General features: G+C 66.9%; 95 protein-coding genes, 4 tRNA genes, 1 other RNA gene and 1 pseudogene (2 of these 101 running past the window's edge). 33 read left to right on the forward strand and 68 right to left on the reverse strand.

What is annotated here, in order from left to right:
- Both AC1AYX_RS01420 and AC1AYX_RS01425 read right to left on the reverse strand, forming a co-directional pair.
- Window positions 1-589, reverse strand: the 5' portion of a protein-coding gene (locus AC1AYX_RS01420; protein ID WP_476501824.1) for a YifB family Mg chelatase-like AAA ATPase. Its footprint begins 962 nt before the window's first position; the window shows 589 of its 1,551 coding nt (coding positions 1-589); its start codon is at window positions 587-589; the stop codon falls past the left edge of the window.
- Window positions 589-1,032 carry a YraN family protein gene (locus AC1AYX_RS01425; RefSeq protein WP_476502023.1) on the reverse strand — a complete coding sequence of 148 codons (444 nt, stop codon included), beginning with the start codon at window positions 1,030-1,032 and terminating at the stop codon, window positions 589-591. The genes AC1AYX_RS01420 and AC1AYX_RS01425 overlap by 1 nt, the downstream gene beginning before the upstream one ends.
- A 200-nt stretch (window positions 1,033-1,232) precedes the next feature.
- On the opposite strand from AC1AYX_RS01425, the gene AC1AYX_RS01430 reads away from it, so the two are divergent.
- From AC1AYX_RS01430 to AC1AYX_RS01445, 4 genes are all read left to right on the forward strand, one after another.
- On the forward strand, window positions 1,233-3,164 hold the full coding sequence (locus AC1AYX_RS01430; protein WP_476501825.1) for an FAD-binding protein: 1,932 nt from the start codon (window positions 1,233-1,235) through the stop codon (window positions 3,162-3,164).
- 72 nt (window positions 3,165-3,236) lie between these two features.
- A complete protein-coding gene (locus tag AC1AYX_RS01435; RefSeq protein ID WP_476501826.1) occupies window positions 3,237-4,181 on the forward strand; it encodes a succinate dehydrogenase/fumarate reductase iron-sulfur subunit in 945 nt (314 codons plus the stop codon).
- A 114-nt stretch (window positions 4,182-4,295) separates the two neighbouring features.
- The gene (locus AC1AYX_RS01440; RefSeq protein ID WP_476501827.1) at window positions 4,296-4,967 is read left to right on the forward strand and encodes an O-methyltransferase; all 672 of its coding nucleotides are present in this window, start codon (window positions 4,296-4,298) and stop codon (window positions 4,965-4,967) included.
- A 13-nt stretch (window positions 4,968-4,980) separates the two neighbouring features.
- On the forward strand, window positions 4,981-5,724 hold the full coding sequence (locus AC1AYX_RS01445) for a hypothetical protein (protein ID WP_476501828.1): 744 nt from the start codon (window positions 4,981-4,983) through the stop codon (window positions 5,722-5,724).
- Window positions 5,725-5,737: 13 nt separating this feature from the next.
- Here the strand turns inward: AC1AYX_RS01445 and AC1AYX_RS01450 are convergent, their stop codons facing one another.
- From AC1AYX_RS01450 to AC1AYX_RS01535, 18 genes and pseudogenes are all read right to left on the reverse strand, one after another.
- Window positions 5,738-6,493 (reverse strand): LOG family protein, encoded by a 756-nt coding sequence (locus AC1AYX_RS01450; RefSeq protein WP_476501829.1) that lies wholly within the window; start codon window positions 6,491-6,493, stop codon window positions 5,738-5,740.
- A 49-nt stretch (window positions 6,494-6,542) separates the two neighbouring features.
- A pseudogene (locus AC1AYX_RS01455) lies at window positions 6,543-7,835 on the reverse strand (Na+/H+ antiporter NhaA); the annotation flags it as partial.
- An 86-nt stretch (window positions 7,836-7,921) separates the two neighbouring features.
- Window positions 7,922-7,995 (reverse strand) — tRNA-Arg (locus AC1AYX_RS01460).
- Between the two features lie 32 nt (window positions 7,996-8,027).
- Window positions 8,028-8,104: transfer RNA gene (locus AC1AYX_RS01465), tRNA-Arg, on the reverse strand.
- 46 nt (window positions 8,105-8,150) lie between these two features.
- Window positions 8,151-8,224, reverse strand: a tRNA-Arg gene (locus AC1AYX_RS01470).
- A 32-nt stretch (window positions 8,225-8,256) separates the two neighbouring features.
- Window positions 8,257-8,333 (reverse strand) — tRNA-Arg (locus tag AC1AYX_RS01475).
- Between the two features lie 71 nt (window positions 8,334-8,404).
- Entirely contained in the window at window positions 8,405-9,772 is a 1,368-nt protein-coding gene (clpX, locus tag AC1AYX_RS01480; protein WP_476501830.1) for an ATP-dependent Clp protease ATP-binding subunit ClpX, read from the reverse strand.
- 78 nt (window positions 9,773-9,850) lie between these two features.
- A complete protein-coding gene (locus AC1AYX_RS01485) occupies window positions 9,851-10,552 on the reverse strand; it encodes an ATP-dependent Clp protease proteolytic subunit (RefSeq protein WP_476501831.1) in 702 nt (233 codons plus the stop codon).
- Between the two features lie 5 nt (window positions 10,553-10,557).
- Window positions 10,558-11,172, reverse strand: a complete 615-nt coding sequence (locus AC1AYX_RS01490) for an ATP-dependent Clp protease proteolytic subunit (protein ID WP_101623121.1) — start codon at window positions 11,170-11,172, stop codon at window positions 10,558-10,560.
- A 165-nt stretch (window positions 11,173-11,337) separates the two neighbouring features.
- The gene (locus AC1AYX_RS01495) at window positions 11,338-12,639 is read right to left on the reverse strand and encodes a chloride channel protein (RefSeq protein WP_476502024.1); all 1,302 of its coding nucleotides are present in this window, start codon (window positions 12,637-12,639) and stop codon (window positions 11,338-11,340) included.
- A gap of 151 nt (window positions 12,640-12,790) precedes the next feature.
- Window positions 12,791-14,158, reverse strand: coding sequence for a trigger factor (gene tig, locus AC1AYX_RS01500; protein ID WP_476501832.1), 1,368 nt, complete (start codon window positions 14,156-14,158; stop codon window positions 12,791-12,793).
- A 51-nt stretch (window positions 14,159-14,209) separates the two neighbouring features.
- Complete coding sequence (locus AC1AYX_RS01505) at window positions 14,210-15,478, reverse strand: HRDC domain-containing protein (protein WP_476501833.1); 1,269 nt, start codon at window positions 15,476-15,478, stop codon at window positions 14,210-14,212.
- A 43-nt stretch (window positions 15,479-15,521) separates the two neighbouring features.
- Window positions 15,522-16,172 (reverse strand): DUF3000 family protein, encoded by a 651-nt coding sequence (locus AC1AYX_RS01510; protein ID WP_476501834.1) that lies wholly within the window; start codon window positions 16,170-16,172, stop codon window positions 15,522-15,524.
- A gap of 63 nt (window positions 16,173-16,235) precedes the next feature.
- Entirely contained in the window at window positions 16,236-17,114 is an 879-nt protein-coding gene (pflA, locus tag AC1AYX_RS01515; protein WP_476501835.1) for a pyruvate formate-lyase-activating protein, read from the reverse strand.
- A 141-nt stretch (window positions 17,115-17,255) separates the two neighbouring features.
- Window positions 17,256-19,631, reverse strand: a complete 2,376-nt coding sequence (gene pflB / locus AC1AYX_RS01520) for a formate C-acetyltransferase (RefSeq protein WP_476501836.1) — start codon at window positions 19,629-19,631, stop codon at window positions 17,256-17,258.
- 208 nt (window positions 19,632-19,839) lie between these two features.
- Window positions 19,840-20,046 (reverse strand): hypothetical protein, encoded by a 207-nt coding sequence (locus tag AC1AYX_RS01525; protein ID WP_476501837.1) that lies wholly within the window; start codon window positions 20,044-20,046, stop codon window positions 19,840-19,842.
- Window positions 20,047-20,087: 41 nt separating this feature from the next.
- A complete protein-coding gene (locus tag AC1AYX_RS01530; protein ID WP_476501838.1) occupies window positions 20,088-21,785 on the reverse strand; it encodes an NAD+ synthase in 1,698 nt (565 codons plus the stop codon).
- A gap of 75 nt (window positions 21,786-21,860) precedes the next feature.
- Window positions 21,861-23,105: a M20 metallopeptidase family protein gene (locus tag AC1AYX_RS01535; protein ID WP_476501839.1), complete on the reverse strand. Its 1,245-nt coding sequence runs from the start codon at window positions 23,103-23,105 to the stop codon at window positions 21,861-21,863.
- 146 nt (window positions 23,106-23,251) lie between these two features.
- On the opposite strand from AC1AYX_RS01535, the gene AC1AYX_RS01540 reads away from it, so the two are divergent.
- Window positions 23,252-24,055: a Cof-type HAD-IIB family hydrolase gene (locus tag AC1AYX_RS01540; RefSeq protein WP_476501840.1), complete on the forward strand. Its 804-nt coding sequence runs from the start codon at window positions 23,252-23,254 to the stop codon at window positions 24,053-24,055.
- Window positions 24,056-24,188: 133 nt separating this feature from the next.
- Here AC1AYX_RS01540 and AC1AYX_RS01545 read toward each other — a convergent pair whose 3' ends face one another.
- The 7 genes from AC1AYX_RS01545 to AC1AYX_RS01575 form a co-directional block, all read right to left on the reverse strand.
- Window positions 24,189-24,728: a peptidylprolyl isomerase gene (locus AC1AYX_RS01545; protein WP_101622857.1), complete on the reverse strand. Its 540-nt coding sequence runs from the start codon at window positions 24,726-24,728 to the stop codon at window positions 24,189-24,191.
- A gap of 123 nt (window positions 24,729-24,851) precedes the next feature.
- Entirely contained in the window at window positions 24,852-25,532 is a 681-nt protein-coding gene (locus tag AC1AYX_RS01550; RefSeq protein ID WP_476501841.1) for a methionine ABC transporter permease, read from the reverse strand.
- 2 nt (window positions 25,533-25,534) lie between these two features.
- Window positions 25,535-26,353 (reverse strand): methionine ABC transporter ATP-binding protein, encoded by an 819-nt coding sequence (locus AC1AYX_RS01555; protein ID WP_476501842.1) that lies wholly within the window; start codon window positions 26,351-26,353, stop codon window positions 25,535-25,537.
- A gap of 119 nt (window positions 26,354-26,472) precedes the next feature.
- On the reverse strand, window positions 26,473-27,312 hold the full coding sequence (locus AC1AYX_RS01560; protein WP_476501843.1) for a MetQ/NlpA family ABC transporter substrate-binding protein: 840 nt from the start codon (window positions 27,310-27,312) through the stop codon (window positions 26,473-26,475).
- Window positions 27,313-27,513: 201 nt separating this feature from the next.
- Window positions 27,514-29,844 carry a RelA/SpoT family protein gene (locus AC1AYX_RS01565; RefSeq protein ID WP_476501844.1) on the reverse strand — a complete coding sequence of 777 codons (2,331 nt, stop codon included), beginning with the start codon at window positions 29,842-29,844 and terminating at the stop codon, window positions 27,514-27,516.
- Between the two features lie 77 nt (window positions 29,845-29,921).
- The gene (gene dut / locus AC1AYX_RS01570; protein WP_476501845.1) at window positions 29,922-30,404 is read right to left on the reverse strand and encodes a dUTP diphosphatase; all 483 of its coding nucleotides are present in this window, start codon (window positions 30,402-30,404) and stop codon (window positions 29,922-29,924) included.
- On the reverse strand, window positions 30,404-30,697 hold the full coding sequence (locus AC1AYX_RS01575; protein ID WP_034530006.1) for a DUF4193 domain-containing protein: 294 nt from the start codon (window positions 30,695-30,697) through the stop codon (window positions 30,404-30,406). Before AC1AYX_RS01575 ends, dut begins: the two co-directional genes overlap by 1 nt.
- A 153-nt stretch (window positions 30,698-30,850) precedes the next feature.
- Here AC1AYX_RS01575 and sepH point away from each other — a divergent pair, with 153 nt between their 5' ends.
- Window positions 30,851-31,930 (forward strand): septation protein SepH, encoded by a 1,080-nt coding sequence (gene sepH / locus AC1AYX_RS01580; protein WP_476501846.1) that lies wholly within the window; start codon window positions 30,851-30,853, stop codon window positions 31,928-31,930.
- A gap of 61 nt (window positions 31,931-31,991) precedes the next feature.
- On the opposite strand, the gene AC1AYX_RS01585 is transcribed toward sepH, so the two are convergent.
- Window positions 31,992-33,329, reverse strand: a complete 1,338-nt coding sequence (locus AC1AYX_RS01585) for an alkaline phosphatase family protein (RefSeq protein WP_476501847.1) — start codon at window positions 33,327-33,329, stop codon at window positions 31,992-31,994.
- 118 nt (window positions 33,330-33,447) lie between these two features.
- Between AC1AYX_RS01585 and AC1AYX_RS01590 the strand changes: the two genes are divergently transcribed.
- From AC1AYX_RS01590 to AC1AYX_RS01615, 6 genes are all read left to right on the forward strand, one after another.
- Entirely contained in the window at window positions 33,448-36,126 is a 2,679-nt protein-coding gene (locus tag AC1AYX_RS01590) for a DNA gyrase/topoisomerase IV subunit A (RefSeq protein ID WP_476501848.1), read from the forward strand.
- A 320-nt stretch (window positions 36,127-36,446) separates the two neighbouring features.
- Window positions 36,447-37,118: a hypothetical protein gene (locus tag AC1AYX_RS01595; protein ID WP_476501849.1), complete on the forward strand. Its 672-nt coding sequence runs from the start codon at window positions 36,447-36,449 to the stop codon at window positions 37,116-37,118.
- A complete protein-coding gene (locus tag AC1AYX_RS01600) occupies window positions 37,105-37,434 on the forward strand; it encodes a transcriptional regulator (protein WP_476501850.1) in 330 nt (109 codons plus the stop codon). Before AC1AYX_RS01595 ends, AC1AYX_RS01600 begins: the two co-directional genes overlap by 14 nt.
- Window positions 37,435-37,595: 161 nt before the next feature.
- Window positions 37,596-38,948 carry an ATP-binding cassette domain-containing protein gene (locus tag AC1AYX_RS01605; RefSeq protein ID WP_476501851.1) on the forward strand — a complete coding sequence of 451 codons (1,353 nt, stop codon included), beginning with the start codon at window positions 37,596-37,598 and terminating at the stop codon, window positions 38,946-38,948.
- Window positions 38,945-39,658, forward strand: a complete 714-nt coding sequence (locus AC1AYX_RS01610; RefSeq protein ID WP_476501852.1) for a hypothetical protein — start codon at window positions 38,945-38,947, stop codon at window positions 39,656-39,658. The genes AC1AYX_RS01605 and AC1AYX_RS01610 overlap by 4 nt, the downstream gene beginning before the upstream one ends.
- Before the next feature lie 191 nt (window positions 39,659-39,849).
- Window positions 39,850-40,500: a response regulator transcription factor gene (locus tag AC1AYX_RS01615; RefSeq protein WP_476501853.1), complete on the forward strand. Its 651-nt coding sequence runs from the start codon at window positions 39,850-39,852 to the stop codon at window positions 40,498-40,500.
- Between the two features lie 97 nt (window positions 40,501-40,597).
- Here the strand turns inward: AC1AYX_RS01615 and AC1AYX_RS01620 are convergent, their stop codons facing one another.
- Both AC1AYX_RS01620 and AC1AYX_RS01625 read right to left on the reverse strand, forming a co-directional pair.
- Window positions 40,598-41,446, reverse strand: coding sequence for an inositol monophosphatase family protein (locus AC1AYX_RS01620; RefSeq protein ID WP_476501854.1), 849 nt, complete (start codon window positions 41,444-41,446; stop codon window positions 40,598-40,600).
- A gap of 565 nt (window positions 41,447-42,011) precedes the next feature.
- Window positions 42,012-43,667 carry a restriction endonuclease gene (locus AC1AYX_RS01625; RefSeq protein ID WP_476501855.1) on the reverse strand — a complete coding sequence of 552 codons (1,656 nt, stop codon included), beginning with the start codon at window positions 43,665-43,667 and terminating at the stop codon, window positions 42,012-42,014.
- 141 nt (window positions 43,668-43,808) lie between these two features.
- Between AC1AYX_RS01625 and AC1AYX_RS01630 the strand changes: the two genes are divergently transcribed.
- From AC1AYX_RS01630 to AC1AYX_RS01640, 3 genes are read left to right on the forward strand one after another with little or no spacing between them, the layout of a single operon-like run.
- Window positions 43,809-45,236: a hypothetical protein gene (locus tag AC1AYX_RS01630; protein WP_476501856.1), complete on the forward strand. Its 1,428-nt coding sequence runs from the start codon at window positions 43,809-43,811 to the stop codon at window positions 45,234-45,236.
- Between the two features lie 2 nt (window positions 45,237-45,238).
- A complete protein-coding gene (locus AC1AYX_RS01635; protein WP_476501857.1) occupies window positions 45,239-47,470 on the forward strand; it encodes a hypothetical protein in 2,232 nt (743 codons plus the stop codon).
- Complete coding sequence (locus tag AC1AYX_RS01640; protein WP_476501858.1) at window positions 47,460-48,236, forward strand: hypothetical protein; 777 nt, start codon at window positions 47,460-47,462, stop codon at window positions 48,234-48,236. The genes AC1AYX_RS01635 and AC1AYX_RS01640 overlap by 11 nt, the downstream gene beginning before the upstream one ends.
- On the opposite strand, the gene AC1AYX_RS01645 is transcribed toward AC1AYX_RS01640, so the two are convergent.
- A complete protein-coding gene (locus AC1AYX_RS01645; RefSeq protein ID WP_476501859.1) occupies window positions 48,214-49,017 on the reverse strand; it encodes an ADP-ribosylglycohydrolase family protein in 804 nt (267 codons plus the stop codon). The two genes, AC1AYX_RS01640 and AC1AYX_RS01645, sit on opposite strands and share 23 nt — an antisense overlap.
- 128 nt (window positions 49,018-49,145) lie before the next feature.
- On the opposite strand from AC1AYX_RS01645, the gene AC1AYX_RS01650 reads away from it, so the two are divergent.
- The 4 genes from AC1AYX_RS01650 (at window position 49,146) to AC1AYX_RS01665 (ending at window position 51,890) form a co-directional block, all read left to right on the forward strand.
- Window positions 49,146-49,343, forward strand: a complete 198-nt coding sequence (locus tag AC1AYX_RS01650) for a hypothetical protein (RefSeq protein WP_476501860.1) — start codon at window positions 49,146-49,148, stop codon at window positions 49,341-49,343.
- Window positions 49,344-49,989: 646 nt separating this feature from the next.
- The gene (locus AC1AYX_RS01655; RefSeq protein WP_476501861.1) at window positions 49,990-50,118 is read left to right on the forward strand and encodes a hypothetical protein; all 129 of its coding nucleotides are present in this window, start codon (window positions 49,990-49,992) and stop codon (window positions 50,116-50,118) included.
- Window positions 50,119-50,313: 195 nt separating this feature from the next.
- Window positions 50,314-51,459: a 4-hydroxybutyrate dehydrogenase gene (locus AC1AYX_RS01660; RefSeq protein WP_476501862.1), complete on the forward strand. Its 1,146-nt coding sequence runs from the start codon at window positions 50,314-50,316 to the stop codon at window positions 51,457-51,459.
- Window positions 51,460-51,461: 2 nt separating this feature from the next.
- Entirely contained in the window at window positions 51,462-51,890 is a 429-nt protein-coding gene (locus AC1AYX_RS01665) for a hypothetical protein (RefSeq protein ID WP_476501863.1), read from the forward strand.
- A gap of 15 nt (window positions 51,891-51,905) precedes the next feature.
- Here the strand turns inward: AC1AYX_RS01665 and AC1AYX_RS01670 are convergent, their stop codons facing one another.
- From AC1AYX_RS01670 to AC1AYX_RS01680, 3 genes are all read right to left on the reverse strand, one after another.
- Entirely contained in the window at window positions 51,906-56,759 is a 4,854-nt protein-coding gene (locus AC1AYX_RS01670) for a DEAD/DEAH box helicase (RefSeq protein WP_476501864.1), read from the reverse strand.
- Window positions 56,760-56,833: 74 nt separating this feature from the next.
- The gene (locus AC1AYX_RS01675) at window positions 56,834-57,040 is read right to left on the reverse strand and encodes a helix-turn-helix domain-containing protein (protein ID WP_476501865.1); all 207 of its coding nucleotides are present in this window, start codon (window positions 57,038-57,040) and stop codon (window positions 56,834-56,836) included.
- A complete protein-coding gene (locus AC1AYX_RS01680) occupies window positions 57,041-57,619 on the reverse strand; it encodes a DUF2975 domain-containing protein (RefSeq protein ID WP_476501866.1) in 579 nt (192 codons plus the stop codon).
- Window positions 57,620-57,841: 222 nt separating this feature from the next.
- On the opposite strand from AC1AYX_RS01680, the gene AC1AYX_RS01685 reads away from it, so the two are divergent.
- On the forward strand, window positions 57,842-59,239 hold the full coding sequence (locus tag AC1AYX_RS01685) for a DUF4153 domain-containing protein (protein ID WP_476501867.1): 1,398 nt from the start codon (window positions 57,842-57,844) through the stop codon (window positions 59,237-59,239).
- A gap of 3 nt (window positions 59,240-59,242) precedes the next feature.
- Here the strand turns inward: AC1AYX_RS01685 and AC1AYX_RS01690 are convergent, their stop codons facing one another.
- From AC1AYX_RS01690 to AC1AYX_RS01710, 5 genes are all read right to left on the reverse strand, one after another.
- Window positions 59,243-60,472, reverse strand: coding sequence for an MFS transporter (locus AC1AYX_RS01690; protein WP_476501868.1), 1,230 nt, complete (start codon window positions 60,470-60,472; stop codon window positions 59,243-59,245).
- Between the two features lie 139 nt (window positions 60,473-60,611).
- Window positions 60,612-61,586 carry a ribokinase gene (locus AC1AYX_RS01695; RefSeq protein WP_476502025.1) on the reverse strand — a complete coding sequence of 325 codons (975 nt, stop codon included), beginning with the start codon at window positions 61,584-61,586 and terminating at the stop codon, window positions 60,612-60,614.
- A 637-nt stretch (window positions 61,587-62,223) separates the two neighbouring features.
- Window positions 62,224-64,512: a DNA gyrase/topoisomerase IV subunit B gene (locus AC1AYX_RS01700; protein WP_476501869.1), complete on the reverse strand. Its 2,289-nt coding sequence runs from the start codon at window positions 64,510-64,512 to the stop codon at window positions 62,224-62,226.
- A gap of 41 nt (window positions 64,513-64,553) precedes the next feature.
- The gene (locus AC1AYX_RS01705) at window positions 64,554-65,972 is read right to left on the reverse strand and encodes an RNA polymerase sigma factor (RefSeq protein WP_476501870.1); all 1,419 of its coding nucleotides are present in this window, start codon (window positions 65,970-65,972) and stop codon (window positions 64,554-64,556) included.
- Window positions 65,973-66,126: 154 nt separating this feature from the next.
- Window positions 66,127-66,831 (reverse strand): DUF4192 domain-containing protein, encoded by a 705-nt coding sequence (locus AC1AYX_RS01710; RefSeq protein WP_476501871.1) that lies wholly within the window; start codon window positions 66,829-66,831, stop codon window positions 66,127-66,129.
- A 185-nt stretch (window positions 66,832-67,016) separates the two neighbouring features.
- Between AC1AYX_RS01710 and AC1AYX_RS01715 the strand changes: the two genes are divergently transcribed.
- Together AC1AYX_RS01715 and AC1AYX_RS01720 are read left to right on the forward strand one after the other, a co-directional pair.
- Window positions 67,017-68,114, forward strand: coding sequence for a polyprenyl synthetase family protein (locus tag AC1AYX_RS01715; protein ID WP_476501872.1), 1,098 nt, complete (start codon window positions 67,017-67,019; stop codon window positions 68,112-68,114).
- A gap of 95 nt (window positions 68,115-68,209) precedes the next feature.
- A complete protein-coding gene (locus AC1AYX_RS01720) occupies window positions 68,210-70,711 on the forward strand; it encodes a Stk1 family PASTA domain-containing Ser/Thr kinase (protein ID WP_476501873.1) in 2,502 nt (833 codons plus the stop codon).
- Window positions 70,712-70,896: 185 nt separating this feature from the next.
- On the opposite strand, the gene AC1AYX_RS01725 is transcribed toward AC1AYX_RS01720, so the two are convergent.
- The gene (locus AC1AYX_RS01725; RefSeq protein WP_476501874.1) at window positions 70,897-71,601 is read right to left on the reverse strand and encodes a lysophospholipid acyltransferase family protein; all 705 of its coding nucleotides are present in this window, start codon (window positions 71,599-71,601) and stop codon (window positions 70,897-70,899) included.
- A 51-nt stretch (window positions 71,602-71,652) separates the two neighbouring features.
- On the opposite strand from AC1AYX_RS01725, the gene AC1AYX_RS01730 reads away from it, so the two are divergent.
- Window positions 71,653-72,267, forward strand: a complete 615-nt coding sequence (locus AC1AYX_RS01730; protein WP_476501875.1) for a hypothetical protein — start codon at window positions 71,653-71,655, stop codon at window positions 72,265-72,267.
- 183 nt (window positions 72,268-72,450) lie between these two features.
- Here AC1AYX_RS01730 and trpD read toward each other — a convergent pair whose 3' ends face one another.
- From trpD to hpf, 3 genes are all read right to left on the reverse strand, one after another.
- Window positions 72,451-73,497, reverse strand: coding sequence for an anthranilate phosphoribosyltransferase (trpD, locus tag AC1AYX_RS01735; protein WP_476501876.1), 1,047 nt, complete (start codon window positions 73,495-73,497; stop codon window positions 72,451-72,453).
- A gap of 200 nt (window positions 73,498-73,697) precedes the next feature.
- Complete coding sequence (gene secA, locus AC1AYX_RS01740; protein ID WP_476501877.1) at window positions 73,698-76,619, reverse strand: preprotein translocase subunit SecA; 2,922 nt, start codon at window positions 76,617-76,619, stop codon at window positions 73,698-73,700.
- Window positions 76,620-76,916: 297 nt separating this feature from the next.
- Window positions 76,917-77,585: a ribosome hibernation-promoting factor, HPF/YfiA family gene (gene hpf / locus AC1AYX_RS01745; protein ID WP_476501878.1), complete on the reverse strand. Its 669-nt coding sequence runs from the start codon at window positions 77,583-77,585 to the stop codon at window positions 76,917-76,919.
- A 268-nt stretch (window positions 77,586-77,853) separates the two neighbouring features.
- On the opposite strand from hpf, the gene rnpB reads away from it, so the two are divergent.
- Window positions 77,854-78,230, forward strand: an RNA gene (rnpB, locus tag AC1AYX_RS01750) — RNase P RNA component class A.
- A gap of 77 nt (window positions 78,231-78,307) precedes the next feature.
- On the opposite strand, the gene AC1AYX_RS01755 is transcribed toward rnpB, so the two are convergent.
- From AC1AYX_RS01755 to AC1AYX_RS01785, 7 genes are all read right to left on the reverse strand, one after another.
- The gene (locus AC1AYX_RS01755; RefSeq protein WP_476501879.1) at window positions 78,308-78,883 is read right to left on the reverse strand and encodes a regulatory protein RecX; all 576 of its coding nucleotides are present in this window, start codon (window positions 78,881-78,883) and stop codon (window positions 78,308-78,310) included.
- Between the two features lies 1 nt (window position 78,884).
- The gene (gene recA / locus AC1AYX_RS01760) at window positions 78,885-80,096 is read right to left on the reverse strand and encodes a recombinase RecA (protein WP_476501880.1); all 1,212 of its coding nucleotides are present in this window, start codon (window positions 80,094-80,096) and stop codon (window positions 78,885-78,887) included.
- 295 nt (window positions 80,097-80,391) lie between these two features.
- The gene (locus tag AC1AYX_RS01765; RefSeq protein WP_476501881.1) at window positions 80,392-80,625 is read right to left on the reverse strand and encodes a DUF3046 domain-containing protein; all 234 of its coding nucleotides are present in this window, start codon (window positions 80,623-80,625) and stop codon (window positions 80,392-80,394) included.
- A gap of 4 nt (window positions 80,626-80,629) precedes the next feature.
- Complete coding sequence (locus AC1AYX_RS01770; RefSeq protein WP_476501882.1) at window positions 80,630-81,145, reverse strand: helix-turn-helix domain-containing protein; 516 nt, start codon at window positions 81,143-81,145, stop codon at window positions 80,630-80,632.
- 93 nt (window positions 81,146-81,238) lie between these two features.
- Entirely contained in the window at window positions 81,239-81,835 is a 597-nt protein-coding gene (locus tag AC1AYX_RS01775) for a CinA family protein (RefSeq protein ID WP_476501883.1), read from the reverse strand.
- A gap of 1 nt (window position 81,836) precedes the next feature.
- Window positions 81,837-82,481 (reverse strand): CDP-diacylglycerol--glycerol-3-phosphate 3-phosphatidyltransferase, encoded by a 645-nt coding sequence (gene pgsA / locus AC1AYX_RS01780; protein ID WP_476501884.1) that lies wholly within the window; start codon window positions 82,479-82,481, stop codon window positions 81,837-81,839.
- A 141-nt stretch (window positions 82,482-82,622) separates the two neighbouring features.
- Window positions 82,623-85,451: an FtsK/SpoIIIE family DNA translocase gene (locus AC1AYX_RS01785; protein ID WP_476501885.1), complete on the reverse strand. Its 2,829-nt coding sequence runs from the start codon at window positions 85,449-85,451 to the stop codon at window positions 82,623-82,625.
- 125 nt (window positions 85,452-85,576) lie between these two features.
- Here AC1AYX_RS01785 and AC1AYX_RS01790 point away from each other — a divergent pair, with 125 nt between their 5' ends.
- Window positions 85,577-86,368, forward strand: a complete 792-nt coding sequence (locus tag AC1AYX_RS01790) for a Fic/DOC family protein (RefSeq protein WP_476501886.1) — start codon at window positions 85,577-85,579, stop codon at window positions 86,366-86,368.
- A gap of 82 nt (window positions 86,369-86,450) precedes the next feature.
- Here the strand turns inward: AC1AYX_RS01790 and miaA are convergent, their stop codons facing one another.
- Both miaA and miaB read right to left on the reverse strand, forming a co-directional pair.
- Window positions 86,451-87,491 (reverse strand): tRNA (adenosine(37)-N6)-dimethylallyltransferase MiaA, encoded by a 1,041-nt coding sequence (gene miaA / locus AC1AYX_RS01795; RefSeq protein ID WP_476501887.1) that lies wholly within the window; start codon window positions 87,489-87,491, stop codon window positions 86,451-86,453.
- Window positions 87,478-88,926, reverse strand: a complete 1,449-nt coding sequence (gene miaB, locus AC1AYX_RS01800; protein WP_476502026.1) for a tRNA (N6-isopentenyl adenosine(37)-C2)-methylthiotransferase MiaB — start codon at window positions 88,924-88,926, stop codon at window positions 87,478-87,480. Before miaB ends, miaA begins: the two co-directional genes overlap by 14 nt.
- Before the next feature lie 168 nt (window positions 88,927-89,094).
- Here miaB and AC1AYX_RS01805 point away from each other — a divergent pair, with 168 nt between their 5' ends.
- A complete protein-coding gene (locus AC1AYX_RS01805; RefSeq protein WP_476502027.1) occupies window positions 89,095-89,835 on the forward strand; it encodes a GTP pyrophosphokinase in 741 nt (246 codons plus the stop codon).
- A 26-nt stretch (window positions 89,836-89,861) separates the two neighbouring features.
- On the opposite strand, the gene AC1AYX_RS01810 is transcribed toward AC1AYX_RS01805, so the two are convergent.
- The 3 genes from AC1AYX_RS01810 to AC1AYX_RS01820 all read right to left on the reverse strand — a co-directional run bounded on the left by AC1AYX_RS01810 (window position 89,862) and on the right by AC1AYX_RS01820 (window position 92,135).
- Window positions 89,862-90,806, reverse strand: coding sequence for a DMT family transporter (locus AC1AYX_RS01810; protein ID WP_476502028.1), 945 nt, complete (start codon window positions 90,804-90,806; stop codon window positions 89,862-89,864).
- Window positions 90,807-90,986: 180 nt separating this feature from the next.
- On the reverse strand, window positions 90,987-91,901 hold the full coding sequence (locus AC1AYX_RS01815; protein ID WP_476501888.1) for a Bax inhibitor-1/YccA family protein: 915 nt from the start codon (window positions 91,899-91,901) through the stop codon (window positions 90,987-90,989).
- Between the two features lie 96 nt (window positions 91,902-91,997).
- Window positions 91,998-92,135, reverse strand: coding sequence for a hypothetical protein (locus AC1AYX_RS01820; protein WP_476501889.1), 138 nt, complete (start codon window positions 92,133-92,135; stop codon window positions 91,998-92,000).
- A 211-nt stretch (window positions 92,136-92,346) separates the two neighbouring features.
- On the opposite strand from AC1AYX_RS01820, the gene AC1AYX_RS01825 reads away from it, so the two are divergent.
- Together AC1AYX_RS01825 and AC1AYX_RS01830 are read left to right on the forward strand one after the other, a co-directional pair.
- Window positions 92,347-93,030, forward strand: a complete 684-nt coding sequence (locus AC1AYX_RS01825) for a response regulator transcription factor (protein ID WP_476502029.1) — start codon at window positions 92,347-92,349, stop codon at window positions 93,028-93,030.
- Window positions 93,031-93,248: 218 nt separating this feature from the next.
- Window positions 93,249-95,357 (forward strand): GmrSD restriction endonuclease domain-containing protein, encoded by a 2,109-nt coding sequence (locus tag AC1AYX_RS01830; protein ID WP_476501890.1) that lies wholly within the window; start codon window positions 93,249-93,251, stop codon window positions 95,355-95,357.
- A 117-nt stretch (window positions 95,358-95,474) separates the two neighbouring features.
- Here the strand turns inward: AC1AYX_RS01830 and acnA are convergent, their stop codons facing one another.
- A complete protein-coding gene (acnA, locus tag AC1AYX_RS01835) occupies window positions 95,475-98,177 on the reverse strand; it encodes an aconitate hydratase AcnA (RefSeq protein WP_476501891.1) in 2,703 nt (900 codons plus the stop codon).
- 139 nt (window positions 98,178-98,316) lie between these two features.
- Complete coding sequence (locus AC1AYX_RS01840) at window positions 98,317-100,929, reverse strand: HAD-IC family P-type ATPase (RefSeq protein WP_476501892.1); 2,613 nt, start codon at window positions 100,927-100,929, stop codon at window positions 98,317-98,319.
- Window positions 100,930-101,054: 125 nt separating this feature from the next.
- Here AC1AYX_RS01840 and AC1AYX_RS01845 point away from each other — a divergent pair, with 125 nt between their 5' ends.
- From AC1AYX_RS01845 to AC1AYX_RS01865, 5 genes are all read left to right on the forward strand, one after another.
- Window positions 101,055-101,882 carry an aldo/keto reductase gene (locus tag AC1AYX_RS01845; protein ID WP_476501893.1) on the forward strand — a complete coding sequence of 276 codons (828 nt, stop codon included), beginning with the start codon at window positions 101,055-101,057 and terminating at the stop codon, window positions 101,880-101,882.
- A 203-nt stretch (window positions 101,883-102,085) separates the two neighbouring features.
- Window positions 102,086-102,694 (forward strand): hypothetical protein, encoded by a 609-nt coding sequence (locus AC1AYX_RS01850; protein WP_476501894.1) that lies wholly within the window; start codon window positions 102,086-102,088, stop codon window positions 102,692-102,694.
- Complete coding sequence (locus tag AC1AYX_RS01855) at window positions 102,672-103,154, forward strand: DUF7724 family protein (protein ID WP_476501895.1); 483 nt, start codon at window positions 102,672-102,674, stop codon at window positions 103,152-103,154. The genes AC1AYX_RS01850 and AC1AYX_RS01855 overlap by 23 nt, the downstream gene beginning before the upstream one ends.
- Window positions 103,147-103,380 carry a DUF7723 family protein gene (locus AC1AYX_RS01860; protein ID WP_034530146.1) on the forward strand — a complete coding sequence of 78 codons (234 nt, stop codon included), beginning with the start codon at window positions 103,147-103,149 and terminating at the stop codon, window positions 103,378-103,380. Before AC1AYX_RS01855 ends, AC1AYX_RS01860 begins: the two co-directional genes overlap by 8 nt.
- 13 nt (window positions 103,381-103,393) lie before the next feature.
- Window positions 103,394-103,654 (forward strand): DUF4160 domain-containing protein, encoded by a 261-nt coding sequence (locus AC1AYX_RS01865; RefSeq protein ID WP_476502030.1) that lies wholly within the window; start codon window positions 103,394-103,396, stop codon window positions 103,652-103,654.
- Window positions 103,655-103,714: 60 nt separating this feature from the next.
- Here the strand turns inward: AC1AYX_RS01865 and AC1AYX_RS01870 are convergent, their stop codons facing one another.
- The 11 genes from AC1AYX_RS01870 to AC1AYX_RS01920 form a co-directional block, all read right to left on the reverse strand.
- Window positions 103,715-103,975: a hypothetical protein gene (locus AC1AYX_RS01870; RefSeq protein ID WP_476501896.1), complete on the reverse strand. Its 261-nt coding sequence runs from the start codon at window positions 103,973-103,975 to the stop codon at window positions 103,715-103,717.
- Between the two features lie 464 nt (window positions 103,976-104,439).
- Entirely contained in the window at window positions 104,440-105,093 is a 654-nt protein-coding gene (locus AC1AYX_RS01875) for a type 1 periplasmic-binding domain-containing protein (protein WP_476501897.1), read from the reverse strand.
- Window positions 105,090-106,361 carry a class I SAM-dependent RNA methyltransferase gene (locus AC1AYX_RS01880; RefSeq protein ID WP_476501898.1) on the reverse strand — a complete coding sequence of 424 codons (1,272 nt, stop codon included), beginning with the start codon at window positions 106,359-106,361 and terminating at the stop codon, window positions 105,090-105,092. Before AC1AYX_RS01880 ends, AC1AYX_RS01875 begins: the two co-directional genes overlap by 4 nt.
- Window positions 106,362-106,421: 60 nt before the next feature.
- Complete coding sequence (locus tag AC1AYX_RS01885) at window positions 106,422-107,150, reverse strand: DUF3159 domain-containing protein (RefSeq protein WP_476501899.1); 729 nt, start codon at window positions 107,148-107,150, stop codon at window positions 106,422-106,424.
- A 13-nt stretch (window positions 107,151-107,163) separates the two neighbouring features.
- A complete protein-coding gene (locus AC1AYX_RS01890; protein ID WP_476501900.1) occupies window positions 107,164-108,033 on the reverse strand; it encodes a DUF3710 domain-containing protein in 870 nt (289 codons plus the stop codon).
- A gap of 73 nt (window positions 108,034-108,106) precedes the next feature.
- Entirely contained in the window at window positions 108,107-108,964 is an 858-nt protein-coding gene (locus AC1AYX_RS01895; protein WP_476501901.1) for an exodeoxyribonuclease III, read from the reverse strand.
- A gap of 146 nt (window positions 108,965-109,110) precedes the next feature.
- On the reverse strand, window positions 109,111-111,126 hold the full coding sequence (locus AC1AYX_RS01900) for a dipeptide ABC transporter ATP-binding protein (RefSeq protein WP_476501902.1): 2,016 nt from the start codon (window positions 111,124-111,126) through the stop codon (window positions 109,111-109,113).
- A 19-nt stretch (window positions 111,127-111,145) separates the two neighbouring features.
- Window positions 111,146-112,114: an ABC transporter permease gene (locus AC1AYX_RS01905; protein WP_476501903.1), complete on the reverse strand. Its 969-nt coding sequence runs from the start codon at window positions 112,112-112,114 to the stop codon at window positions 111,146-111,148.
- A gap of 19 nt (window positions 112,115-112,133) precedes the next feature.
- Entirely contained in the window at window positions 112,134-113,060 is a 927-nt protein-coding gene (locus AC1AYX_RS01910; RefSeq protein WP_476501904.1) for an ABC transporter permease, read from the reverse strand.
- 241 nt (window positions 113,061-113,301) lie between these two features.
- Complete coding sequence (locus AC1AYX_RS01915) at window positions 113,302-114,936, reverse strand: peptide ABC transporter substrate-binding protein (RefSeq protein WP_476501905.1); 1,635 nt, start codon at window positions 114,934-114,936, stop codon at window positions 113,302-113,304.
- 264 nt (window positions 114,937-115,200) lie between these two features.
- On the reverse strand, window positions 115,201-115,343 hold the 3' portion of the coding sequence (locus AC1AYX_RS01920; protein WP_476501906.1) for a tyrosine recombinase XerC. Its footprint extends 973 nt past the window's final position; 143 of the gene's 1,116 nt are visible here — the last part of the coding sequence; the start codon falls outside the window, past its right edge — the gene reads right to left on this strand; its stop codon occupies window positions 115,201-115,203.

Below are 115,343 nucleotides of genomic sequence, written 5' to 3' on the forward strand. Positions count from 1 at the left end.
GCTCGCCGTCCTGCGACGAGCCCGTCTCCCCGGTCCCGCCGCCGACCGCGGTCTCGTCCGGCAGCCGGTAGCGCGCGGTGCCGCCCATGAGTTCGATGAGCTCGCCCACGTGACGCACGCCGAGCACGTCCACCCCGTCGATCAGATGAGCCTCCTCGAGGTTGCCGACAGGCAGGATCACCTGCCTGACGCCGCGCTCGCGCGCGTGCAGGAGGATCGGCAGCACGCCGTTGATCGGCAGCACCGTGCCGTCGAGGTTCACCTCGCCCATGACGACCGAGTCGATGAGGCATTCGTGCGGGATCGCGCCGGCGGCGCCGAGCACGGCGGCCGCGATGGCCAGATCGTGCGACGAGCCGCGTTTCGGCATGCTCGCCGGGCTCAGGTTCACGGTCACGCGCGTCTCCGGCCAATGGAATCCGGTCGCCTGGCAGGCGGATTTGACGCGTTCCCGCGCTTCGGACAGCGATGCGTCCGGTAGTCCGATGATCGAGAAGTACGGCAGGCCCGGGCTGATGAACGCCTGCATGGTGATGATGAACGCCTTCAATCCGATCAGCCCGACCGACAGCGCGTTGCCGATCGCCATCAGAACGCCCCCGGAATATGGTGGACGAGCGGACGGCCGCCGCGCACGACCACGGTGACCACGTCGAAGCGCACGCCCGTGTGACCGATCCGATGCTCCGGCTCGAGCAGCCACTGCACGCCCGCCCGGCGCAGGTTCGCCTGCTTCGTATAGGTGACCGCCTCCTGCGGCAACCCATGCTTCATGTTGCGCCGCGTCTTCACCTCGACGAACACGATCCGCCGTTCCGGCGACAGGGCGACGATGTCGAGCTCGCCGTAACGGCATCGCCAGTTGCGGTCGACGACCGTCCATCCGCGTTCCGCGAGCCATGCCGCGGCGTAGTCCTCGCCGAGCGCGCCCAACGCGCGCGTGGCGAGTGTGCCGTCCTTGAGCCGTTCGGCGATCCGGTCAAGCGGTTCGAGGACGGGAATACCGGACGTCAGGGCCTCCGGCGGCGCCATCTGCAATGCTGTGGTATCCATGCGTCCACTGTGCCCGTCCATGCGGTTCCGCGGCCGTCCCGCCGGGAATTGTGGAAAGAGCCCCCACCACCGGGCGTGTTGTGGACGGCGTGTGGATGGCGGACGGGTTATCCACCATTCGGCAGGAGCCTTGACAAAAAAGGCCGTCTAAGTCCGCCCTTATGGAACAATGGTGTGATATGAGTCCGAAGCAGTTGGAAGAAATGTACGATGCGGTGATCGTCGGCGCGGGCGCGGCCGGCCTGTCCGCCGCGTTGGGAGCGCTCCGCTCCCCCGAGATCGCGCGGATGAGGGAGGACGGCGTCGACCCGAAGATCCTGGTGGTCTCGAAGCTTCAGCCGTTGCGCTCGCACACCGGATCCGCCGAAGGCGGCATCGCCGCCTCGCTCGGCAACATCGAGGCCGACGACTGGCATTGGCACTACTACGACACCATCAAGGGCGGCGACTGGCTGGTCGACCAGGACGCGGCGCGCCTGCTCGCCGAATACGCGCCCGAGACGGTCATCAACCTGGAACGCGGCGGCGTCGCCTTCTCCCGCACCGAAGACGGCCACATCGCGCAGCGCCGCTTCGGCGGGCACACGCGCGAATTCGGCGGCGCCCCGGTCAAGCGCGCCGCCTACGCGGCCGACCGCATCGGCCACCAGATCCTGCACGCCTTGTGGCAGCAGTGCGTGGCCGCCGGCGTCACGTTCGCCGAGGAATGGTACGTGACCGACCTCGTGCTGGCCGATGACGGCGCGAAGGCGGCCGGCGTCGTCGCCCTCGACACGCATACGGGCAAAATCCACGCGGTCAAGGCGCACAACGTGCTGTTCGCGACCGGCGGCGCGGGACGCCTGTTCCACACCACGTCGAACTCATGGGACCTGACCGGCGACGGCATGGCGCTGGCGCTCGCCGCCGGCCTGCAGCTGGAGGACGTCGAGTTCGTGCAGTTCCATCCGACCGGCCTCGCGCATACGGGCATCCTCCTGTCCGAGGCGGCGCGCGCCGAAGGCGGCGTGCTGCGCAACGCGGACGGCGAGGCGTTCATGGAACGCTATGCGCCCGGCCACGCCGATCTGGCCGCGCGCGACGTGGTCTCCCGTTCCATCATGGCGGAGATCGACGCGGGCCGCGGCGTCGCCGACCCGAAGGATCCGGACGGTCCGAAGGACTGCGTCTGGCTGGACATGACGGGCATCGACCCGGAGCATATGCGCGCCGTGCTGCCGCAGGTGGTCGAGACCATCGAGAAGTACGCGGACATCGACCCGTCGAAGTCGTTCGTGCCGATCAAGCCGACCGCCCACTACACGATGGGCGGCATCCCGATCACCGTGGACGGCGAAGTGTATCGCTGGAACGCGGGCGACGCCGACGGCTCTGACGGCACGGACGGCGCGCGCGCCGTGGTCGACGGCCTGTTCGCGGCCGGCGAATGCTCGTGCGTGTCCGTGCACGGCGCGAACCGTCTCGGCGGCAACTCGCTGCTCGACGCCTGCCTGTTCGGCACGCGCGCCGGCCGCACGCTGGCCGCGCGCATCGCCGAACATCCGGTCGACGATCCGATGGCCGCGGACGACCCGGACGTGCAGGAGACGGACGACACGATCGCCGCCGCCGTGGACGCCGCCTCGGCCGCGCGCGAAGGCGAGCTGAAGGACCTGCTCACGCCGCGCACGGACGAAGCCGGCACCGGAGACGGCACGGACGCCTCGGGCGACGCCGACGACAACCCGTACCGTCTCATGGCCGACCTCGGCCAGGTGATGGAACGCGCCGCCGCCGTGCGCTGCGACGCCGCGGGTCTCGAAGCCGCGCTGCGCGCGATCGACGGCGAGCTCGCCCCGCGCGCCGGGGCGCTCGCCGCGCACGACAAGACGGCCGCGTTCAACCAGGAGGTCACCGCCATCTGGGAGGTGCGTCATCTCATCGGACTGGCGCGCGTCGTGCTCGCCGCATCCGACGCCCGCCACGAGTCGCGTGGCTCGCTCAAGCGCAATGATTTCCCCGAACGCGACGACGAACGCTTCCTCGCCCATTCGATGACCGACGTCTCGGGCCGTGTCTCATGGCAGCCGGTGCACATCGTCGACGTGCCGCCGAAGAAACGTGAATACTGAGTCACGGCCTGTCCGGCCACGGCTTATGTCACAATGGAGAGTTGTTTTGAGACCGATTGAGGAGGCGCGCGCATGACGAATTCGAACGTGACGACGGTGACGTTGAAGGTGAACCGTTTCACGCCGCGCCCCGAACGCGAACGCGACCGTGCGCGCGGCGGCAGCCCGTTCGCGCGCACGCGCAAGAGCTCGCCGTTCGGCGGCGGGTCGGCGGCCCCGGCACGGCGTCGCCCCCGTGGCCGCCAGTGGGTGCAGGAGTACACGATCCCCGCCCGCCCCGAGGACACGGTGCTCGACTGCCTGCTGGCCATCAAACGCACCGTCGACCCGACGCTCGCCTTCCGCTACTCGTGCGGCCACGGCATGTGCGGTTCGGACGCGGTGGCGATCAACGGCACGCCGAACCTGCTGTGCACGGCCACGCTCAAGGATTGGGTGAGGCCGGCGAACGGCGTGGCCGTGACGGACGACGATGGATTTCGCCGCACCGGCGACGACGCGGCGGGCACCGGGACGGCGGAAGCTCTTCCCGAATCCGGCAGCCTCGGCGTCATCGAGCTCGGCCCGCTGCCCGGTTTCCCTGTTGAGCGCGACCTCATCGCCGACATCGATCCGATGCTCGACCAAATCAGGAAGCTCAAGCCGTATCTCGAGGCGGACGGCGTGCTCGCCACCACGCATGAGGGCAAGGTGGACGTGTTCGAATACCTGCAGCACCCGGACGAGCTCGCGAAGTACGAGCAGCTGAGCAACTGCATCGCCTGCGGCGTGTGCGAGGGCTCCTGCCCCGTGTTCGCCGGCGGCGACGCGTTCATCGGCCCGGCGGCGCTCATCTGGGCGAGTCGTTTCGTCAACGATTCGCGCGACACGATCACGATGGATCGTCTCGACGCGATCGACACGGCGGACGGCGTGGCCGCGTGCCAGTCGGTGCGCGCCTGCACGCGCCAATGCCCGCGCGGCATCGACGTCGGCGAGGAGATGTGGCAGATCGTCGCCAAGGTGCGCGAGCGCTGACCCCGAGCGGTACGGCCCCGTGGAAGGCGGCCGCCGGCCGGCCCGTCATGGTCCATGATGGTTCATGACGGCGATTCCACACGATGACTTCAGAGGACGATAAAGGACAGGTTCATGGATAGGACGCAGTACACGAATCTCGCGCAGGCGTGGGGGTTCGTGGAGGATCACGCGCTTTCCCGACAGACGCCGGCGATGGCCCAGATCCGGGCCGCCACCGAGAAGGCGGGCATGCCGCAGGGCTCGGCCGCCCAGTCGGAGGCCCTGTCCATGCTGGCCCATCTGACCGGCGCGAAATCCGTGATCGTGGTGGGCACCGGTTCGGTGATGGAGACGTTGGAGCTGGTGCGCGGCCTCGACGGCACGGGCCAGCTCACCGCCGTCGATTCCTCGGCGAAGGGCATCGGCGTGATCCGCAAGGCGTTCGACGTGGTGCAGGATTCCACGGCGACGAAGCTGCGCGCGGTGAACGCGCAGGCGGGCGTGTTCCTGCCCCGTCTCAACGCGGGCGACTACGACATGATCGTCGTGGCCGGCGACGCCGTCAACTACGCGGCGTCGTTCGAGCAGGCGCCGCGACTGCTGCGCGCCCACGGCGTCATCGTGTTCACCGACATGCTCGCCTTCTACGACGGCATGAACTCGGGCGGCGTGCTCGACCCTGCCGATCGCAGCGAGAAGGCGACGGCGATGCGCGCCATGCTCGACACGGTCGAATCCGACGAACGCTTCCGCACCGTCCTCACCCCCACCGGCACCGGCCTGCTCATCGCCTCGAAGCTGTGACGCGGCACGTCCCATGACAGACGGATACGATCATTGGCCCGTGGACTCGGCCGAACGGCTCGACGTCCGCTGGTACAGGATCCGCATGCATGGCAGGGACTGGCTGATGGATTATTCGGATCCGCGTAATCTGCGCCTGTATATGCCGGACCTGTTCCCCGATGCGGCCAACCGGCATCGAATCTGGGATTGGGAGAACCTGCCGGAGAGCATCCGGACGAGGCATGGCGAGCCGGTCGGATCGTCGCCCACATCGATCGGTCTGTCGGCCGGTGTCGTCAGATGGCTGACGATGCTGCTGCTCTTGTACCTATGGTCGGCACCGGCACGCTTCAACCTCGCGTATCTGACCGCGCTCCCGTGGATCGGCGAACACTGGTACATCGTCATCCCCGTGACCATATCGTGTTTCGCGGCCGGCATCCTGATCTTCTCGGCCTGCTGCCGAAGCGGCATCGACCCCGGCCGGCCCGCCGACATCGTCATGACGAGAATCGACGAATCGACCGGGGCGTCATCCGCGCGTCTCGCCTGTGGCCGGCTGATACGGCTTCTCGTCTTCCCCGCCGTGATGGTCCTCGTCGGCGTGTTCGGCGTTCTGGTGCATGGTCCGAACCTGCTGTCGTTCGTCCTCTTCCTCGTCCTGCCGTTGCTGACGCTCGTATCGGACCGTTTCATCGTGTTCTCACCGCTCCTGCTCGGCTGGACGTATCGGATCGGAAGCGACCCGCGCGACGACGTCCGATTCCGCGGATAGCCGGTCGACGGCCTTATCCTCGGATTGCACCGGTGGCCACGCGCACGGCCTCGTCCGGATCGTCGGTGATCGTCACGAGCCGCGAATCGACGCCGGAGATCATGCCGTGCTCCTTGACGGGCCCCTCCAGCCAGTCGAACAGGCCCTGCCAGTAGGCCTTGCCGACCAGGACGACCGGCATGCCGTCCACCTTGTGCGTCTGCACGAGGGTCAGCACCTCGAACATCTCGTCGAGCGTGCCGAAGCCGCCCGGGCAGACGATGATGCCGGACGAGTACTTCACGAACATGAGCTTGCGCACGAAGAAGTAGCGGAAGCTCATGCCGAGGTTCACGTAGTCGTTGATGCCCTGCTCGTGCGGCAGTTCGATGCCGAGGCCCACGGATTTGCCGCCGGCCAGCGCGACGCCCTTGTTCGCCGCCTCCATGATGCCGGGGCCTCCCCCGGTGATCACGGCCACGCCGCCCTGCGCGAGCCGTTCGCCCATGTGGCGGGCCGCCTCGTAGGCGGGGTCGTCGGGACGCGTGCGAGCGGAGCCGAATATGGCGACCGCGGGCCCCAGTTCGGCCAGCGCGCCGAAGCCGTCGACGAATTCGGATTGGATGCGCAGCACGCGCCACGGGTCCATGTGCAGCCAGCCGGTGCCGTCGTCGGGCCTCAGCAGGTTGGCGGTGGTGTTGTCGTCGGGGATCATGTCCCCGCGCATGATGATCGGTCCGCGATGGTAGGTCTGTCCCAGGGGCGCGTCCGCGTCGTTGTCATTGCTCATACCGCACGATTCTAACGCGCCGGCCGCAAGGTCAGACGCGCGACGCAGCCTTGCGCGCATCGTGTTGTTCGTAGCGCTTCGACTGGTGGCTCAGCAGCACGCCTGAGATGGCGGCGGCTATGAGCGAGCCGACGAGCACGCCGAAACGCGCCTCGGCGGACAACTCCGGATTGTCGTAGGCGAGGGAGGCGATGAGGAACGCGACGGTGAAGCCGATGCCGCACGCGCAGGCGGCGGGGAACATGTCGCGCACGCGCAGCCCCTTCGCCATCTTCAGGCCGAACAGGTGGGTGGACAGCCATGCGGTGGTCATGATGCCGAGCGGCTTGCCGACGACGAGCGCGACGATCAGCGCGATGACGATCGGCGAGAGCATGAGCGCGGGCGTGAGCGATTCGAAGTGCACGCCGGTGGCGAACAGGGCGAACACGGGCAGGGCGAGCAGCGCGGAGAACGGTTGGAGCTTGCCTGCGTACCGGTCGGCGCGCGGCGTGGTCTCGCCGTGCACCTCGCGCGCGGGGGTGAGCAGGCCGACGAGCACGCCGGCGAGCGTCGGATGCACGCCCGCCTCGAACATCATCACCCAGGCGAGGACGCCGACGACGGCGACAAGCGGCCACGGCACGCGCCGCATGCGCACGAGCGCCGCCCAGACGGCCGCGCAGGCGGCGATGCCGATGAACCAGTACCACGCGTTGAGCGCGGAGAAGAACACGGCGATGAGGATGATGGCGAGCAGGTCGTCGACGGTGGCGAGCGTCATGAGGAACGCGCGGATCGCGCCGGGCAGCGCTTTGGCGAAGATGGCGAGCACGGCGAGCGAGAACGCGATGTCGGTGGCGGTGGGCACGGCCCAGCCGCGCGCCATCTCCGCGAACGGGATCTCGCTGCCCGTGGTGGTGAGCACGAGGGAACCCGCGGGGCCCGGCCCGTATTGCGCGAGCAGCGCGGTGACGGCGGTGAACAGGATGGGCGGCGTGACCATGCCGCCCACCGCGCACAGCATCGGCACGGCGGCGGCCTTCGGGTTGGCGAGCGAACCGGTGGTGAGCTCCTGTTTCAGGTCGAGGCCGACGGTGAGGAAGAAGATGGTGAGCAGCCCGTCCTGCGCCCAGTGGCCGATCGGCAGGTCGAGGTTGGTGCGCGGCACGGCGATATGCGTTTCGGCGATGATCTCGAACGCGTGGGCGGTGGCCGGCAGGTTCGCGAGGATGAGGCCGAGGAACGCGAAGGACAGCATGATGAGTCCGGAGAGGCGGTCGGATGCGGCGATGTGGCGGATGGTGCCCCACACTCCCCTGCGACCGACTCCCCTGCCGCGGGTGCTGCTGCCGTTCGTCATGCGTCCTCCCCGGATCATGGCCGTTCATGATTCGTCCGGCCGATATTGGAAAAGCCCCTGTCACATGCGTGAGAGGGGCTTTATCGTGCGCCGGACAGGATTCGAACCTGCGACCTGCTGATCCGTAGTCAGCTGCTCTAATCCGCTGGGCTACCGGCGCATACCGCTTGGTTTACCTCGTGCGGTCCGAGGTGGTGCGCCGGACAGGATTCGAACCTGCGACCTGCTGATCCGTAGTCAGCTGCTCTAATCCGCTGGGCTACCGGCGCATACCGAATATTCGGTTATCAATGCCACGGAATCATCCGTGACGAGTGCGCGAGACAGGATTCGAACCTGCGACCTGCTGATCCGTAGTCAGCTGCTCTAATCCGCTGGGCTACTCGCGCATACCGCTTGGTTTACCTCGTGCGGTCCGAGGTGGTGCGCCGGACAGGATTCGAACCTGCGACCTGCTGATCCGTAGTCAGCTGCTCTAATCCGCTGGGCTACCGGCGCATGTTGTCTTGCTCAGGCAACTCGACATATATTACCCATCGTCCGCGGATTCGCAAGGTCGGCGTGTCGCGTCACGCCGCGCGCCGCCTCCGTCCTTGGGAGCGCGCCGTGACGGGGCGCAGCTCCTGCGTGTCCACGCTTTCGCTGGAACGCACCATCTTCGGCACGCCGGCACCGGTGACGGAAGCCTTGTCGACGATCACCTGCGTCACGTCGGGCATGCTCGGCAGCTGGAACATCGTGTCCTGCAGCGTGCGTTCGATGATGGACCTGAGCCCGCGCGCGCCGGTCCCCTGCCGTATCGCCGTAGCGGCGATGGCGCGCACCGCCTCGCGTGTGAACGCGAGGTCCACGCCGTCGGCGGCGAACAGCTTCATGTACTGCTTGACGAGCGCGTTGCCCGGTTTGGTGAGCACGGCGGCCAGATCGTCCTCATCGAGCTCGTCGAGCACGCTGACGACGGGGAGGCGCCCGATGAATTCGGGCAGCAGTCCGAACTCGGCGAGATCGTCGGCACCCACCTGCCTCAGCAGCTCCTCGTCCGGCACCTGATGGTCGTGCCATGCGGCGCCGAAGCCGCTTTCGCGCGCGCCGAGACGCGTCTTGATGATGTCGGCGAGGCCGACGAACGCGCCGCCGCAGATGAACAGGATGCCGCGCGTGTCGATCTGCACGGTCTCCATGTCGCGGTGTTTGCGCGTGCCTTCCGTGGGGACGGAGGCGACAGTGCCTTCGAGGATCTTCAGCAGCGCCTGCTGCACGCCCTCACCGGACACGTCGCGCGTGATGGACGTGTTCTCACCACTTTTGCGCGCGATCTTGTCGATCTCGTCGATGTAGACGATGCCGTGCTCCGCCTTGGACACATCGCCGTCCGCCGCCTGGATGAGCCGCTGCAGCACGGTCTCGACGTCGTCGCCCACGTAGCCGGCTTCGGTGAGCGTGGTCGCGTCGGTGATGACGAACGGCACGTTCATCACGTGGGCGAGCGTCTGCGCGAGATACGTCTTGCCGACGCCCGTGGGACCCAGCAGGAGGATGTTCGATTTGGCGACCTCGACGTCGGCGAGCGGGTCGCGGCGGCGACGGCCGCGCGTCCGCCCGTGCGCCTCGTCGAGTTCGCCGGCGCGTTCCGCCAGCTCCATGTTGACGCGCTTGTAGTGGTTGTACACGGCGACGGACAGGGCGCGCTTGGCGGCCTGCTGGCCGACCACGTACTTGTCGAGGTACGCGTTGATCTGCACGGGCTTGGGCAGCTGCAGCGCGTTGACCTCGGCGTCCTTGTGCCGCTCCTCGGAGATGATGCCAACGCACAGTTCGATGCACTCGTCGCAGATCGCGGCCCCCTGGCCGGTGACGAGCTTGCGCACCTGATGTTCGGTCTTGCCGCAGAACGTGCACTTCGGCACGCCGTCGTCGTAGCTCACCACACGCCCCATCGCATCTCCTTCACCCTCGTACGTCGCATAGGGGCCGCCCGGCCGAATAGACGGCAGGGCGGCCCCGGTTCGTCCGCCTCACTGGCGGTGTTCGAGCACCTCGTCGACGATGCCGTATTCCTTGGCCTCGCCGGCCGTGAGGAACGTGTCGACCTCGATGTCCTTGGCGATCTTCTCCTGGGACTGGCCGGTGTGCTTGGCGAGCGTCTTCTCCAGCCATTCGCGCATGCGCAGCATCTCACGCGCCTGGATCTCGATCTCCGTGGCCTTGCCGAAGCCCTGGTCGATGGCCGGCTGGTGGATGAGCACGCGCGCGTTCGGCAGCATGAGGCGCTTGCCCTTGGCACCGGCGGCGAGCAGGATCGCGGCGGCGGAGGCGGCCTGGCCGAGGCACACGGTCTGCACGTCCGGCTTGATGTACTGCATCGTGTCGTAGATGGCGGTCATGGCCGTCATCGAGCCACCGGGCGAGTTGATGTACATCATCACGTCGCGGTTCGGATCCTGCGATTCGAGCACGAGCAGCTGCGCCATGATGTCGTCGGCGGAGGTGTCGTCCACCTGGACGCCCATGAAGATGATGCGGTCCTCGAACAGGCGCGTGTACGGGTCCTGCCTCTTGAAGCCGTACGGGGTCTTCTCCTCGAACTGCGGCAGGATGTATCGGTTCTGCGGCGCGAACGCGGCTTCGCGGCGCGCGGCCGGCATGAAGCCGACGACGCCGGCGGGACCGGCCAGACGGTCGGCGCGTGCGGCGAACTTCGCTTCCTCGGATGCCATGCTGTTCACTCTCCCTTCGTCATCGAATCGTGCGTGGTGATGATCTTGTCCACGAAACCGTACTCCAGCGCCTCGGTGGCGGTGAACCAGTGGTCGTACTCGTTGTCGCGGTAGATCTCCTCGACCGTGTGGCCGGTCTGTTCGGCGGTCAGCTCGCTCATGGTCTTCTTCATGTCCATGATGAGCTCGGCGTTGATGCGCACGTCGGTGGTGGTGCCGCCGATGCCGCCGGACGGCTGGTGCATGAGCACGCGGGCGTGCGAGGTCAGGAAGCGCTTGCCCTTGGTGCCGGAGCTCAGCAGGAACTGGCCCATCGAGGCGCACATGCCGAGGCCGACGGTCGCCACGTCCGGCTCGATGAGCTGCATCGTGTCGTAGATGGCCATGCCGGCGGTGATGGAGCCGCCCGGCGAGTTGATGTACAGCCAGATGTCCTTCTTCGGATCCTCGGCGGCCAGCATGAGCATCTGCGCGCAGATGCGATTGGCCATGTCGTCCTTGACCTCTTCACCCATCCAGATGATGCGGTCCTTGAGGAGCCTGTTGAAGATCGGGTCGGCGAATCCGGCGGCCGGTGCGTCGTCGGCCATGACCGGGAGGGTTGCAAGAGTGTTGCTCACCTTATTCTCCATTTCGAATACTGTCATAAACAGTATTCAAGCCTACCGCCTTCAAGCGACGGCGCGGCGCATTTGCGCCCGCTTTCGGCTCGACGCGTACAGGTTCGCGGCGGCGTGCGCGGCCGGGCGGACGGTGGCGGGCAGGGACGGGCGGAGCGGCCCCGCTCACCGTTTCCACGCGTCGAGCATCCGCTTCGACGTGAGCGCGGAGGCGGCGACGGCCAATCCGACCGGCACGAAGAGCGCGATGGGCGCCTCGGCGAGCTCCATGACGAGGCACATGGCCATGAGCGGCGCCTGCTGGGAGGCGGAGAGCAACGCGGCGGCCCCGATGAGCGCGCACACGCCGACCGGGTCGCCGGGGAACGCGAACGACCAGAGGAGTCCGAGCGTCGCGCCCAACGTGGCGCCGAGCGCGATGCCGGGCTGGAGCACGCCGCCGGACGCGCCGGACCGGATCGTGGTGAGCGTCGTCACGGCCTTCGCGAGGAACGTGGCAGCCAGCAGGCCGATGAGCGGCCAGACCTGCGCCGAACCGGCCCCGGAGCCGGCGGCGAGACCGTCGAAGCCGAGCTGGGCGGCGGCGCGGCCGTTGCCCATCACCTGCGGCGCGAACACGGCGACGAGACCGGTGGCGAGGCCCGCGAGCGGCATCTGCCACAGCAGCGCCCTGCCGTTCGGCTGGTGCGCGGTCGCCCACGAGGAACCCCGCCGGAACAGCGCGCCCGCCGCGCCGCAGGCCACGCCGCACAGGAGCGCGAACAGCATGAGGCTCGGCGTGTAGTCGGCGGTCATGCCCGCCACGGCGTAGAACGTGTGGCGGCCCTTGACGAGCGAGGCGACGTAGGCGGCCGTCGCGGACATGCCCAACGCGAATCCGACCTTCTCGATCGTCACATCGGCGAGCAGGATCTCGACGGCGAAGAACATGCCGGCGAGCGGCGCGTCGTAGACGCCGCCGAGACCGGCTCCGGCGGCCACGGCGACGATCATGCGCCGGTCGGCGAGCCCCGCCTCGCCGCTTCCCTCCCCGCCGATGCGGAACAGGTCACAGAAGCGTTGGGCGAGCATCGCGCCGAGTTCGCGCGGCGCCACCTCGCGGCCGATGGACGCGCCGGATCCGACGATGAAGATCTGGAGCACGACGTGCACGACGGTCTGCCACCAGGGCATCCGCTCCCCCGCGACCGCCTTCTTGACGGACGGCACCTTCGTGGTCTTCGTACGCAGCAGCCACCAGGCCAGCGCGGCGACGGACAGGCCCACGGTCACGGACACGGCGCGGCGCACGGCCGGCACGTGGAACGGGCCGGGCATGGCACCGCTCTCCACGTAGCCGAGCATCACGTGCTCGACGCCGTACAGCAGCAGCGTGAGCAGTCCGGCCCCCGCGCCGATCAACGCGCCCAGAACGAGCGTCGCGGCGACGAGCCATACCATGCGATCCATGCGGATCCGTTCGTGCATCGTCATCCTCTCTCCCTCACCCGGCCGCGCCGGGATCCCTCGTCGGAAGGAGCCGATCGTCGGCATGACGACCGGCATAACGAAATGGAGGCTTGGAACCCGGATGGTTCCAAGCCTCCATACGTCATATCACGCTAACGCGCGGCTATGCTCACTCGCCGTCCTTGGAGGACAGCTCGTCGGCGACCGCGGCGGCGGCGGAAGCGGCCTCGACGGACTCGGCCTCCTCCTCTTCGGCGGCGTCACCGAGGAACGCGGAGAGGTCGACCTCTTCGCCGTTCGCGGTGAACTTGACGGCGCGCATGCCGGCGAGCAGGCCCTTGGAGCGGCCGACTTCCTGCACGGCGGAGCCGAGCTGGCCGTTCTTGATGATCGCCTGGATGAAGGCGTTCGGGTCCATGCCGTACTGCTGGGCGATGGAGGCGAGGAAGTTGAACACGTCGGCCTGGGAGACCTCGACGTTCATCTTCTCGGCGAGGGTGTCGAGCAGGATCTGGTCCTTGATCTCCTTCTCGGCGCCTTCCTCGGCCTGCTTCTTCTGCTCGTCGGTGGCCTTCTCCGGATCCGGGGTGAGGCCCTTGAGGTGCTCCTCGACCGCGGCGGCCTTGACGCCCTTCGGCACCGGGATCTCGAGGCCTTCGGCCAGCTTCGCGAGGAACGCGTCGCGGGCCTCGGTGGCCTGACGGCCCTTGGCGTCCTCGCCGGCGGCCTTGCGGATGTCGGCCTTGAGCTCCTCGAGCGTGTCGAACTCGGAGGCCTCCTGGGCGAAGTCGTCGTCCAGCTCCGGCAGCTCCTCGGCCTTCACGGAGTTGACCTTGACCTTGACGGTGGCCTTCTCGCCCTCGTGCTCGCCGGCTTCCAGCGTGCCCTCGAAGGTGGTCTCCTCGCCGGCGGACAGGCCGTCGAGCGCCTCGTCGAGGCCGTCGAGCATGGTGTTGGAGCCGAGCTCGTAGCTCACGCCCTCCTGGGAGTCGACGGTCTCGCCGTCGATCTCGGCGGACAGGTCGATGTTGGCGAAGTCGCCCTTGGCGGCCGGGCGATCCACGCCGACCAGGGTGCCGAAGCGCTGGCGCAGGGCCTCGAGGCGCTTGTCGACGTCCTCATCCTTGACCTCCGGGGCGGCGATGGCGATCTCCATGCCGTCGATCTGAGGCAGCTCGATCTCCGGGCGGCGCTCGACGGTGGCGGTGAACTTGAGCTTGGTCTCGTCCTTGGCGGACTGCGGGACCTCGACGACGTCGAACTCCGGCTGGGCCATCGGGTGGATCTTCTTCTCCTCGAGGGCCTTGGAGTAGAGCTCCGGCACGCCATCGTTGACGGCCTCACCGGCGACGGCGCCGAAGCCGAAACGCTGGTCGATGATCTTGCCCGGAACGTGGCCCTTGCGGAAGCCCGGCACGTTCACCTGCTTGGCGATGTCCTTGCGAGCGGCATCGAGGTACGGGTCGAACTCCTCCGGTTCGACGGTGATGGTGAGCTTCACCTTGGTGGGTTCGAGGTTACGAACGCTGATCTTCACGCTAAACGCTCCTGAAAAGTTGTTTTTCCTATATCTGCCCGAAGGCAACCGTCACATTATAACGCGCGACACGGACGCTGCGACGAGTTTCACCTGCCAGTCGCGCGCGCCCTGCGCCGCGAGGAAGGCCGCCACGTCACGCGACGCCGGGTCGTCGGTCCAGCACAGGTTGCGGATGATCTGCGGGCGGATGATCACGTCGGCGGGCGTGCGCGTGTCCTCCGCGATCTGGTTGACGACCTTCCGCACGCGCTTGAGCCGGGCGAGACGTTCCGGACGGCGCTCCCACATGCGCATGCCGCGCGGCGCGTTCGTCTCCTCGCCGTCGTCCCTGCCGCCGCGGGCGTCGCCGTGGCCCGACGGCATGACCGGAAGCTCGTCGTCGGGCAGGTCGAGCGCCTCCTGGATGGCGGCCTTCCATACGGAGGGCTTCACGGCGCGCTGGATCGGCGCGTACCGCTCGAACATCTTGTCCTGTTCGCCTCCCGTGTGCATGCGCACGCGCTCGTTGAGGCAGCGCACGGCACGGAACTCGCGCGCGTTGTGCGGTTTGCGCTTCGCCGCCTCGATGATCGACGAGTCGGCGAGCAGCAGCGTCGGCGCGATGTCGTGGAGCCGGGCGAGCTCGTCCCGCTTCGTCCACAGGGCGCGCGCGACGGCGAGGGCGCGCGGGTCGCGGTTGATCTCGGTGATGTGGGAGATGCGCAGCCACGGCACGGGATGCTCGTGGCGGGGCCTGCCGGACGTGCCTTCGGCGAGGATGTGCGCGAACTCCTCCTCGGCCCACTCCTCCTTGCCGGCGCGTTTCAGGTCGGCGCGCATGAGCGACTCGAGCTCGATGAGGAGCTCGACGTCGAGGGCCGCGTAGTTGCGCCAGTCGTACGGCAGCGGACGGTACGACCAGTCGGCGGCGGAATGCTCCTTGGCGAGCGTGATGCCGAGATACTGCTCGGTGACGGAGGCGAGGCCGAAGCGGTGCAGTCCGAGGAGCCTCGCCGCGACCTCCGTGTCGAAGAGCCCGCGGGGCGTCAGCCCGATGTCGGCGAATCCCGGCAGGTCCATCATCGCGTCGTGGATGATCCACACGGCGTCGCCGACCGCGTCGTTGAACCGGTTCCAGTCGACGCCGGCGCGGGTGAGCGCGACCGGGTCGAGCAGGACGATGCCCGCCCCCTCGCGTTTGAACTGGATGAGCCAGTCCTCGTGCCCGTAGCGGAATCCGGACGCGCGCTCCGCGTCGGCGGCGAGAGGTCCGGACGCCCCGGCCAACGCCTCGCAGGCACGTCGGTAGCCTTCCGGCGTGTCGGTCAGTGGGGGCACGCCCCCACGCGGCTTGGATTGCAGTCTTGGTTCCGCTTTCGGTTCAGTCAACGTCCGTTTCCCCGTCGAAGAGAATGGTGGATTTGAGGAAGCGGGCCCATACGGACACGCTCGCTCCGGCATCATACGGCATGCCGTCGAACGTCGTGGGGGTGAAGGAGACGCGGATCTCGCATCCGGAGGAATCGTCGCGTCCGAGCGAGCCGAACGCGGTGTTGCGCGTGACGGTGACGGTGCCGCCCACGCTGTCCGGATCGACGCCGTCGAGATGGTCGCACATGAGGTCCCAGTAGAGGTCGGGGGCGAGCGCGTCGTCCTCGTCGTTGTCGAGCGGGAGCCGCGCGAACGCGACGCAACGCCAGCGTGATCCCCAGTCGTCGCGCGGCGTCGCGCTGTAGAGGATCATGATCCATCCGGTGGCGACGCCTCCCGGCGTGATGCCGTCGAAGGGGAAGCCCGCGTCGTCGTCGCGCGTGCCCGCCTCGAGTTCGACGCCGATGCCGTAGTCGGCGAGCGTCGAGGGGACGGGGATCTCGCGATAGCGTACGTCCCCGATGCGTCGCATGCCGCGGACCGATTCGACCGCATGCCATACGTCGTCGGGCACGCCGGCCGGCCGGCCCGGCAGTCCCGGACCGGCGTCACGCCCGGTGCGCGATTTCACGCCCGTGGGAAATGCGTAGATGTCGGCCATATCTCCAGCGTAGGTGCCCCCGCGCGCTTTCGGGGCATCGGCACGCGGGGATTTGGGGCGAATCTAGTACACGGTGAAGCCGTGCGCCTCGAACTGCTTGACGACGCGCTCGCGCAGCGCGGCGCTCGGGCCCTTCTGGTTCTCCAGCGGGTACGGGATGCGCAGCTCGTGCCACTTCGGGCGTCCGAGCTGGTGGAAGCCGAGCACGTCGATGTGCTCCACGGCCCCGTCGAAGCTCTCGCAGATGCGCGCCACGTTCTCGACGTTCTCCTCGGAGTCGGTGAGTCCGGGCACGAGCACGAAGCGCACCCAGATCTTCTTGCCGGCCTTGGCGAGACGCTGGCCGAAGTCGATGGTGGGCTGGAGCACGCCGCCGGTCACCTTGTGGTAGGTCTCCTCGTCGCCGGATTTGACGTCGAGCAGGCACAGGTCGATGTCCTCGAGCATCGCGTCGGTGTAGCTCGTGTTGAGGAAGCCGGACGTGTCGAGGCAGGTGTGCACGCCCATCTCCTTGGCGGCGTGGAACACGCGGGAGACGAAGGCGGGCTGCATCATCGACTCGCCGCCGGAGAACGTGATGCCCCCGTGCGTGGCCTTGAACAGGTCCTTGTAGCGGTCGACCTTCTTGATCATCGCCTCGAGCGTGACGGGCTTGCCGTCGCGCATCTTCCAGGTGTCCGGGTTCTGGCAGTACTGGCAGCGCAGCGGGCAGCCGGACATGAACACGGTCATGCGCGTGCCCGGGCCGTCGACGGACGTGTTGATGTCCCACGAGTGGACGAAGCCGATGTCGCCGGACCTGAGCGCGGCGATGCGGTCGCGGCGGTCGAGGCCGATCGGCGATTCGAAGCCGGACAGGCCTCCCATGAGGGTCTGCTTGGCGTAGGTCTTGGATTCGCGCAGCATATGGCGCGTGGTGGTGCGGAACTGGGTTTCGGGCATCGTCGTCCTCCTGTTCCGAGTGATGCACGGAATAATCGTAATCGTATTGGTTGTTGCAGTTGTCGCATAAGGAAGGGGTGGGACGAATCCCACCCCTTCATCGTTCTACCGCTTCACGCGGCCGCTGGTCTCCGACGGGAATCAGTCGGTGACGGCGCCCTGGTGGAAGGTACGGGAGATGACGTCGAGCTGCTGCTCCTTGGTGAGCTTGACGAAGTTCACCGCGTAGCCGGAGACGCGCACGGTCAGGTGCGGGTACTTCTCCGGGTGCTCGACGGCGTCCTCCATGGTCTCCTTGCGCAGGACGTTGATGTTCGCGTGGTAGAGGCCGTGGCCGTTGCCGGCGTCGAGGATGCCGACCAGGTTGCCGATGCGCTCCTCCTCGTCGCGACCGAGGCCATCGGGGGTGATGGTGTTGGTCAGCGAGATGCCGTCAAGCGCGTCGTTGTAGTCGATCTTGCCGACGGAGAACATGGACGGCAGCATGCCGTGGGAGTCCATGCCGTTCTCCGGGTTCGCGCCCGGGGCGTACGGGGTGCCCTTCTTGTGGCCGGACGGGAAGGAACCGGTGTTCTTGCCGTACTCGACGTTGGAGGTGATCGTCAGGATGGACTGGGTCGGGACGGCGCCGCGGTAGACCGGCAGGCGCTTGACCTGGCCCATGACCGTGGAGACGACCCACTTGGCGATGTCGTCGGCGCGGTCGTCGTCGTTGCCGTAGATCGGGAACTCGCCCTCGGTGCGGTAGCCGACGACCAGGTCGTCATCGGCGCCCTCGACGTACTCGTACTCGTGGCCTTCGAGGTTCTTGGCCTCGGCGTTGGTGATCGGGTACACCTTGGCGTACTTGATCGCGGCGAGGGAGTCGGCGGCGATGGACAGACCGGACATGCCGCAACCGAGGGTGCGGTACACCTCCTTGTCGTGCAGGGCCATCTCGATGGACTCGTACGCGTACTTATCGTGCATGTAGTGGATGATGTTCAGCGCCATCACGTAGGTCTCGGACAGCCATTCGAGGGCCTTCTCGTAGTTGTTCTTGACCTTCTCGTAGTCGAGGGTGCCGTCGGCCTCCGGGAGGATCGGGTCGATCACGCCCTTGTCGATGACCTGCATGCCGGTCATCTCGTCGCGGCCTCCGTTGATGGCGTACAGCAGGGCCTTGGCGGAGTTCACGCGGGCGGCGAAGAACTGCATCTGCTTGCCGACGCGCATCGGGGAGACGCAGCACGCGATGGCCGCGTCGTCGCCCCAGTGGCCGCGGATCTCACGGTCGGACTCGTACTGGATGGCCGAGGTGTCGATGGAGATCTTGGCGCAGAAGCGCTTGTAGCCTTCCGGCAGCTTCGGATCCCAGAAGATGGTGATGTTCGGCTCCGGGCCGGGTCCGAGGTGCTCGAGGGTCAGCGTGTTGAGCAGACGGAACGAGGTCTTGGTGACCAGCGGACGACCGTCGTCGCCGAAGCCGGCGTCGGACCAGGTCGCCCAGTACGGATCGCCGGAGAAGATGGCGTCGTAGTCCTTGGTGCGCAGGAAGCGCACGATGCGCAGCTTCATGACGATGTTGTCGATGAGCTCCTGGGCGTCGGTCTCGGTGATCTTGCCGGCCTGGAGGTCGCGCTCGATGTAGCAGTCGAGGAACGCGGAGTTGCGGCCGAAGGACATGGCGGCGCCGTCCTGGGACTTGATGGAGGCGAGGTAGCCCATGTAGGTCCACTGCACGGCCTCCTGCGCGGTCTGCGCCGGGCGGGTCAGGTCGAGGCCGTACTCGTTGCCGAGGTTGATGAGCTGCTTGAGGGCCTTGATCTGCTCGTCGTGCTCCTCGCGGAAGCGGATCCAGTGCTCGATCTCCGGCTCGGTGAAGTCGTTGCGGTACGGCACGGAGTCCTTGTCGCGCTTCTTGAAGGCGATCAGCTTGTTCACGCCGTACAGGGCGACGCGGCGGTAGTCGCCGATGATGCGGCCGCGGCCGTAGGCGTCCGGCAGACCGGTGAGGATCTTGTTGTGGCGGGCGACCTTGATCTGCTTGGTGTACACGCCGAAGACGCCGTCGTTGTGCGTCTTGCGGTACTTGGTGAAGATCTTCTTGATCTCCGGATCCGGCTCCTTGCCGGCCTCCTTGATGGCCTGCTCGACCATGCGCCAGCCGCCGTTCGGCATCATCGCGCGCTTGCAGGGGACGTCGGTCTGCAGGCCGACGATCACGTTGTCGACCTCCGGGGAGTCGATGTAGCCGGCCGGGAAGGCGTCGATGCCCGCCGGGGTGTGGGTGTCCACGTCGTAGACGCGCTGCTTGCGCTCGACGGCCAGGTAGTTGTCGTCGAGGTACTTCCACAGGTGCTTGGTCTTCTCGGTGGCGGGGGCGAGGAAGCTCTCGTCGCCGGTGTACGGGGTGTAGTTCTTCTGGATGAAGTCACGAACGTCGATGTCCTTCTGCCAGTTGCCGCCCTCAAAGCCGTCCCACGCCTTCGCGTCGAGCTCTTCCGCGGTCAGTGCAGCAGATTCAACAGCTGTCATTTCCACTCCTTGGTGTTGTATCTTCCGACGCACCTTCGTCGTCGTTGTCTCCCAGTGTAACCGCCAGAAAATGGGAAAAGGCGCAAAACGGGCGTGACATATCTCACATTGCGTTATCGTTCACACGCCCGTTCCGCGCCGGTTTCCATCGGTTGCCGCAATCGGCGGCGGCCAGGGGGCTCACGCCCCGGAGCCGTCGCCATGGCCGCTACGCCTTATGCGGCCGGTCCCAGTCGAGGTTCCACTGCCGGTCCTGCTCCTTCCAGAGGGTCTCGCGATCCTGGAAGATCTTCCACGCGTCGAGCGCGTCCTCGCGGGACTTGTACGGCCCCATGCGCTGCTCGATCGGGGATTTCGGCCCCTGTTCGGGTTCCCCGGTGACCATGTTGAAATACCATCGCGTGTCCTTCGCCATGATGATCTCCCTTCTGCAATGGCACGACTGGTTATTCGCGGTTACTCGCGGAACGCGTTGGTGATCGGCAGGCGGCGGTCGCGGCCGAACGCGAGCGCGGTGACCTTCGGCCCCAGCGGGTATTGGCGGCGCTTCCATTCGGCGCGGTCGACGAGACGCATCACCGTGTCGACGGTCTTCTCGTCGAAGCCGTCGGCGAGCAGGTCGGCGCGGCCGTGCGCGTGCTCGATGTACGCGGCGAGCACCTGGTCGAGCAGCTCGTATTCGGGCAGCGAATCGGAGTCCTTCTGCCCGGGGCGCAGCTCGGCGGACGGCGCCTTCTCGATGGAGGCGACCGGGATCATCACGCCGTTCTCGAGCGGCGTGCCCGGCTCCCCCGCCTCGTTGCCCACGATCTTCAGGCCGCCTATGCCGACGCCGGCCGCGGCCGCCTTGTTGCGCCAGCGGGACAGCTCCCACACGCGCGTCTTGAGCAGGTCCTTGATCGGCGCGTAGCCACCGACCGCGTCGCCGTAGATCGTGGAGTAGCCGCAGGCGAGCTCCGACTTGTTGCCGGTGGCGACGGCGAGCAGCCCCTTCGAGTTCGAGTAGGCCATGACGATGACGCCGCGGATGCGCGCCTGCAGGTTCTCGGCGGCCACGCCGTCGAGGTCGAGCTGGCCCTGGAACGCCTTGAACAGCGGCTCGATGGGCTGCACGTCGTAGTGGGCGCCGATGTTCGCGGCGAGGTCGGCCGCGTCGTCCTTGGAACCGTCGGAGGAGTACATGGAGGGCATGGAGATGCCGTGCACGTTGTCGCCGCCGACCGCGTCGGCCGCCATGGCGGCGACGAGCGCGGAGTCGATGCCGCCGGACAGGCCGAGAGTGACTCCGTGGAAGCCGTTCTTGGCCATGTAGTCCTTGAGGCCGAGCACGCAGGCGGTGTACACCTCCTCGTCCGGGTCGAGCTTCGGCGCGACCGTGGACTTGGCCTGGTGCACCTTCGCCGTGTCGAGCGTCCAGAAGGCGAGGTCCTCCATGAACATGGGGGCGCGTTCGAGCAGCGTGCCGTCGGCATCGACGACGAAGCTGCCGCCGTCGAAGACGAGGTCGTCCTGGCCGCCGACCTGGTTCACGTAGATGAGCGGCGCCTCCACTTCGGCGGCGCGGCGCTTCGCCAGTTCGAGGCGCACGTCGGTCTTGCCCTCCTCGTACGGGGAGCCGTTGATGGTGACGAGCGCGTCGATGTCGCGGCCGGCGAGTTCGGCGACGGGGCCGCCGTCCTGCCAGATGTCCTCGCAGATGGCGACGCCGAGGCGGGCGCCGTCCACGTCGAGCACGACGGAGCGTTCGCCGGCCTTGAAGATGCGGAACTCGTCGAACACGCCGTAGTTGGGCAGGAAGTGCTTGTCATAGCCGGCCCACACGACGCCGTCGTGCAGCACGACGAGACGGTTGTAGGGCTTGGAGGTCTCATGGTCGGTGCCGACGGTGCCGACCACCACGTACAGGTCGCGCAGTCCCTCCTTCCTGAGGGATTCGGCGAGCCCGTTGGCCTTGTCCCATGCGGCCTGGCGGAACGTGCGGCGCAGGGCGAGGTCCTCGATCGGGTATCCGGTGAGCGTCATCTCCGGGAAGACGACGACCTTGGCGCCGTCGGCGGCGGCGCGGCGGCTGTAGTCGAGCACCTTGTCCGCGTTGGCGTCGAGCGCGCCGACGCAGGTGTCGATCTGGGCGAGTGCGAAGCGAATCTGTGTCATGTCTCCCTATCCTAATCCGTGGTCGTCGTCCGTCCCGTCAACGCCGTCCCGCGGCGTCATCCCGTCCCCGTCGCGTCAGCGCGCGGCGGCGCCGTCGCCGGTACCGGAGGCGCCGAGTTCGGCAAGCACGCGCAGCGCGGCGTTCACGTAGAAGTCGACGAACGTGGGGATCGACGCGTCGAGGCCGACGAACCGGGGGCTGTGCCAGTCGGCGCATCCCTCCGCACCGTTCGAGCCGATGAACGCGAACACGGAGCGGGTCGTGCGCGCGAACTCGCAGAAGTCCTCCCCCGCCATGGACGGGCGGATCGGCTCCAACGCCGCGTAGCCGCGCACGTCGGCGGCGACGGCGCGCGCGAGCGGCGCGTCGGAGACGACCGGATCCTGGAAGTCGTCCCACGTGACGTCCGCCGTGATGCCGAACGCCTCCGCCGTATGCCCGACGACCGCCTTGAAGCGGCGTTCGGCGAGCAGGCTGTCCTCCTTGTGGAAGTAGCGCACGGTGCCCTGGAAGCCGGCTTCGGCGGGCACGACGTTCCACACGCGGCCGCCGTGCACCTCGGTGATGGACAGGACCAGCGGGTGCAGGGCGTTGACGTTGCGGCTGACGATGGTCTGCAGTTCGAGCACCATCGACGCGAGCGCCTCGATCGGACCGGTGCCCTTGTGCGGGTATCCGGCGTGCGTGCCGTCCGCGTGGAGCGTCACCTGGAAGCGCACGCAGCCGGCCATCATCGGCTCGACGCCGACCGCGACCTCGCCGGGCGCGTAGTTCGGGTTGTTGTGCGTGCCGATGATCGCGTCCACGTCGTCGAGAAGCCCCGCGTCGAGCATCGCGAACGCGCCCTGGCCGGTCTCCTCGCTTGGCTGGAAGAGGATCTTCACGCTGCCGGCGAACCGGTCGCGGTGCTCGGCGAGCCAGAACGCGGCGCCGAGCAGTCCGGTCATGTGCAGGTCGTGGCCGCAGCCGTGCATGACGCCCTCGTTGACGGAGGCGAACGGCAGGCCCGTGTCCTCGACGATGGGCAGGCCGTCGATGTCGGCGCGCAGGGCGACGCGCGGCCCGGGTCCGCCCTCGCCGCGGATGAGCCCGACGACACCGGTCTCCAACGGGTTGTCGAGCACCTCCACGCCGTGCGTCTTCAACTGGTCGGCGAGGTAGATGCTGGTGTCGTATTCCTTGAAGCTGCGTTCCGGATGCGCGTGCAGGTAGTGCCGGATCGCGACGAGGTCCGGGTCGGACTCGACGTGCCCGACGACGGCGGAGGCGGTGATGTCGGTTGCGTGGTCTGTGCGGTCTGTTGCGTTGCGTTCGCTCATACGCCCGATTGTAGGTCGTGCCCGCGTGGACGGGACGGATACGTCCGTCGACGGTTCCGACACCCGTTCCGCCCGTCGTCTCCCCTCACCTCCCTAGACTGGGATGCGGAACGATCCGATTCCTGCGATTCCCGCGAGGAGGCACCATGACCACGCCCGACATCCGCGCCGCGTTCTTCGACATCGACGGCACACTCACCAGCTTCGTGACGCACACGATCCCGCAGTCCACGATCGACGCGCTGCACCGGCTGCAGGCGAAGGGCGTGAAGGTGTTCATCTGTTCGGGCCGCGCGCCCAGCCACATGACCGTCGTGCTCGACATGATCCCGGTCACGTTCGACGGCATCGTCGGCCTGAACGGCCAGTACTGCGTCGACCATGACGGCTTCCTGGAGAAGGAGGCGCTCGACCCGCAGGACGTGCGCACGATCGTCGCCTGGCTGGACCGCCACCCGGACGTGGTGGCGAACTTCTGCGAATCCGACTACGTGTACTTCAACCAGGTGACCGAGCCGATGCGCGCCACGTGGAAGCAGCTCGGCAAGACCGCGCCGAAGGTGTTCGTCGACGACCCGCATACGCGCCCCGCGACGCATGAGACGTTCCAGGTGAGCCCGTACATCGGCGACGAACAGGAGAAGGAGATCGTCGGATTGTGCCGCAACGTGGCGGGCGTGCGTTGGCATCCGGACTTCGTCGACCTGATTCCGGCCGACGGCGGCAAGCCGAAGGGCATGGAACGCTTCATGCGCCACTACGGCTGGACGCGCGAACAGGTGATGGCGTTCGGCGACGGCGGCAACGACGTGACGATGCTGGAATTCGCCGGCATCGGCGTGGCGATGGGCAACGCGACCGAAGGCCCGAAGGCCGCCGCCGACTACGTGACCGACGACGTCGACCACGACGGCGTGATGAACGCTCTCAAGCACTTCCACGTGCTGTAAGAGAGGACCCCCTCAGTCGGCCTGCGGCCGACAGCTCCCCCTGAAGGGGGCGCAGAACGGATTGCGCCCCCTTCAGGGGGAGCTGTCCCGCGAAGCGGGACTGAGGGGGTCTATGCCGTCTCTACCGCGATCGTCACTCCGCGACGTCGACGGAAAGGATCACGGCCGGTTCGGTCGGACGGTCCATCGGGTCGGTGGGCAGCGCCTCGAGCTTGTCGACCACGGCCTTGGACTGGTCGTCGGCGACCTCGCCGAAGATCGTGTGGTGGCCGTCGAGCCACGGGGTCGGCACGGTGGTGATGAAGAACTGGGAGCCGTTGGTGCCGTGGATCTTCCCGTCGCGGCCGCGGCGCAGGCCGGCGTTCGCCATGGCGAGCAGGTAGGGGCGGTCGAACTTGAGCGTCGGGTCGATCTCGTCGTCGAAGTCGTAGCCGGGGCCGCCGGTGCCGTTGCCGAGCGGGCAGCCGCCCTGGATCATGAAGTCCTTGATGATGCGGTGGAAGCTCAGGCCGTTGTAGAACTTGCCGTGGGAGGGCTGGCCGGTGTACGGGTCCGCCCACTCCTTCTCGCCGGTGGCGAGGCCGAGGAAGTTCTTCACTGTCTCCGGGGCCTTGTCGTCGAACAGGTTGATGGTGATGTCACCTTCGGAGGTGCGCATGATGATCGTAGTCATGGCGTCAAGTCTGTCATAGTCGCAAGACGACGGGGACGGACCCATGGAACGGCGTCGGCCCGCGTCCGTCCCGATGCGGGGACGGACGCGGACCGACGGCATCGCGGACGATCGCCTGCGCAATCAGCGGACGTGGTGGTCGATGCGCTTGGCGAACCAGTCGCCGAACGACTGGATGACCTGCACGAGGATGACGCTCAGGATCACGGCGACGAGCATCACGTCGTACTCGTAGCGCTGGTAGCCGTAGCGGATGGCGATGTCGCCGAGGCCACCGGCGCCCACGGTGCCGGCCATCGCCGAGTAGCCGAACAGGTTGATGAACGTGATGGCGGCGCCGCGCACGAGCGACGGCAGGCTTTCGAACAGAAGCACCTTGGTGACGATCTGCCAGTTGTTCGCGCCGAAGCTCTGCGCGGCCTCGATGAGGCCGCCGTCCACGTCGGCGAGCGACTGTTCGACGACGCGAGCCACGAACGGCGCGGCGGAGATGACGAGCGGCACCATCGCGCCTTCGACGCCGAGCGACGTGCCGACGATGAGGCGCGTGAACGGGATGATGGCGACAAGCAGGATGATGAACGGGATGGAACGGCCGATGTTCACGATCCAGCCGAGCACGGTGTTGAGCGGGCGGTTCGGCCAGATGGACTTGGCACCGGTGATGGTGAGGAGCACGCCGAGTGGCACGCCGATCACGTAGGCGAGCAGCGTAGAGCCCGCGGTCATGATGAGCGTATCGCGGGTGCCTTCGAGCATGAGCTCGCCGTAGTTCGCGATGAATTCGGTGATGGTCTGTCCCATGGTCAGCGTGCCTCCTCATGCTTCGCGGCGGCCTTGGCCGGCTCGACCGGCTTGCCGTCCTCGTCCTCGTCGCGTCCGTTCTGCTCCTCGGCGCTGGCGATGAGCGCCTTGAGGATGTCGCTCTGCGGGTTCGCGAACAGTTCGGCGGTCTCGCCGGTCTCGACGATGTAGCCGCCGTCGATCATGGCGACGCGGTCGCAGATGTTGCGGGCGACGGACAGCGAGTGCGTGATGATGACGAGCGTGACGCCGAGCTCGCGGTTGATGCGGCGCAGCAGGTCGAGGATCTGCACGGTGGTGGTGGAGTCGAGGGCGCTGGTCGCCTCGTCGCACAGCATGATCTTCGGCTCGTTGGCGAGGGCGCGCGCGATGGCGACGCGCTGCTGCTGACCGCCGGACAGCTGACTCGGATACCGGTCCTCGAACCCTTCGAGGCCGACGAGGCGCAGGAGGCGCTTGCCGCGTTCGATGCGCTGCGCCTTCGGACGGTGCGCGAGCTCGAGCGGGAAAGTGACGTTGCGCAGCACGGTGCGCTGCTGGAACAGGTTGAAGTCCTGGAAGATCATGCCGATCTTCGTGCGCAGCTCGGCGAGGTCGCGCCCGGTGACGTGCGAGACGTCCTTGCCGTCGATGACGACCTTGCCTTCGGTGGGGCGCTCGAGCAGGTTGATGGTGCGCACGAGCGTCGACTTGCCGGCGCCGGAGGAGCCAAGGAAGCCGAACACCTCGCCGTCGTTGATGGTCAGGTTGATGTCGTGGAGCACCTCGTGCGCGTCCGCGCCGGTGCCATAGCTCTTCTTGAGATGGTCGAATTGGATCATGGATCGTTCCTGTCGTATGTGGTCGTGATATGCACGATGCCGCACGATATGGCGGTGATTCGCGTCGGACGCGTCACCCGTATACCGTGCGGCATGCTAGCGGAAGGGCTGGAGACCGATCAGAAGACCGGGACGACCGCGCCCTTGTAGTTCTTGTTGATGTAGTCGCGGACCTCGCTGGAGTTGAGGGCCTTCTTGAGCTCCTTGGTCTTCGCGGTGTTCTCGTTGCCCTTCTTGACGACCAGGATGTTCGCGTAGGTCTTGGCGGCCAGGCCTCCGGCCTTCTCGATCTGCAGGGCGTCCTTGGTGACGTCGAAGCCGGCCTGGATGGCGTAGTTGCCGTTCAGCGCGGCGATGTCCACGTCGTTGATGACGGTCGGCACGACGGCCGCCTCGAGCTCCTTGAACTGGAGGTTCTTCGGGTTGGAGGTGATGTCCTTCGGCGTGGCGTTGATGTCCTCCGGATCCTTGAGCTTGATCAGGCCGGCGTCCTGCAGGAGCAGGAGGGCGCGCGCCTCGTTGGTGGCGTCGTTCGGGACGGCCACGACGGCGCCGTCCTTGAGGTCGGCGATCTTCTTGGTCTTGCCCGGGTACAGGCCGAACGGCTCGAAGTGCACGGTCTCGACGGAGACGAGGTGGGTGCCCTTCTCCTTGTTGAAGTTGTCGAGGTACGGCTTGTGCTGGAAGTAGTTGGCGTCGACCTCGCCGTCCTCGGTGGCGGTGTTCGGCTGCACGTAGTCGGTGAACTCCTTGACCTCGAGTTTGTAGCCGTCCTTCTCGACGATCGGCTTGACGGCCTTGTTGAGGATCTCCGCGTGCGGGGTCGGGCTGGCGGCCACGGTGATGGTCTTGTCGTCCTCCTTGCTGGTGGCGGTGGACGAGCTGCCGCAGCCGGACAGGCCGAGCGCGGCGACGGCGACGACGGCCAGGGCGGCCGCGGCGGACTTGGTGAAGCGCATGATGTCTTCCTCTCTCAATTCATCATCCATATCGGCGGTGAACGGCCTTCGCCGTTCCCAACGCTTCGCCACTATACAAACGTTTGCCGCGCGCAACGCGGTACCGTAATCGACGTTGCTTATAGCGCGCGCCTCACGCGACACGCGAACCGACACGCGCCGCGTATCACGGCCTCGACGCCGGGACGCGCCGCCGCATGCTCACTGCATGCGGCGCAGGCGCGGCTCGGCGGAGTCCTTCGCGCCGGTGATGCGGTACACGTCGAACACGCCTTCGATCTTGCGCACGGCGGCGAGCAGGGTGTTGAGGTGCTGCGGGTCGGCCATCTCGAAGCTGAACTGGCTGGTGGCCACGCGGTCGGAGCCGGTGGAGATCGAGCCGGAGATGATGTTCACGCCGTGGTCGGAGAGCACGCGCGTCACGTCGGAGAGCAGGTTGCGCCGGTCGAGCGCCTCCACCTGGATCTTGACCATGAACACGCCCTTGGTGCTCGTCCATTCGACCTCGACGACGCGTTCGGGCTGGCGGCGCTGCAGGTCGATCATGTTCTGGCAGTCGGTGCGGTGCACGGACACGCCCTGGTTGCGCGTGATGAAGCCGATGATCTTGTCGCCGGGCACGGGCATGCAGCAACGGGCGAGCTTGACCCACACGTCGCCGACGCCCTTGACGGACACGCCGGAGCTGCTGTTCGTCTTCTGACGCGTCTCGACGGGCTTGAGCGGCAGGACCTCCTGTTCGATCTCCTCGTCGACCTCGTCGGCGCCCGCGTCCTTGACGAGATGCGAGATGACGTTCTGCGTGGAGATCTGGCCGTCGCCGATGGCGGCGAACAGGCCGTCCGCGTTCGGGAAGTTGAGTTCGTCGGCCACGCCGATCAGCGCCTCGGGCGTGAGCAGCGTGTTGATGGGCAGGCTGCGCTTGCGCATGGCGCGGGTCAGTTCGTCGCGGCCCTCCTCGATCGCCTCGGAGCGGCGCTCCTTGGAGAACCACTGGCGAATCTTGTTGCGCGCCTTCGGGCTCTTCGCGAAGCTCAGCCAGTCGCGCGACGGGCCGGCCGTGTCCGACTTGGAGGTGAGGATCTCGACGGTGTCGCCGTTCTCGAGCTTCGTGTCGAGCGGGACGAGACGCCCGTTGACGCGCGCGCCCATCGTGCGGTGGCCGACCTCGGTGTGCACCGCGTAGGCGAAGTCGATGGGGGTGGCGGCCGCCGGCAGGGAGATGATCTTGCCCTTCGGCGTGAACACGTACACCTCGGCCGAGCCGAGGTCCTCCTTGAGCGAGCCGAGGAACTCGTTGGAGTCGGGGGTCTCGCTGGTCCAGTCGGCGAGCTGCTGAATCCACTTGAGGTTGTCGGCCTCGCTCAGCTCCTGGTTCTCGGAACCCTCGCGCTTGCGGTCGGACTTGTCGGGCGAGCTCAGCGCGCGGCCGGCCTGGCCGTTCTCCTTGTACTTCCAGTGCGCGGCGATGCCGAATTCGGCGCGCCGGTGCATGTCCCACGTGCGGATCTGGATCTCGACGGGCTTGCCGCCGGGGCCGACCACCGTGGTGTGCAGCGACTGGTACATGTTGAGTTTCGGCATCGCGATGTAGTCCTTGAACCGGCCGGGCACCGGGTTCCACCGCGCGTGCACGGCGCCGAGCGCCGCATAGCAGTCCTGGATCGAGTCAACGATGATGCGCACGCCCACCAGGTCGTAGATGTTGGCGAAATCGTGGCCGCGCACGATCATCTTCTGGTAGATGGAGAAGTAGTCCTTCGGGCGCCCGGTCACGTACGCCTTGATGTGCTGCTCGTCGAGGTCCTCGTTGATCTCGGCGAGAATCTGCTTGAGGTACACATCGCGCTGCCCGGCGCGGCGGGCGACGAGCACGACGATCTCGTTGTAGATCTTCGGATAGATGACCTTGAAGCTCAGCTCCTCAAGCTCGGTCTTGATGGCGTTCATGCCGAGGCGGTTGGCGAGAGGCGCGTACACGTCGAGCGTCTCGTGCGCCTTCTTCACGGCGCTGGAGGTCTTCACGTAGCGCCAGGTGCGCGCGTTGTGCACGCGGTCGGCGAGCTTGACGACGAGCACGCGCACGTCGCGGCTCATCGCGACGACCATCTTGCGGATGGTCTCGGCCTGCGCCGAGTCGCCGTATTCCATCTTCGAAAGCTTGGTGACGCCGTCCACGAGGCCGGTGACGGTGTCACCGAACTCGGCACGGCACTGGTCGAGCGTGTAGTCGGTGTCCTCCACCGTGTCGTGCAGCAGGCCGGCGGCCACGACGAGCGGTCCCATGCCGAGGTCGGCGAGGATCTGCGCGACGGCGAGCGGGTGGATGATGTACGGTTCGCCCGACTTGCGCCGTTGCGCGGAATGCTGGATCACGGCGCGGCGGTACGCGCGTTCGAAGATGGTCAAATCCTCGCCGGGATGGTGCACGCGGCACGCCTGCATGATCGGCAACAGCGGATTGATCGGATCGGTGCTGACCTCGCATCCCAGTTTGCGTGCGGAATCGAATTCCATATCGTCGCCCGCCATGGCGCACCTCCCTCGCTCGTATGGATTTCCATCCTAACGCGTCTTCCACGCGTCCGACGCGTTTATCCTACCGCGTATCAGGCGACTCCCGTGGAGCCGAAGCCCCGTTCCGCGCGGTCGGATCCCGGCAGCGTCTCGGCGGGGACGAACCTCGCCTCGACGTAGCGCTGGATGACGAGCTGCGCGATGCGGTCGCCGACCTCGAAGCGCGCGGTGCGCTCCGGGTCCAGGTTGATGAGCGGCACCTTGATCTCGCCGCGGTAGCCGGCGTCGATGGTGCCGGGCGCGTTGAGCACGGTCACGCCCTGCTTGGCGGCGAGACCGGAGCGCGGATGCACGAGTCCCACGTAGCCTGCGGGCAGCGCGATGGCCACGCCGGTCGGCACGAGGGCCCGCTGGAACGGCTTCAGCTCGAACGCCTCGGCGGCGCGCAGGTCGGCGCCGGCGTCGCCCGCGTGGGCGTAGAACAGTCGGGCGAGTTCGGCCGGTTGGTCCGGATCGACGGCCTTGACGAGAACCTCGGTGTTCTCGGGTTCGTTGTACGCGGGATCGAAGGTCATCAGGCGGCGCACTCCTGGCACACGGGCTGGCCGTCGTCGGTCATGTAGGCGAGCTGGCTGCGGTGCTTGACGAGGAAGCACTCGGAGCAGATGAACTCGTCGCCCTGCATCGGGATGACCGTCACGGAGGAGTCCTCGTTGCTCAGGTCGGCGCCCGGCAGCTCGTAGTCCTCGGCAATGGCGTTCTCGTCGTCGTCGATGTCGCTCGATGAGTTCTGCGAGCCCTTTCCGAGAGCCTGCAGCGATTCCTCGTCCTCATCCTTGTTGCGGGGGGAATCATAATCCTGAGCCATCGCGATCCTTTCGTAGCACGGGGCCCACCGTGCCGGCGGGGCCCGAAGACTGGTTTACTCGCCCATAGAATACACGATTTCAAATACTCGTAAAGTTCGACACGTGGGGCATACTGTATTGTGATACAAGTTTTTGAGGAAAGTGGTGCGCGCATGCCTGACAATTCGCCTCGGGGGGCCCGTCTCGACCATGTCTCCGACGCCGGCGACCTGGTGTTCGAGGCGGGTGGTGAGCGTTTCGTCGTCACCGTGGACGACGCGTTGGAGCGGGCCCTGCTCGAGGCCAAGCAGATCCGTTCGGAGTCGATGAAGCGCCGCCAGCCGCACACGATGGACACGCTGCCGATCTCGCAGATCCAGCAGCTGATCCGCGCCGGCGCCGACCCGGCGAAGGTGGCCGCCCACTACGGTCTGGCCGAGGCGCTGGTGCGCCGTTTCTCCGCCTCGGTGCAGACGGAGAAGCAGTACGCGATCGAGCAGTTCAAGCGCGTGCCCGCGCCGAAGGGCTCCCGTCTGCGCACGATCGAGGAGATCATCGACATGACGCTGCTGGCGGCGCGCGTCGACCGGGACACGCTCACGTGGTCGGCGACCCGCCGCCATCATGAGCCGTGGCACATCGTCGCGCGGTTCATGTCCGCCGGGCGCAAAGTGCATGCCGAATGGACGTGGGACATGCACGACAATTCCATCGTCTGCCTCAACGCCGCGGCACGCAAGCTGATCGGCGAGCAGAGCCTCGGCGTCGGCCCGGAGCCGGCCGCCTCCGCCGCGGCGAGCGGCGTCGCTGGCGCGCCGGCGGTCACGCGGCAGCCCAGTCCGCGGCCGGCCGCGCCGGAAGCGGGCCACGGGGCCGCCGCGCAGCCGGCCGCGGCTCCGGTTCCGGCGACGTCTCCCGACGGTCTTTCCGTCGCACCGCCGTCGCCTTCGCTGCCGGCGGTGCGCCCGGAAGCAGAGGAGTCCCCCGATTCCGCCGCGCAGCAGTCCGATTCCCCGATGGCCACGACCACGGACGACATCCCCGTGTTCCGCACGAACGCGGAACCGGCTCCGGCCCCCGACGCCGGCGCGGCGGACGGCCAGACGTCGCCGGCGGGGGCGTCCGACGATGCGGCGCGTTCCGTCAATGCCGCCGGCGAGGAGCGCCCGCGCACGGAACGCGCGGAGGCGGCGCGACGCCGTTCGGGCCGTTCCGCCGTGCCCAGCTGGGACGAGATCCTCTTCGGCGAGTGACGGCCGGTGGTCTTCGCCGCCGTCCGTCCGCGCGATGCATCCCCTGTCTTGTCGACGGCCGTCAGGCCATGTCGATGAGGCAGGGGATATCCATTTCCAGCATGGTCTGGGAGCCGTGCACGCTGGGCAGTCTGGTCGCCTTGTCCGACTGGGTGCGGCTGTCGACGAGCGTGACTTGGCCGGCGGCCTGCACGATCACGTCGCCGAGCATCGGTGCGACGCGCGCGTCGACCGGCCCGAACAAGCCGTCGGCGACGGCCTCGCGCTTCGTGCGGACCAGCGCCTTCTCCCCCAGTCGGTCGCGCCACCTCGCGGCGATGTCTTCCGGGTTCTCGTCCTGCTCGGCGTAGAGCATGAGGGCGCGCGGCTCGCCGCCCACCAGACGCACGCCCCGCGCGAGCTCCGGTTCGGCGGCGATGTCGATACGTTCGCGCCCGTCCGACATGACCATGCCGTGATCGGCGACGATGACGATGAGCGTGCCCTTCGGCGCCTCGCGGGCGAGCAGGGCGAGCTGCGCGTCGATGCGCTCGAACGCGCCGATCCACTGCTCGGAGTCCCAGCCGTGGTTGTGGCCGACCTTGTCGGCGTCGCGGATGTACAGATAGGACAATCCGGGTTCGCGGGCGGCCCGCGCGGCGGCGCGCACGCGGTCGCGCGGCGTCACGCCCGACACGTAGGTCCCGCCGCGCAGCGCCGCCTCGGTGAGCGGCGACCCCTTGAACTTGGCGAGGCCTGAACTGGTGACGGGCACGCATTCGGCGGCGAGGCGCTCGAACACGGTGGGCTCACGCTGCAGGTCGTGCGGGTCGACGATCGGGTCGGCCGGCTGCGCCGCGAACCGGCCGCCGGGGCCGGCGGGCTTGGGCGCGAGCGCGTCCTTGAACTGGATGAGCTGCATGAGACGCCCCGACGACGGTTCCAGCTGCGTGTAGCCGGCCATGCCGGTCATCCCCGGGCAGGTGCCGGTGCCGAACGTGGCCATCGCGGCGACGGTGGTGCTCGGCGCGCACGTGGAGATGGGCCGCTGGTTGGCGGTGTCGCGCATGAGCGCGCGCAGGTAGGGGGCATGGCCGAGGCGCATGGCGAGGTTCCAATAGCCGAGGCCGTCCACGAGCACGACGATCGCGGAACGCGCGTCGGGCAGGCCGATCGCGGTCTGGAGCGCCTTCGGATCCTGGTGCACGCGGGTGGGCGTCGGATGCCCGATTGCCGCGGAGACGGCCGGCAGCACGGAGGACAGGTGCAGCGCGCCTCCGCGGACGCCGGGCGCGACGGAGGTTCCGTCCTCCGGGTCGCTGGTCGCGCGACGGGTCGTCCGGCCGGACGACCAGTCCCCGTACCGGGCGGTGTCCGTCAACCGCAGCAGCTCTTCCATCTCAGGCGTCTCCACACTCATGCCTCCCCATAGTAGTAGTCCGCTGCGGTCGGCTGGCGTCGGTCCGGCGGCCGGGGCGGCATGATGGCGGCATGATAGTATGTTGCGGGTTTTCAATCGTCTTCAGGGAGTCCGTCACATGGCATCACACCGCAGGTCCGCAGCCGCCGCGTACGATCCGCGCACGGTGAAGGAGCACATCGTCGAAACGCCGTTGAACGAGGAGATGAGCAAGTCGTTCCTCGAATACGCGTATTCGGTGATCTACGCGCGTGCGCTGCCGGACGCGCGTGACGGCCTGAAGCCCGTGCAGCGGCGCATCATCTACCAGATGGGCCAGATGAACCTCACGCCGGACCGTCCGTACATGAAGTCGGCGCGCGTGGTCGGCGAGGTGATGGGCAAGCTGCACCCGCACGGCGACTCCGCGATCTACGAGGCGATGGTGCGCCTCGCCCAGCCGTTCGCGATGAGGCTCCCGCTCGTGGACGGCCACGGCAACTTCGGTTCGCTCGACGACGGCCCGGCCGCCTCGCGTTACACGGAGGCGCGTCTCGGTCCGGCGGCGCTGGCGATGAACGCCGACATCAACGAGGACACGGTCGACTTCACGCCGAACTACGACAACAAGCTCAAGGAGCCGACGGTGCTGCCGTCGGCCATCCCGAACCTGCTGGTCAACGGCGGCTCGGGCATCGCCGTGGGCATGGCGACGAACATGGCCACGCACAACCTCGGCGAGGTGGTCGCCGCGGCGAAGCATCTGATGGCGCATCCGGACGCGACGCTCGAGGAGCTCATGCACTACGTGCCCGGACCGGACTGGCCGGGCGGCGGCATCGTGATCGGCCGCGGCGGCATCCGCGAGGCGTACGAGACGGGCCGCGGCACGCTCACCACCCGTTCGAAGACGCACATCGAGAACGTGACCGCCCGCAAGAAGGCGATCGTCGTGACCGAACTGCCGTTCATGGTGGGCCCGGAGCGCGTGCTCGAGCGCATCTCGGAGGGCGTGAAGAGCCGCAAGCTGGAGGGCATCACCAGCGCCATCGACCTGACCGACCGTCATAACGGCACACGCATCGTCATCGAGATCAAGACCGGCTACGAGCCGAACGCGGTGCTCGCCCAGCTGTTCAAGCACACGCCGCTGCAGGACAACTTCACCATCAACAACGTGGCGCTGGTCGACGGCCGTCCGCACACGATGGGATTGAGGGAGCTGCTTCAGGTGTGGGTGGAGCATCGCCGCGTGGTGGTGCGCCGCCGTAGCGAGTTCCGCCGCAGGAAGGCGTTGGAGCGCCTGCACCTGGTGGAGGGCCTGCTGCTCGCCATGGTGGACATCGACGAGGTGATCCAGGTGATCCGCACCTCCGACGACGCGGACACGGCGAAGAACCGGCTGATGGCCGTGTTCGACCTGGACGAGGTGCAGGCGCAGTACATCCTCGACCTGCGTCTGCGCAGGCTCACGCGCATGAGCCGCATCGAACTGGAGGCGGAGCGCGACGACCTGAAGAAGCGCATCGAGGAGCTGGAGCGCATCCTCGCCTCGGCGACCGAACTGGACCGCGTCGTCGTGCGCGAGATGGACGAGACCGTCGCGAAGTACGGGACGCCGCGCCGCACCGTGCTGCTCGACGAGGGTCCGGACGGCTCGCTCGCGCCGGTCGTCGCGAAGGGCGACGATTCCTCCGTCTCGCGCGAAGCGCTGCAGGCGGCGCGCGACGCGGCCACCGTCTCGTCGGTCGCCGCCGACGTGGCCGCCGCCACGGCCGCCGCGAAGAAGGCGGGCGAGGAGGCCCCGGTCGCCTCGGCGCTGCAGATCGACGACGAGCCGTGCGTGGTGATGCTGAGCGCGACCGGTCTGATTGCGCGCACCACGCCGAGCGCGATGGATGTGTACGCCGCCCGGTCCGCTTCGGACAAGCGCGTGAAGGACGACCAGATCCGCGCGATCTTCCCGACGACCACGCGCTCCACGTTCGCCTTGGTCACGTCCGCGGGCCGTCTCGTGCTCGCGCACGCCGTGGACCTGCCCGCCCTGCCTGCCTCGGAGACGCTGGGCGTGTCCGGCGGCGTGAAGGCGGACGAGCTGATCGGCATGACCGAGAGCACGGACCCGGTGGACGGCGAGCATGTGGTCGCCGCGTTCGCGATGGAACCAGCCGAGGAGGGCGGCACGCTGCCGCCGCTCGCGATCGGCACGCGCGGCGGCGTCGTGAAGCGTTGGAACCGCGAGGCGCCGACCACGATGGACTCGTGGCAGGTCATCGACCTGAAGGACGGCGACGAGGTGCTGGCCGCCGCGCCCGCCGCGGACGAGGACCGCATCGTGTTCGTCGCGTCCGACGCGTCGCTGCTCACGTTCGAGGCGAAGAACGTGCGTCCGCAGGGTCGCACGGCCGGCGGCATGGCCGGCATCCGTCTGGCCGCGGGGGCGCGCGTGCTCGCATTCGCCGTGGTGCCCGCCGGCAAGGTCGCGTGGACGTATGAGGAGGGCGAGAACGGGCTGGCGTCCGCATCCGGTGCGGTGGTGCTCACCGTGGCCGGCGACGAGGAGGCGCTTCCCGGCACGGAGAACGGTTCGGCGAAGGTGACGCCGCTGGAGATGTATCCGACGAAGGGCCGTGCGACGGGCGGCGTGCGTTCGCAACGCTTCCTCAAGGGCCAGAACACGTTGATCGCCGCCTACGTGGGCGCGTATCCGCTCAACGCCTCCACCGATTCGGGTGCTCCGGTCGACCTGCCGAAGCCGGACATGCGCCGCGACGGTTCCGGCACCGACCTCGCCGCCGCCATCGCCTTCGTCGGCTGATTCGGGACGGCATCGCCTCCCTCTGACGAGGGAGGTGGCCGCCAACGGCGGACGGAGGGAGAGAAGACGGCGGCCGTAGGCCATCTCTCCCCCAGTCGGCTACGCCGACAGCCCCCTCGTCAGAGGGGGCCACGTCACGGCGCGCCCCGGGGTTTGCCAAACGTTCATCCGACACACTTCACCCAAACTTGTTTCCGCATTGGAAAGTGATATTGTTTTCCATAACGGAAAGAGGTTTGGGCGTTCGTCATACCCGCTCGGATACGGCGCGCCGCTTCGACCTCCCGTCCCGCATCGCCGTTTGCACGAAGGAGGTCATCATGACGGAACCGAATGGCGAGAAGAACGACCGCATCGACGAAACGGCCATGTCCGGCATAACGCGGACGGAGCACATCGCGGCCACCGGCACGCCGCCGGACGTCATGGATGCGATGGCGTCGCTCGACGCATTGGATCTGGACCGCAACAACGTCGCGAATCGATTGGATGCAGGCACAAGGATTCCGAACACGATGATCGGAGGCATCCTCGGACTGGCGAACGCCGGACTGTACTGGTTCATCGGATGGGCGCTGCTCGCCGGGCACGGCGAGTTCACCATCATCGACGTGTGGATCTACGCCATCGTCGCCATACTGATCGTAGGCGGCTATGCGGCGCTGATGGCCCGCGCGCAACGCGTCACCGGCATCGGCATGTGGAACCGCCGGCAGCTCTCCCCAGCCCCGCATGCGCTGCGGGATGGCGGGTACCGCACGGCGTTCATCGTCTTCACCACATGCAGCTGCGTGGCCGTGCCGGTCGGCATGCTGTTACTCGGCCTGTTCTGCGCACCCTGGTGGCCCGCCCTGATCGGCATCCCCCTGTGCGCGCTGCTGTCCGCCGTGACCTACTTGCGGTATTTCGACGAATACATACGGCTGATGCGTGGGCCGCGCCCCACCGGAACGGGTTCACGCGAATCGGAGGCGCGTCATGACCGCGTCTGAACCGCATGACGCGAACGCCCCGGAACCGGTGTTCAACGAGGTCATCCATGCGCCGGTGCGCCTGCGCATCTGCGGACTGCTCGACACCTACGGCACGGTCCGGTTCGACACGTTGCGCGACACGATCGGCGTGAGCGACGCCACCTGTTCGAAGCATCTGAAGACGCTCGCCGACCACGGTTACGTCACGCTCGACAAGCGCGCCGGAGACGGCGGCAAGGCGTACAAGGTCACGTGGGTGAAGCTCACCACGGAGGGCGAGGCCGCGTTCCATTCCCATGTCGCCGCCCTCCGCGCCATCGTCGCAGGACGATAGCGGCTATTAATCGGCCTCCCTCTGACGCGACGAGGGAGGTGTCCGCCGAAGGCGGCCGGAGGGAGAGAAGACGAATGGCCGTCTCTCCCCCAGTCGGCTACGCCGACAGCCCCCTCGTCAGAGGGGGCCGATTCCCACGTCCTTCATCATCGGGCCCTTGCGTGAGCCTGCCCGAAATCCACTCTCACTTCATCATCGAGGCGCATATGCACGCGGTGTTCTATAGGAATCTCATCCAGTTGCGGCACGATCCGGCGAAACTGCTCGTCATCGGCCTCACCGTCATCGGTTCGGCGACGATCATCGCGCTCATCGCCGGAACGGATCTGACGACGAGACTCGCATCGCCGTTGTACCGGTGCGCGTTCGCCATCATCGGCGTGGGACTCGCACCGTTGACCGTGGACGCGTTCCGTGACGACGCAGCGGAAGGCGTCATCGCGGCGGCGCGTGCGAGCGGCCAAGCGCGGTGGCGGTACCCCGTGGCGCAACTCGTCACCGCGCTGCTGCCGCCCGCCGTACTGTCGCTGCTGCTCGCGACCGTCCCGACGTCGCTCATCCCGTCGCTGCGCCCGCTCGCCGAAGGCGGGCAGGGCATGGCGGCGGCGCTCACGCCGCTGCCGATCGTCGCCGCGACATACCTGTACCAACTCGTCTCCCACGGAAAGGCGATATTCATGACCACGAACACACTCGGCCACGCTATCGCGGACGGCGCATCGGACGCCGCCGTTCCCACCGCTCCCCTCGCCATCCGCGTGCGGGACCTGACGTTCGGATACAAACGCAACAAGCCGGTGCTCGAACACGTCGATCTGGACGTGCCGGAAGGCCAGTCGCTCGGCATCCTCGGCTATAACGGCGCGGGCAAGACCACGCTGTTCTCGCTCGTCACCGGACTGCTGCGCCCATGGCGGGGTTCCGCTGCGATCAACGCGGACGTGTTCCATTCGATGCGCGACGTGTTCCAACTGACCGAATCCGGCAATCTCGCGATGAACATGACCATACGCGAGAACCTCAGGTTCCGCGCGATGCTCTACGCCACGAGCGGCGACCCACATCCGATCGACCTCGGACATCTCGACACGCTGCCGATGGTGCGCGCATTCGAACTGCAGGACCATCTCGACAAGAAAGCGAAGGAGCTGTCCACCGGACTGCGCAAACGCGCGGGGCTCATGGCGGGACTGCTGCTCGACCCGAAACTCATCCTGCTCGACGAGCCGACGAACGCGGTGGACCCGATCACCCGCCAGCTGCTCATCGACCTGATGCGGCAGCTCAAGGCGGACGGCCGCACGATTCTCACCATCACGCACGACCTCGACTACTGCCGCCAGGTGGCCGACCGCGTCGTCGTCCTCGACGACAAGCGGATCGTCAGGGATTGCATGGTCGCCGGTTTCGCCGACGAGGACGCGTTCCGGAATGCGGTGACGCTCGGACGCGAACGCGACCACGTCGACTTCGGACTGCACGCGAATCCGGCGGAGGGAAAGGAGGCACGATGAAGGCGATACTGTGGCGCGATTGGCGGATCTTCCGCACGTCACCATTCTGCTGGGGCACGTTCGCCCTGTTCCTCACGACGATGCTGCTGATGGTCGCGTTCCTGACGTCGACGCCGGGCGGCGGCAACGACGCCGGCATCTCCGACGGGCTGATGTTCGCGATCATATGCGCGCCGATGACCGGCTGGTCCGCCACGTACAGCACGCTGCACACGCTGGACGCCAACCGGTCGATGTTCTCCGAATCGGCCAACGCCGCCGGCGGCGAGCACGCGGGCGACGGCACCATGGAGCTGTTCCGCTGCTCCGGCAGGCCGATGCTCACGTATTGCCTGGCGAAAAGCCTGCTGCCGATGGCGGTCGCCGAAACGATGACGCTGCTGATTATGGCGTACCTCGCATGGTGCGGGCTGATGACGGCGCACGGCACCCTGCCGATCCCCGATGTGCTGTTCACGCTCGTCGCGCCGTTGACGACCGCCTTCGCGCTCGAGGAGATGCTGCTCGTCATCGGCGGCGGTGCCTTGGGGATGACCGTCGGCATGCTGGTGTCGCCGGTGCTGGTGACCGGGTTCGTCGGCCTGTGCCTGCGTCTGCCGCTTGGCGGCGCGCCGGCGTTGGCCGTGGGGTTCGGCCTGGCGATGGCCGCCCTCACCGTGGCGCTGGCACGCAGGCGCTACCCGGACACGCTGCGCCCGGTGCGGGAGTGACGCATCCGCTTGCGCCCCCCTTCAGGGGGAGCTGCGTGACGTTCCGCCATGACGTTCGTGGTATCTCCCGATTGCGCCCCCTTCAGGGGGAGCTGGCCCGCGAAGCGGGACTGAGGGGGCATCGGACAGCCACTCAGCCGCACCGACACCGCACCGACGCTACTACACTTGTGGCGCAGGAGGCGACAATCATGAAACTGCTTGTGGCGGTGGAAGGCGTGGCCCTGTCCCGCGCGATCACGGATACGCTCGAACGCGCCGGTCACGTCGTGACCACGGTGGAGCCGGCGTTGGCCGGCACGTTCGGTTCGGCGGTGACGGACGCGATGCGCGACGACGAGAACGCGCCGTTCGACGCGGTCATCGTCGACACGCCGCAGGCGCTCGCCACGGCGTCCTCCGTGACGCCGCACATCAGATCGTTGCTGCTGGCGACGACCTCATCGCCCGCGCCCGAGCACTCCCCCGACGCGACGCTGCGCATGCCGTTCTCCGACACGGAACTGCTCGCCTACGTGGAGATGCTGTCGCGCGAGTCGAACGGGCTCGGCGCACAATCGATGATCATCCGCGGCGATCTGACGCTGGACCTTGCGAACCGCAAAGCCTATTTCGCGAGCACGCACCGGCCGATGCCGCTCTCCCGTCTCGAATACGACGTGCTGGAGGCGTTGGTGAAGGCGAACGGGCGGTTCGTGGGCTTGGACGATCTGCAGCGCGGTCTCGGCCGGTACTTCGCCGGAGAGGATCTGATCCGCAATGCGCTGTACACGCTGGATAAGAAGCTGCGGCACGCGGGGCTCAACCTGAACCAGCATGGGGATTCGTTCCGCGTGATGTGAGGCGGGCGTGAGGTGGGCGTGACGCGACGCGATGTGCGCGTGACGCGGGGCGGTCCCGTCGCGCCCGCCTCACGTCACGTGAGGCGTCGATCACGCATCATGCGAGATAACGGTCACGCAGCGCGGCGAAGATGGCGGGCGTGCCTGCGAGCACGCCGGTCTCGAGCCGATGGCCGAGGTCATGGCCCTCCCAGTCGCCGACCATGCCGCCCGCCTCGGTGACGAGCAGTCGGCCGGCCGCGTAATCCCACAGCTTGATGTCCATCTCGAAGTAGGCGTCGGCGCGACCGCACGCCACATAGGCGAGGTCGAGCGCGGCGGAGCCGGTGCGGCGAATGTCGGCCGAGTCGACGAACACGCGGCGCATGATCTCGAAATTGCGTGCCGCGAGCTCGTGATGGTAGGGCGACGTGCCCACGTTGACGAGCGATTTCGCCATGTCGGTCTCGCCGGACACGTGGATGGGCCGGCCGTCGAGATAGGCGCCGTGGCCCGCTTCGGCGGTGAACGTCTCGCCGCTGAACGGCTGGTATACCACGGCTTTGATGGTTGCGTCGCCGTCGAGCAGGGCGAGCGAGATGGCGCTGTGACGGAAGTCGTGGATGAGGTTCGTGGTGCCGTCGATCGGGTCGAGCACCCAGGTGAGGCCGATGAAGTCCGTATGCTGTTCGCCGTTCTCCTCGCCGAGGAACGCGACGTGCGGCCAACGGTCGGCGAGCGCGGCCTTGAGGAAGGACTGCACGCCCGTGTCGACCTCGGTGACGAAGTCGGCCACGCCCTTGACCGTGATGCGTTCGCGCGCGTCGGCCGAGGAATCCGCGAGCACGTAGCGGCGCGCGGCCTCGTGTACCAGTTCGGTCATGCCGGCGATGGTGATGGGGGCCGTGGCGGTGGGGTCTGTGATGTCTGGTGACGTGCTGGTGCCGGTGTGCATGTCCGTGTCCATTAGTTCCACTCCTTGACGCTGTCCGCCCGCGGCGGATTCGGTACCGCAGGGTGTGCCTGATTCACAGTGTAGGGCCCTCAGGGCGAACGTGTATGGTGTCGGGGCGAATGTGCATGGTTTGGAGAGGAACGTGTACGGTTACGGAGTGGTTGTGTAGGATTTCGGGGCGAACGTGCATGATTCGGAGGCGAACGTGTACGACGCCCTCGTGAAGACCCGCGAATCATGCCGACGGATGTCCAGCAATAACGGCGGAATTCCAAGGATTTCAAGACAATACCCTGCCGCTCATTCGCCTCTCGACCAGTCTTCTTCAGCGGCATACCATGCAGGTTGCCCGATTCGAGGTACAGGAAGCCCCAGAAACCATACACGTTCATGCCAGAACCATGCACATCCGAGACTGAGCCATACACATTCGATGCCACAGAGCGCCCCGTCTCCAATGCTTCCGCGAATCCGCACCAGCAAAACGTCTGATAATCGCCTTCGACGCGCATGACGACCACGGGGGACGGGATACCACAATAAGCCGTATCGGCTCTTGTGGCGCCCCGTCTTGCGCCTATTGCAACGCCTTGACCTTGTCGAGCAACGTGCTATATGAGTCAGCGTCTTCGTAACGCACGTCGCCGGCGAGTTTCAGCTCGTTGAACAGGGTCTTCGCGCACGCGATTTTTCCGTTCTCCATTCCACGCAGGTCGAGACTGCTCAAATCGCCCTTGGTCTCGACCACGAAGAACAGGTGTTTGAGCCCGCTGTCTTCACGGAAGGCCACGGCCCAGTCGGGAGCGTAGTCGCCGACTGGTGTGGGGATGCGGAATCCGCGCGGTAGTTTCGCGTAGACGGCGACCTCGCCGGCGGTGTCGAGGCTTTCGGCGAATCGGCGTTCGACGCTGTCATGCGCGAACCCGTCTGGGAAGACCCAATCCTGCACGCATTTGCTGGCCCTGTAGGCGTCCTTCTCCTCACGTGCGGTGGTACCGGCGGTGAAGATGCTCGCATCATAGTCACCTTCGATGCGGTCATAGCAGATATGATCCACGATCATCGTGGCCTTCTGCCCGACGATGAGCCTGGCCGTTTTGGCGATGAACTGCTCGGGGTTGTCACGGAACATGCGGAATTTGTCACCGCGGATGCGTTTGAGGATGGCGGCCACGCAACGTCGTGTGATGGATGCGCCGTGTGCGATTTCTCCAAGCAGATCGTAGGTGACGCCGTTGGATGCGTCCACATTCAGGTCGACGGAGTCACTGCGGTCGCGCGTGAAATGCGTGCCGTCGGCGATCGCCTCGCGTGTGGCCTCGTGTTTCTGCATACCTCGCGTGACCGTGTAGGAAAGCTTGGCGACGACGAGTTTGTCGTTGATCTCCTTGACGGATTTCTCGATGAGCTCGTCATCGTCGAAGTGCACGGTGTACGCGTATTTGTGGTTGATGCGCTTCCAAAGCTCTTGGAATTCGCGTTTCTCCCAGTTCGCGTTCAGCGGGTTGCGGGTGATCTTCGCTTGCAGGGCGTTGCCGATGGCGACGGTCGTGGTGCCTTCGAGCACGCCGTCAAGCGTGTATCGGATGGCGTCGGCTTTGCCCCGTAATGTTTCGGGCAGTGTCGCGACGGCGCACTCGTTGAGTCGCACGTTGCGGTAGACGTCGGTGAGTTTGCCATCCCTGTCGATCAGACCGCATTGCACCAGCGTGAAGTAGATGTCGCTTGACTCCTTGGCTGTGAACGTGATGGTCCTCTCCCCCGCGTGCTCCGGTCCGAGTTTTTCGGCGGGCACGGCGACGTGTGTGAAGAACGCGTTGTCGATGCTGATCGTGCGCTCGCGCAGTTCGTTCCTCATGTCGCTCTGGAGGGATTGGGCGAACGTCTCGTAGCTTTCGGAGGCGATGATGGTGAGCAGGTTGACCTCCTGCACCTCGTCCTTACGAAGCACGTTCGAGTCCTGGCGCACGCCTTCCTTGTTGACGCACAGGCGCAGACCACGGCCGACCTCCTGCCGTTTGCCGGTTTCGGAGTCGGAATGTTTGAGCGTGCATATCTGGAACACGTTCGGATTGTCCCAGCCTTCACGCAGTGCGGAATGGCTGAAGATGAACCGGGTGGGTTCGTCGAAGCTCAGCAGGCGCTCTTTTATACGGCCTCCCTTGCGGATGGTGCGCACCAGATCGTCCTTCACCAGCGAGGAACGGTTGTCGATCATTCCATTAGCAGACATTTAGCAGACATAACGTCTCAGTGTAGCCGCCATCGCACGTCCGTCTTGCCCGACACGTGCCGGGTATTCCATCGGTCTCGCACGACGCTCCGGTAAAGTGAGATGAACTGGTTCGGATCGCGATGAGGAGACGAGGACGCCATGGTGGACAGTGCGGTGATGATGGTGCAGACTGCCGCGCCCACACTCGTCACCGCGCAAGACGTGAACGACCGGTTCGGGGACCCGCCCTCCTCCATCCGGTTCAACTGCCCGTACTGCAGGCGTCCACTCATCCCCGGAGCCATGGGCCCCAAGTATGATCACAAACGTCAGTCGGGCGCACGCGGCAAAGGCAACCGTCGCACGAAATCCCCGTATTTCAGTCATCTCAAAAACGACAAATGGGCGCAGCTCTGCGAACAATACCACCCGGATTCGGCCGTCGAGCAGGACGACAGGGTACCGTCACTGCTCATGTTCCTACGTCGTGACAAGCGTGGAGGCAATCGGTTCCACATCGAGTTCTCGCTACGCCGACGCGGGCTGCAACACATGCTGCGCAAGCTGACGGATACGGACGTCGTGACGGTCGACGGCGTCGACTACCCCATGCGCGAACTGCTTACGAAACGTTCGAACACCATCAGACTCCCGAAGCCCGAGCGTGATCCGGAGACGCGCATCGTCATTCCGAAACGGTGGCGACGCCATGTGGGGTGCCCGCAACCGCACGACGACCTGATGGTGTTCTCCAGCGCGTTCGGAGGCAACGGCGGACGCAGGCTGCCGGAACGTTCCGCATTGCAGACCGGCGTCGACTATTACATCATCGGAAGCGAACGACGTCTCAAGAATCTCGGCAGCTACTTCGACTTCACGAACAGCAGGGGCGTCGTCGACGATGGGCCGCTCCTCGTGTATGAGGTGCGCATCGGCGCCTCGTCGGCGCGTCTGGACAAAGCCAACAACTGGCTCGGCGCCTTCGGCTACTTCATATCGGACTACGACTGTTCGGCGCAGCTTTTGTGGCCGCCGTCCCTACGCTCCTGGGGCGTGGACGAACCATTGTTCCGATGGTCGACCCCCACGTATCGCGCGCCGTATCAGACCGGGGACGAACCGATGCCGGACCGTATCGTCTCGCAACGATTCCTGCCGAAGGATCCGCGGGCACGCGCCGTAGGGCTGCTCGGATTCGACAAGCCCGACATCACCGAAGAGAACGACTCCTACTGCGTGTTCTTCAAACCGACCAAGCGCATGCCATGGAGCACGGCGTATATCGGCCCCAACTATCCGGACGATCTGCATCCGTACGACGAATGGAGACAGACCGAAGATAAGAACGGTATCGAAGAAACGTCGGATGATTCCGCTGCGGATACGGGCGCGTCGGACACAATCGGCGCTCCCGACACGCCCGGCACGACCCCATCGAGGAATGACGTTCCCGGCGACGCCACCGGCACCTCTCCCCTGCCTCTGAGCGGCGGCGCCCGAATAGCTCGCCGACGGCTAGGCATCCCACAGCTCGCGCAACCGCACTCGCAAAGCACCGCCATCGCACAACTCAGGGAAAGGATGTAATCATGCCCTGGATCAACGATTCCGAATTCACCCATGCCTCCGTCTGCATGGCAAAACGTGACAAGAGCGGTCATATCATCACCCTGACCCGGCTTCTTGATTATCGGAAGAATCTCAATGGCGATGAATCGTTCACTTGGACATATCGTGATGACCGCAATGCCAAGCGGGCAAAGCAAACAGATCCAAACGACCCCAAAACGTTGTATCACAAGGATACCCTTGACACCCTTTATGACAAGGAAGAAGATTTTCTCTTCGTTCACTGGAAACCGAATGCGGATAAGCCTGAGCTCCCATTAATACGGAATCCGTACACGCACCCATACGATTCCGTTCCAGAATTCTATGAGGTAATCAACAGTCCGGCTAATAGTTTGCAAGAACTCCGCGATAATCTCCAGCATGGGTGGGACTATTCAGGAAAACCCACGAGACATGTCCTTGTCATCTATGCAGAGCAGAATGGCAAGCTCGACACCGTCCTGTTGAACAGAGATGATTTGGATTATTCCGGCAACCGTATCCGGTTGAAATTCACCGCCGCTCTGGGTGCCAACCGATACAGACTGAGCATCAATGACGTCACCCATCTTCCAGAGAATCCGTCGGACATCGGATATAGGCGCGCCATATACACCAATATCTCTCTGCCACGCGTAAAGAACAAAGTACTTGTCCAACCGCTATCAAGGTATGCCTTGCATTACATGCGATGGTATGTGGACAATGTCCGAGCTTTTGCTCCTGGAACCGACGAGCAGCGACTGGTCGAAACCATCAAAGAAGCATTTCAGGCGCCTGAACGTCTCAACGAATTCGATTCCCTGTTGTCGCCCGTGGATATACAACGTTTACGAACAACCATCGCTCGCTTCATATATGACGACAATCAGATGGCCCATCTCGTGAAAGACACTCTCGCCAGCGATGGCGCCTTCAAACGCGCTTGCATAGCGGCATGTCGCCAAGAGGTCCTATCCGAGTGGGAAGAAGAACGAAACAAACGAATCGCAGCTCTTAACGGTGAAATCGCCATGAAGCAGAAGGCGCTCGAACAGCGAATCCAACTCAAGCAGGGTGAGCTCACACAATTGGAAGAAAGCATTCGCTCCCGTTCCGAGTCTTATGAGCGGCTTGGCAATCTCATATCGCCATTGCAGGCTGAAGTCGATGAAGCAAATCGGGAGCTGGAGAATGCTCGTGCAGCGCTTACCGGTATCCACGAACAACAAGAATCCAAGCTGGCCGAACTTGAACAGCAGCGGAAGACCGTGTTAGATCGTCTGGATGAGGATGTCGCGCTGCGGCTCGGTCTGAAGGCCGTGTTGGGATCAGTCACGTCGGAGCATTCCGCCAGCACTCCAGCCGCGGGCGCCAATGCCTCCAGCACCGTCAACAATGAAACTTATCTCCTGTCGGCAATCACCTACCCGAAGATTCCGGCGCAGTATAGTGAGGAACGATTCACACGCGTGTTGTCGAACAATCTGCGTGCCTCCGGCATCGTTGACACAAGCAAGCCCAGGGAGTCTCCGAACGAGTTGGCGAGCGCCTGCGGGATCATGCTGTCGCCGGCACGGCTTCTGGCCGTGGATTCCACGTTCGCGGCGGATCTGGCCAACGCCCTGTCCTATGCGATGCGTGGCGAACCGGCCCGTCATGCGACGGTTCCGGCTGATTGGAACGACGCCCGAGCGTTGGATCGTCTGCTGTCGGATACGGGCGACGGCGTGCTGGTCTTGGACAACGTCTTCGACACGGTGAACGAGAGTCTGCTATTCGCACTGTCACGGCTCCATTCCGAATCGACGATCATCCTGCCGATCGGCGCATACGGCAATCTGCGGCTCGTCGCCGCCGAAGTCTGGGATCACGTGTTCTATCTGCCGACCGAACGGTATGTCAAGCTGCCGGCCACACCGACGACCATGCAGCGGTTCGCGAGCGCTTTCCATCGTTCTGAAACCAAATGGCAGATGGCGTTCGACACCGCCACCGCCATGCGGGAGCACACGTCGCTGCCGTTGTCCTCGTTGATGCTTCCGGCAGCCATCTCCGCCCGGTTCCCGATTCCCGGAGATGGTCGACGGTGGACGTCCGCCCATCTCGCCCTGCAGACCTATGCCGCCTTCGGTATGGAGCAGGCACGAGCCATCCGCATCGACGGCAAGGAACCCCCATTCGTCAAAGAATTGCTGGCACGCATCGAACGGGGCCGCAATGGCCGGTGATCTGTTGAGAACCATGGCAGGCGATCTCGGGATCCCCCGCATGCACGGCGAGGATGATACGCGATTCGTCTGCCGAGTCTCGTATTCCGCGCTCCGGTTCTGGATGCAGGCGTTCTGCCTTGACGACGGTTTCGGCGGCTCCTACGGAATCAGTAGGCCGACCATCGCACGCAAAAGCGAGGCATGGCTGCGTAATCTGGCGGGCCTGTACCCGGGCGTACTCGATTGGTACGACCACGGTGCCGGTATGCGGAGGAATCTGTCGGATATGGTGCGGACGTTGACCGACGTGAGCGACCTCGTCGAAACCGGCGACGGACTGTACCGTTGCACGGCGCGGCATACGGTTCCGCTCGGCGCGCAGTGCTCCATCGTACTGGGATCGGCCGATCCGACGAACCTCAACCCTACCGACGTGCTCCCGATGTCGGGCATGGCTTACCTCGCCGGCAAGGCGCCGTCGCCCTCGACGGCGCCTGTCGACGATGCTCCCCGGCACCGCTCGTCGAAAAGGAAAGCCGCCATCACTCCGACGGAGGATGGACGTTACATCACCATCGACCTGTCGCACCCACCATCCGGTTCCACGCAGGCCGCACGGTTCGACCTGCTGACATGGCCGACGTCCTCCGTCGACGACAGGTCTCGCAGAATCGCACGAGCGGAATACGCCCTTGCGCTCACGAAACTGCTTGAATCCGAAGGCTACGCCATCTCGCAGCGACGATCCTCCCACCCACCGATCAGAACAGGCACCGTTCGATGACCTGCTTGCCGCGCAATGCCGCCATCCAGTCGGCGGGGATTCCGTCCACGCCGTAGACGATGCCGGCAAGACCTCCGGCCACGGCGGCCGTGGTGTCGGTATCCGAACCGAGGTTCACGGCCTTCAGCACGCATGCCGCATACGAGTCCGTGGTGAGCAGGCACCAGATCGCGGCGAGCAGCGTATCCAGCACGTACCCGCCGGAACGGATCTCCGTCTCCGGCAGCGACGCCACGTCGGCGCGCACCGGCTGCACCTCCGCCAACGCCTGGACCGGCTTACGGCCGGCGATCAGCAACCGCGCGAACGCGACCAAACGCACGCAGGCGTCCATGCTCGTCGGATGGGCGTGCGTGATCGCGCTTACCGCACGGATCTCATCGTCGGTCGCGTCGGTGAACACGAGCGGAATCGTGCGCATCAGCGAACCGTTGCCGTTGTCCCACTCGCCGTCGCAGCCGCGGCCCGTCACCAGCGCCTCGACCGTGGTGTTGCCGATGTCGAACAGGCCGTCGACCGTGTACGCGTCATGCCGATACCAGTCCTCGAACCAAGCGCGCATGTCGCCCACGTCGATGCGCCCGTCGTCCGCACGGATCGAATCGCAGACAGCGAGCGCCATGCTCGTGTCGTCGCTCCATGTGCCGGCCGGCTGATCGTGCGTGCCGTGACCGGTCATATCTTCCGCGTGGAAGCTGCCGCGCCTCCTGAACTCGTAGGGCACGCCGAGCGCGTCCCCCACTGCCTGCCCGTACACGGCATCCCGCAACATCGCTGTCATGGCTATCTCCTTGTTCTTGTGAGCATTCAGCTCACGTCGTCAGCGGATTCCACGGTCACGAACAATCCCTGAGACGAGAATAAACCCCGTTCCCGAAATACCGGCACCGTACCATTACACTGGCAAACATGAGCATCCCTAACAACACATCCGGATGGCCGAAGCCGCCGCGGCATGACGGACGGTCCTGGAACGAGCCGAAGCACGCCGACGGCAAAGCCCGGCAGTCCTCCGTCAATGCGAACGCCCGCGGTGTGGCGAAATCCGGCAGGCGCGCGATGCCGTTCAAGGCGACCGGACACAAGGGCGGCATCAGCTTCCGCTGACGCCGCCGCAGGTCTTCCGACCATGACTGGACGCACACAAATAGGCGGCCCAGACGACCGTTCCGGAGTCTCAAGGCGAATGTGCATGGTTCGGATGGCAACGTGCATGGCTCAACCGGCAACGTGTATGGTTCCGGCGGCAACGTGCACAATCAGAGGCCGAACGTGCACGGCCATGCCGTGAAGAACGCGATATCCATGACATTGCCGCGATATTAGTTCGGCGGAATTCCAAGGTTTTCGCAAAACCAAGGATTCGCCCTGCAAATCGCTTTCAAAGGGACACCATGCAGGTTGGTCGTTTCCAACTACAGGTTGCCTCCGAAACCATGCACTTCCACGCTTCGACCATGCATATTGCCCTCTGAACCATGCACATAGCCTGCCGAATCATACGCATTCGTGTATCCCCGCGGCGGGTCCCCGTAGCGCGCTGCCCGCCACGGCACATCGCGATAATGGGACAGCAGCTCAGAAAACCACGGAGAGAACCGGGATAGCTTGCTTCGGAACCGGACGACGGATCCGCGAGCGCCGTTCCTTCACAGGATTGCCGGGAGTCCTTCATCTTCCTCGGAGCATGCGCCAATCCCCCGCCGGCATACTGGGCCCCACCAAGGCAACCACCTTCGGAAAGGAGCCGACCATGTTGGATCTCACCATGCTGGATTTCGCGGAACCGTGGCTCATCGGCGCGACCGGGCCGACGACCGACGCCTACGATCCGAGCGTCGACGCCTATACCGCCTATGGCGACGCCGACGCCGGCAACTAGCACCGGCACCGGCGTCGACTAGAACCGCGGGGCGTCGTGCCGGAACCGCAATCCGCCCCCGGCACGACGCCCACCGCAACATGGCCGATACGTCACGGCATTACCATCACGCGCCAGCGGGGCGGTTCGCGCAGACCACGACGCACCGGACATAACCGGACACATACGGCACGCAAAGGAAAGGCAGGCACATCCATGAAGATGCTCACCGTAGGCCCGAAGGACATCCACCAGTTCGACACGGTCGAGGAGTTCGCCAAGGAGTTCGGGCTCGGCCCGCGCGACCTGGTCGTCACCATCGGCATGATTCACGACGCGTTCCTCGAGCCCCATCTCAACGGCGCGCACGTGCTGCTCGTCGACAAGTACGGCAACCAGGAGCCGACCGACGTGATGATCGACGCGATCATCGAGGACGCGAAGGCGTTCGATTATGACCGCATCGTCGCGATCGGCGGCGGCGCCGTCATGGACATGTCGAAGATCGTGGCCGTGGCGGGCGGCGCGTCGATCGACGAGGTCATCGACCATCTGCCCGACTTCAAGCGCACGGTGGGTCTCGTGCTCGTGCCCACGACGTGCGGCACGGGCAGCGAGGTCACGGAGATCGCGGCCATCAACCGCACGCGTCTCGGCTGCAAGGCGGGCATCGCCGGCCCGGAGATGTTCGCCGACCATGCGGTGCTCATCCCCGAACTCCTGTACGGTCTGCCCGACCACGTGTTCATGACCAGCTCGCTCGACGCGCTCGTGCATTCGGTCGAATCCACGCTCTCCCCGAACGCGACCCCGTACACGCGCCTGTTCGGCTATGAAGCGATGCGCATGATCGTGGGCGGCTACCAGGCGATCGTCGAGGCCGGCGGCCCGGAGGGCGACGTCGACAAGCGCCGTGTGAAGCGCAACGAGCTGATGACCGACTTCCTCATCGCCTCCGACTACGCGGGCATCAGCTTCGACACGGGCGGCTGCGCGGCCGTGCACGCGCTGAGCTACCAGCTGGGCGGCAAGTACCATGTGCCGCACGGCGAATCGAACTACGCGATGTTCACCGGCGTGCTGCGCAACTACATGGAGATCAAGCCGGACGGCGAGATCGCGAAGCTCAACGGCGTGCTCGCCGGACTGCTCGGCTGCGACGTGGCCGACGTGTACGACGAGCTGGAGAGGCTCATCGACCAGCTGCTGCCGAAGAAGGCGCTGCACGAGTACGGCGTGACCCGCGAGGACCTGCCCGAGTTCACGGACCGCGTGATGACCACGCAGGCCCGCCTCATGCGCAACAACTACGTGCCGCTCGACGCGGCTCGCGTGCGCAAGATCTTCGAGGAGCTGTACTGACGATGACGCCCATCGAACTGACGACGCGCAGGCGGGTCACGGGATTGACTTCGGGCGAGTTCGCCCGCTTGTTCGTGACCATCGAACGCAAGGTTGGCGGCGAGTCCGCGCACTGGGACGCCTCCGACGTGGAGTCGTGGGAGCTGGTCGGCCCGCCCGTGACCGCCGACCAGCATCTCAACGACACGTTCGCCGCCGCGAACGAGTTCGTCGCGACGCTCGCGAAACGCCTGTACCGGATGATCACCCCGGCCGAGGAGGATATGGTCGTCACCGTGTTCGACGACGACGTGACCTTCTGGGCGGAGCAACCCGATCTGGGCGGCATCCCGCACGCCCTGTGGAATATCGCCGCGTTGCAGGCCATCGAATGGGTGCGCCGGGAGACGGGCGTCGTCTGCACGCTCGACGTGCGTCCCGCAATCGGCTGAGCTCGCCCGTCCCGTTCAGTACAATCGCATGCCCTGCGGCACGGGGGTGAAACCGGCCTGGTGGAGGACGTGCGTGTACTGGTTGCGTGCGTTCAACGGCACGCCGTTCACGTCGGCGAACGTGACCGTGCGCGCGGCCACGCCTCCCGCACCATCCGCGCCGCCGCGGCGCAGCGCGTAGGCGAGTTCGGTCAGACCGAGACGCAGCCTCGCGTCGGCCCCGGCGTCCGGCACGCCGCCGGCGAACACCGTCAGATGCTTCGATTTCGGTGTCGCATAGGCGACCGGCCCGCCGGCGGCCAGCACGACGATGCCGCCTTCGCGCCGCACCGGCTTGGATGCGTCCGCCGGCGCGGACGGCCAAGGCAATGCCGAGCCGTACAGGTTCGCCGGGTCAAGCACGGACAACGCCGCCGGCGAGCGCATATGCCCGAACGCCACGCCCGGCTCCCCCGGTCCACCCGACACCTCCGACGCACCAGTTCCACCGCGCCCGTCGTCTCCGGTCCGCCGCAGTTCGTCGACCGTCTCCCGTTCGGCGAATTGGGCGGCACCGAATCCTTCGACGAACATGCCGCGTGCGAGACGCCCGTGCTCCTCCATGCGTTTGAGCAACGGATACAGCGCGGGGAATCCGCCGGGCAGATTCTCCTTGTCGACCAGCGGCTGGGCGATGACGCCATACCTGTCGAGCAGAATCTCCACCAGTTCGAGCGCGCGCCGCTCGTCGCCGGCCGTCGGCGAAGGCTCCACGGTTCCCGTATCGTTCACGTCATCCTCGCCCGCCGCGGCGACCACGGACCACAGTCCGCTCATCGTCATCGGCGTCGCGGGCCGTATGCGGATGCGCCGACGCGACGAGCGCGACGGTGTGCGCACCTTGCGCGCGCCCGCGCCCAATGCGCGCACGGGTGCGAACGAGCTGTTGGTCACCTTCCCCTGCCAGACGAGCGACCACAGCACTTCCTCGAAGCGTGTCATATCCCACTCGGGCAGGAGGATCTCGCCAGTCGCGGCGTCGATGTCCGGCTCGGCGATCGTGGTCCAGACGCGTTTTGCGGCGTCGGCGAGCTGGGTCGCATGGTAGGCGCCGCCGGAGGATAGTGCGGTGAGGATGGCCGCGGCATAAGGATTCTTTCCGGTGGTCTCTCCCCCGGACTCCTGTTCCAGCAGGGGGGAGTCGGCGGGGTGGAAGGCGATGAGGCCGGGATCGGTGGGTTTCGTGCCGCTGGTCTTGGAACCGACCCATACCGCTTCGCCGCCGGCGAGCAGTTCGTCGAGCATGGCCGGCATGTATCCGGCGACGCGCGCCGGGAACACCGATGATTCCCAGACGGCGGCGGGCAGAGCCACGCCTTCGAGTTGTTCGATGACGCGCATCAGTCCGTCCGCGCCCTCGTATGTCTCGCCGCCGACCGGCCCGACGCCCTGCCGTTGCAGCAGGAACGACTGGAACGCCGCAGCCGGCACGGGCCGTATCGCCTCGCGCGCCTTGGCGAGCGACCGTGCGCGGATGCGGCGGAACACATCGCGGTGCAGCCATTGCGTCGGCCTGTTTCCCGCACGCTCCGGCATGTCCGCATCACCGTCGGCGTCCCCGGCATCCCCAGCATCATCCATGAACCGCCCGTGCAGCAGTTCGCCGCGCTGTTCGAGTTCGTCCAGCGCGTGCACGGCTTCGGTCGCGTCGATGCCGAGGTCGGCGATCATCCGGTCCGCGGTGAACGGCCCGTGGGTCTTCGCGTAGCGGGTGACGCGTCCAATCACGTCGTCGGCGGCGAGTTCGTTCCAGAACGTGCGTCCGGCGAGTTCCCGCGAGACGTCGGCGATCACGTCCGGGTCGAGCACGGCGCTCATGTCGGTGTTGCCGAGCAGCCGTTCGAGCACATCGGGGTCCATGGACAGCATGCGCACGCTGCGTTCGGCCTGCGGCACGTCGTACTGGTACATGACGGATCCGACGAAGCCGAACAGCAGGTTCTCGGCGAACGGGGACGGCGTTTCGGTGGCCGTGTCCTTCATGACGATGGTTCCGGCGTCGAGTCCGGTCATCAGGTCGCGCAGCGCCTTGAGGTCGTAGACGTCCTGGAGGCATTCGCGCGCGGTTTCGAGCAGCAGCGGGAAGTTGCGTCGCGTGCGTGCGGCGGCGAGCAGTTGGGCGGCGCGGAGCCTCTGCTGCCACAGCGGCACGCGCCGGCCGGGTTCGGTGCGCGGCAGGTAGAGGGAGCGTGCGGCGCATTCACGGAACCGTGCCGCGTAGAGCACGCTCTCCCCCACCTCGCGTTCGACGATGCGCGTGAGCTCGTCGGGGTCGAACAGGAGCAGGTCGCGTGCGGGGATGTCGCCGACGCCGTCGGGGATGCGGATGACGATGCCGTCGTCGGCCGCGTAGACTTGCCCGTCGAATCCGTAGCGTTGCTTCAGACGCGTGGTGATGGCCATCGACCATGGTTCGTGGACGCGTCTGCCATATGGCGAGTGGATGATGACGCGTTGGTCGCCTTCCTCGTCCGGGCATCGTTCGATGACGATCGTGCGGTCGGAGGGGATGACGCCGGTGGCCGCCTGCTGTTCGGCGAGCAGCCGGGCGAGGTTGCCGACGGCGTTGCGGTCGAGGCCGTCGGCGGCGAGGCGCGCGAGGACGGACGGGGCGAAGGATGGGGACGACGGTGATACCCTCTCAGTCCGCTTTGCGGACAGCTCCCCCTCGAAGGGGGAGCAATGTTGGTCGGTCGTCGTCATTGCTGTCCGCTTCGCGGACAGCTCCCCCTCACGGGGGGAGCGGGAAATGGTGAGGCCGGCGGCGAGGTCGCGGATGAGGCGGCCTTTGGCTTGACCGAAGCCGGCGTCGCGTCCGGATTCCTCGCCGTGCCAGAACGGCAGGCGCGCGGTGCGGCCGGAGGCGGGCGTGACGACGACCCGATCGCGCGTGATCTCCTGGATCTGCCAGGTGGAGGTGCCGAGCGTGATGACGTCGCCGACACGTGATTCGTACACCATCTCCTCGTCGAGTTCGCCGACCCTCCGTCTCCCTTGGTTGCCGTCCGCTTCGGGCAGGACGACCGTGTAGAGGCCGCGGTCCGGGATGGTGCCGCCGGAGGTGACGGCGAGCCGTTGCGCGCCGGGCCGCGCCGAGATGCGGTTCGCCTCGTGGTTCCACATGAGCGGCGGGCGGAACGCGGAGAACTCCTCGGTGTCGTAGGCACCGGTGAGCATGCCCATGACCGCGTCGAACATGCTCCGGTCGAGTTCGGCGAACGGCGCGGCACGGCGTACGGCCGCATACCAGGCGTCCGGATCGAGGTCGTCCATCGCGGCGGCGGCCACGGTCTGCTGGGCGAGGACATCAAGCGGGTTGCGCGGTATGGCCAATGGTTCGAGGCCGCCGGCGCGCATGCGTTCGATGGCGGCGGTGACGCCGATGATCTGTTCGCGCGTCAGCGGGTAGAACAGGGCGTGCGAGACGCCGCCGACGTGGTGGTCGGCGCGACCGACGCGCTGCAGTCCGGATGCGACGGACAGGGGCGGCGCGATCTGGATGACGAGGTCGACCGACCCCATGTCGATGCCGAGTTCGAGGCTGCTCGTCGCGACCACACATTTGAGTTCGCCGCGCTTCAGCCGTTCCTCGATCTGTTTGCGCCGGTCCTTCGACACGGAGCCGTGGTGCGCCATCGCGATTACGTCGTCCGGCTTGTGCGAGCCGACGAGCTGCGTGGTGCCGCCGACGACCGCGTCGTAGTGCGCGGCGAACCGTTCGCGCCCTTCGGGCGATCCCATGTCTGCCGCCGTGGGAGAGGTGACGGAGCCCCCGCTCCCCCGCCGTTCGGCGTACAGGTCGTTCAACCGCGCGGTGAGCTTCTCGGCGAGTCCGCGCGAGTTGACGAACACGAGCGTGGTCCGGTGGGCGAGGATCTCGTCGAGCACGCTCGCCTCGACCACCGGCCAGATCGACCCGCTTGTGCGGTCGCCTGCCGCGCCGATGATTGCCGTGGAGGAATCGCGGCCGGCGAGGCCTTTGCGTTCAGCGAGCCGTTGCATGGCGGGCGTCACGCCGGAGATGCGGGGCGCGTCGGCGCGTGCCGAATCGACGCCGCCGGCGCGGTTCGGCACGTTCGCGGAGGAGAGGTCGCGCATGTCCGTCAATGGTTCGACGACCTTCAGATCCATGTCGGGACGCGAACCGGGGTTCACGATCGTGACGGGCCGGTTTCCGCCGAGGAACCGCGCCGCTTCGGCGGGCGGGTTCACGGTGGCGGACAGGCCGATGCGCTGCACGGGCGCGCCCGCGGCGACGAGGCCGTCGAGCCGTTCGAGGCTCAGGGCGAGATGCGCGCCTCGCTTGGTGCCGGCGAGCGCGTGCACTTCGTCGACGATGACCGTGTCCACGGTCTTGAGGATGCGCCGCGCCTTGGAGGTGAGCAGCAGGTAGAGCGATTCGGGTGTGGTGACGAGGATGTCCGGCGGGTGGGCGGCGATGGCGCGGCGTTCCTTGGGCGTGGTGTCGCCGCTGCGCGTGGCGACGCGGATGCGCGGCGCGGGCAGGCCGAGTGTTTCGCATTCGCGGGCGATGCCGTCGAGCGGTGTTTCGAGGTTCCTGGCTACGTCGACGGCGAGCGCCTTCAGCGGGGAGATGTAGAGGATGCGCACGCCGTGGGCGGCACGTTTCTCGGAGGCTCCCATCAGGCGGTCGATGGCGGAGAGGAAGGCGGCGAGGGTCTTGCCGGAACCGGTAGGGGCGACGACGAGCACGTGCCTGCCGGAACGGATGGCCGGCCATGCCCCGCGCTGGGCTTCGGTCGGCTCGCCGAAGGCGCGCTGGAACCAGACCCTCGTGGGCTCCGAGAACGATTCCAATCCTTCGCACATATGTTCGATTATCGGCTCGGCCGCGGACACGCGACACACGCCCGCCCGGACCTCGGCCCGATGGCTCTGGCCGGTCAGTCCTCCACGTATTCGAGGATGTCGCCGGGCTGGCAGTCGAGGGCCGCGCAGAGCCGGTCGAGCGTGGTGAAGCGTATCGCCTTGGCGCGGCCGTTCTTGAGCACGGATACGTTGACGGGCGTGATGCCGATGCGCTCGGCGAGCTCGCCGACGCTCATCTTGCGTTTGGCGAGCATGACGTCGATATTCACGCGGATCGCCATTCAGATCACCGCCTCGAGTTCGTCGCGTTGCGCGATGGCGGCTTTGAGCAGGGACCTCATGACGAGCATGAGGAGAACGAACGCGGCGATGAGCAGCAATGCGACGACGCACACCGCGCTCATGGCGGCGGCGCCCATCGCGACGTCCGTGGCGACGCCTTGGGCCGGATCGTAGTATTCGGCGTGCGCGAGCAATCCGTAGAGCAGCACGAACAGGACGAGCGCGCCTTCGGCGGCGGCGCATGCGATGATGGCGTCGGCCCACGTGACGGCCTTGCCGGAGAACACGTCGCGCCGTCTGGCGAGCGTGAGCAGCCGCCACAGGGGGATCAGCGCGACCTCGAAGCACAGGATGCCAAGCACGCCGGCGATGGCGTACGGCCATCGGGCGGAGGCGAGCTCCGGGTACGCGGCGACGATGTCGCCGGAGAGTACGACCACGGCGCACTGCCCCCACAGGCAGATCAGTTCGAAGAGGACGATCATCGCCTTGAGCACGGCGATCGCCGTGGGGTGATACTCCTTCCAGAGCCGCACGTCGGGCACATCACTCCCGTCCGATCGATCGACGCCAGCCATATGCCCACCGCCTTCCTTATCGCATGCACCTGAACCCATCCATATGGGCACGGCACATCATTGCAATCGCACGACGATAATAACCTATCGAAATTCGATATGCAAATTCGGTGAAGAATCGTATCTTGATAATCATCTATCGTTTTTCGATAGCTTACGGTGAGGGCGAAGCACGACGAAGCGACGGACGGCCCGCCGCCCGCATCATCGAAGGAGCACGACATGAATCCGCAACCATCGACCACCACGCAACCACCCGTTACGCAACCACCCGCCACGCGGCCAACGACCGCACGGCCGTCACCCGCCGCCGCGAAACCCTCGACGCGGACCATCCTCACGCTCGCCGTCTCACTGCTCGTCGTCGTGGCGTTCGACCGTCTCGTCATCGCGGCGCCGTTCCGATACGCATCCCCGTTCATGCCGATCGCCGTCTTCTGGGCCGTCTGCGTGGCGGCGACGACCCTGCTGCACTGGCGGACGGCCTCCCGCCGCCCGCTGACGTGGTTCGTCGCCGCGGCCGTCGTCGCCTGCGCCGCCTGGACGGCGACGGACATGGCCGGCGCGCTCACGGCGTACGACGTCACCTATCCGCTCACGATGTTCCTGGCCGTGCCCGCGCTGCTCATGCTGCATCTACAGCTCGTGAACGGCCGGTTCGACGCATGGCGTCCCGCCGGCGTCGCGCTGCGCTGGCTGACCGGCTGGGCGGTGCAGCCGTTCTCCGGATTGGGAGCGTTCGGCAGGGCCGTCGCCGGAATCGCCCGCACCACCACCCACACCGTCCCGAACGGCGACCGTCGTCCGACGATGCGACGCGTCGGACTGGCGATGGCCATCGCCGTGCCGATGCTCGTCGTCCTGGGCACGCTGCTGGCGAGCGCCGACATGGTCTTCGCCTACGCCCTCTCCCGCCTCGCCGCGGACGTCGACGTGATGGCGTTCGCCTGGCATGCGGGGTTCGTGCTGACCGCGCTCCCGTTCATGTTCTCGCTGCTCGCGAACCAGGACATGCGCGATGGCGCGGTCGCCGGACTGTACGGCAGGCGGATCTCGTTGTCGTTGGATCCGATGGTGACGGCGATCGTGCTGGGCGCGGTGCTCGCCCTGTACGCCGTGTTCTGCGCGGTGCAGTTCGCGTTCCTGTTCGCCGGCGCGGGCCTGCCGGACGGCATGACGTACGCCGAGTATGCGCGTGGAGGGTTCTTCCAGCTGTTGCTGGTCGCCGCGATTGATCTGGGCGTGTTCGGCGTCGTGCTTTCCTACGCGCCGCGCACGCGCACGGTGACGGCGATGCTCGTCGCGCTCGTCGCGGCGACGGGCGTGATGCTGGTCTCGGCGGGCATGCGGCTCGGCCTGTATGTGGGCGCGTACGGGCTCACGTGGCTGAGGTTCGCGTCGTTGACGTTCATCGGCCTGCTGGCCGTGGTGCTTGTGCTGTGTCTCGTGAAGACGGCGACGGTGCGCATGCGCGTGGACCGGCTGCCGTTGGTCGCGACGTGCTTCGTCCTGTTCGTCGTCTGGTACGTCGCGCTCGGATGGTGCGATCCGATGGCGTTGGTCGACGCGTACAACGCGGCCCACGGGTTCGACGCGGCGGGCGCGATGGCGGCGATGTGACCGTCATGCGCGCTTGCGACGCAGGATCTCGTGCATGGCGACCATGAGCAGGAGGAACGCGAACAGATAGAACGGGAACAGGCCGATGCTCACGTACTGGGCGATGAGTCCGAACAGCGGCGGCATGAGCATGGAGCCGACGTAGGCGAACGCCATCTGCACGCCGATGATGGCCTGCGAGTTCTCCTCGCCGAAGTATCCGGGCGTGGAGTGGATGACGCACGGGTAGACGGGCGCGCAGCCGAGGCCGACGATCATGAGGCCGGCAAGCACGCCGATGTGGTCCGGCAGCGGGATGAGCATGGTGACGGCGCCGAGCGCGATGAGCGCCTGTCCGAGGCGGATCATCGCCGGGTCGGACAGCTTCATCGTGATGAAGCCGCTCAGGCCGCGGCCCACGGTGATGCCGATGCAGAACAGGCTGGCCCAGCGGGCGGCGGTGGTCTTGTCGATGCCCTGGCCGAGCACCATGTAGCTGGAGCCCCACAGCATGGCGGTCTGCTCGATGGCGCAATAGCACAGGAACATGATGAGGATCTCGCGCGCGCCGCGGATGGCGAGCACGCCTTTGAGGCCGAGCGGCTTGCGGGGCTCCACGGACGGGGCGCCCTGCGCGCCGTCACCGGAACCGGCGTCGGAATCGGAATCGGCGTCGGGCCCGGAGGGAGCCGGAGCCGCGGCCGCCTTGCGCGACTTCCACAACGGCAGGCTGAGGATGAGGATCGCGGTCAGGCCGATCTGCAGGAACCCGATGTACCGGTAGCCCCATGGCCAACCCTGCCCTCCGGCGAGCGCATGGCCCATCACGTAGGGGCCGATGAGCGCGCCGACGCCCCACATGCAGTGCAGCCAGCTCATATGGCGGCTCTCGTAGTGGATGGCCACATAGTTGTTGAGCGCGGCGTCGACGCCGCCGGCACCCAGCCCGTAGGGGATGGCGATGAGCACCAGCACCCAGTAGTTGGGGGCGACGGAGAAGCCGATCAGGGCGGCGGCGGTGATGGCGACGGATGCGGCGGTGACGCGGCCCGTGCCGAACCGCAGGGTGAGACGGTCGGACAGGAGCGCGGAGCAGATAGTCGCCGCGGAGATGGTCATCGAGATGCCACCCGCCCATGAGACGGGGGCGCCGAGGTCCTGGCTCATCGTCGGCCATGCGGCGCCGAGCAGGGCATCGGGCAGGCCGAGCGATATGAAGGCGACGTAGATGACGGCGAGCAGCAGGCTTGCCATGGTTTCCCTCCACTGTGACGGTCAATCGTTATGTACGTTCGTACATACTAGCGGGCGGCGCATGACAGGACGGCCCCGGGACACGCCGAAGGCGTCCCGGGGCCGTATGCGGCGGAAGACGGCGACCGCGCCGCGGCCATCACGCGGAGAAGTAGGCGAGCACGTCGGCGGCCGAGCCGAACGACGCCTGCGCGCCGAGGCGCGTGGCAGCGTAGCCGGCCACGTAGGAGGCCATCTGCGCGGATTCGAGCAGCGTGTAGCCGGCGGCGAGACCGGAGAGCACGGTGCCCATGAACGCGTCGCCGCAGCCGGTCGTGTCCTTGGCGGGCACCTTCGCCACGTCGACGCGGTACCAGCGGTAGTTCTCGATGACGATGGAACCCTGGTCGCCGAGCGTGACGATCGCGCGCTCGAACCCGTAGTCGGCGATGCGCGAAACCACGTCGTCCCAGTCGCAGCCCGACCAGTCGCCGCCGTCCGGCTCGTCCAGTTCGAGCAGCTGGGCGGCCTCATGCTCGTTGACGAGCAGGATGTCGGTGGACGTGACGAGCTCGTGCGGCAGTTCGGGCAGGAACGGGGATTCGTTGAGCAGCACGGTGACGCCGTCCGCGTGCGCGGCCTCGGCGGCGGCGATCACGGTGGTCATCGGGCTTTCCAGGCACAGGCCGAGCACGCTCGCGGCGGCGAGCGCCTCGCGGTGCGACTGCACGTAGCCGGCGCTCACCTTGCCGTTCGCGCCCGGCGAGTAGACGATCGTGTTCTCGCCGTCGGCGTCCACGGTGATGACCGTGGTGCCGCTGGCGCCTTCGGCGCGCAGGATCTCGCTCGTGTCGACGCCGGCCGCGTCGAGTTCGCCGAGCAGGAAGTCGGCGTTCACGTCGTCGCCGACCGCGCCGTACATGCACACGTTGGCGCCGAGACGCGCGGCGGCGGACGCCTGGTTCGCGCCCTTGCCGCCGGGCAGGATCTTCAACGCCCCTCCCCTGACGGTCTCGCCCGGTTCGGGCAGCCGTCGAGTGGTCACCGTGTAGTCGGCGTTCATCGAGCCGACGACGGCGACCGACCCCTCGGCGCGTTCGAGGCTGATCAGCCGGTCGCGCACCTCCTGCGGCATGACCGGGCGCGCGCCGCCCTCGAGGATGACGGCGGGGATGACGCCGGTCATCATCACCGGCTTCAGGCCGGAGCCGGTGCCGTTGGTGACGACGGCCGGCATGGATTGGGTGACGGACTCCACCACGGCCTTCGCCAGCGACGGTTTGGCGGCCGCCGTCCTGGCGACGACCGGCGGCGTCGTCTGCCGCGCGACCGACGGCACCTTCACGACCGGCTGGGTCTGGGTGGGGGCCTGCACGACGAGCGGCTGCGACTGGGATTGGGTGAGCGGCGATGGCAGACCGGCGGCCGCCGTCTCCTGCTCCACGGTGTGCACGAGGGAGGCGAGCCGCTCCTGCGACTGGATCTTCGACCGTTCGCTCATCGGCGTGACGGGGGGAATCGCCGCGGGCATCGCCGCCGCGTCGGGATGGATCACGGGGATGCGTTCGGTGTCCGCCGGAGGTTCGGACACGAACCCCTCCGTCGGTTCCGCGTCCATGCCGTCGCTTTCTTCTGCGCTCATCTCGGTATTCACATCGGACAAGCATAGTAGCGGTTGCGCACAAACCACACACATATGCGGAGACGCCCGGCCGCGACATCACGCGACCGGGCGTCCCGCGCCTCCCGCATCCCCACGATGGGGAGAACCGTCAGGTGTCGATCTTGGAACGGTCGAAGTCGTCCGCGTTCTCGACGATGAACGCCTTGCGCGGCGGCACGTCGTCGCCCATGAGCAGGCTGAAGATCTCGGCCGCCTGCGCGGCGTCCTCCATGCGGATGCGGCGCAGCATGCGCGTGCGCGGATCCATCGTCGTGTCGGCCAGCTGGTCGGCGTCCATCTCGCCCAGACCCTTGTAGCGTTGGATGTCCGGGTTGTAGGAGATGTGGCGGCGGTCCAGGTCGGCGAGCTTGCCGGCGAGCTCGTCGTCCGAATACGTGTAGATGTACTCGCCCTTGTGCGAACCGGCGAGCGCGATGCGGTGCAGCGGCGGCACGGCCGCGTACACGTGGCCGTGCTCGATGAGCGGGCGCATGTAGCGGTAGAACAGGGTGAGCAGCAGGATGCGGATGTGCGCGCCGTCCACGTCGGCATCGGTCATCATGATGACCTTGTTGTAGCGCGCCTGTTCGATGTCGAAGCTCTGGCCGCTTCCGGCGCCCACCACCTGGATGATGGCCGCGCACTCCTTGTTCGACAGCATCTGCGTGATCGACGCCTTCTGCACGTTGAGGATCTTGCCTCGGATCGGCAGGAGCGCCTGGAACCCGGAGTTGCGGGCCGCCTTCGCGGTGCCGAGCGCGGAGTCGCCCTCGACGATGAACAGTTCGGCCACGTCGTCGTTGCCCGGCTGGCAGTCGGACAGCTTCGACGGCATCGACGCGGATTCGAGCGCGTTCTTGCGGCGCGTGACCTCCTTGGCCTTGCGCGACTGGACGCGGGCGTGCATCTCGCCGACGATCTTCTCGAGCACGCGCGCCGACTGCTCCTTGTAGCCACGCTTGGCGCCGATGATCATCTCGCCGAACTGCTTGTCGGTCATGCGGGTGACGATTGGCTTGACCTGCGCGGTGCCGAGCACGTCCTTGGTCTGGCCCTGGAACTGGGGTTCGGCGATGCGCACGGTGACGACGGCCACGAGTCCGGCCATGATGTCGTCGCGTTCGACGCGCATGTGCTGGTCCTTGAGGTTCACCTTGAGCTTGCGCGCGTTCGCCTCGACGGCCTTGCGCACCTGCCGGGTGATCGAGTTCATCAGTCCGTCGACGTGCATGCCGCCGCCCGGCGTCTCGATGATGTTGACGAAGCTGCGCATCACCGTGTCGTAGCCGTTCACCCACCTGAGGGCGATGTCGACGCCGCAGGTGCGCGTCACGTTCTGGGCGTGCAGTTCGCCGTTCTCGCCGACGGCCTGCGTCTCCTCCTCATAGGTGCCTTCGCCCTGGATGCGCCAGATGTCGGAGATGGGCTCGCCGTGGGAGAGGAAGTCGACGAAGTCCCTGACGCCGCCGGTGTGGAGGAACTCCTCGACGCGGGCGTGCGTGTGCGCGGCGGCGTCGGCCTGCGCCACGGCGACCGCATCGGACGGGGCGGAATCCCCCGACGTGACGGCGACGGATGCGGCGGCATCGGCCTCCGCCTCGGATCCGGTTTCGGCCGCGGCGTCGACCTCGGCTGGCGCGGCCACGTCGACCTCGCGCATCTCGTCGAGCGACGCGTCGCCCGTTTCGGGCACGTTCTCGTCGATGACGGTGATCTTGAGGCCCGGCACGAGGAAGCTGGTCTGGCGCACGCGGTCGATGAGCTGCTCGTAGGAGAACTCGGCGGTGCTGTTGAAGATCTCCTTGTCCGCCCAGTAGCGGATGCGCGTGCCGGTGCGCTTGGCGGGCACCTTGCCGACGATCTCGAGCTCGGTGGGCCGGTTCTTGCGCGTGCGCTTGAACGGCGAGTCCGGCGAGGGATTCGCCGGGTCGGCGTCCGCGTACACGCCCGGATGGCCCTGGTGGAACGACATGTGGTGCGTGAGCCCGTCGCGGTCCACCCACACGTCGAGACGGGAGCTCAACGCGTTGACGACCGACGAGCCGACGCCGTGCAGGCCGCCGACCGCGTTGTACGAGGAGTTGCCGAACTTCGCGCCGGCGTGCAGCTTGGTGAGCACGACCTCCACGCCGGTGAGCTTGGTCTTCGGCTCCTTGTCGACCGGGATGCCGCGGCCGTCGTCCGCCACCTCGATCGACCCGTCGGTGTGCAGCGTCACGACGATGTTCGTGCAGAACCCGGCCAACGCCTCGTCGACGGAATTGTCGATGATCTCCCACAGGCAGTGCATGAGGCCCTGCGAGTCGGTGGTGCCGATGTACATGCCCGGACGCTTGCGCACCGCATCCAGGCCCTCAAGGACGGCCAGGTCCTTGGCGCCGTATTCCTCTTTCGCCATAATCCCCTAGTGTTGAACGATGGTTGGTCGGCGGCCGCCGATCACTGATCCAGGAAGTCGCGCAGCGTCTGCGAACGGGACGGGTGGCGCAGCTTCGACATGGTCTTCGACTCGATCTGGCGGATGCGTTCGCGGGTCACGCCGTACACGCGGCCGATGTCGTCGAGGGTCTTCGGCTGGCCGTCCTCGAGGCCGTAGCGCATCTTGATGACGCCGGACTCGCGCGGCGAAAGGGTCTCAAGCACGCTCTTGAACTGCTCCTGGAGCAGCGAGAACGCGACCGCGTCGGACGGGGCGATGGCGTCGGTGTCCTCGATGAGGTCGCCGAACTCGGAGTCGCCGTCCTCGCCGAGCGGGGTGTGCAGCGAGATCGGCTCGCGGCCGTACTTCTGCACCTCCTGCACCTTCTCGACCGGCATGTCGAGCTCGCGCGCCAGCTCGTCCGGCGTGGGCTCGCGGCCGAGATCCTGCAGCATCTGGCGCTGCACGCGGGAGAGCTTGTTGATGACCTCCACCATGTGCACGGGCACGCGGATGGTGCGCGCCTGGTCGGCCATGGCGCGGGTGATGGCCTGGCGGATCCACCAGGTCGCGTACGTGGAGAACTTGAAGCCCTTCTTCCAGTCGAACTTCTCGACGGCGCGGATCAGGCCCAGGTTGCCCTCCTGGATGAGGTCGAGGAAGAGCATGCCGCGGCCGGTGTAGCGCTTGGCGAGGGAGACGACGAGTCGCAGGTTGGCCTCGAGCAGGTGGTCCTTGGCCTTCTTGCCGTCGTTCGCCGCCCACTTGAGCTCGCGCTTGCGCTTGAAGTCCATCGTGTCGCCCTCGGTGTCCAGCAGGTGCTGGGCGTACAGGCCGGCCTCGATGCGCTCGGACAGGTCGACCTCCTGCTCGGCGTTCAGCAGGTTGACGCGGCCGATCTGCTTGAGGTAGTCCTTGACCGGGTCGGCGGTGGCGCCGGCGGTGATCACGCGGCGCTTCGGGTTGCCGATCTTGCCGCCGCGGCGGCGCGGACGCGGCTCGTAGTCGTCGTCATCGTCGCGCACGACGAAGGCGCCCTTCTGCTTGGGCTCCTCCACCTCGGCGGGCTTGTCGTCCTCGTCGTCGTCCTCGGAGTCGTCGTCATCGTCGAGGTCGTCGTCGGAGTCCTCGTCCTCCGCGTCGTCCGACTCGTCGTCGACGTCGTCGCCGTCCAGGTCCTCGTCGAGATCGTCGAGGTCGTCGACGTCGAGATCGTCCTTCTCGTCGTCCAGCTCGTCGACCTCGTCCGCCTCGACCGGCTTCGCCGGCTCGTCCTTCTTCCTGCGCGGACGCTTCGCGGCGGGCTTGCGTGCCGTGGTCTTCGCGGCCGTCTTCTTCGCGGCCGTCCTGCGCGCGGTGCTGGCTTTCTTGGCGGCGGCGGGCTTCGTGTCCTTGGTGTCCTCGGTCTTGTCGCCGGCCGTCGTGCTCTTGGTAGCCAAACTTATCCTCCTCGCGGTTCCTCGCCCCGCCTCATATACCACATGGGCACACTTCTGGCAAGGGCAAATCGTCAACTATGTGAGTAAACCACCCCATAGGGACGATTATTCCCGTCGCGAAGGAATCCGCGCGCCGCGGGGACGGGCCGCATGCTCACACGCAGCTGCACGCCGGACCGAGCCCGCGTTCGGCCGCGCCCAGCACGATCGCCGCCAGCGTGCACCCCTCGTCGGCCGCGAGCGAGCGCAGCGCGTAGACTGGCGCGCGGCAGTCGCCCAGCCACCACAGCACGTAGGCGATGGCGGCGAACGGCTGCGCCGTCATCGACAGCGGCATCAGGCAGGCCATAGCGGAGAACATCGTCACCCCCGCCCGGCAGCGGTCCATGTCCGGCCCGTCGTCGCCCTCGAACGCCGCGGTCATCAGATCGCGCACCAGGGCGGAGACGGGAGGCGTGCGCGGCCGCGACAGTATGGCCATCAGCGTGTCCCTGTCGCAGGCGGCGCGGTCGACGATCAGCGACAGGATCAGCGCGTCGCGCATCGCCAGCACCTCGTGCATGCCGACGGCGATCGCGGCCATGGTCTCCTCGTCGAGGTCGACGCGGCCGTGGTCGATGTTGTCGAGCCACTCGTCGAGCGGCCCGTCCATCCATTCGTTGTTGCCGGCCTCGGGGCCGCGCTCGCGCCGCTCCTCGCGCAGCTGGCCGACGAGACCGTCGATCACGTCCCCGTCGAGCTCGTCGAGCCCATCGAGGAACTCCCGGCACTCGTCGGGGCTGTCGGCGTGCACGGGGCGATGGGCCCGTCCTTCCGCGCCCGGCGAGGCGTCCTTCCTTCTGCGTCGGTGTCGTGTCATGGCATCCTCCTTGATGTTCGATTGGTCGGCGGCCGCGGGGTCCCGCGGCCGTGATGCCAGTATGACTGCCAGGGCGTGGCCGGCGCACGCCCCGCGGGCAATGTGGATAACACCCCGTCGGGCCTTTGCCGGAGCCGATTCCGCATCCGGTTGTTTTCGGCGGTCATTGTGGATAACTTAGAGGCATGGATTTGAGAGCTCTTGACAGGTCCCTGATCGAACCGCGCATCGCCGCCCTGGTGGCCGAACGGGCCGGCGTGCCCGCCGAGGACGCCGCCGGCGCGGACTCCCCCATCCCCGCCGCCTGCCGGTCGATGATGGACGCGGTCGTGGGCCAGGGCGTGACGTCCAGCGAAGGCGGCAAGCGCCTGCGCGCGCTGCTCGCCCTCGCCGCGTACGACGCGTTCGGCGGCGACCCGGCGGCACGCGACGCGATGGTGGACATGGCGTGCGCGATCGAGGTGTTCCAGACGGCCGCGCTCGTGCACGACGACATCATCGACGACTCCGACCTGCGCCGCGGCAAGCCGAGCGCGCACCGGGCGCTGGAGGACCGGACGGGGGACGCGGCGATCGGCCGCGGCCTGGGGCTCATGCTCGGCGACCTCCTGGCCACCGCATGCGTCGACATCGCCAACAGCGCGGCCGGGCGGCTCGCCGACCCGTCCGCGCTGGTCGCCGCGTTCCTCACCATGCAGCGCGAGGTGGAGATCGGCCAGATCCTCGACCTGGCGGTCGAACAGGCGTCGCTGGACGACCCGCGCGCCCTGGCCGAGGCGTCGCTCGGCGTGTTCCGATGGAAGACGGCGAGCTACACGACGATCGCGCCGCTCGAACTCGCCCTGCTCGCGGCCGGCGCGGAACGCGGCGAGGCGCGCGCCCGGGCGCTTTCCGTGGGCGTGCCGCTGGGACTCGCCTTCCAATTGGAGGACGATCTGATCGACGTGGTCGGGTCGAGCCGGACGAGCGGCAAGCCGGTGGGCGGCGACATCCGCGAGGGCAAGCGCACAGTGCTCCTCGCCGACGCGCTCGAGGCCGGCTCGGACGCGGAGCACGACGAGCTCGCCGCGATGTTCCGCGCGCCGGAACGCGACGAGGCGGACGTGCGCCGCGCCATCGGACTGTTCTCCTCGACCGGCGCCGTGATGCGTTCACGCGAACGCATCACGCGCCTGTGGGAGCGTTCGCTCGCCGCGATCGACGCGCTTGGGCTCGACGGGGACTCCCGCAGGCGCCTCGTGGACGCGTGCGCGCGTTTCGTGCCGGACGTGGCCGAACGCTAGAGTGGGACGGCAGGGGATGGGCCGCGGCGACATGTCGTCCACGGGCGCATCCCGGTGATTTTTCGTGAGTGACGTAAGGACACGGACGCAATCCTATGAGTGAAGCCGCAAACACCCCCGTAGGCCAGGTGATCGAAGGCCGCTACCGCGTCGTGCGCCAGATCGCGCAGGGCGGCATGGCGACGGTGTACGAGGCGCAGGACGAACGGCTCGGACGCACGGTGGCCATCAAGATGATGCACACGCAGCTCGCGCAGGGACCGCACCGCGACCAGTTCCTCGAACGCTTCCGCCGCGAGGCGAGATCCGCCGCGCGCATCGCCAACCCGCACGTCGTGCAGGTGTATGACGCCGGCGAATCCGATGGGCGCGCCTATCTGGTCATGGAGTACGTGCACGGCGTGAACCTGCGCCATGAGATGAACGGCCAGGGCGTGTTCAGCGTGCGCCAGACGCTGCGCATCGTCGCCGAGACGCTCGACGGCCTGTCGAGCGCGCATCAGGTGAACGTGGTGCACCGCGACATCAAGCCGGAGAACATCATGCTCAACGACCGCGGCCGCGTGCAGATCACCGACTTCGGTCTGGCGAAGGCCACCTCGCAGGCGACACTCTCCTCCACCGGCATGCTGCTCGGCACCGCCGCCTACCTGCCGCCGGAGACGATCGAACGCAACGAGGCGACGCCGCAGGGGGACCTGTACGCGGTGGGCATCATGGCGTGGGAGATGCTCGTCGGCCAGGTGCCGTTCATCTCCGACAATCCCGTCACCCTCGTCTTCAAGCACGTCCACGAGGACGTGCCGTCCCTCACCGTGCCGTGCCCGGGCATCGATCCGTCCGTGGCGCGGTTCGTCGCGCATCTGACCGCGCGCTCGATCGACGCGCGTCCCGCCGACGCGACGGCCGCGGCGGCGGAACTGCGCGACGTGATGCGCGGTCTCACGGTGGAGGCATGGCAGTACCGTCGCCCCGACGCGGAACCGGCCGGCGACGCGACGTCCAGTGAGGCGACGGTTCCCGTCGCGGGTCGCGCGGCCGCCGGCGCCGCCGCGGTCGGCGCGCGGCTCGCCGGCGCGGGACTGCCGCCCGCTCCCCCGGTCGCGCCGTCGCCGCAACCGCCGATGCCGCCGATGCCGCCCGAACATGACGTGACGGACGAGACGACGCACGACGACGCGCACGGCGAGACGGAACCGCAGCCGACGCGTGCCCTGCCGCAGACCCTGCAACCGGCGGCGGAGGCCACCGTGACGCTGCCGCCCGCGACCACCATGGAGCCGGCAGCGACGCAGGTGCTCGCCCCCGTGGCCGAACCGAAGGAGACGCAGGCGCTCAGCCTGTTCGATTTCGAGGACAAGCCCGCCGCGCCGCGCACCACGGCCGCCGACGCGCAGGCGACGGCGAACGCCGAGACCGTCGCGCTGCAGCCGGTGGCAGACGACGCGCAGGGCACGACGCCGGTGCCGCGTGCCGTCACGCCGCTCGCCGGCACGGACGGCGCGGCCGCGACCGTCGCGGACCAGCCGGCGGCCCCACGCGTCGGCACGACCGCCATGCCCCCGGCCGATCCCGCCGACGCGACGGCTGCCGGCACGAGGAAAGGCCACGGCAAGGCCATCGTCATCACGCTCGTCACGCTGCTCGTCGTGGCGCTCGCGGCGGGCGGAGGCGGCGCATGGTGGTACTACCGCGGACCGGGAAGCTACTGGGAGCTGCCGAAGCCGGACGACGTGACCTGCGAGGAGAACCGGGCGTGCACGCTGGAAGGCGCCGCATGGAAGACGTACGAGGGCACGCTCAAGGTGCTGGGCATCCCCTACAAGACGTCGACCGCATACAGCGACACCATCGAGGAAGGGCACATCATCCTCGCGACGCTGCACGGGAAGGACGCCGAGGTGAACACGCACGTGAGCAAGCGCGACACCCCCACGATGAGGGTGGTCGTGTCCCGCGGCGTGAGGATGGCGACCATCCCCGACGACATCCTCGACCCGAACTCGGCGAACGGCAAGGCCCCGCTCGACGCATTGAGCAAGGCCGGATTCACGAACGTGAAACACGACCAGTCGAAGGACGTGTACTCGGAGACGCTGCCCGAAGGCGCGACCCTGAGCATCTCCCCCGACCCGGGCACCACGCTCAAGCACAACGCGGAGATCGACGTGGCCCTGTCGAAGGGCCCGATGCCCGTCACCATGCCCGACATCGTCGGACGCACGAAGGACGAGGCCGCCACCGCGCTCGACGACCTCAAGCTCAAGGCGAACTGGAGCGAGGAGTACAGCGACACGATCGACTCCGGCAAGGTGATCTCCTCGTCCGTCGCGAAGGACACGCAGCTGCACTGGGGCGACTCGGTGGACGTGGTCGTCTCGAAGGGACCGGAGATGGTGACCATCCCGGACGTGCGCGGCAAGACCTACGACGAGGCATCCAAGACGCTGGAGGCGCTCGGCCTCGAGGTGAAGAAGTCGGCGCCGCTCGGCGACGTGACGCACACGGTGCGCCTGCAGAGCCCCGACCCGGGCCAGCAGGTGCGAGTGCGCGACGAGAAGGGCAACAAGACGGTCGTCACGCTCACCGTGGTGTGAGCGATACGTGGTGCGCGGGCAGTGCGCGGGCGTGGTGTGAACGCGGTACGCGAAACCCCCTCAGTCCGGCTTCGCCGGCCAGCTCCCCCTGAAGGGGGCGCAGGATTGTGTCTCCTTGCGCCCCCTTCAGGGGGAGCTGTCGTCCTACGGACGACTGAGGGGGTTCTTGGCGGAGACGGACTCCGTCACGCGGCGGCCGCTTCGGCCTCCTTCTTGGCCTTGAGCTCGGCCTTGACCTTCTGCGCGTATTCGGGCACGTACTCCTGACCGCTGAGCTTCTGGATCTCGGCGGTCAGATGGTCGGTCAGGGAACGCAGGTCGTCGTGCGTGATCTCGTCGGCGGGCTTCCTCTCCACGTGGATCGGCTTGCCGTAGATCACCTGCGTCCTGCCCTTCTTCGGAATCGACGTGCCGATCGGCTGGAGCTTGTCGGAGCCGATGAGCGCGGTCGGCACGATCGGGCAGCCGGTCTCAAGCGCGAGGCGGGCCACGCCCGTGTGCCCCTTGTACAGGCGGCCGTCGGGACTGCGCGTGCCCTCGATGTGGATGCCGAACAGGTGGCCGTCCTCGATGATCTCGCGCGCATGCTCGAGCGCGCCCAGCGACTTGTTGCCGCCGGAACGGTCGACAGGGAACACGCCCACGGACGTGAACCACCACTTCTTGAACTTGCCCTTGATCCCCTTGCCCTCGAAATACTCGGCCTTGCCCATGAAATGCACCATGCGCGGGCAGGTGATCGGGATGAGCGCGTCGTCGATGACGGCCAGATGGTTGGCCGCGATGATCGCCCCGCCCTTGCGCGGGATGTTCTCCAGTCCCTTGGCCGTGGGGCCGAGGCGACGGCGAGCGATGGGACCGAACACTTTGACGAAGAACCAGTAGAGCACTTGGCGTTTCCCTCCCCGCGCAGGCCATGGCCGCGCATTAGAGTGGTATATATGACTGACCTCAACAATACCAATGCGGGCGACGAGCGGCCAACCCCCACGCCGGATGGCGACGACCGCAAGGGAGACTCGGCGGCGAAGCCGGACCTCGGCAATCTCGACGCGGCGTGGGCGGCATTCGAGGCGGAGCACAAGGACGAGCTCAAGTCGGTAGCGTCGTCGCGCAACGCGAAACGCTTCGAGAAGCACGCGGAACGCCGCGAGAAGGAACGGCTCATCGACATCGACGACCTGGCTCCCGACGCGTTCTCGCGCACGGGAGCCAGCCATGGGCCGCGCGATTTCACCGGTTCCAGCTGGCTCGACACGGACAGGGTGATGGACTCCTACGATGACGGCGGCTTCACTCCCCCGAACCCCGAGATCGGCCCGGTGAGGCGTTCGACGCTCGTATGCTGGATCCTGCTCGTCGTCGGACTCGTCGGCTCGGTCGCCACGATGTTCATCCCCGGCATCGGCTCGGTGCCGATTCTGGGATGGCTGCTGAGCTTCGTGTTCAGCATGTGCACGATCATCGGCCTCGGCGGGCTCATCGGCAAGATCCTGAACCGCAAGCGGCAGACCGGCGACCGCGGCGGCTATTTCGACGACGGCGCGCGTGTGTGACACTCTCGACGCGGACTTGTCCACGTAGGTCATCGTTGTCTTGGGCGTCTCGCCGGCGAGCGTCGGGATGGGCCGGGGCGCCGAAGACGCCTCGGGGATGACGATGCCCCGGCCGCCGGGTGGCGGTCGGGGCATCGGGAACGAGTGCGTCCGGGAACGGCTTGGGCCGTGCCGGCAATCAGGTCAGGCCTTGGCCTGCGCGACGGCGATCCACTTGTCGAACAGCGCCGAGGCCTTGCCGGAGTCGACGGTCTTCTCGGCGAGCGCGTACGCCTCGCGGAAGCGCTCGGCGAGCGTGCCGTCGGAGACCAGATGGCCGTCGGCGACGATGGCGGACGCGGCGTTGAGCAGCGCGGTGGTGCGGGCGGGAATGTCCTTGCCGGCGAGGAAGTCGCGGAACGCCTGGGCGTTGACCTCGGGCTCACCGCCCTTGAGCGTCGTGACGTCGATCTTCTCCAGTCCCAGTTCGACGGTCGGGTCGAACTCGGTCTCAGTGACCTTGCCGTCGCGGATCTCCCACACGGAGACCGGACCGGTGGGCGCGAGCTCGTCGAGGCCCTCATGGGAGGTGTACACCATGCCGGACTGGCCGTTGGCGGCGTACACGGCGGCCATGATCGGGCTCACCTCGCGCTTGGCGCAGCCGATGGCCACGTGCGAGGGCTTGGCCGGGTTGGTGAGGGGGCCGAGCACGTTGAACACGCACGGGATGCCGAGCGCGGCGCGGATCGGGCCGACGAAGCGCATGGCCGGGTGGAAGGTGCGGGCGAACGCGAAGGTGATGCCCACCTCGTCGCCGACCTCGGCGACCGCCTCGGGCTTCAGCTCAAGCGGCAGGCCGAGCTTCTCGAGCACGTCGGCGGCACCGCACTTCGAAGAGGCGGCGCGGTTGCCGTGCTTGACGATCTTCACGCCCGCCGCCGCGGCCACGACCGAACCCATCGTGGACAGGTTCACGGTGGAGAAGCCGTCGCCACCGGTGCCGACGATGTCGGTGGTCTCGCCGGAGACGTTCAGCGGTACCGCATGCGACACCATGGCCTTGGCCGCACCGGACACCTCCTCGGGGGTGAGCCCCAGCTGCTGCTGCATAGCGAGCGCGGCGCCCACGGCGGCCGGGTTCGCGTTGCCCTTCATCAGATCATCGACGAACCATTCGGACTCCCCGGCACTCAGATGGTCTCCCCCGACCAGCTTGGTGAGAATCGACTTCCATGTGATCTCTGCCATTGTTCCTCCTTGGCGCGCGTGCAGCGCGACCGATTCACCAGTAACGCCGCTCATTGTAGTGGCCTCGGGTTTCCTCCCGCCGGAACTTCCATATAGCAGAACGCACGGCGGCACATACGGCACGCGTATACGGAAGCGGCGGCTCCCGCCCGAAGGCAGGAACCGCCGCTCATCGAAGGACGGACGTCACATCATGGACGTCACTTCTCGTTCTGGCCGTGGCACATCTTGTACTTGCGGCCCGAACCGCACGGGCACGGGGCGTTGCGGCCGGTGCCCGGGAACGTGCGGCCGTCGGCCCACGGGGTCTTCAGCTCCTCGCTCTTCGGACGCTTGTTGGCCGGGACCTTGCCCTCGGCGTGGCTGATCGGCGCGGGGCCGGAGATGGCGGACGTGGTCTCGCCGGCCTCGGACGCCTTCGCGGCCTCGGCGATGGCCTCCTTCTCGGTCTCGTCCTGCTCGGACTCCTCCTCGACCTCGCCTTCGGCGGCCTCGGCCTCGGTCTCGCCGTCCTCGTCGGGGCCGGCGGCCTCGGTGGCGGTGGTGATGCCGAGCTCGCTTTCGGTGGCGTCGACTGCCGCGTCCTCATCGGATTCGGTGGTCGTGTCCTCGGTGCGGGCGACCTCGCGGATGTCCACGTGGAAGAGCAGCTGGACGGACTCCTCCTTGATGGCCTCGACCATCGAGTTGTACATCTGGTAGCCTTCGCGCTGGTATTCGACCAGCGGGTCGCGCTGGCCCATGCCGCGCAGGCCGATGCCGTCCTTGAGGTAGTCCATCTCGTACAGGTGCTCGCGCCACTTGCGGTCGAGCACGGCGAGCACGACGCGGCGCTCGAGCTGGCGCAGGCCCTCGGCCCCGAGCGTCTCCTCGAACTCGGCGTACTTGGCCTTCGCGTCGGCGACGATCACGTCGCGCACCGCCTCGACGGCCTTCTCGCCCTTCTTGCCTTCGGCGGCCTCCTTGACCTCGTCGACGGTCACCTCGGTCGGAATCACGGTGTTGAGCGCCTTGAACAGGCCCTCCCAATCCCAGTCCTTCGGCTTGTCGGAGCCGTTGTTGGCACCCTTGACGTAGCTGGTGACGGTGTCGGAGATGAAGCGCAGGATGTCCTCGTGGATATCCTCGCCCTTGAGCACGGCCTGGCGCTCGGAGTAGATGACGGTGCGCTGCTTGTTCATCACGTCGTCGTACTTGAGCACGTTCTTACGGATCTCGAAGTTCTGCGACTCGCGCGCCTTCTGCGCAGTGCGCACGCCCTTGGAGACGCTCTTCGCGTGGATCGGCTCGCCCTCCGGCAGGCCCTTGGCCATGACGCGGGCGACGAGCTGCGTGTTGAACAGGCGCATCAGGTCGTCCTCGAGGGACAGGTAGAAGCGGGACTCGCCCGGATCGCCCTGACGGCCGGAACGGCCGCGCAGCTGGTTGTCGATGCGGCGGGACTCGTGGCGTTCGGTGCCGAGCACGTACAGGCCGCCGAGCTTCTTGACCTCCTCATGCTCGTCCTTGACCTGCGCCTTGACCTCGGCGAGGGTGCCCGGCCAACGCTTCTCGTACTCCTCCGGGGTGTCCTCCGGGGAGTAGCCCTCGGACTTGAGCTTGGCGTCGGCGAGGAACTCGACGTTGCCGCCGAGCATGATGTCGGTACCACGGCCGGCCATGTTGGTGGCCACGGTGACGGCGCCCTTGCGGCCGGCGACCGCGACGACCGCGGCCTCCTTCTCATGCTGCTTCGCGTTGAGCACCTGGTGCGGGATCTTGGCGACGTCGAGCAGCGTGGAGACGACCTCGGAGCTCTCGACGGAGGCGGTGCCGAGCAGCACCGGCTGGCCCTTGGCGTGACGGGCGGCCACGTCCTTGACGATGGCGGCGAGCTTCTCCTTCTTGGTGCGGAAGATGAAGTCGTCCTTGTCCTGGCGGATCATCGGGCGGTTCGTCGGAATCGGCAGCACGCCCAGCTTGTAGGTGCTCATGAACTCGGCTGCCTCGGTCTCGGCGGTACCGGTCATGCCGGCGAGCTTGTCGTACATGCGGAAGTAGTTCTGCAGCGTGATGGTCGCGAACGTCTGGTTCTCGGCCTTGACCTCGACGCCCTCCTTCGCCTCGATGGCCTGGTGCAGGCCCTCGTTGTAGCGACGGCCGGGCAGGATGCGGCCCGTGTGCTCGTCGACGATGAGCACCTCGCCGTGGGTGACGACGTAGTCGCGGTCGCGCAGGAACAGCTCCTTCGCCTTGATCGCGTTGTTGAGGTAGCCGATGAGCGCGGTGTTGCTCGGCTCGTAGAGGTTGTCGATGCCGAGGAAGTCCTCGACCTTGGTGATGCCCGGATCCTTGATGCCGACGACCTTCTTCTTCTCGTCGACCTCGTAGTCCTCGTCGCGGGTGAGCTTGAGGACCAGCTTGGCGAAGGTGCGGTACCAGCGGGTCACGTCGCCTTCGGCCGGGCCGGAGATGATGAGCGGGGTGCGGGCCTCGTCGATGAGGATGGAGTCGACCTCGTCGACGATGGCGTAGTGGTGGCCGCGCTGCACCAGCTCGCTCTTCTCCCACGCCATGTTGTCGCGCAGATAGTCGAAGCCGAACTCGTTGTTCGTGCCGTAGGTGATGTCCGCGTTGTACTGCTTGCGGCGTTCGGCCGGCTTCTGCTCGGTGATGATGCAGCCGACGTTGAGGCCCAGGAAGCGGTAGATGCGTCCCATGAGCTCGCTCTGGTAGCTGGCGAGGTAGTCGTTGACGGTGACCACGTGCACGCCCTTGCCCTCGAGCGCGTTGAGGTAGCTCGGCAGCGTGGCGACGAGGGTCTTGCCTTCACCGGTCTTCATCTCGGCGATGTTGCCCCAGTGCAGGGCGGCGCCGCCCATGAGCTGCACGTCGAAGTGGCGCTGGCCGAGGGTGCGCTTCGAGACCTCGCGCACGGTGGCGAACGCCTCGGGCATGATGTCGTCGAGCTTCTTGCCGTTGTCCAGCTGCTGCTTGAACTTCGGGGTCTGCGCCTTGAGCTCCTCGTCGGAGAGCGCCGAGATTTCGTCCTCGAGCGCGTTCACGGCCTTCGCGACGTTCTCGAGTTTCTTGATCTGCCGGCCCTCGCCCATGCGCAGTGCCTTGTCAACGATATCTACCACTGTTCGCTCCTGTGTCGTTACCTTGGACCGCCCATCCGACGCGGCCCGCGCGGCCTGGACCGCACGTCCGTGTCGCGCCTGCGCGGACACACTGCCGATTATCTTACGCGATAATCGCGATAAGCCCGCACATTTTCCTCATATTCGGCGGCCTTTTTCGCCGACGGCCGGCGGGAGGACGCCAACGAAACCGTTTTCCGTCCCGCACGCATCGGGCCGCGCATACGATGAGGGGGCCGCGCCACCATGGGCGCGGCCCCCTCATCGGTCAATCGTGTCGGATGCGTCGAATCGACGTCACTCGGCGGCCTTCACGTTCTCCGGGGTGTCGATCTCGAACACACCGTAGCTCCAGCCGTGACGGTGGTAGACGACGGACGGACGGCCGGTCTCCTTGTTGACGAACAGGAAGAAGTCGTGTCCGATCAGCTCCATCTCGTACAGCGCCTCGTCGATGCTCATCGGCTCGGCGATGTGAAGCTTGCGACGGATGACGATCGGGGTGTCGCCCACCTGGACCTCGACGGACTCGCCGGGGCCGAGATCCGAGGCGACGGCCGCGGCCGGGCTGTTGTTCGGCTCCTCCTCCGGAGCCTCCTCCTCGACGACCGGCGGCTCGACGACGCCCATGTCCACCGGGACGGGGTTCGTGTAGCCGCGGCGGTGGTCCTTGCGGCGGTCGCGCGTGCGGCGCAGACGCAGCGTCAGCTTGTCCATCGCCAGGTCGAGCGCGCTGAACTCGTCGGCGCTCGATGCCTCGGCGCGCACCACGGTGCGGCCGGCGATGATGGTGATCTCCACGCGCTTGGCGGTATCCGCCTGACGCGGGTTGCCCTCATGCGACAGCACCACCTGGGCGCGCTGCGCATCGGGCGCGATAGCGGTCACACGATTCATCTTGTTCTCTACGACATCACGGAACCTGGGCTTGACCTGCGTGTGACGTCCGGTAACGACGATTTCCATGTGGACCTCCCTTAACTCAAGCGGTTGCCCGCTATTTGCGTTCCGTACGGCGTCTTCACCGTCCGGGTACGCCCCATTCTAGACGAACCGGGCGTTAACGGCGGGAGAACTCGCGGAAAGAATACCGGTTCTTCGTCATTTCCCCGACGCATGCGTGCAACATCCGCGTGATTGCATGGATTCCGCATGGACGGGAGCCGACGCGCCCCGCGTGTCTTCCAGCGTCCGTCGAGGCGACGTGTCGGACGGTCGTGTATAGTTGTGCGGTCGAGACCCCTTGATGGCCGCGGCCCAGGTCCCGCATGGGACTCGGGCTGAGGAACTTCCGGGCTCCGCAGAGCACGATGGCGGATAACGTCCGCCCAGGGCGACCTGAGAGATAGCGCAGCAGAGAACAGACCGCCCGTCCTCGACGGGTAAGGGTGAAACGGCGGTGTAAGAGACCACCGGACCCCTGGCAACAGCGGGCCGCATGGCAAGCCTCATCGGGAGCAAGGCCAAGCAGATGGCGGTAAGGGCTGCTCGCCCGTGCCATCGGGTAGGCTGCTAGAGCCTGGCGGCGACGTCAGGTCGAGATGGATGGCCATCCGTGCCGCGCGTTCGCGCACGGCACGACAGAACCCGGGGTATAAGGGGTCTCACCTCAATTCCTGATTCCCGCTCGCGGTTCCGACGGATACGACGGAACGATGGGCCATGATGGCCCCGGGCGGAGCGACGGTTCACCGGAACAGTTCCGACGCGACGCGACGCAGCGTCTCCGCGTCATGTCCCTTGCGCCCGCCTGCCGACCAGAACCGGCGCATGCGCACCTGACGGTCGAGCCCTTCGGTCTTGCGGGCGACCTTGCGTCCCAGCTCCCATGCGGCGTCCTCGAAGGCGCCGTCGGCGTCGGCCTCGCCGGCGACCTCCTCGGCCATCGACCGCGCGACGCCCTTGCGCGTCAGTTCCGCGACGGCGCCGCGCCGGCCCATCATCCTGCCCACGCAGTAGCGCATCGCGCTTTCGGCGTATTCACGATCGTCGAGCAGACGCACCTGGATCAGACGGTCGATGACGCCGTCGACCACATCCTCCTCGTAGCCTTTGCCCAGCAGACGGTCGCGAAGCGCGCCGGATGCGCGCGGGGCCGCATCGAGCAGGCGCAACGCCGCCTCGCGGCAGGCGTCGAAATCCGCGGCCCCGTCGCGAGCGGTGTCACCGGGGGAGGTGTCACCGGATGTTCCGGGCACATCGTCCCGCGCCGCGGGGATGGGAGGCTTCCCCATCCCCGCGAGAAACGACTCGGCGCTGATCACGTCAGGCCTTGGCCGTCGTCTTGGCGTCCGCCGACGGCTTCGCCGAGGTCTTCGCCGGCGCCTTCGCGGACTCGTTGGATTCGCTGGCGGCCACCGACTCGGTGTTCGCGTCGGCCTCGGAGGCGGCCTTGGTGGCGTCGTCCTCGGCGAACTGGTCGGTCGGCTGGATGAGGCCGAACTCGGCCTTGACCTTGTTCTCGATCTCCTCGGTGATGGCCGGATTGTCCTTGAGGAACTGGCGCACCTTCTCGCGGCCCTGGCCGAGCTGGTCGCCGTCGTAGGTGAACCAGGAACCGGACTTCTTGACGACGCCGACCTGGATGGCCATGTCGAGCGCGGAACCCTCGCGCGAGATGCCCTCGCCGTAGAGCATGTCGAATTCGGCGGACTTGAAGGGCGGGGCCATCTTGTTCTTGACGACCTTGACGCGCGTGCGGTTGCCGATGGCCTCCTCGCCGTTCTTGATGGTCTGGATGCGGCGGATGTCGAGACGCACCGAGGAGTAGAACTTGAGCGCCTTGCCGCCGGTGGTGGTCTCCGGGCTGCCGAAGAACACGCCGATCTTCTCGCGCAGCTGGTTGATGAAGATGGCGGTGGTGCCCGCCTGGGCGAGCGCGCCGGTCATCTTGCGCAGCGCCTGGCTCATGAGCCTGGCCTGCAGGCCCACGTGGCTGTCGCCCATGTCGCCGTCGATCTCGGCCTTGGGCACGAGGGCGGCGACCGAATCGACGACGATCACGTCGAGCGCGCCGGAACGGATGAGCATGTCGGCGATCTCCAGCGCCTGCTCGCCGTTGTCCGGCTGGGAGACGATGAGGGAGTCGGTGTCGACGCCGAGCTTGCGGGCGTACACCGGGTCGAGCGCGTGCTCCGCGTCGATGAACGCGGCCACGCCGCCCTTGCGCTGCGCGTTGGCGACCACGTGCAACGCGAGCGTGGTCTTGCCCGACGATTCGGGGCCGTAGATCTCGATGACGCGCCCCTTGGGCAGGCCGCCGATGCCGAGGGCCATGTCGAGGGCGAGCGAGCCGGTGGGGATGACCTCCACGTTCTGTTCGGGACGGTCGCCGAGCCTCATCGCCGACCCCTTGCCGAAGCTCTTCTCCACCTGCGCCAGCGCGGTGTCGAGCGCGGCCTTGCGGCGCGCGTCGAGATCGTCCTTGCCGCCGGCCGTCTGCCCTTTGCCCGATGCGGCGCCCGTCTTCTGTGCCATGATGTCCTCCTTCGCGGTTGCGGCGGATCTGCCGTTCCCACGGTATGGGACCGACCCGGGCCACGGCAAGACGGGACCGCCCCTGTGGTCGGAGCCCCTCCCCCGCCCGCATCTCATACGACGCGGAGAAGACGGCGAACCCAATCGGGACAACGGTTCCGGCCCGCAACGCGGCAACGCCACGCGCAACGCAGTTGGTTATCGCTGTGGATAACTATAGCGCACAGGCACGAACATTTGTTCGACTTCACGACATGCACACAAATCGGCGCGGCGCGATACGCGACCGCCGGTCTCACCGCGCGGGCATCGGCGGAGCGTTATGATCCCGTCCCCAACGTTCGGAGTCGGGAACCCCCATCTGGTCGCACAGCACGTTCCACACCACACGGGGCTCCTCCCCCGCGCCCAACGCCTCGACGACGGTCATGTTCGCCAACCGCGGCAGCTGCTGGTCATGGGAGAGCGCCCGGCCGTAGCTCCGGCCGAACACCTCCTCGAGCAGCTGCCAGAACTCGCGTTCCCTCACCGGCTCAGGCCCCGATCATGTCGAGGCGGTCGGCGACCATGCGCAGCAGCTGCGCGGTGCTCACGCCGAGCGCCTCGGCGATGGAGCTGAGCAACTCAGAGCTGGCCTCCTTCTGACCGCGCTCCACCTCGGATAGGTAGCCGAGCGACACGCCGGCCTTCTCGCTGACCTCGCGCAGCGTCTTGTGGTCGCGCGTGCGCAGATCGCGCAGCACACGGCCGATGGCCTCGCGCAACGTCAGCTCGGCCGGTTCGCGTTCGGCTTCGCGCCTGGCGTCGGACTGGACCGCGGCGCGCGCCGGACGCTCCTCGCCGTCGGCCTCCTCCCACATGCGGCGGCGGGCCTCCTCGGCCTCGGCCTTGGCCTTCTTCGCGGCGCGCGCCTGGATCATCTGCTGCTGGGCGAACATGACGGCGCGGCGCTGCGCGGGCGTGAGCTCGCGCATGCGGGCGGCGCCGGGGCGGACCATCGCCGCGGCGGGGTTCATCGTCGTCTGTTCGGTTCGCGTCATCGTCTCCATGTTCCCATCCCTTTCCTACGGGGTCTCATATCGCTCGATATCACTTCCAACAGCCCGACGGCACGGACTATTCCCAGAGCGAAGCGGGAAACTTCAGAAAGTTGATGTGAACTGGCTCACGTTTTGCAGGACGCGCAGCACGGTACGCTCCCGAATCTGCTGCCTGGTGCCGTCGAGCCGCAGTTCGACGGCGACGGTGCGGCGGCCGTGGTCGTCGATCGCGTCGAGACGGACCGTGCCGATCGGCGTTTCCGCCCCGATCCACGTCTCCCGCGGATCCGGCGCGAGCGCGGCCGCCGTCGCCGGGAGCGACACGCCGATGTAGACGAGGCCGGCGGGCTTGTCGCCGTCCGGACCGGGCCCGGCGACTCCGGTGGTGGCGAGACCGATCACCGTGTCGCTGTCCTCCGGCTGCGCGTACAGACGCGCCGTGGCGATGGCCATCTGGCGCGCGACCTCCGGGTGCACGGCGCCTTCGCGGGCGAGCAACGCACGGTCGACGCCGAGGATGGACGCCTTCGCGCGGATGTCGTAGGTGACCGCCGAGCCGAGGAAGACGGCGGAGGCACCGGGGATGCGCACGAACGCGTCGGCGAGCAGCCCGGCGGTCAGCGATTCGGCGCATGCGATCCTCAGGCCGCGCGTCTCGCAGGTCCTGAGGATCGCTGCGGCGAACGTGTCGCGCTGCACGTCAGCGCTTCCTCGATCCGATGAACGTGTTGTAGAGGTACACGCCGCCGGAGTAGAGGCACAGGACGAGGGCCACGTAGAGCAGCGCGTAGGTGAGGAAGTAGTAGGCGCTCAGCCACATCGGCATGGCCTGCCCCTCGTCGAACACCCACAACGGCAGCAGCAGCATGGCCAGGCCGATGCACTGGAAGAGGGTCTTGAGCTTGCCGGGCCATGCGGCGGCGATCACCTTGCCGCCGGGGCGTTCCATCACGAAGAAACGCATCACGGTGATGCCGATCTCGCGCACGAGGAACAGGATGGTCGCCCACCACGGGAATTCGGCGAACACGGAGGCGACGACGAGCGTGCCGCAGGTGAGCAGCTTATCGGCGATCGGATCCATGAGCTTGCCGAGCTCGGTCACCTGGTCGTACTTCCTGGCCATCCACCCGTCGAGCTTATCGGTGGAGGCGGCGATGATGAAGATGATCGCCGCGGCCCAGCGCAGGGTCTGGCCGTCGCCGCCCCACGGGCCGGCCTTCACGTACAGCACAAGGAACACCACGACAAGCACGATGCGCGAGTAGGTGACGAGGTTCGGCGGGGCGTTCCATCCGTCCAGCAGTGACGGCTTCTTGTTTTCTACGATCTGTTCGTCGGTCATGGTCTTCACGTTACCCTCACTGCTCTACCTCGGGAAGGGAACGGTCTGACGGATTCCTGTAGGAATCCCAAGAGGCCGTCCCGTTCTTCCATCTTCCCGTCTTCCCGTCGCGTCGCGCCCGCGCCCGCGCCGGCGGAACCGTCACGCCTGAGTCGCGCCCGCCGATTGCGGTGCGGGGCCGTCGCCGCGGATGAACGCGAGCACCGTCTGCAGGTCCTGCGGCTGGACGAGCACCTGACGCGCCTTCGAGCCTTCGGAGGGACCGACCACGCCGCGCGACTCGAGCAGGTCCATGAGACGTCCGGCCTTCGCGAAGCCGACGCGGAGCTTGCGCTGGAGCATCGACGTGGAGCCGAACTGCGTGGTGACGACGAGCTCGGCGGCCTGCAGCAGCACGTCCATGTCGTCGCCGATCTCCTCGTCCGGCTCGTTGCCCTTCTTCTCCGCCTCCTTGGCCATCTGCTCGATGTCCTCGCGGTATTTCGGCTTGCGCTGGGTGCGCACGAACTCGACGGCCTTGCGGATCTCCGATTCGGACACCCACGAGCCCTGCACGCGCTTCGGCTTCGCCTCGCCCATCGGCAGGAACAGGGCGTCACCCTGGCCGATCAGCGTCTCGGCGCCGGTCGTGTCGAGGATGACGCGCGAATCGGTGGCCGAGGAGGTGGCGAACGCGAGCCGGGACGGGATGTTCGCCTTGATGAGGCCCGTGACCACGTCGACGGACGGGCGCTGCGTGGCGAGCACGAGGTGCACGCCGGCGGCTCGCGCCAGCTGCGTGATGCGCTGGATCGAGCTTTCCACGTCGTTCTTGGCGACCATCATCAGGTCGGCCATCTCGTCGACGACCACGAGGATGTACGGGTAGGGCGCGACCTTGCGGTTCGAGCCGGCGGGCGCGTGCACCTGCCCGGCGCGCACCGCCTTGTTGAAGTCCTTTACGTGGCGGAACCCGAAATATTCGAGGTCCGAGTAGCGCGCGTCCATCTCCTTGACGACCCATTCGAGCGCCTGCGCGGCCTTCTTCGGGTCGGTGATGATCGGCGTGAGCAGGTGAGGGATGCCCGCGTACGCGGACAGTTCCACGCGTTTCGGGTCGACCATGATGAGGCGCACCTGATCGGGCGTGGCGCGCATGATGATCGACGTGAGCATCGAGTTGATGAAGCTCGACTTGCCGGAGCCGGTGGCGCCGGCGACCAGCAGGTGCGGCATCTTCGTGAGGTCGGCGGTGACGAACTTGCCCTCCACGTCCTTGCCGATGCCGGTGAGCATCGGATTCGGGTCGGCGAGCGCGCCCTGCGAGCGCAGCACGTCGCCCAGGTGCACGATCTCGCGGTCCTCGTTCGGGATCTCGATGCCGATGGCGGATTTGCCGGGAATCGGCGAGAGGATGCGCACGTCGGAGCTGGCGACCGCGTAGGCGATGTTGCGCTGGAGGTTGGTGACCTTCTCGACCTTGACGCCCGGCGAGAGCTCCACCTCGTACTGGGTGACGGACGGGCCGCGCAGGAAGCCGACGACCTTCGCATCGACCTTGAACTGCTGGAACGTGGAGGTCAGGGCCCGGATCACGCGGTCGTTGGCGGGGGTGCGGGCCGCATGCGGCTTGCCTTTGACGAGCAGGTCAAGGTCCGGCAGGCGGTACGGCGGCTCGGCCGTTTCGGCGGCCTCGCCGGTCCCGGCTCCGGCTCCCCCGTTCGCGTCGCCGGTGTCGACGATCTCGCCGGAGACCGGATCGACGTGCGGTTCGGACGGGGCGGAGGCCGCGGGAACGGCGGGGGTCACGTCCTGTTCGCCGGTGTCGGCGCCGTAGGCGCCCGTGCCGGCTCCCATCGCCACGGTGGCGGGCTGCACCGTATGCGCGGGCACCACGTCGGCCGCGGGCGCGCCGGCGGGCAGGTCCGCGGCGGCGCCCATCACGGTGGTCGCATCGTCGGCGGCGGAGGCGATCGGCGCCCACGGATCGGCGTAGGTGGGCGAGACGGCGGGCAGGTCGAGCGAATCCGGTGCGATGACGGTGGTCTCGGCGGCGTCGCCGTGATGCTTCGCGGCGACGCGGAACGGATCGTCGGCGTCGTAGCGGTCGAGCGACGGGTCGTCGCCGGAACGACGTCGCGAGAACAGGCGCGACAGCCATCCGAACGCGCCGGAGCCGCCGCGCGACGCGGCGTCATCCGTCCCGTCCTCGCCGTCGTGCGCGGGCACACCGTCGGCGAACGCGATGGTGCCGTCGCCGACACGCACCTCGTTCGGGAATTCGTCGTCGCGTTTCTCGTCGTCGGCGGAACGCCCCTGGACGCGCGCGACGATGCGGCGGGACAGTCCGGGCAGGTCGGTGACATGCAGACCCGAGATGAGCAGGAGCGAGAACAGGCCGACGATGACGAACACGACGATGGCGAACGCCCGAGAAAGGCCCCAGGCGAGCGGCGACCCCAGTGCGTAGCCGATGAGGCCGCCCGCGTTCTGGATCGCGGTCCAGTCGAATCCGGGCGTGCCGGCGGCGAGCGCCACGTCGATAATCGAGCAGACCGACCACAGAAGCATCACCCATCCGGTCATGACGCGCGGATTGCCGGACCCCCGGCCGGAGTTGCGCATCAGCCGGAACGCCACGAGGAACAGCAGGATGGGCAGCATGACGCTCATCACGCCGAACACGCCAGACGCGAGGGCATGCAGGAGACGGCCGAACGGTCCCTGGACGCGGAACCATTCCGACGCGCAGAACAGCACGCCGAACACGAGCAGCGCGAAGCACAGGCCGTCACGGCGGTATGCGGGGTCGAACTCGCCCACGCCGGACACGGAACGGACCGCGGAGCCCAGCGCGCGCGGCACGGCGAGCAACGCGCGCCGCCACCACGGTTCGTCCATGTAGTCCCCCTCGTTCACCGGATCCATGCGACGGGTCCGCCCGTCGTTCGCGCCGGAACCGGCGCCTCTGCTTCCTCGTGTCTTTGCCATAGCGCACTCCAATGTAGCGAATCGCTCGTACCGTGGCGCGCATGCCGCGCGAATCATCGTCAATTCCCCATAACGGCGGGCGAGGGAACGCCCCGGCGCATGCGTCGTGGTTTATCATGGGTTGCATGACTCCAGCCGAACGTGCGAGCGCAGTCGCATTTGCACTGAAGAACTGCGCGTTGGATTCGATGAAGCCGGGCGATGCGACGATGCGCGCCGCGGCCGACTATGAGGCGGGCCGGATCGACGTGGGCGCCCTCATCGACGCGGCGGACGGCGAGACGTCCCATGTGGTGGGCGCCTCGCGGCTCGCGGACGGTTCGCTCGACGACCATGCGCGCGACCATGCGGCATCCGTGTTCGCCCGCACCGTGCTGCTGGTCGAGCGCCCGTGGCGGCCGACCGGCGACCTCGACGAGCTGACCGCCATCCACAAAGGGCTGTTCGAGGGCGTGTTCGACGACGCGGGCCGTCTGCGCACGTCGGACACGTCGCGTGGCGTGACGAACGACACGGCGCTCGCCCACAACCCGGAGGCGTTCTTCCCGGCCGGCCTGATCGAGACGGGGGCGCTCAACATCGCCACCGAGCTGGCGGAGCGGCGCAATCTGCAGGCGTTGGACCGCGGCGAGTTCACGCATCGTCTCGCCCACGTCTACGACGAGCTCGGCTACCTGCACCCGTTCCGAGGCGGCAATGCGATGACGCTGCGCATGTTCGCCTCGCGTCTCGCGCACGACGCCGGCTGGGACCTCGACTGGGACCCGGTGACTCGCGAGGCGTACAAGGCGGCGAAGCACGCGGCCTACCGCGGTGACACGTCCGGCTTCGAGCGTATGTTCGCCGCGATCGTGCGTCCGGCGAATCCGACGCGCGTGTTCCTCATCGCCGGGTTCGAGCAGGGCCCCGCGCACTGACGGCTTCCGGCGGGCCGACCCGCATCGACGAGGCCCCCGGGACGTTCACGGGAACGTTCCTGGGGCCTCGTCGCGTCCGCGGTCAGGCGATGTCGCCGAGATGATGCTGGACGTATTCGTCGGCGTGCGCGTCGATCGCGTCGTAGTCGCCGGCGTCGGCGTGCGCGATGACCGCCATCGCGTTGTCGACGAGCCGCGGGTTCAGCGCCTCGAGCCAGTGGATGCGCGGATCGCGGCCGAACCATCCCATCTGCTTGCGGGCGAGACGGCGCGTCTTCTGCGCGATGTCCGCCCAGGCGTCCTCCTCCTCGTCCCACATGCCGTCGAGCAGGTCGATCATCTGCTGGTAGCCGAGCGCGCGGCCGGCGGTGAAGCCCAGATGCGGGCGCAGGCGGCGCACCTCGTCGAGGAAGCCGTCCTCGCGCATCCTCGCGGTGCGGATGCCGATGCGCCGGTCGAGTTCGCGACGGTCCAGGTCGAGGCCAATCTGCACGGACGGGATCACGTAGCGGTAGCGCGGCAGGCTCGCCGAATACGGCCTGCCGGTCAGTTCGATGACCTCGAGCGCGCGGATCGTGCGGCGCGGGTTACGCGGGTCCATGCGCGCGGCGGCCTGCGGATCCTTCGCCTTGAGCTCCTCGAACAGCGCGGTCGCGCCCTCCGTCCTCTCGCGCTCCTCGAGTCGTGCGCGGATCGCCGGATCGGTGCCGGGGAACGAGATGTCGTCGATGGCGGCGCGCGCGTAGAGGCCGGAGCCACCGACGAGGATCGGGCGCACGCCGCGCGCCTTGAGGTCGGCGATCGTGCCGCGCGCGAGCTTCTGGAAGCGCGCGACGGTCATCGTGTCATCCGGGTCGATGATGTCGATGAGATGGTGCGGCACGCGCGCCTGCTCCTCCTTCGTCGCCTTCGCGGTGCCGACGTCCATGCCGCGGTACATCTGGTAGGCGTCCGCGTTGACGATCTCGGCCTTCTGCCCCGCCGCGGCGAGGCGTTCGGCGATGGCGATGCCGAGGCCGGTCTTGCCGGAGGCGGTGGGGCCGACGATTGAGACGACGCGCGGCTCGGCGGCCGGCGTTCCGTTCCCGGCGGAGGAGGCCGAAGACGCTTCAGTGGCGGACATGGTAGGTCTGCCCCTTCCTCGGATCCGGGTCGGCGATGAGATTGTGGCGTCCCGCATGCGTGACGGTCGCGGTCACGAAGTCGCCGATCCGCGGCGTCGGCTCGCCCTCCGGCACGCCGATGTGGACGAGCACGCCGGTCTTCTCGCGTCCGGTGACGCGGTGCGTGTCCGAATCCTTCTTGCCCTGCTGGCCGGTGACCATCACCTCGACGTCGCGTCCCTCGAACGTGGCGAGGTTCTCCTCGGTGATCTGCTCCTGCAGCGCGACGAGACGCTCGAACCGCTCCTGGACGACGTCGTGCGGCAGCTGCTCCATGGCTGCGGCCGGCGTGCCCGGGCGCGGCGAGTAGATGAACATGAACGCGGACGAGAAACGGGCCTCGCGCATCACGTCGAGCGTGGCCTGGAAGTCCTCCTCCGTCTCGCCGGGGAAGCCGACGATCACGTCGGTGGAGATTTGCGCGTCGGGCATGGCGGCGCGGATGCGGCCGAGGATGTCGAGGAACCTGGCGGAACGGTAGGATCGGCGCATCGCCTTGAGGATGCGGTCGGAGCCGGACTGGAGCGGGAAGTGCAGCTGGTGCATCACGTTCGGGGTCTCGGCCATCGCGGCGATCACATCGTCGGTGAACGCGGCCGGGTGGGGCGAGGTGAAGCGCACGCGCTCCAATCCCTCGATCTCGCCGCAGGCGCGCAGCAGCTTGCTGAACGCGTACCGGTCGCCGATGCCATAGCCGAACGAGTTCACGTTCTGGCCGAGCAGCGTGATCTCCTTCGCGCCGCCGGCGACGCAACGGCGGATCTCGTCGAGGATGTCGCCGGGGCGGCGGTCGCGCTCCCTGCCGCGCGTGGTGGGCACGATGCAGAACGTGCACGTGTTGTTGCAGCCGACGGAGATCGCCACCCACGAGCTCACGCGGGAGGCGCGGGCGGCGGGCAGGTCGCTCGGCATGTGCTCGAGCGCGTCGGTCACCTCGACCTGCGGCTTGCCGGTGGCGCGGTTCTGGTCGAGCAGACGCGGCAGCGAGTCGAGGTTCTTCGTGCCGAACACGGCGGACACCCACGGGGCCTTGTCGGCGATCTTCCGCCTGTCGATCTGCGCCATGCAGCCGCCGACCGCGATCTGCAGATTCGGACGGTGGAGTTTGACGCGGTTGTACCGGCCGACCGTGCCGTACATCTTCTCGGTGGCGTTCTCGCGCACCGCGCACGTGTTGAGCACGATCAGGTCGAGGTCGCGCGAGGCGACCTGCTCCTCGGTGGCGGGCACGTAGCCGTCCGCCTCGAGCACGCCGGCGATGCGCTCCGAATCGTGCACGTTCATCTGGCAGCCGAGCGTGTCGATATGGAACACGCCCTTGCCGCGCCGGCCGGCGATGGCGGCCGCGTCGGCGGTCTCGACGTCGTACGAGGCGCGCTCCGCCTCGGTCATCATGTCTTCATTCACAGCGTTCCATTCTATGGGACGGCCGGGTCACGGCATGTCCCGTACGTGGTATGCGACGCGGCGGGAGCGCGGGGCGGCACGGCGGATGGTGCCGGAGGGACGTTCGTGAGGAGATTTCCTGCAGACGTCCAGGTCGGCGCGGCACCCGCGACTATAATCATTCGCGTGATACTTGACCGTCATTCCCGATTGAGCACCTCCGACCTCAAAGCCCGATTGAAGGGACTGAACCTGTCGGACAGCGTCTTCGACGCCGACCAGATCACCGAATTCGTCGATCTCATGCAGGTGTACGAAGGCGCGATGTACGAGATCTCGACGAAACTGGAGATCCTCGACAACGAGTTCCAGGTGCGGTTCGCGCACGATCCGATCCACCACATGGAACGGCGCCTCAAATCGGTGGGATCGATCATCGGTAAACTGGAACGCAAGGGACTGCCGATCGCCGTCGATTCGATCAAGGACAACCTGTTCGACGTTGCCGGCATCCGCGTGATCTGCAACTACCGTGACGACGTGTATTCGGTGTCGAACTACCTGTCCGCCCAGTCGGACATCCAGGTGCTGCGCGTCAAGGACTACATCAAACGTCCCAAGCAGAACGGCTACCGTTCCCTGCACGTGATCTACGCGGTGCCCGTGTTCCTCTCGTCCGGCGCGCACTACACGCCTGTGGAGGTGCAGTTCCGCACCATCGCCATGGACTATTGGGCGAGCCTCGAACACGCGCTGCGCTACAAGGCGGACCTGCCGGACGCGAAGCTCAGCGAGCATTCGCAAACGCTGCTCGACTGCGCGCGGTCCCTCCAGAACATCGAGGTGCAGATGCAGAACATCCACCGCGACATCAACGGCGCGCCGGTGGTCGAGCAGACGCCGAAGACCTCAGACTGAGTCGAGCGGGGACCGGATGTCGCGGGCTAGCCGCGACGCATCCACTTCGGCAGTTTCGCGGGCGTCTGGGCGAGCATGGTGCCGAGGAAGATGAGCGCGCAGCCGAGATAGCCGCGTGGGGTCATCACCTCGCCGAGGAAGATCGCCCCGCCCACGGCGGAGAAGAACGATTCGAGGCTCATGAGCAGGCTGGCGCGCGTGGGCGGCACCCACTGCTGGCCGATGACCTGCAGCGTGTAGGCGATGCCCACCGAGCCGATGCCCGCGTAGACGATCGGCTCCCATGCGGCCGCGGCTCCCGCCCAGTCGATGGAGCCTTCCGCGGCGGAGCCGATCCAGCTGAGCGCGGCGGTCGTGCAGAACTGGATGAACGACAGGTCAATCGCGTCGACCCTGGCGCCGAGTTCGTCGATGACGAGGATGTGCGCGGCGAACAGGAGCGCGGTGAACAGGAGCAGCAGGTCGGCGAGGCCGATCGAACCGAACCCGTCGGTGATGCACAGGCAGTAGAATCCGGCGACGGCGAGCACGACGGCCACGCCGACGAGGACGCCGATGCGGCGGCGGAGGAACACGAAGGCGAGCAGCGGCACCATCACGATGTACAGGGCCGTGAGGAATCCGGCGCGGCCGGCGGATTTGCCGTAGAGGATGCCGTACTGCTGGAGGGTGCTCGCGGTGAACAGCACGACACCACAGATGACGCCGACGACGAACGGGTTGGCGAGCGCACGGCGGAACGGCGGCTTCGCCGTCCGAGACGTTTGGGGATCCGGTCCGGCATCGACGTCGGCTGTCTCAGCGGTCCTGCCTTTACGCCCATGCCGCACGAGCAGGATGGGGACGAGGGAGACCGCGCCGAGCGTGAAGCGCGTGGCGTTGAAGAACAGCGGGGTGACCGCGTCCATGCCCTGCACCTGCGCGACGAACGCGAGCCCCCAGATGAGCGCGCATGCGGTCAGGCACAGCATGCCGATGATGTCCTGTCGTCCCTGTGTTCCCGTTCTTCCCATAGGGATTCAACCTAGCGTGCGCGGGTGCGGATACGGGAAGGCCCGACCACATGGTGGTCGGGCCTTCCGATGATTCGCGATACCGCCCTTGCGGCCGGTCGGCGGCGGCCTGGGCGGGTGGTTCCCCGCGTTTTCCTATCAGTCCCTGCTGCCGAACAGCTGGAGGATGTAGAGGAACATGTTCACGAAGTCGAGGTACAGGTTGAGGGCGCACAGGATGGAGATCTTCTTGATCATCTCCGGCCCCTGCGCCTCATACGCCTTGAACAGGGCCCTCGTGGACTGCGCGTCGTACATGGTCATGCCGGCGAAGATGACGAGGCCGATGGCGCACACGAGCCGGGTCATGCCGCTCACGCCGGGGATGAACGCGAGCACCAGCTGGGTGATGATGAGGACGACGAGCGCCACCATGAGAATCGGCCCGAACTTGAGCATGTCGAACTTCGTGGTGAGGCTGAACATGGTCAGGGCGAGGAAGAACGCGGCGGTGACGCCGAGCGCGACGCCAATCTGGCCGAGGTCGTACACCCAGAAGATGGAGCTCAGGGTGAAGCCCATGAGCGCGGCGTACACGTAGAACATGGCGCGGGCTCCACCGACGCTCATCTTCGTGATGCGCATGCCGAGCACGACGGCCATGCCGACCTGGACGACGCACAGGCCGATCAGGCCGATCACGCCGGTGGCGGCGAGGAAGTAGTAGTAGGCGCCGGTGATCTGCGCGAGCACGGCGACCAGGGCGGTCACGACGAGGCCGATGGTCATCTCGCCGTACGCCTTGGTGACGGAGACGCGTTCCGCCTGTTCATAGGAGTAGGCGACCTGGCCGTTGACGGTGGCCGCGGCGCCGCCCTGCCCCGCGTACGCGTACTGGGGCTGGCCGTACTGCGACTGACCGTACTGGGGCGGCATCTGCTGGCTGTACTGGTTGTATCCGGCGTTCTGCTGGCCCGCGTACTGATACTGCGGCGCGCCGTAGCCGGTGTTCAACGTGTTGTTGCCCTGCGGCTCGTAGTTGGGATTGGGCTGGGGCTGCTGACCGAATGTCATGTTCGCTCCTTCTCGTTATCGACGGTTCCCATCCTACGCGGCCAACTTGGCGTTGTCTGGGAATTTCAGCCCACAGCCCGACCCGGCCCATCCGCGTCAGAACAGCGGCACGGTGCAGAAGGCGCTGCCGGCGGCCCCGGTCGCCTCCTTGGCGTCCTTCTCCTCGCCGTTGACGATGACCTTGCAGGTGACCTTCTGGTCGTTGCCGCCCATGACGTCGCCTGTGACGCTCACACCGGTGAGGTCCTTGGTCTCGTCGCCGGTGAAGGTCTTCGACCAGGAGCCGGAGAACTGCTCGGTGTTGCTCGATCCGCTCTTCGTCCAGATGACGGTGCCGTCGCCGGTGGCGGTGGCCTGCAGCTCGATGGTCTTCCCGGCCTTTCGCTCCGACGACGCGTCGCCGTCCGTCTTCGCGGAGTCCCCGCTCTGCGTCCTCCGGCTTGTCGTGGTCGACGACGCGGAATCTCCGGCGCGGGTAATCGTCGTGGACGACGATTCGATGATCTGTCAGGCGATGTCGCTGATCCTCACCGACTATTCCGACGGCCGCATCATCATGTCGTCCACGGCGACGAGCGGCGCCGACGCGGTGCGGCAGGCGGCCGAGGAACATCCGGACGTGGTGCTCATGGACATCGCCATGCCCGACATGGACGGCATCGAGGCCACGCGTCGGCTCCGGGCGCTCCCCCGGCCGCCCCACGTGCTGATGCTCACTTCGCTGAGCCCGTCGAACACCGTTGAACGCGCCGTGGAGGCCGGCGCGGAGGGGTTCGTGTCGAAGACGGACTCCCCCGGCGACATCATCCGGCGCGTGCTCGGCGTATGCGCCGACGCGCCGCAGTTCAACCCGGCGAGCCAACGTCAGCTCATCAGCGGACTGCACGCCCAGCGGCCGACGTCCCGGCGCGACGAGGCCCGCGCCATGCTCGACGCGCTGCCCGAACGCGAGCGCGAGGCGGTGGTCCTCGCCGCCGAGGGGTTCACGAACGCGCAGATCGCCGCACGCATGTTCATCTCGGAACGCACCGCGAAGGCGCACCTGTCGAACGCCGCGGACAAGCTCTCGATGGGGCGCGTGCAGATGGCGCGTCTCGTGGAACGCGCCGACCTGCCGGTGCGCCCGTAGCCGCCCGCGGCCACCGACCATGGCCACATCCCGGCGGATCACCCGGCGGATCATGCGGGGCAAGTCGGATCATGTGAGGCAAGTCGCAACATCCCCGGCTCGCGATGGCCGCCGGACACGCCGCACACTGCTAGGCTGTTACGTGACAAAAACGCATAGGGTCGTCACGCTCCGCTGCGGTTCGCGGGGCCGGCCGAAGACGCCGGAAGGAACATGACATGGGTATCAACGCCAAGGAACTGCCGCTGGGTGATGTGTTCACGCCGGACTACCGGTTGTTCATACCCTCGTTCCAGCGCGCCTACATCTGGAAGCCCGAGAACATCCTGCAGCTGGTGAACGATCTGCTGGAGGCGTGCAAGACGCCGGAGACGCCCTACTTCCTCGGCTCGCTCATCCTGGTGCGCGAGGGCGGCCCCCGCTACGAGGTGATCGACGGCCAGCAGCGTCTCGTCTCCCTGTCGATCATCATCGCCGCGCTGCGCGACCTGGAACGCGACCCCGAGTGGATGACCCTGCTCGACCATCTCATCGTCGATCCGGGCGACAAGCTGCGCGGCATCGTCAACGAGCCGCGGCTCACGCTGCGCGAACGGGATGCCGCGTTCTTCCGCGAATACGTGCAGGAAGGCAATCTGGAGGCGCTGTTCGATCTGGGCGACGAGGACTGGACGACCGCGGCGCAACGCAACATCACGCGCAACACGAAACGCGTCTACGACGAGCTGTCCTCACTGGGCGAGGAGGAGCGTCGCGCGTTCGCCTCGTACATGGTCAAGATGGTCACGCTGGTCATCGTCACCACCGACGACCTGGACGGCGCGCACCGCATCTTCGACGTGATGAACATGCGCGGACTGCCGCTCACCGCGTCCGACGTGTTCAAGGCGCGCGCCACGTCCGCGCTGAAGCCGGCGGAGATGGACGCGTACGCCGCGCGTTGGGACGACATCATGGACCCGCTCGGCGACGACCCGCAGTCCACCGAGGAGTTCTTCGCGACGCTGCACATGGTCCTCACGCACAAGCATTCCACCGACAAGCTCATCGAGGAGTTCCTCGCCGACGTGCTGCAGCCGCGCATCGACGCGGGCGACGTGCCCGCGTTCATCGACGGGACGCTCGCCCCCTATGCGGCTGCATGGCAGGTCATCGCCCACGCGCCCGACACCGTGCTGCCCGACGAGGTGAAATCACGGCTCGAGGCGTTGAACGACTACCGCAATCATGAGTGGAAGGCCGTCGCCATGTGGACGCTCGTCCACTCGTATCGCCATCTCGGCTCCCCCGACGTGTCGCCGTTCGCGTCGCGCGCCGGCCGCGCGGCACGAGCGAACGCGACGGTGAAGACGCTCGGCGGCCATGATGCGCACCGCCTCAATGAAGTGCTCGCCGCGCTGGAACGCATCACCGGCGTCGACACGTTGAACCGCGTGGACTCGTTCACGCGTCGCGGCCACATGACGGCCGCGATCCGCGACCTCGACAAGGGGTATCCGACGAATCTGGTGCGCGGTCTGGCCGTCAGGGCCGACGACCGCACCGGCGCGCTGATCCGGCTGCACAGCGAGATGCAGGGCGACGACGAGCTGATTCGCCTGCTGCTCATCCGCGCGAACGAGCAGGCCGCGGGCGCGCACCTGACGCGCCCGCGCCGTCTGAGCGCGCTGGCGGTCATGCCGTTGGACATCGAACGCTCCGCGTCGTTCGCGAACTGGTCGCAGGACGACCACGATTACTGGATGTACCGTCTCGGCAACATGGCGCTCGCCCAGGGCGCTCCCGACCAGCTCGACCGCATGGGCGAGTACATGCAGCGCCGCGACCGGATCCTCATGCGCGCCGACTCGCGCAGGTTCCCGCTGACCGACGGGCTGAAGGACTTCAACGAGTGCACGCCGGCGATGCTCAAACACCGTCAGGAGGAGACGATCCGCCTCATCGCCGACTACTGGCAGATCCGCTACGACGAGAACCACACGGATCTGACCAGCCAGGACAACGACGCGCTCGCCCAGGCCACGGCGGCCAAGCCGTCGCACGGATCGCGGCGGGTGACCATCCGTCAGGTCGTCAAGGCCGGGCTGCTCATCCCCGGCGAGAGGCTCGTCTGGGAGCGTCCGCGCAAGGGCGAACGCTGGTATGCGACCGTGACCGAGACCGGCAAATTCCGTCTCGACGACGGTTCCGAGCACGCCTCCCCCACGGCTGCGGCGAAGGCGGCGGCAGGCGGCAAGGCGAGCGGCGGCCTGGACGTGTGGAAGCGCACGTCGGACGGCATGAAACTGTCGGAGATCTGGAAGAAGTACCGCCAGCAGGCCGGCTGACGCGCGGCACGCGCCGGGAAACGGTCAGTCGGGTAGTGCGATACGAGAGAAGGGGTCTGGAACACAACCGTTCCAGACCCCTTCTCTCGTTCCGCCTTGCGGCCGGCCATGCACCGACTACTTGCGCATGAGGTTCCTCAGCACGTACTGGAGGATGCCGCCGTTGCGGTAGTAGTCGGCCTCGCCGGGCGTGTCGATGCGCACGACCGCGTCGAATCCGACCGTCGAACCGTCGGCCTTCGTGGCGGTCACGTGCACGGTCTTCGGCGTGACGCCGGAGTTGAGCTCATCGACGCCGGCGATGTCGTAGGTCTCGGTGCCGTCGAGGCCGAGCGACGCGTAGGACTCGCCTTCGGGGAACTGGAGCGGCAGCACGCCCATACCGATGAGGTTCGAACGGTGGATGCGTTCGAAGCTTTCGGTGATGACGGCCTTCACGCCGAGCATCAGCGTGCCCTTCGCGGCCCAGTCGCGCGAGGAACCGGTGCCGTACTCCTTGCCGGCGAGCACGACGAGCGGCGTGCCCTCGGCCTTGTAGTTGAGGGACGCGTCGAAGATCGTGGACGGCTTGCCGGTGGTGAAGTCGTAGGTGTAGCCGCCGGGCGTGACCTCATTGCCCGTGGAGGCGAGCAGAAGGTTGCGCAGGCGGATGTTGCCGAACGTGCCGCGCACCATGATCTCGTGGTTGCCGCGGCGCGAACCGTAGGAGTTGAAGTTCTTCGGCTCCACGCCACGCTCGGTCAGGTACTTGCCGGCGGGGCTGGACGCCTTGAACGCGCCAGCCGGGGAGATGTGGTCGGTGGTGACGGAGTCGCCGAGCAGGGCGAGCACGCGCGCGCCGTGGATGTCGGACACGGGGGCGGGCTCGGCGCTCATGCCGTCGAAGAACGTCTGGCGACGCACGTACGTGGACTTCGGGTCCCATTGGAACAGTTCGCCCTCGGGCACGTCGAGGCCCTTCCAGCGATGGTCGCCCTCGAACACGGAGGCGTAGTCCTTGAGGAACATCTCGCGGCTGACCGTGCCGTTGACCACGGCGGCGACCTCCTCGTTGGTCGGCCAGATGTCCTTCAGATACACGTCGTCGCCGTCCGCGTCCTGGCCGAGCGGCTGCGACTCGAAGTCGAAGTCCATCGTGCCGGCGAGCGCATAGGCGATGACGAGCGGCGGCGAGGCGAGGTAGTTCATCTTGACGTCCGGGCTGATGCGGCCTTCGAAGTTGCGGTTGCCGGACAGCATGGCGGTGACGGTCATGTCGTTCGCGTTGATGGCCTCGCTGATCTCGGGCAGCAGCGGGCCGGAGTTGCCGATGCAGGTGGCGCAGCCGAAGCCGACGAGCTCGTAGCCGAGCGCGTCGAGGTCGTCCTGGAGGCCGGCGGCCTTCAGATAGTCGGCGACGACCTGCGAGCCGGGCGCGAGCGAGGTCTTCACCCACGGCTTCGGCTTCAGACCCTTGAGGTGCGCGTTGCGGGCGATGAGGCCGGCGGCGACCATGACGGACGGGTTGGAGGTGTTCGTGCAGCTGGTGATCGAGGCGATGGCCACGTCGCCGTTGCTGAGCTTGAAGTCGCCGCGGAAGTCGGTGGAGACGGGCACCGGCTCCTTGATGGTCTTCTCGGTCTCGTAGGCGGGCAGCGTCCTCTCGAACGTCTCCTTCGCCTCGGACAGGACGATGCGGTCCTGCGGGCGCTTCGGGCCGGCGATGGACGGCACGACGGTCCCGAGGTCGAGCTCCATGTATTCGGAGTACTTCGGCTCGACGTAGTCGGGGTCCTTGGCGTCGCCCCACAGCTTGTTGGCCTTCGCGTAGGCCTCGACGAGCGCGACCTGCTCGTCGGAACGGCCGGTCAGGCGCAGGTAGTCGAGCGTGACGTCGTCGATGGGGAAGATGCCGCAGGTGGAGCCGAATTCGGGGCTCATGTTGCCGATGGTGGCGCGGTTGGCGAGCGGCACTGAGGCGATGCCCTCTCCGTAGAATTCGACGAACTTGCCGACGACGCCGTGCTTGCGCAGCATGTCGGTGATGGTGAGCACCACGTCGGTGGCGGTCACGCCCTCGGGGATGGAGCCGGTGAGCTTGAAGCCGACGACGCGCGGCACGAGCATGGAGATCGGCTGGCCGAGCATGGCGGCCTCGGCCTCGATGCCGCCGACGCCCCAGCCGAGCACGCCGAGGCCGTTTTCGGTGGTGGTGTGCGAGTCGGTGCCGACGCACGAGTCGAGGTAGGCGAGCTCGCGGCCGCGCTCCCCCGCCTTGGTCATGACGACCTTGGCGAGGTATTCGATGTTGACCTGGTGGATGATGCCGGTTCCCGGCGGCACGACGCGGAAGTTGCGGAACGCCTGCTGGCCCCAGCGCAGGAACTGGTAGCGTTCGCCGTTGCGCTGGTATTCGATGTCCATGTTGAGTTCGACGGCGTTGGGCAGCGCGTACTTGTCGATCTGCACGGAATGGTCGATGACCATGTCGGACTGGACCTGCGGGTTGATGACCTCCGGGTCGCCGCCGAGGTTCTTCACGGCGTCGCGCATGGTGGCGAGGTCGACGATGCACGGCACGCCGGTGAAGTCCTGCATGACGACGCGGGAGGGGGTGAACTGGATCTCGTGGCTGGGTTCGGCGTCCGGATCCCAGTCGAGGAGCGCCTTGACGTGGTCGTCGGTGATGTTGGCGCCGTCGATGTTGCGCACCAGGTTCTCCACGAGCACCTTCAGCGAGTAGGGCAGGTGGTCGACGCCGTCGAGGTCGGCGATCTTGTAGTAGTCGAAATCCTTGCCGGCGGCGTGGAGCGTCGCCAGTTGGTCGTCACGTAGGGACATGCTTCCTCCGAATCATTGGACCGGCTTGATGTCGCCGATTATCCACTCGAAATGGTACGGGAACGTAACTTTCCCTCTGGCGTGTCGGCTTGAAACGTGAGACAATACGCCGCCCGCCGCGCACGTGCGGAGGGAACGCTCACTTTCCGTCGCGACGGTCCGCGCGACCGACGGGACGCGCGTCCGCCCGGTCTCCGGCGGCGCGTCCGAACAGCCTGCCGAGTGCCGTGCGCGACGCCCACGGCACCGCGGCGAGGCATACGGCGAACACGGCGGTCGCGCCGGCGAGCGCGATCAGCGTGGGCGCGACGAGCGCGCCGGTGGGGACGACGAGCGCGAAGAAGCGCGCGACGAACGGGATGAGCATGCCGATGACGCCGGCTGCGGCGAACACGGCGACGAGCGCGCCGCGCCAGCCGTTCAGGGGGCGTGCGACGCGGGCGAGCACGAACACGCCCATGACGAACAGGACGATCGCCTCGGTGGCGCGCAACGAGGCGAGGTCCGCCGCCGAGCCGGCCACGTCCCAGCCCATGATGCGCGGCAGCGTCCATGCGGTGATGAGCACGGACAGGGCGGTGGCGATGCCGCCGGGCAGCGCGAATCCGACGACGCGCTTCAGGAAGCCGGGGATGTAGCGGCGCGTGTTCGGCGCGAGCGCGAGGATGAAGGCCGGCATGCCGATGGTGAGCGCGCCGATGTAGGTGATGTGGCGCGGCAGGTACGGGTATGGGATCTGCGTGAGCACCACGCCGAGCGAGATGAGCGCCGAGTACACGGTCTTGACGAGGAACAGGCCGGCGACGCGTTCCATGTTGGCCATGACCTGCCGTCCGCGGGCGACCACGTCGGGCAGGTGGGAGAACTTCGAGTCGACGAGCACGACCTGGGCGACGGCCTTGGTGGCAGGCGCGGCGTTGCCCATCGCGATGCCGAGGTCCGCCTCCTTCAGGGCGAGCGCGTCGTTGACGCCGTCGCCGGTCATCGCGACCGTGTAGCCGCGCGCATGCAGCGCGTCGACGATGAACTTCTTCTGGTCGGGCAGAACGCGGCCGACCACGTCCACGTTTTCGAGGACGCGGCCGAGTTCGGCCGGATCGTCGGGCAGCAGACGCGCGTCCATGATGCGTGGATCCCGGTCGCCGGCGAGCCGCACCTTACGCGCGATCGCGCCGACGGTGACGGGATTGTCGCCGGAGATGACGCGGCATCGCACGCCCTGTTCGCGGAACCAGGCGAGCGTCGCTGCCGCGTCATCGCGCACCCGCTCCGAGCACACCACCAGCGCCACCGGCACCGCGCGCCGGTCGAGCGCGATTGCATCTTGGCTCCCTCTGACGAGGGAGCTGTCGGCGCCAGCCGACTGAGGGAGAGATCCCGGCAAGTCCCCGGACGCCGCGCCTTGGCCGTCTGCACGCGCCCGCGCGACGAGCAGCACGCGGCTGCCCTCCTTCGCGATCGTCTCGACCCGTTCCAGCAGCGCCGCGTGGTCGCCGTCCAACGCCGCCAACAGCACCTCCGGCGCCCCCAGATACCATGTCGCACCGCCCGCGACCGTCACCGCGCTCCACTTGCGCGACGACGAGAACGGCACACGTGCGACGACCTCGCCCGGCGCGTACCCACGCGCCCCAAGCCCGTCGAGCACGGCGCGGCCGGTCGCATTCGGCTGCTCCTCGTTCGCGAGATCGTAGAGCGCCTGCGTCGTCTCCTGCTCCCCGGACGTCGCATCGCCGCCATCGCCGCCCCGCAGCATGACCACCCGGTCGAGCGCGATGCCGCCGTCGGTGATCGTGCCGGTCTTGTCGAGGTTCAGGCAGTCGACGCGCGCCAGCGTCTCCACGGATTCCAGCTCCTGCACGAGCGTCTCGTGCCGTGCGAGGCGTATCGCGGCGACGGCGAAGTTGAGCGAGGTGAGCAGCACGAGTCCTTCGGGGATCATGCCGACGACACCGGCGACGGCGGAGACGACCGCCTGCCGCCACTGTCCGGTGGCGAACGCGACCGACCATCCGCCGACCGTGTGGATCTGGGAGATGATGAGCAGCACGCACAACGGCACGACGAGGAACGTCATGAACTTGAGGATCGTGTTGATGCCCCTGTTGAGGTCGGAGACGGTCTTCTTGTACACCTTGGCCTTCGCGGTGAGCGTGGCCGCATACGACCGCGCGCCGACGGCGGTGACGCGCGCGAGCGCCATTCCGGAGACGGCGGTGGAGCCGGAGTAGACGTCGTCGCCCTCATGCTTGCGGACGGTGCGCGATTCGCCGGTGAGCATCGACTCGTCGAGCTCCAATCCCCAGTCGCGGACGATCTCGGCGTCGGCGGGCACCTGTTCGCCGGAACGCACCCAGAGCAGGTCGTCCATGACGATGCCGTCATGCGGCACGGTCACGTCGCGTCCGTCACGGCGCACGAGATAGTCGGAAGCGACGAGGATGGAGAGCCTGTCGAGCGTGCGTTTCGCGCGCAGTTCGGTGACGATGCCGATGCCCGTGTTGATGATGATGACGAAGCCGAAGACCGCGTCCTTCCACGATCCGGTGGCGAGCACGAGAATCATCGCCGCGAGGATGATCCCGTTGAACAGCGTGAACACGTTGGCGCGCACGATGTCCTTCACCGAACGCGACGTGGAGTCCTTCACCCTGTTGACTGCCCCGGCCGTGACGCGTTCGCGTACCTCCGCGGCCGTGAGACCGGTCTCGTCCACGTCGTCGCCCACGCCAATCGCTGAATTCGCACTCATGCCCACTACCCTACCGTGCGTCGCTCCGTAGAATGGTTGCGTCAGCATCATTGCGGCATCATTGCGGCATCATTGCGGCATCATTGCGGCACCATTGCGGCATCATTGCGCGAGAAGGGAGCGTCATGGCTATCCAGTCGACGATCACATTGAACAACGGCACGGTCATCCCGCAGGTGGGATTGGGCGTGTTCCAGACGCCGGACGGCGACACGACGGTGAACGCGGTCACCGCGGCGCTCGAGGCCGGCTACCGTCACATCGACACGGCGAGGATCTACGGCAACGAGGAGTCCGTGGGCGAGGGCATCCGCCGTTCCGGCGTGCCGCGCGGGGACATCTTCCTCACGACGAAGCTGTGGAACGACGACATCCGCGCGCACCGCGCGAAGGACGCGTTCGCCGAGAGCCTCGACCGTCTCGGCGTCGACTACGTCGACCTGTATCTCATCCACTGGCCGGCCGACGGCTGGCGACAGGCGTGGAGCGACATGCAGGAGATCTACGCCTCCGGACGCGCGAAGGCGATCGGCGTGAGCAACTTCCAGCGCCATCATCTCGAGGAGCTGCTGGAGGACAGCGACGTGACGCCCGCGGCCGACCAGATCGAATCGTCTCCGCAGTTCGCGAACCAAGAGCTCGTCGACTTCGCGCACGGCCTCGGCATCGCGGTCGAGGCGTGGAGCCCGCTCGGCGGCACCGGCGGCACGCTGCTCGTCGACCCGCGTCTGGCCGAAATCGGCGCGAAGTACGGCAAGTCGCCGGCGCAGGTCGTCATCCGCTGGCACATCCAGCGCGGCGTGGTCGTCCTGCCGAAGTCCACGCACGCCGAACGCATCCGCCAGAACTTCGACGTGTTCGACTTCAACCTGACCGCCGCCGACATGGCCGCCGTCAGCGCCCTGGAGACCGGCCGCCGCAACGGCGCCGACCCGGATAATTTCGATTTCTGATTTAGGCTGAGTGGCATCTAAGCAATAAGCATCGGAATCGTCTTGCTTCCATCGTCCCGCGGAAACAAGACGATTCCAGCAAGCAACCGACACGTCCATCCCCACACATGTGACATTACCGAAACCGCTTTCTTCCGGTGGAATGGACATGGCGGCGACTCTGCCTGACTTCCGCCTTCGGACTCGCGCGCAATAATGGGCGTATGGAATCGGAATGGATTGACGGCGGCCGGGAACCGGCGCGGTCGGTGTGGGGCGGCGAGCAGTCGCATGGTGGTATGGCGGGCATGGCGATGTTCTTCGTCTGCCTTCTCGCCGTGGCGTTCGTCCCCGGATCGGGCGTCGGCATATGGATGGCGCGTATCGGCATCGTCATCATCGTTCCCGCGCTCGTCGCCGTCGTCTGGAACCGTATCGAACAACCGGAGACTCGCACGCCGGACATCCTCGTAGGAGTGGACGCGTCGACATTGCGCATCACCCTGTTCGCCACAGCGAAGAACCCGAACGACGAATACAGCCGGGACACGCATGCATTGACGAAACCGTCGACGATCCTGTGGACGCGCGGCACCCACGGTTCGTTCGATTGGCCCCTGCTCGATGGCAGTTCGCTGGCCATAGGCCGATTCGAGGTGGACGACACGCGCATACGTCTCACAGGAACCAGGCCCGTCGCGGACGACATCGCGACGTGTCTCGCACGGCGCGCGGATCTGTTCGACCAATTGTTCCCCCATCCGGCGGTCGCGATGGATCCGGACGGCCAATGGATCGCATTCGACCCCGATGGCAGGCTCCTTCGAGGTTGATGGGTCTCAGTTCAACGCGTTCCACGCGCACGCTTTTCCGTGGCAGCCCCCTTCACGTCCCAGGCAGAAAACGGCACAAGCCTACGCCGCCTATAATCGAAAACGACACGGAACCGCTTTCGCGGCAGGTACCGGAAGGAGGAAATCGACCATGTGCGCACCACCTGCATGCAATCTGGAACCGGGAAACGATACGGCGTATCTCAGTACGGAGAACGGCTTCACCGTGTTCGAATATGGCGGTCACCGCATACGCTTCCGGGCCCCCTACTCACTGGAACGATACACGGATATCAAACAATGGGATGATGACGGATATCTGGTCGTAGAAGCGAAATACAAGCACAATGCCCTGCCCGAGGAAGAATACATCGATTTGGGGCCTATCCTTACGAATCTTTACATCGACGCCGCCCGTTTTCTCAAGCCGATCAAGAAAGTGAGGATATCCCATGCCTGATATCGCGGCAATCGCCAGCACTGCGGGAATGATCGTCAATGGCTATGCATTCACCAACGCCGAAGACGGACATGTCAAAGTCCTGAACCTCAACAGCCCCGACTCGGCCATCGTACTCGATCGTGGCGGCAACATACTCGAAACCAGTATGGACGACATGGAAGCAGGCATCGTCCAGGAGTATTACCGGAACAACCGGGAATTCCTAGAGGAGGAACATGCCTAAGTACTTCCAATTCATGGTCGCCGGATACTATCTGTACTTCACTTCATTCTGTGTTATCGAATGCATGCATGTACACGCCAGCGACACCAAACTTACCGAATCCGGTTCAGCGAAGTTCTTCGTAAAAGCCAACGGCGACACCACTTTGGAACGCCAAGGCAGACTCACCGCGAAAGAGATCTCCATCATTCAGAAGTTCATCAAGAAGAACTATCGGGAGATGTATCTCAAGTGGAAGGAGTACAGCACCGAGGACTTCTATGGACGTTCCTGAGTTCCATAGCCAAGTATTCGGGGCGTATTCCGTTTTCATTCTTTCCTTTATGCAGGAGCTCTACCAACGTTCCAGCATGTGCTGCATGACGCCGTTCTTCACGGCGTCTTTGAAATGGCCGATGTGAGCTCCCCGCAGCACGTACGCCTCATCGTCGGAGCCGTCGTCGTAACGCTCCAGCTCCTCCTGCATGACGGTGCCGATCACCTCGGCGAATTCGACGAACGTCATGGCCTGATCCAAATCAATGCCGAGCGCGGCGTACGCGCGAATCACATCAGGGTCGACGCCCGCATCGAACATCCTCGCGGCGACACTCATAACGCACTCCTCCTATCGGCTTGCGACCGACATCACACCGTCATCACCCTCACCCTGGCACACCCGAAAGAACACGGAGATGCGCACACAAGTCGGACCCATCATATCGATGTGATGTCTGCGTCGTCGATGTGCCATTGGTGTCGCTTGGGAGCGGTGCTTGGCACGGAAACGACGCTCGGGAGGCCGCTGGCGTCGGAAGCGCGCCAAGGATGGCACAACCCTGACTCTGACGGGGCATGAGCGTTGGCGGCCTGCCAAACTTGGCGCGGAAACGACGCTGGAAGAGCTCTTAGCGTCGGGAGTGCGCTATGGGTGGCACGGAAACGACGCTTGGAGGATGCCCGGCGCCGGTTCCGCGCCAAGCATGGCACGGAACCGACGTGGAATGGCAAGAGCCAAGAGGAATGGCAGTCGGGCGGCACGCATGTGATGCGCAGCCTGGCCGTCCGACTCCCCTACCCCTACCGAACCGTGCTGACGGTGATCCGGCGGGCGTGGGGTTCGTCGTTGAGGATGGTCATGGCGGCATCGTCGATCGGGATGGCGTCGGCGGCGCGGTCGTTGATGGTGAGCGTGGCGGCGTAGAGACGCTCGTCGGCGGGCGCATGCACGGGCGAGAGCAACGCGACGGGGATGCCGGCGTCGCGGGCGTCGCGCAACGCGGAGTTCCAGCCGTCCGCGTCGGCCGTGACGTCGATGTCGGCGATGATGATGAGGTTCACGACGCGCGAGACCATGTCGCGCACGCCCTGCTGGGCGCGGGCGGCGGCCGCCGCGGAATCATCGGAACCGGACCCAGCGGAGGAACTGGAAGACCCAGAGGAATCCCCGGAATCCTTCACCGACACGTACACGGCCTCCAATCCGGCGTCGGCGAACGCGTCCAACACCACCGAATCGGCGGCGGCCGTGGCGGAGCCGACGACGCCGATCACCGCGTCGTCGCGTACCGTGCCGACGTGCGCGATGGACGGCGTGTGGCCCTGCGTGTCGCCGACCGCGGTGCCGCGAGGCGCGCACGCGGCCGGCACCAGCAGCGCCACGGCGCACAACGAGCATACGACGGCACGAACCGTCTGGATCACCGTATGCCGCAAGGCGGCACCCCCCGTCACGCGGCGTCCCCTCCGCGGCGGAACAGTGCCACGGTCTCGACGTGGTGGGTCATCGGGTAGATGTCGTAGGCGCGCACGTCGGCGAGCTCGTAGCCGAGGCCGCGCAGCGTGCCCGTGTCGCGCGCGAGCGACGTCGGATCGCATGCGATGTAGATGATGGAGCGTGCGCCCGCCTCGGCCATCTGACGACACACCTTGGCGCGGGCGCCGGCGCGCGGCGGGTCGAGCACGATGAAGTCGGGCTTCGCGAGATGCGCGGGCACGTGCGCGAGCGTGCGCGCGACGTCGCCGCAACGCGCATCCACGTCCGCGAGGTCCATGCGGCGCAGGTTGCGCTGCTGGCTTTTGACCGCGTCGCGGCCGCCTTCGACGCTGAACATGCGCGTGCGCGGGGTGACGAGCGTCGCCAGCGGCAGCGTGAACAGTCCGGAGCCGGAGTAGAGGTCCCAGATGACGGCGTCGTCGCGACCGTCGAGTTCGCGGCGCGCCAGGTCGATCACATGGTTCGCAAGCGCGACGGGCGCCTCGCGGTGCACCTGCCAGAATCCGTTCGCGTCGACCTCGTAGGTGAACGTGGTGCCGGCGACCGTGACCTGCTCGTTGAGCACACGCGAACCGGCGGTCAGTTCGCCGTCGACGAGGATCGCGTGATTGTCGCGGATGGCGACGCCTCCGCGCGGTTCGGGCACGGCGAGTCGGATCTGCGAGCCGGGTTCGAAGCCGCCGTCCCACACGTGCCGCCCGGCGGCCACGTCGAGCAGGGTCGTCGTGGCGAGGGGCATCGTGTCGAGGGGGACGCGCACGTGCGTGCCGCGGCGGCGCATCGACGGACGGCCATCCTCGTCGGCGATCATCTCGATGCGCGTGCGCCAGTGGAAGCCGCCGAGCGCCTCGTCGCCGTCCTCACGTTCGATGGGCACGGCCACGTCGATATGGCCGAGCCGGCTCAGCTGTTCGGAGACGGTGACCGCCTTCCACGTGAGCTGGCCGGGCAGGGAGACGTGCACGAGGTCGGCGCCGCCGACGCCGCCGCCCATGGCGAGCGGGCCGGCGAGCGGCCATGCGGGCGGGACGCGGTCGTCGCTCGGTTCGATGACCTCGACGACCTCGCCGGTCCAGAACCGGTCGTCGCGGTCGTGCGGCTCGTCGAGCGCGATGCGGACATGCTCGCCGGGCAGGGCGAAACGGACGAACACGACGCGTCCGTCGATGTGGGCGACGCAGCGGCCCTGGTCGGCGTAGCGTTCGATGCGGACTTCGGCTTCCATGGGTTCCTTTTCGGTGTGTCTTCTTCGGCTGTGTCTTCGGTTTTTCGATACCTATTCGGTCTATTCGGTCGCCTCGCGGGCGCGTGCGGCCGCCTTGTGGCGGTGCAGGGGCGTCGCGATGACGAGGTAGCTCACCCAGATGGCGAGCGCCCAGAACGGGATGCCCATGAGGAGACGGGTCACGCCGAGCGCTGCCACATGATCGGTCATGTAGAGCGGCACCTGCACGGCGAGGCGCAGGGCGAACAGGCCCAGCCACAGGGCGGTGATGATCATGTACGCGCGTTTCAGCGCCTTGTCGTCCATCCAGTCGTGGAACCATGCGCGGAACCGTTCGGTGGGCATCTGGCGGATGAATTCGATGACGAGGCCGAGGCCGGGCACGCGCGCGGCGAGCGAGACGGCGAGCAGCGCCGCGTACACGCCGTTCGTGAGGAAGCCCAGCATGTAGTAGTTGCGGGCCTCGTGGCTCTTCCACGCCCAGACGAGGCAGATGCCCACGGCGATGAGGCCGCTCAGCGCGCCCATCACCGATTGGCGTTGGATGAGACGCGCGAGCACCTGGATGACGGCCAGCGCGGCGGACACGCCGATGGTGAGGTTCAGGTCGTTCGTCGCGATGAACAGGACGACGAACACGACGCCGGGCAGCATCGATTCGACGACGCCGCGCGGGCCGCCAATCGCCTCGATGACGGAGAAGTCCTCCCCCGCGCCGTCGCCGGCACGGTCACCGGCCCCGGCGAGTGCGCCGAGACCGGTGCGCTTCCTCTGATTCGGATCGGCCACGTTCGCGCCCACGTCAGCGGACTTCGGAGAACATCGGGCCGCGCGAGAGCGTGGTCTTGACCTCCGTCTGCTGGTCCTGGCTCAGCGGGCCGTCCGGACGGGTGGGGACGTCCTTCAGGTGATCCTTGCCCTGCGCTTCGGTCTCGCCTTCGGCGGCGGCCTTCGCGGCCCGGCGCTCGGACGGGCTGACCGGCGGGTGCATGGGGATGAGGTCGCGCGGGGCGAGCGGCTCGTCGCCGCGCTCGACGACGATGTCGGAGAAGAAGCGGTTCAGCGCCTCGGTCTCCTCGGCGTCCGGATCGGTGGCGGCCACGCCGGAGAAGATGCCGCGCAGCATCCAGCGGGGGCCGTCCACGCCGACGATGCGCGTGGTGAGGGTCTTGCCGCCCTTGATCTCGACGGGCAGGCGCAGCTCGGTACCGAACACGCCTTCGACGGCGGAGGCCTTCTTGTTGGCGGCGAGGAAGTCGTCGCGCCAATCCTCCCACAGGCCGAGAGTCTTCGGCGCGGCGTACGCCTCGATCTCCAGGCTGGAGTTCTTGTAGGTGATGGTGGAGCCGAGGATGGCGCGGGTGGCGCGGTTCGCCTTGATGCGCAGCTCGATGTGCTGCATGAACGGCAGGTAGTAGGCGCCGAGGTCGAGGTAGTCGTCGTAGTCGGGCACGTCCTCGTCGTCCACGTCCCACGGGCCGCGTTCCTCGCCGCGTCCCGCGTATTCGCTGCTCGCCTCCGGCAGGGCCGCGGCGGCCGTCTCCTCGGCGGTCTCGCTGTCGGCCTTGGCGGCGGCGTTCGCGGCCGCGGCGGCCTTCGCGTCCTCGTCCTCGGTCTCGACGGCGGCCTTCGCGGCCTTGTCCTTCTTCTTGCCGAATCCGAACAGTCCCATGGTTCCTCGTTTCGTTGCTACGTTCTTTACGGTTGCGACCCTGTTAAGCCTAACACCTTCGGCTGCCCGTAGGTCACACGTCGTAGCGGATGGTGAGGGGCGCGTGGTCGGACCAGCGCAGATCGTAGGCGGGCGCCTTGTCGATGACGAATCCGCGCGCGGTCTCGGCGAGCTCCGGCGTGGCGAACTGGTAGTCGAGACGCCAGCCGACGTTGTTGTCGAAGGCGCGGCCGCGCTGGCTCCACCACGTGTACGGTCCCTGGATGTCGCCGGCGAGGTCGCGCATCACGTCGACGAACTCGTACTCGTCAAGCCACCGGTCCACGTAGGCGCGCTCCTCGGGCAGGAAGCCCGCGTGCTTCACGTTGCCCTTCGCGTTCTTGATGTCGAGCGGCGTGTGCGCGATGTTGAAGTCGCCGCACAGCACGGCCTGGCGTCCGCCCTTCGCCGCCTCGTCACGCAGTTCGCCCATGCGCGTGAGCATCGTGTCGAGGAAGCGGAACTTCTGCGCCATCTTCGTCGCGTCGTCGGCGTTGCCGGCGTGCACGTACACGCATGCGACGGTGATCGAATAGCCTTGCGGGGTGACGACGTCCGCCTCGATCCAACGGCCCGAATCGACGTCCTCGTCGAGGCCGGGCAGACCGTGACGCACGGCGGTCACCTCCAGATCGGAGAGCAGGGCGACGCCGGCGCGGCCCTTGACGCGGCACACCTCGTTGACGCGGTGCAGCGCGGCCGGGCCCTCGACGCGGCCCGCCTCCGCGTAGTCGGCGGCGAGACCGTCGAGGATCGGGTCGAGCTCGGCCTGCGGGGCGCGCACCTCCTGCATGCACCACACGTCGGGCGTGTTGCGTCGCGCCCACTCCTCCACGCCCTTGCGTTTCGCCGCGCGGATGCCGTTCATGTTCGATGTCGTGATGGAGATCATGCGGCTCACTATACGGGCATGCATGACGAAAGGCCCCCTCTCACTCGTGTGAGAGGGGGCCTTTCGTCATGCATGCCTAATCTCTCCCCCACCCGGCTTCGCCGGGAGCCCCCTCGTCAGAGGGGGCCGAGGGAAAGGACTAAGGCTCAGTCGAGGCCGAGCTGGAGCTTGCCGCCGGGGATGGCATCGAGCAGGTCGCGGGTGTACTGCATCTTCGGGTGGTTGAACACCTCGTCGGTGGTGGCGTGCTCGACCAGGCGGCCATGCTGCATCACCACGACCTCGTCGGCGATCTGGCGGACGACGGCCAGATCGTGGGTGATGAACAGGTAGCTCAGGCCCTTCTCGGCCTGCAGGTCGTTGAGCAGGTGCAGCACCTGGTCCTGCACGAGCACGTCGAGGGCGGAGACCGCCTCGTCGCACACGATCACGTCCGGGTTGAGGGCCATGGCTCGCGCGATGGCGATGCGCTGGCGCTGGCCGCCGGACAGCTCGTTCGGGTAGCGGGTCATCACGGACTCGGGCAGTTCGACCATGTCGAGCAACTCGCGCACGCGCTTGGCGCGGCTCGTCTTGTCGCCGATGCCGTGGATGCGCAGCGGCTCCTCGATGGAACGGTAGATCGAATACATCGGGTCGAGCGAGCCGTACGGGTTCTGGAACACCGGCTGCACGTGGCGGCGGAACTCGAGGAGCTCCTTGCCCGTGAGGGAGGCGATGTCCTTGCCCTCGTAGAGCGCCTTGCCGGAGGTGGGCGTCAGGAGCTTCAACACCATGTTCGCCACGGTGGACTTGCCGGAGCCGGATTCGCCGACGATGGCCAGCGTGGAGCCGCGCTTGACGGAGAAGGACACGTCGTCGACGGCCTTGAACATCTCCTTCTTGCGCGGGAGCTTGAACTCCTTGGTCAGATGGTCGACGACGATGACGTTCTCGCTCTTCTCGAGCTTCTCCTCGCCGACGACGTGGTGCTCGAGCAACGCGTCCGCATCCTCGCCGCGCTCGTGCGCGGAGATGATGCGCTGGGAGGCGAGCGACGGGGCGGCCGCGACAAGACGCTTCGTGTACGGGTGCTGCGGGTGCTGGAGCACTTCGAGCGACGGACCGGATTCGACGACCTGGCCCTTGTACATCACGACGATGTGCTGGGCGCGCTCGGCGGCGAGGCCCAGATCGTGGGTGATGAACAGCACGGCGGTTCCGAGCGAGTCGGTGAGCATGTGCAGATGGTCGAGGATCTTCTTCTGCACGGTCACGTCGAGCGCGGAGGTCGGCTCGTCGGCGATGAGCAGGTCGGGTCGGCAGGCGAGGCCGATGGCGATGAGCGCGCGCTGGCGCATGCCGCCGGAGAACTCGTGCGGGTACTGGCGGGCGCGGGTGGCCGCGTCGGGCAGGCCGGCCTCGCTCAGCAGGCCCGCGATGCGGTCGTCCACGGTGGAGCCGGTGACGTGGGCCTTGGCGATCGCCCATGCCTTGTCGTCGGCGACGCCGGCCTTGATGAGGTCGTCGGCGACGCGCCAACGGGTCTCGGAGCCGGGCACCCACTCGCCCTTGAAGTAGTCCATGGACTTGGCGACCGCCCCCTCGCCGACGCCGGCCTCGGCCAGCGCGGCCTTGGCGGCGTCGAGCAGGGCGGGCAGCTCGGCGGATCCGACGAACGTCTCGTCGTCGTTGCCCTTGAGCTCGACGTCCGCCTCCTCGCCGGCCAGGGCCTTGGCGAGGGCGGAGCGCTTCTCGTGCGCCACGTCCATGTTGTTGGCGGTGAGCGCCTCCTTGACCTGCGTGCCGATGCGGTACACCGGATTGAGGTTGCTCATCGGGTCCTGCGGGACGAGGCCCATCTTGTCGCCGCGCAGCTTGTCGAAGTCCTTCGGCTTCAGGCCCGTGAGCTCCTGGCCGTCAAGCTTGATGGAGCCGCCGACCACGTGGCCGGTGCCGGGCAGCAGGCCGAGCACGGCCATGGCGGATGTGGACTTGCCGGAGCCGGATTCGCCGACGATGGCCACCCACTGGCCAGGGTAGACGGAGAAGGACGCGTTGCGCACGGCGTGCACGGCGCGCTTGTCGTCGGTGGTGAAGTCGATGGCGAGGTTCTTCACCTCGAGCAGCGGGCCGTGGGCCTTCTGCATCTCGACGATCTTGGCATCGTTCGTGTTTTCCATTTGTCTTCCTACCTCACACTCAGGCCGTGCGGCTCTTCGGATCGAGGGCGTCCTTGACGGCGTCGCCCATCATGATGAAGCTCAGCACGGTGATGGCCAGCGCCACGGACGGGTAGAACAGGACCATCGGGTTGGTCATCAGGTTGACCTGCGCCTGCGAGATGTCGCCGCCCCAGCTGACGGTCGTGGTCGGCAGGCCCACGCCGAGGAAGCTCAGCGTCGCCTCGGACACGATGTAGGAGCCGAGGGACGTGGTGCCGATGACGATGATCGGGGCGAGCGCATTCGGGATGATGTGGTGGAACAGGTTCCTCATCGGCGTGGAGCCGAGCGCGGTGGACGCGGTGTTGAACTCGAGGTTCTTCGCCTCCATCACCGAGCCGCGGGCGATACGCGCGGTGGACACCCAGCCGAACAGGGCGAGCACGAGCACGACCTTCCAGATGGAGGTGGAGGTGCGGAACATCTGCAGGACGACGATGGCGCCCAGCAGGAACGGGATCGAGTAGAAGATGTCGATGATGCGGCTCAGCAGCGCGTCGACCCAGCCGCCGCAGAAGCCGGCGACCGCGCCGATGAGCGTGCCGATGGCCACGACGATAATCGTGGTCAGCAGGCCCACGGACAGCGAGGTGCGGGTGCCGTAGACGGTGCGTGCGAACACGTCGCAGCCCTGGAAGTCGTAGCCGAACGGGTGGCCGGCCTCGGCGGGCTCGAGCGAGTTGTCGAGGTTGCAGTAGTTCGGGTCGATCTTCGTGATGATGCCCGGGAAGAGCGCCACGAAGACGATGCACACGATGAGCACGCCGGAGATGATGAACAGCGGGTTCTTGCGCAGCGTGCGCCACGCGTCGGCCCACATGCTCGTGGCGGGGGCGGATTCGTCGACCTTGTCGACGGCCTGCAGCGGGGTCTCGTCGAGCGGGGCGACGTAGCGCTCCTGGCCGGGCAGCGTCTCGTAGACGGCGGGTTTGGTTTCGTCGGTCATGATGTCCTTTCCTCCCTCGTCACTCGTAGCGGATGCGCGGGTCGAGCGCCGCGTACAGCAGGTCAACGATCAGGTTGCAGATCACGAACACGAGCAGCAGCAGCGTGACAATGGAGACGACGAGGTTGCCTTCGCCCTTGAGGATGCTCTGGTAGGTGAGGAAGCCGACGCCGTGGATGTTGAAGATCTGCTCGGTGATCATGGCGCCGCCCATGAGCGCGCCGAGATCCTGGCCGAGGTAGGTGACGACGGGGATGAGCGAGTTGCGCAGCACGTGGCGGACCATCACTGACTTGTTCGACATGCCCTTGGCGCGCGCGGTGCGCACATAGTCGAGGGCGATGTTCGACGAGACCTCGGAACGGGTGAGTCGGATGATGTACGCCATCGAGACCGATCCCAGCACCATCGCCGGGAAGAGCAGCTCGGTGAACGTCGGGTTGGCACTGGCCGTGACGGGGATGAGGCTCCACTGCACGCCGAGGAAGTACTGGCCGGCGAAGCCGGTGACGAACGTCGGCACGGAGATGAGCAGCAGGGAGACGATCAGGATGACCGAGTCGTACCACTTGCCCTTCTTCAGTCCGGAGATGATGCCGAACACCACGCCGAAGACCGCTTCGAAGACGAACGCCATGACCGCCAGCTTGATGGTGACGGGGAACGCGCGTCCGATCTCGTCGATGACCGGCTGCCCGGCGAACGTGTTGCCGAAGTCCAGCGTGAACGCGTTCTTGAGGAACAGCAGGTACTGGATGATGAATGGCTTGTCGAGGTTGTATTCGGCGCGGATCTGGGCGGCGACCGCTTCGTTGACGGGCTTGTCGCCGAACATCGCCTTGACCGGATCACCCGGCAGCGCGAAGACGAGCGCATAGACCAGAAGCGTCGCACCGAGAACCACGGGGATCATCTGCAGGATACGGCGCAGAAGATATTTGCCCATCGGTTTCTCCTTGTTTCACGGACCGGTGCGTGACGCCGTTCGGATGCGCCTTTCGGGCGCGTCGAAGCCGCCCTGGCCGGTCGCTCAGTACCCCGTTAGTTTACCCTATGTGCCGACACGAATGTTTCACAATGATGAATCACAGGTGGACGGGATACGACGAAGGGGACGGAACCCGGATGGGTTCCGTCCCCTTGTGGTCTCGATTCGAGAGACGAATCGGATCAGGCGAGCGTCAGGCTCACTTGGTCAGCTCCTCGTAGACCGGCAGGTTCTGCCAGTTCATCTCGAAGCCCTTGACGCTGGTGCTCGCAACGCCGGCGGCGTTGGAGTAGTACAGCGGGATGGCCGGCAGGTCGTTGAGGAGGATCTCCTGCGACTGCTGGTAGATCTTGTTGGCGGCGTCGGTGGTCTTGGCGGCGTAGGCCTCGTCCATCAGCTTGTCGAACTCGGCGTTCTTGTAGTCGCCGTCGTTGGAGCCGTTGCCGTCCGCGGCGGCGGAGGCGTACAGCTGGAACAGGTAGTTCTCGGCGGACGGGTAGTCCGGCTGCCAGCCGGTGCGGAAGGCGCCCTTGATCTGGCGGTTGGTGACCGCGTCACGGAACTCCTGGAAGGTCGGCATCGGGTTGGTGGCCGCGTCGATGCCCAGGTTGTTCTTCAGCTGGTTGACGATGGCGTCGTAGATCGGCTTGGCGCCGCCGTCGGCGTTGTAGGCGAAGGTGAGCTGGCCGTCGTACTTGGAGATGGCGTCGGCCTTGGCCCACAGCTCCTTGGCCTTGGTCGGGTTGAACTCGAGGTTGCCCTCGCCCTTGAGGCTGCTGGAGTAGCCCGGGGTGAGCGGGGAGGTGAAGTCCTTGGCCGGGGTGGCGACGCCGCCGAGGACCTTCTCGGTCAGCTGCTTGCGGTTGATGGCCATGGAGATGGCCTGGCGACGGAGCTGGCCCTCCTCGGTGTTGGTCTGGAAGTGCTCGAGGTTGGACGGGATGGTGAAGGTCTGGGAGACGGAGCCGGCCTTGTTGTAGGCCTGGACCTTCGGATCCTTCTGGAAGGTCTTGGTGGCGGAGGCCGGGACGGACTCCATCACGTCGAGGTTGCCGGCCTGGATGTCGGCGTAGGCGGCCTTGTCGTCGGTGTAGATCTTGAAGGTCACGCCGTCGTTCTTGGCCACGTCATTGCCCTTGTAGTCGGGGTTCTTGACGAGGTCGATCTCCTTGTTGTGATCCCACTTGGAGAACTTGTACGGGCCGTTGCCGACCGGGGCCTCGCCGAAGGCCTTCGGATCCTTGTAGAAGGATTCCGGCAGCGGGGCGAACGCCAGGTAGCCGACCTTGATCGGGAAGGTGGCGTCCGGCTGGGACATGTCGACGGTGAAGGTGTGGTCGTCGACGACCTTGAGGCCGGAGAGCTGCTCGTCGCCCTTCAGGTTCTTGGCGTCCTGCAGCTCGTTGAAGCCCTTGATGGTGGAGAAGAAGGAGGAGCACTTCTGCGCGTTCTTCGCGTTGGCGGTGTAGCTCCAGGACTTGGTGAAGGACTCGGCGGTCACCGGGGTGCCGTCGGTGAACTTCCAGCCGTCCTTGAGCTTGATCGTGTACTGGGTGGCGTCGTCGTTCGGGGTGATGGACTCGGCCACTTCGTTGGAGGCGTTGCCCTTGGCGTCGAAGGAGACGAGGCGGGCGAACAGCAGGTCGCCCGGCTTGCCGCCGCCGGTCTCGTTGGTGTTGCCCGGGATCAGCGGGTTCTGCGGCTCGGAGGCGTACGAGGTGATGATGTTGTTCGAAGCGGTGCTGCTGCCGGCGTTGTTCGAAGAGCCGCAGCCGCCCAGCATGGTCGCGACGGCGCACACGGCCGCGGCGATCGCGAAGGCTTTCTTCTTCATATGGATTCTCCTGTTTCATCCGGGCGCGGGGGTTCCGCGCCCTGTCACGCGAAGGGGGCCGGTGGCCTCACGGCCAGCCAACCCCCTTGCTGATCGCGTCCCATTGTGCCGCAGAACGGAGACGTTGTGTTACCGAATTGCGAATATTCGGTGAAAGACCTTGGCGTTTCCTGCCGGTTCCGTCCCGGTTCTCCGGGAATCACGTCATCGTCGCCGCCGTTCCACATTCCGGACATCGTCGGCCGCGCCCGCGCCGCTCCCGGATCACGCGCGCGGGAACGCCTGCGCGTAGCGCGACTTCAGCTGTTCGATCGAGACGTGCGTGTAGCGCTGCGTCGTCTTGAGCGAGGAGTGGCCGAGCATCTCCTGCACCTCGCGCAGGTCCGCTCCCCCGTCGAGCAGGTGCG

The sequence above is a fragment of the Bifidobacterium sp. LH_419 genome, from assembly GCF_056356955.1.

Bases quoted from the DNA above. Each gene is read 5' to 3' on its own strand.
- AC1AYX_RS01425 (WP_476502023.1), bottom strand. From the start codon at position 1,032: ATGGCGCCGCCGGAGGCCCTGACGTCCGGTATTCCCGTCCTCGAACCG.
- AC1AYX_RS01430 (WP_476501825.1), top strand. From the start codon at position 1,233: ATGAGTCCGAAGCAGTTGGAAGAAATGTACGATGCGGTGATCGTCGGC.
- AC1AYX_RS01435 (WP_476501826.1), top strand. From the start codon at position 3,237: ATGACGAATTCGAACGTGACGACGGTGACGTTGAAGGTGAACCGTTTC.
- AC1AYX_RS01440 (WP_476501827.1), top strand. From the start codon at position 4,296: ATGGATAGGACGCAGTACACGAATCTCGCGCAGGCGTGGGGGTTCGTG.
- AC1AYX_RS01445 (WP_476501828.1), top strand. From the start codon at position 4,981: ATGACAGACGGATACGATCATTGGCCCGTGGACTCGGCCGAACGGCTC.
- AC1AYX_RS01450 (WP_476501829.1), bottom strand. From the start codon at position 6,493: ATGAGCAATGACAACGACGCGGACGCGCCCCTGGGACAGACCTACCAT.
- clpX (WP_476501830.1), bottom strand. From the start codon at position 9,772: ATGGGGCGTGTGGTGAGCTACGACGACGGCGTGCCGAAGTGCACGTTC.
- AC1AYX_RS01485 (WP_476501831.1), bottom strand. From the start codon at position 10,552: ATGGCATCCGAGGAAGCGAAGTTCGCCGCACGCGCCGACCGTCTGGCC.
- AC1AYX_RS01495 (WP_476502024.1), bottom strand. From the start codon at position 12,639: ATGCACGAACGGATCCGCATGGATCGCATGGTATGGCTCGTCGCCGCG.
- AC1AYX_RS01510 (WP_476501834.1), bottom strand. From the start codon at position 16,172: ATGGCCGACATCTACGCATTTCCCACGGGCGTGAAATCGCGCACCGGG.
- pflA (WP_476501835.1), bottom strand. From the start codon at position 17,114: ATGCCCGAAACCCAGTTCCGCACCACCACGCGCCATATGCTGCGCGAA.
- pflB (WP_476501836.1), bottom strand. From the start codon at position 19,631: ATGACAGCTGTTGAATCTGCTGCACTGACCGCGGAAGAGCTCGACGCG.
- AC1AYX_RS01525 (WP_476501837.1), bottom strand. From the start codon at position 20,046: ATGGCGAAGGACACGCGATGGTATTTCAACATGGTCACCGGGGAACCC.
- AC1AYX_RS01530 (WP_476501838.1), bottom strand. From the start codon at position 21,785: ATGACACAGATTCGCTTCGCACTCGCCCAGATCGACACCTGCGTCGGC.
- AC1AYX_RS01535 (WP_476501839.1), bottom strand. From the start codon at position 23,105: ATGAGCGAACGCAACGCAACAGACCGCACAGACCACGCAACCGACATC.
- AC1AYX_RS01540 (WP_476501840.1), top strand. From the start codon at position 23,252: ATGACCACGCCCGACATCCGCGCCGCGTTCTTCGACATCGACGGCACA.
- AC1AYX_RS01545 (WP_101622857.1), bottom strand. From the start codon at position 24,728: ATGACTACGATCATCATGCGCACCTCCGAAGGTGACATCACCATCAAC.
- AC1AYX_RS01550 (WP_476501841.1), bottom strand. From the start codon at position 25,532: ATGGGACAGACCATCACCGAATTCATCGCGAACTACGGCGAGCTCATG.
- AC1AYX_RS01555 (WP_476501842.1), bottom strand. From the start codon at position 26,353: ATGATCCAATTCGACCATCTCAAGAAGAGCTATGGCACCGGCGCGGAC.
- AC1AYX_RS01560 (WP_476501843.1), bottom strand. From the start codon at position 27,312: ATGCGCTTCACCAAGTCCGCCGCGGCCGCCCTGGCCGTCGTCGCCGTC.
- AC1AYX_RS01565 (WP_476501844.1), bottom strand. From the start codon at position 29,844: ATGGCGGGCGACGATATGGAATTCGATTCCGCACGCAAACTGGGATGC.
- dut (WP_476501845.1), bottom strand. From the start codon at position 30,404: ATGACCTTCGATCCCGCGTACAACGAACCCGAGAACACCGAGGTTCTC.
- AC1AYX_RS01575 (WP_034530006.1), bottom strand. From the start codon at position 30,697: ATGGCTCAGGATTATGATTCCCCCCGCAACAAGGATGAGGACGAGGAA.
- sepH (WP_476501846.1), top strand. From the start codon at position 30,851: ATGCCTGACAATTCGCCTCGGGGGGCCCGTCTCGACCATGTCTCCGAC.
- AC1AYX_RS01585 (WP_476501847.1), bottom strand. From the start codon at position 33,329: ATGAGTGTGGAGACGCCTGAGATGGAAGAGCTGCTGCGGTTGACGGAC.
- AC1AYX_RS01590 (WP_476501848.1), top strand. From the start codon at position 33,448: ATGGCATCACACCGCAGGTCCGCAGCCGCCGCGTACGATCCGCGCACG.
- AC1AYX_RS01595 (WP_476501849.1), top strand. From the start codon at position 36,447: ATGACGGAACCGAATGGCGAGAAGAACGACCGCATCGACGAAACGGCC.
- AC1AYX_RS01600 (WP_476501850.1), top strand. From the start codon at position 37,105: ATGACCGCGTCTGAACCGCATGACGCGAACGCCCCGGAACCGGTGTTC.
- AC1AYX_RS01610 (WP_476501852.1), top strand. From the start codon at position 38,945: ATGAAGGCGATACTGTGGCGCGATTGGCGGATCTTCCGCACGTCACCA.
- AC1AYX_RS01615 (WP_476501853.1), top strand. From the start codon at position 39,850: ATGAAACTGCTTGTGGCGGTGGAAGGCGTGGCCCTGTCCCGCGCGATC.
- AC1AYX_RS01620 (WP_476501854.1), bottom strand. From the start codon at position 41,446: ATGGACACGGACATGCACACCGGCACCAGCACGTCACCAGACATCACA.
- AC1AYX_RS01625 (WP_476501855.1), bottom strand. From the start codon at position 43,667: ATGTCTGCTAATGGAATGATCGACAACCGTTCCTCGCTGGTGAAGGAC.
- AC1AYX_RS01630 (WP_476501856.1), top strand. From the start codon at position 43,809: ATGGTGGACAGTGCGGTGATGATGGTGCAGACTGCCGCGCCCACACTC.
- AC1AYX_RS01635 (WP_476501857.1), top strand. From the start codon at position 45,239: ATGCCCTGGATCAACGATTCCGAATTCACCCATGCCTCCGTCTGCATG.
- AC1AYX_RS01640 (WP_476501858.1), top strand. From the start codon at position 47,460: ATGGCCGGTGATCTGTTGAGAACCATGGCAGGCGATCTCGGGATCCCC.
- AC1AYX_RS01645 (WP_476501859.1), bottom strand. From the start codon at position 49,017: ATGACAGCGATGTTGCGGGATGCCGTGTACGGGCAGGCAGTGGGGGAC.
- AC1AYX_RS01650 (WP_476501860.1), top strand. From the start codon at position 49,146: ATGAGCATCCCTAACAACACATCCGGATGGCCGAAGCCGCCGCGGCAT.
- AC1AYX_RS01655 (WP_476501861.1), top strand. From the start codon at position 49,990: ATGTTGGATCTCACCATGCTGGATTTCGCGGAACCGTGGCTCATCGGC.
- AC1AYX_RS01660 (WP_476501862.1), top strand. From the start codon at position 50,314: ATGAAGATGCTCACCGTAGGCCCGAAGGACATCCACCAGTTCGACACG.
- AC1AYX_RS01665 (WP_476501863.1), top strand. From the start codon at position 51,462: ATGACGCCCATCGAACTGACGACGCGCAGGCGGGTCACGGGATTGACT.
- AC1AYX_RS01670 (WP_476501864.1), bottom strand. From the start codon at position 56,759: ATGTGCGAAGGATTGGAATCGTTCTCGGAGCCCACGAGGGTCTGGTTC.
- AC1AYX_RS01675 (WP_476501865.1), bottom strand. From the start codon at position 57,040: ATGGCGATCCGCGTGAATATCGACGTCATGCTCGCCAAACGCAAGATG.
- AC1AYX_RS01680 (WP_476501866.1), bottom strand. From the start codon at position 57,619: ATGGCTGGCGTCGATCGATCGGACGGGAGTGATGTGCCCGACGTGCGG.
- AC1AYX_RS01685 (WP_476501867.1), top strand. From the start codon at position 57,842: ATGAATCCGCAACCATCGACCACCACGCAACCACCCGTTACGCAACCA.
- AC1AYX_RS01690 (WP_476501868.1), bottom strand. From the start codon at position 60,472: ATGGCAAGCCTGCTGCTCGCCGTCATCTACGTCGCCTTCATATCGCTC.
- AC1AYX_RS01695 (WP_476502025.1), bottom strand. From the start codon at position 61,586: ATGCCGCAGGAGGTGCGCGACCGGCTGATCAGCCTCGAACGCGCCGAG.
- AC1AYX_RS01700 (WP_476501869.1), bottom strand. From the start codon at position 64,512: ATGGCGAAAGAGGAATACGGCGCCAAGGACCTGGCCGTCCTTGAGGGC.
- AC1AYX_RS01710 (WP_476501871.1), bottom strand. From the start codon at position 66,831: ATGACACGACACCGACGCAGAAGGAAGGACGCCTCGCCGGGCGCGGAA.
- AC1AYX_RS01715 (WP_476501872.1), top strand. From the start codon at position 67,017: ATGGATTTGAGAGCTCTTGACAGGTCCCTGATCGAACCGCGCATCGCC.
- AC1AYX_RS01720 (WP_476501873.1), top strand. From the start codon at position 68,210: ATGAGTGAAGCCGCAAACACCCCCGTAGGCCAGGTGATCGAAGGCCGC.
- AC1AYX_RS01730 (WP_476501875.1), top strand. From the start codon at position 71,653: ATGACTGACCTCAACAATACCAATGCGGGCGACGAGCGGCCAACCCCC.
- trpD (WP_476501876.1), bottom strand. From the start codon at position 73,497: ATGGCAGAGATCACATGGAAGTCGATTCTCACCAAGCTGGTCGGGGGA.
- hpf (WP_476501878.1), bottom strand. From the start codon at position 77,585: ATGGAAATCGTCGTTACCGGACGTCACACGCAGGTCAAGCCCAGGTTC.
- recA (WP_476501880.1), bottom strand. From the start codon at position 80,096: ATGGCACAGAAGACGGGCGCCGCATCGGGCAAAGGGCAGACGGCCGGC.
- AC1AYX_RS01770 (WP_476501882.1), bottom strand. From the start codon at position 81,145: ATGGAGACGATGACGCGAACCGAACAGACGACGATGAACCCCGCCGCG.
- pgsA (WP_476501884.1), bottom strand. From the start codon at position 82,481: ATGACCGACGAACAGATCGTAGAAAACAAGAAGCCGTCACTGCTGGAC.
- AC1AYX_RS01785 (WP_476501885.1), bottom strand. From the start codon at position 85,451: ATGGCAAAGACACGAGGAAGCAGAGGCGCCGGTTCCGGCGCGAACGAC.
- AC1AYX_RS01790 (WP_476501886.1), top strand. From the start codon at position 85,577: ATGACTCCAGCCGAACGTGCGAGCGCAGTCGCATTTGCACTGAAGAAC.
- miaA (WP_476501887.1), bottom strand. From the start codon at position 87,491: ATGTCCGCCACTGAAGCGTCTTCGGCCTCCTCCGCCGGGAACGGAACG.
- miaB (WP_476502026.1), bottom strand. From the start codon at position 88,926: ATGATGACCGAGGCGGAGCGCGCCTCGTACGACGTCGAGACCGCCGAC.
- AC1AYX_RS01810 (WP_476502028.1), bottom strand. From the start codon at position 90,806: ATGCTGTGCCTGACCGCATGCGCGCTCATCTGGGGGCTCGCGTTCGTC.
- AC1AYX_RS01815 (WP_476501888.1), bottom strand. From the start codon at position 91,901: ATGACATTCGGTCAGCAGCCCCAGCCCAATCCCAACTACGAGCCGCAG.
- AC1AYX_RS01830 (WP_476501890.1), top strand. From the start codon at position 93,249: ATGGGTATCAACGCCAAGGAACTGCCGCTGGGTGATGTGTTCACGCCG.
- acnA (WP_476501891.1), bottom strand. From the start codon at position 98,177: ATGTCCCTACGTGACGACCAACTGGCGACGCTCCACGCCGCCGGCAAG.
- AC1AYX_RS01840 (WP_476501892.1), bottom strand. From the start codon at position 100,929: ATGAGTGCGAATTCAGCGATTGGCGTGGGCGACGACGTGGACGAGACC.
- AC1AYX_RS01845 (WP_476501893.1), top strand. From the start codon at position 101,055: ATGGCTATCCAGTCGACGATCACATTGAACAACGGCACGGTCATCCCG.
- AC1AYX_RS01850 (WP_476501894.1), top strand. From the start codon at position 102,086: ATGGAATCGGAATGGATTGACGGCGGCCGGGAACCGGCGCGGTCGGTG.
- AC1AYX_RS01855 (WP_476501895.1), top strand. From the start codon at position 102,672: ATGGCAGGCTCCTTCGAGGTTGATGGGTCTCAGTTCAACGCGTTCCAC.
- AC1AYX_RS01860 (WP_034530146.1), top strand. From the start codon at position 103,147: ATGCCTGATATCGCGGCAATCGCCAGCACTGCGGGAATGATCGTCAAT.
- AC1AYX_RS01865 (WP_476502030.1), top strand. From the start codon at position 103,394: ATGGTCGCCGGATACTATCTGTACTTCACTTCATTCTGTGTTATCGAA.
- AC1AYX_RS01870 (WP_476501896.1), bottom strand. From the start codon at position 103,975: ATGAGTGTCGCCGCGAGGATGTTCGATGCGGGCGTCGACCCTGATGTG.
- AC1AYX_RS01880 (WP_476501898.1), bottom strand. From the start codon at position 106,361: ATGGAAGCCGAAGTCCGCATCGAACGCTACGCCGACCAGGGCCGCTGC.
- AC1AYX_RS01890 (WP_476501900.1), bottom strand. From the start codon at position 108,033: ATGGGACTGTTCGGATTCGGCAAGAAGAAGGACAAGGCCGCGAAGGCC.
- AC1AYX_RS01895 (WP_476501901.1), bottom strand. From the start codon at position 108,964: ATGATCTCCATCACGACATCGAACATGAACGGCATCCGCGCGGCGAAA.
- AC1AYX_RS01900 (WP_476501902.1), bottom strand. From the start codon at position 111,126: ATGGAAAACACGAACGATGCCAAGATCGTCGAGATGCAGAAGGCCCAC.
- AC1AYX_RS01905 (WP_476501903.1), bottom strand. From the start codon at position 112,114: ATGACCGACGAAACCAAACCCGCCGTCTACGAGACGCTGCCCGGCCAG.
- AC1AYX_RS01910 (WP_476501904.1), bottom strand. From the start codon at position 113,060: ATGGGCAAATATCTTCTGCGCCGTATCCTGCAGATGATCCCCGTGGTT.
- AC1AYX_RS01915 (WP_476501905.1), bottom strand. From the start codon at position 114,936: ATGAAGAAGAAAGCCTTCGCGATCGCCGCGGCCGTGTGCGCCGTCGCG.